Annotated in this window: 104 protein-coding genes and 1 riboswitch (2 of these 105 running past the window's edge); of the genes, 52 read left to right on the forward strand and 52 right to left on the reverse strand. The window is 72.0% G+C overall.

The window, feature by feature from the left end; translation table 11 throughout:
• On the forward strand, positions 1–1,909 hold the 3' portion of the coding sequence (locus ACFZBU_RS15760; protein WP_391584118.1) for a glycerophosphodiester phosphodiesterase. The gene continues 23 nt to the left of window position 1, outside the view; only the last 1,909 of its 1,932 coding nucleotides appear in the window; the start codon falls outside the window, past its left edge; it ends in the stop codon at positions 1,907–1,909.
• A 163-nt stretch (positions 1,910–2,072) separates the two neighbouring features.
• Here ACFZBU_RS15760 and ACFZBU_RS15765 read toward each other — a convergent pair whose 3' ends face one another.
• Entirely contained in the window at positions 2,073–2,900 is an 828-nt protein-coding gene (locus tag ACFZBU_RS15765; protein ID WP_391584119.1) for a hypothetical protein, read from the reverse strand.
• Positions 2,901–3,101: 201 nt separating this feature from the next.
• Positions 3,102–3,638, reverse strand: coding sequence for a DoxX family protein (locus ACFZBU_RS15770; RefSeq protein WP_391584120.1), 537 nt, complete (start codon positions 3,636–3,638; stop codon positions 3,102–3,104).
• A 133-nt stretch (positions 3,639–3,771) separates the two neighbouring features.
• Here ACFZBU_RS15770 and ACFZBU_RS15775 point away from each other — a divergent pair, with 133 nt between their 5' ends.
• Entirely contained in the window at positions 3,772–4,344 is a 573-nt protein-coding gene (locus ACFZBU_RS15775; RefSeq protein WP_391584121.1) for a 2'-5' RNA ligase family protein, read from the forward strand.
• Between the two features lie 40 nt (positions 4,345–4,384).
• Here ACFZBU_RS15775 and ACFZBU_RS15780 read toward each other — a convergent pair whose 3' ends face one another.
• Complete coding sequence (locus ACFZBU_RS15780) at positions 4,385–4,738, reverse strand: DUF6204 family protein (RefSeq protein WP_391584122.1); 354 nt, start codon at positions 4,736–4,738, stop codon at positions 4,385–4,387.
• A gap of 83 nt (positions 4,739–4,821) precedes the next feature.
• The gene (locus ACFZBU_RS15785) at positions 4,822–5,262 is read right to left on the reverse strand and encodes an Lrp/AsnC family transcriptional regulator (RefSeq protein ID WP_391584123.1); all 441 of its coding nucleotides are present in this window, start codon (positions 5,260–5,262) and stop codon (positions 4,822–4,824) included.
• 232 nt (positions 5,263–5,494) lie between these two features.
• Here ACFZBU_RS15785 and ACFZBU_RS15790 point away from each other — a divergent pair, with 232 nt between their 5' ends.
• The 7 genes from ACFZBU_RS15790 to ACFZBU_RS15820 all read left to right on the forward strand — a co-directional run bounded on the left by ACFZBU_RS15790 (position 5,495) and on the right by ACFZBU_RS15820 (position 11,203).
• On the forward strand, positions 5,495–7,000 hold the full coding sequence (locus ACFZBU_RS15790) for a YibE/F family protein (RefSeq protein WP_391584124.1): 1,506 nt from the start codon (positions 5,495–5,497) through the stop codon (positions 6,998–7,000).
• A 99-nt stretch (positions 7,001–7,099) separates the two neighbouring features.
• On the forward strand, positions 7,100–7,723 hold the full coding sequence (locus ACFZBU_RS15795; RefSeq protein WP_391584125.1) for a helix-turn-helix domain-containing protein: 624 nt from the start codon (positions 7,100–7,102) through the stop codon (positions 7,721–7,723).
• Positions 7,723–8,253: a GNAT family N-acetyltransferase gene (locus tag ACFZBU_RS15800; RefSeq protein WP_391584352.1), complete on the forward strand. Its 531-nt coding sequence runs from the start codon at positions 7,723–7,725 to the stop codon at positions 8,251–8,253. Before ACFZBU_RS15795 ends, ACFZBU_RS15800 begins: the two co-directional genes overlap by 1 nt.
• 171 nt (positions 8,254–8,424) lie before the next feature.
• Positions 8,425–9,207 (forward strand): hypothetical protein, encoded by a 783-nt coding sequence (locus ACFZBU_RS15805; RefSeq protein WP_391584126.1) that lies wholly within the window; start codon positions 8,425–8,427, stop codon positions 9,205–9,207.
• Between the two features lie 234 nt (positions 9,208–9,441).
• A complete protein-coding gene (locus ACFZBU_RS15810) occupies positions 9,442–9,897 on the forward strand; it encodes a VOC family protein (protein WP_391584127.1) in 456 nt (151 codons plus the stop codon).
• Between the two features lie 191 nt (positions 9,898–10,088).
• Positions 10,089–10,979, forward strand: a complete 891-nt coding sequence (locus ACFZBU_RS15815) for a pyridoxamine 5'-phosphate oxidase family protein (RefSeq protein WP_391584128.1) — start codon at positions 10,089–10,091, stop codon at positions 10,977–10,979.
• A gap of 29 nt (positions 10,980–11,008) precedes the next feature.
• Complete coding sequence (locus ACFZBU_RS15820) at positions 11,009–11,203, forward strand: ferredoxin (protein ID WP_391584129.1); 195 nt, start codon at positions 11,009–11,011, stop codon at positions 11,201–11,203.
• Positions 11,204–11,459: 256 nt separating this feature from the next.
• Here the strand turns inward: ACFZBU_RS15820 and ACFZBU_RS15825 are convergent, their stop codons facing one another.
• The 3 genes from ACFZBU_RS15825 to ACFZBU_RS15835 form a co-directional block, all read right to left on the reverse strand.
• Positions 11,460–12,326, reverse strand: a complete 867-nt coding sequence (locus ACFZBU_RS15825) for an NmrA family NAD(P)-binding protein (protein WP_391584130.1) — start codon at positions 12,324–12,326, stop codon at positions 11,460–11,462.
• 80 nt (positions 12,327–12,406) lie between these two features.
• Positions 12,407–12,898: a hypothetical protein gene (locus ACFZBU_RS15830; RefSeq protein ID WP_391584131.1), complete on the reverse strand. Its 492-nt coding sequence runs from the start codon at positions 12,896–12,898 to the stop codon at positions 12,407–12,409.
• Between the two features lie 107 nt (positions 12,899–13,005).
• Positions 13,006–13,527 carry a MarR family winged helix-turn-helix transcriptional regulator gene (locus tag ACFZBU_RS15835; RefSeq protein ID WP_391584132.1) on the reverse strand — a complete coding sequence of 174 codons (522 nt, stop codon included), beginning with the start codon at positions 13,525–13,527 and terminating at the stop codon, positions 13,006–13,008.
• A 208-nt stretch (positions 13,528–13,735) separates the two neighbouring features.
• Here ACFZBU_RS15835 and ACFZBU_RS15840 point away from each other — a divergent pair, with 208 nt between their 5' ends.
• The 5 genes from ACFZBU_RS15840 (at position 13,736) to ACFZBU_RS15860 (ending at position 17,427) form a co-directional block, all read left to right on the forward strand.
• On the forward strand, positions 13,736–14,188 hold the full coding sequence (locus ACFZBU_RS15840; RefSeq protein WP_391584133.1) for a DUF4267 domain-containing protein: 453 nt from the start codon (positions 13,736–13,738) through the stop codon (positions 14,186–14,188).
• A 176-nt stretch (positions 14,189–14,364) separates the two neighbouring features.
• Positions 14,365–14,565 carry a DUF1918 domain-containing protein gene (locus ACFZBU_RS15845; protein WP_391584134.1) on the forward strand — a complete coding sequence of 67 codons (201 nt, stop codon included), beginning with the start codon at positions 14,365–14,367 and terminating at the stop codon, positions 14,563–14,565.
• Between the two features lie 83 nt (positions 14,566–14,648).
• Positions 14,649–15,110 carry a universal stress protein gene (locus tag ACFZBU_RS15850; protein ID WP_391584135.1) on the forward strand — a complete coding sequence of 154 codons (462 nt, stop codon included), beginning with the start codon at positions 14,649–14,651 and terminating at the stop codon, positions 15,108–15,110.
• A gap of 198 nt (positions 15,111–15,308) precedes the next feature.
• A complete protein-coding gene (locus tag ACFZBU_RS15855) occupies positions 15,309–16,088 on the forward strand; it encodes a VOC family protein (protein WP_391584136.1) in 780 nt (259 codons plus the stop codon).
• 205 nt (positions 16,089–16,293) lie between these two features.
• Positions 16,294–17,427: a PP2C family protein-serine/threonine phosphatase gene (locus tag ACFZBU_RS15860; protein ID WP_391584137.1), complete on the forward strand. Its 1,134-nt coding sequence runs from the start codon at positions 16,294–16,296 to the stop codon at positions 17,425–17,427.
• Between the two features lie 103 nt (positions 17,428–17,530).
• On the opposite strand, the gene ACFZBU_RS15865 is transcribed toward ACFZBU_RS15860, so the two are convergent.
• The gene (locus ACFZBU_RS15865) at positions 17,531–18,223 is read right to left on the reverse strand and encodes an RraA family protein (protein ID WP_391584138.1); all 693 of its coding nucleotides are present in this window, start codon (positions 18,221–18,223) and stop codon (positions 17,531–17,533) included.
• 593 nt (positions 18,224–18,816) lie between these two features.
• Here ACFZBU_RS15865 and ACFZBU_RS15870 point away from each other — a divergent pair.
• Positions 18,817–20,442, forward strand: coding sequence for an MFS transporter (locus tag ACFZBU_RS15870; RefSeq protein ID WP_391584139.1), 1,626 nt, complete (start codon positions 18,817–18,819; stop codon positions 20,440–20,442).
• 118 nt (positions 20,443–20,560) lie between these two features.
• Here the strand turns inward: ACFZBU_RS15870 and ACFZBU_RS15875 are convergent, their stop codons facing one another.
• From ACFZBU_RS15875 to argF, 5 genes are all read right to left on the reverse strand, one after another.
• Positions 20,561–21,229, reverse strand: a complete 669-nt coding sequence (locus tag ACFZBU_RS15875; RefSeq protein ID WP_020552163.1) for a response regulator transcription factor — start codon at positions 21,227–21,229, stop codon at positions 20,561–20,563.
• Between the two features lies 1 nt (position 21,230).
• Positions 21,231–22,442, reverse strand: a complete 1,212-nt coding sequence (locus ACFZBU_RS15880) for a sensor histidine kinase (RefSeq protein ID WP_391584140.1) — start codon at positions 22,440–22,442, stop codon at positions 21,231–21,233.
• A complete protein-coding gene (locus tag ACFZBU_RS15885; protein ID WP_391584141.1) occupies positions 22,439–23,284 on the reverse strand; it encodes an ABC transporter permease in 846 nt (281 codons plus the stop codon). Before ACFZBU_RS15885 ends, ACFZBU_RS15880 begins: the two co-directional genes overlap by 4 nt.
• A complete protein-coding gene (locus tag ACFZBU_RS15890) occupies positions 23,284–24,249 on the reverse strand; it encodes an ATP-binding cassette domain-containing protein (RefSeq protein ID WP_391584142.1) in 966 nt (321 codons plus the stop codon). Before ACFZBU_RS15890 ends, ACFZBU_RS15885 begins: the two co-directional genes overlap by 1 nt.
• Before the next feature lie 264 nt (positions 24,250–24,513).
• The gene (argF, locus tag ACFZBU_RS15895) at positions 24,514–25,497 is read right to left on the reverse strand and encodes an ornithine carbamoyltransferase (RefSeq protein ID WP_391584143.1); all 984 of its coding nucleotides are present in this window, start codon (positions 25,495–25,497) and stop codon (positions 24,514–24,516) included.
• Positions 25,498–25,926: 429 nt separating this feature from the next.
• On the opposite strand from argF, the gene ACFZBU_RS15900 reads away from it, so the two are divergent.
• A complete protein-coding gene (locus ACFZBU_RS15900) occupies positions 25,927–27,198 on the forward strand; it encodes a Cmx/CmrA family chloramphenicol efflux MFS transporter (protein ID WP_391584144.1) in 1,272 nt (423 codons plus the stop codon).
• Positions 27,199–27,353: 155 nt separating this feature from the next.
• Here the strand turns inward: ACFZBU_RS15900 and ACFZBU_RS15905 are convergent, their stop codons facing one another.
• From ACFZBU_RS15905 to ACFZBU_RS15925, 5 genes are all read right to left on the reverse strand, one after another.
• The gene (locus ACFZBU_RS15905; RefSeq protein ID WP_391584145.1) at positions 27,354–29,162 is read right to left on the reverse strand and encodes an SDR family oxidoreductase; all 1,809 of its coding nucleotides are present in this window, start codon (positions 29,160–29,162) and stop codon (positions 27,354–27,356) included.
• Entirely contained in the window at positions 29,159–30,034 is an 876-nt protein-coding gene (locus ACFZBU_RS15910) for a M24 family metallopeptidase (protein WP_391584146.1), read from the reverse strand. Before ACFZBU_RS15910 ends, ACFZBU_RS15905 begins: the two co-directional genes overlap by 4 nt.
• A gap of 103 nt (positions 30,035–30,137) precedes the next feature.
• Positions 30,138–31,262, reverse strand: coding sequence for a PDR/VanB family oxidoreductase (locus ACFZBU_RS15915; RefSeq protein ID WP_391584147.1), 1,125 nt, complete (start codon positions 31,260–31,262; stop codon positions 30,138–30,140).
• Positions 31,263–31,317: 55 nt separating this feature from the next.
• Positions 31,318–32,271, reverse strand: coding sequence for a metal-dependent hydrolase (locus tag ACFZBU_RS15920; RefSeq protein ID WP_391584148.1), 954 nt, complete (start codon positions 32,269–32,271; stop codon positions 31,318–31,320).
• A gap of 110 nt (positions 32,272–32,381) precedes the next feature.
• On the reverse strand, positions 32,382–32,987 hold the full coding sequence (locus tag ACFZBU_RS15925) for a hypothetical protein (RefSeq protein WP_391584149.1): 606 nt from the start codon (positions 32,985–32,987) through the stop codon (positions 32,382–32,384).
• 346 nt (positions 32,988–33,333) lie between these two features.
• On the opposite strand from ACFZBU_RS15925, the gene ACFZBU_RS15930 reads away from it, so the two are divergent.
• On the forward strand, positions 33,334–33,933 hold the full coding sequence (locus ACFZBU_RS15930) for a TetR/AcrR family transcriptional regulator (RefSeq protein ID WP_391584150.1): 600 nt from the start codon (positions 33,334–33,336) through the stop codon (positions 33,931–33,933).
• A 292-nt stretch (positions 33,934–34,225) separates the two neighbouring features.
• Here the strand turns inward: ACFZBU_RS15930 and ACFZBU_RS15935 are convergent, their stop codons facing one another.
• The 4 genes from ACFZBU_RS15935 to ACFZBU_RS15950 all read right to left on the reverse strand — a co-directional run bounded on the left by ACFZBU_RS15935 (position 34,226) and on the right by ACFZBU_RS15950 (position 40,003).
• Positions 34,226–35,062 (reverse strand): carbohydrate-binding protein, encoded by an 837-nt coding sequence (locus ACFZBU_RS15935; protein ID WP_391584151.1) that lies wholly within the window; start codon positions 35,060–35,062, stop codon positions 34,226–34,228.
• A gap of 77 nt (positions 35,063–35,139) precedes the next feature.
• Entirely contained in the window at positions 35,140–36,078 is a 939-nt protein-coding gene (locus ACFZBU_RS15940) for an AraC family transcriptional regulator (protein WP_391584152.1), read from the reverse strand.
• A gap of 591 nt (positions 36,079–36,669) precedes the next feature.
• On the reverse strand, positions 36,670–38,781 hold the full coding sequence (locus tag ACFZBU_RS15945) for a glycosyl hydrolase family 18 protein (RefSeq protein ID WP_391584153.1): 2,112 nt from the start codon (positions 38,779–38,781) through the stop codon (positions 36,670–36,672).
• 316 nt (positions 38,782–39,097) lie between these two features.
• Positions 39,098–40,003 (reverse strand): lytic polysaccharide monooxygenase, encoded by a 906-nt coding sequence (locus tag ACFZBU_RS15950; RefSeq protein ID WP_391584154.1) that lies wholly within the window; start codon positions 40,001–40,003, stop codon positions 39,098–39,100.
• Between the two features lie 949 nt (positions 40,004–40,952).
• Here ACFZBU_RS15950 and ACFZBU_RS15955 point away from each other — a divergent pair.
• Positions 40,953–42,626 carry a cellulose binding domain-containing protein gene (locus ACFZBU_RS15955; RefSeq protein WP_391584155.1) on the forward strand — a complete coding sequence of 558 codons (1,674 nt, stop codon included), beginning with the start codon at positions 40,953–40,955 and terminating at the stop codon, positions 42,624–42,626.
• 348 nt (positions 42,627–42,974) lie between these two features.
• Positions 42,975–43,114: riboswitch (TPP riboswitch) on the forward strand.
• A gap of 271 nt (positions 43,115–43,385) precedes the next feature.
• Here ACFZBU_RS15955 and ACFZBU_RS15960 read toward each other — a convergent pair.
• A complete protein-coding gene (locus tag ACFZBU_RS15960; RefSeq protein ID WP_391584156.1) occupies positions 43,386–44,630 on the reverse strand; it encodes an alpha/beta hydrolase family protein in 1,245 nt (414 codons plus the stop codon).
• Between the two features lie 252 nt (positions 44,631–44,882).
• On the opposite strand from ACFZBU_RS15960, the gene ACFZBU_RS15965 reads away from it, so the two are divergent.
• Complete coding sequence (locus tag ACFZBU_RS15965; protein ID WP_391584157.1) at positions 44,883–45,617, forward strand: GNAT family N-acetyltransferase; 735 nt, start codon at positions 44,883–44,885, stop codon at positions 45,615–45,617.
• Positions 45,618–45,823: 206 nt separating this feature from the next.
• On the forward strand, positions 45,824–46,312 hold the full coding sequence (locus ACFZBU_RS15970) for an SRPBCC family protein (RefSeq protein ID WP_391584158.1): 489 nt from the start codon (positions 45,824–45,826) through the stop codon (positions 46,310–46,312).
• Between the two features lie 80 nt (positions 46,313–46,392).
• Here the strand turns inward: ACFZBU_RS15970 and ACFZBU_RS15975 are convergent, their stop codons facing one another.
• From ACFZBU_RS15975 to ACFZBU_RS15985, 3 genes are all read right to left on the reverse strand, one after another.
• Positions 46,393–47,121 carry an alpha/beta fold hydrolase gene (locus ACFZBU_RS15975; RefSeq protein ID WP_391584159.1) on the reverse strand — a complete coding sequence of 243 codons (729 nt, stop codon included), beginning with the start codon at positions 47,119–47,121 and terminating at the stop codon, positions 46,393–46,395.
• 472 nt (positions 47,122–47,593) lie between these two features.
• Positions 47,594–48,295 (reverse strand): alpha/beta fold hydrolase, encoded by a 702-nt coding sequence (locus tag ACFZBU_RS15980; RefSeq protein ID WP_391584160.1) that lies wholly within the window; start codon positions 48,293–48,295, stop codon positions 47,594–47,596.
• A 423-nt stretch (positions 48,296–48,718) separates the two neighbouring features.
• Positions 48,719–49,693: a helix-turn-helix transcriptional regulator gene (locus tag ACFZBU_RS15985; RefSeq protein ID WP_391584161.1), complete on the reverse strand. Its 975-nt coding sequence runs from the start codon at positions 49,691–49,693 to the stop codon at positions 48,719–48,721.
• A 97-nt stretch (positions 49,694–49,790) separates the two neighbouring features.
• On the opposite strand from ACFZBU_RS15985, the gene ACFZBU_RS15990 reads away from it, so the two are divergent.
• Positions 49,791–50,192 carry a RidA family protein gene (locus ACFZBU_RS15990; protein WP_391584162.1) on the forward strand — a complete coding sequence of 134 codons (402 nt, stop codon included), beginning with the start codon at positions 49,791–49,793 and terminating at the stop codon, positions 50,190–50,192.
• A gap of 204 nt (positions 50,193–50,396) precedes the next feature.
• Here ACFZBU_RS15990 and ACFZBU_RS15995 read toward each other — a convergent pair whose 3' ends face one another.
• From ACFZBU_RS15995 to ACFZBU_RS16005, 3 genes are all read right to left on the reverse strand, one after another.
• Positions 50,397–50,624, reverse strand: coding sequence for a hypothetical protein (locus ACFZBU_RS15995; RefSeq protein WP_391584163.1), 228 nt, complete (start codon positions 50,622–50,624; stop codon positions 50,397–50,399).
• Positions 50,625–51,169: 545 nt separating this feature from the next.
• Complete coding sequence (locus tag ACFZBU_RS16000) at positions 51,170–51,721, reverse strand: GNAT family N-acetyltransferase (protein WP_391584164.1); 552 nt, start codon at positions 51,719–51,721, stop codon at positions 51,170–51,172.
• Between the two features lie 705 nt (positions 51,722–52,426).
• Positions 52,427–52,831 carry an ArsR/SmtB family transcription factor gene (locus tag ACFZBU_RS16005; protein WP_391584165.1) on the reverse strand — a complete coding sequence of 135 codons (405 nt, stop codon included), beginning with the start codon at positions 52,829–52,831 and terminating at the stop codon, positions 52,427–52,429.
• A gap of 104 nt (positions 52,832–52,935) precedes the next feature.
• Between ACFZBU_RS16005 and ACFZBU_RS16010 the strand changes: the two genes are divergently transcribed.
• Positions 52,936–53,841, forward strand: a complete 906-nt coding sequence (locus ACFZBU_RS16010) for an NAD(P)-dependent oxidoreductase (RefSeq protein WP_391584166.1) — start codon at positions 52,936–52,938, stop codon at positions 53,839–53,841.
• 447 nt (positions 53,842–54,288) lie between these two features.
• Here ACFZBU_RS16010 and ACFZBU_RS16015 read toward each other — a convergent pair whose 3' ends face one another.
• Entirely contained in the window at positions 54,289–54,759 is a 471-nt protein-coding gene (locus ACFZBU_RS16015) for a DUF6069 family protein (RefSeq protein ID WP_391584167.1), read from the reverse strand.
• 153 nt (positions 54,760–54,912) lie between these two features.
• Between ACFZBU_RS16015 and ACFZBU_RS16020 the strand changes: the two genes are divergently transcribed.
• The 5 genes from ACFZBU_RS16020 to ACFZBU_RS16040 all read left to right on the forward strand — a co-directional run bounded on the left by ACFZBU_RS16020 (position 54,913) and on the right by ACFZBU_RS16040 (position 62,421).
• Entirely contained in the window at positions 54,913–55,260 is a 348-nt protein-coding gene (locus ACFZBU_RS16020; RefSeq protein WP_391584168.1) for a hypothetical protein, read from the forward strand.
• Between the two features lie 2,469 nt (positions 55,261–57,729).
• The gene (locus ACFZBU_RS16025) at positions 57,730–58,836 is read left to right on the forward strand and encodes a sugar ABC transporter substrate-binding protein (RefSeq protein WP_391584169.1); all 1,107 of its coding nucleotides are present in this window, start codon (positions 57,730–57,732) and stop codon (positions 58,834–58,836) included.
• A 278-nt stretch (positions 58,837–59,114) separates the two neighbouring features.
• Complete coding sequence (locus tag ACFZBU_RS16030; RefSeq protein WP_391584170.1) at positions 59,115–59,924, forward strand: ATP-binding cassette domain-containing protein; 810 nt, start codon at positions 59,115–59,117, stop codon at positions 59,922–59,924.
• Entirely contained in the window at positions 59,921–61,183 is a 1,263-nt protein-coding gene (locus ACFZBU_RS16035) for a sugar ABC transporter permease (protein WP_391584171.1), read from the forward strand. Before ACFZBU_RS16030 ends, ACFZBU_RS16035 begins: the two co-directional genes overlap by 4 nt.
• Before the next feature lie 56 nt (positions 61,184–61,239).
• The gene (locus ACFZBU_RS16040; RefSeq protein ID WP_391584172.1) at positions 61,240–62,421 is read left to right on the forward strand and encodes an ROK family protein; all 1,182 of its coding nucleotides are present in this window, start codon (positions 61,240–61,242) and stop codon (positions 62,419–62,421) included.
• A 247-nt stretch (positions 62,422–62,668) separates the two neighbouring features.
• On the opposite strand, the gene ACFZBU_RS16045 is transcribed toward ACFZBU_RS16040, so the two are convergent.
• From ACFZBU_RS16045 to ACFZBU_RS16055, 3 genes are all read right to left on the reverse strand, one after another.
• Positions 62,669–62,878, reverse strand: coding sequence for a hypothetical protein (locus ACFZBU_RS16045; RefSeq protein ID WP_391584173.1), 210 nt, complete (start codon positions 62,876–62,878; stop codon positions 62,669–62,671).
• A 47-nt stretch (positions 62,879–62,925) separates the two neighbouring features.
• Complete coding sequence (locus ACFZBU_RS16050) at positions 62,926–63,834, reverse strand: zinc-binding dehydrogenase (RefSeq protein WP_391584174.1); 909 nt, start codon at positions 63,832–63,834, stop codon at positions 62,926–62,928.
• A 167-nt stretch (positions 63,835–64,001) separates the two neighbouring features.
• On the reverse strand, positions 64,002–64,898 hold the full coding sequence (locus ACFZBU_RS16055) for an esterase/lipase family protein (protein ID WP_391584175.1): 897 nt from the start codon (positions 64,896–64,898) through the stop codon (positions 64,002–64,004).
• A gap of 474 nt (positions 64,899–65,372) precedes the next feature.
• Between ACFZBU_RS16055 and ACFZBU_RS16060 the strand changes: the two genes are divergently transcribed.
• From ACFZBU_RS16060 to ACFZBU_RS16090, 7 genes are all read left to right on the forward strand, one after another.
• On the forward strand, positions 65,373–66,551 hold the full coding sequence (locus ACFZBU_RS16060; RefSeq protein ID WP_391584176.1) for a PP2C family protein-serine/threonine phosphatase: 1,179 nt from the start codon (positions 65,373–65,375) through the stop codon (positions 66,549–66,551).
• A gap of 505 nt (positions 66,552–67,056) precedes the next feature.
• Positions 67,057–67,836, forward strand: coding sequence for a 3-oxoacyl-ACP reductase FabG (fabG, locus tag ACFZBU_RS16065; protein WP_391584177.1), 780 nt, complete (start codon positions 67,057–67,059; stop codon positions 67,834–67,836).
• Positions 67,830–69,008 carry an acyl-CoA dehydrogenase family protein gene (locus ACFZBU_RS16070; RefSeq protein ID WP_391584178.1) on the forward strand — a complete coding sequence of 393 codons (1,179 nt, stop codon included), beginning with the start codon at positions 67,830–67,832 and terminating at the stop codon, positions 69,006–69,008. Before fabG ends, ACFZBU_RS16070 begins: the two co-directional genes overlap by 7 nt.
• Positions 69,005–70,114, forward strand: coding sequence for an acyl-CoA dehydrogenase family protein (locus ACFZBU_RS16075; protein ID WP_391584179.1), 1,110 nt, complete (start codon positions 69,005–69,007; stop codon positions 70,112–70,114). Before ACFZBU_RS16070 ends, ACFZBU_RS16075 begins: the two co-directional genes overlap by 4 nt.
• A 61-nt stretch (positions 70,115–70,175) precedes the next feature.
• The gene (locus ACFZBU_RS16080; RefSeq protein ID WP_391584180.1) at positions 70,176–70,628 is read left to right on the forward strand and encodes a MaoC family dehydratase; all 453 of its coding nucleotides are present in this window, start codon (positions 70,176–70,178) and stop codon (positions 70,626–70,628) included.
• A gap of 147 nt (positions 70,629–70,775) precedes the next feature.
• Positions 70,776–72,317 (forward strand): long-chain fatty acid--CoA ligase, encoded by a 1,542-nt coding sequence (locus ACFZBU_RS16085; protein WP_391584181.1) that lies wholly within the window; start codon positions 70,776–70,778, stop codon positions 72,315–72,317.
• Positions 72,314–73,351, forward strand: coding sequence for an NADP-dependent oxidoreductase (locus ACFZBU_RS16090; RefSeq protein ID WP_391584182.1), 1,038 nt, complete (start codon positions 72,314–72,316; stop codon positions 73,349–73,351). Before ACFZBU_RS16085 ends, ACFZBU_RS16090 begins: the two co-directional genes overlap by 4 nt.
• A gap of 447 nt (positions 73,352–73,798) precedes the next feature.
• Here the strand turns inward: ACFZBU_RS16090 and ACFZBU_RS16095 are convergent, their stop codons facing one another.
• Together ACFZBU_RS16095 and ACFZBU_RS16100 are read right to left on the reverse strand one after the other, a co-directional pair.
• Positions 73,799–74,914 carry a WD40 repeat domain-containing protein gene (locus tag ACFZBU_RS16095; protein WP_391584183.1) on the reverse strand — a complete coding sequence of 372 codons (1,116 nt, stop codon included), beginning with the start codon at positions 74,912–74,914 and terminating at the stop codon, positions 73,799–73,801.
• Between the two features lie 353 nt (positions 74,915–75,267).
• Positions 75,268–76,383, reverse strand: coding sequence for an RNA polymerase subunit sigma-70 (locus ACFZBU_RS16100; protein WP_391584184.1), 1,116 nt, complete (start codon positions 76,381–76,383; stop codon positions 75,268–75,270).
• Between the two features lie 114 nt (positions 76,384–76,497).
• Here ACFZBU_RS16100 and ACFZBU_RS16105 point away from each other — a divergent pair, with 114 nt between their 5' ends.
• Together ACFZBU_RS16105 and ACFZBU_RS16110 are read left to right on the forward strand one after the other, a co-directional pair.
• On the forward strand, positions 76,498–77,151 hold the full coding sequence (locus ACFZBU_RS16105) for a M15 family metallopeptidase (RefSeq protein ID WP_391584185.1): 654 nt from the start codon (positions 76,498–76,500) through the stop codon (positions 77,149–77,151).
• Between the two features lie 90 nt (positions 77,152–77,241).
• Positions 77,242–77,676, forward strand: a complete 435-nt coding sequence (locus ACFZBU_RS16110; protein WP_391584186.1) for a GNAT family N-acetyltransferase — start codon at positions 77,242–77,244, stop codon at positions 77,674–77,676.
• 79 nt (positions 77,677–77,755) lie between these two features.
• On the opposite strand, the gene ACFZBU_RS16115 is transcribed toward ACFZBU_RS16110, so the two are convergent.
• Positions 77,756–78,508 (reverse strand): helical backbone metal receptor, encoded by a 753-nt coding sequence (locus tag ACFZBU_RS16115; RefSeq protein ID WP_391584187.1) that lies wholly within the window; start codon positions 78,506–78,508, stop codon positions 77,756–77,758.
• A gap of 152 nt (positions 78,509–78,660) precedes the next feature.
• Here ACFZBU_RS16115 and ACFZBU_RS16120 point away from each other — a divergent pair, with 152 nt between their 5' ends.
• Positions 78,661–79,365, forward strand: a complete 705-nt coding sequence (locus tag ACFZBU_RS16120; protein WP_391584188.1) for an MSMEG_1061 family FMN-dependent PPOX-type flavoprotein — start codon at positions 78,661–78,663, stop codon at positions 79,363–79,365.
• Between the two features lie 202 nt (positions 79,366–79,567).
• On the forward strand, positions 79,568–80,191 hold the full coding sequence (locus tag ACFZBU_RS16125; protein ID WP_391584353.1) for a CatB-related O-acetyltransferase: 624 nt from the start codon (positions 79,568–79,570) through the stop codon (positions 80,189–80,191).
• Between the two features lie 104 nt (positions 80,192–80,295).
• Here the strand turns inward: ACFZBU_RS16125 and ACFZBU_RS16130 are convergent, their stop codons facing one another.
• Entirely contained in the window at positions 80,296–80,853 is a 558-nt protein-coding gene (locus tag ACFZBU_RS16130; protein ID WP_391584189.1) for a TetR/AcrR family transcriptional regulator, read from the reverse strand.
• Between the two features lie 108 nt (positions 80,854–80,961).
• Between ACFZBU_RS16130 and ACFZBU_RS16135 the strand changes: the two genes are divergently transcribed.
• The 3 genes from ACFZBU_RS16135 (at position 80,962) to ACFZBU_RS16145 (ending at position 82,633) form a co-directional block, all read left to right on the forward strand.
• Positions 80,962–81,525 (forward strand): carboxymuconolactone decarboxylase family protein, encoded by a 564-nt coding sequence (locus tag ACFZBU_RS16135; RefSeq protein WP_391584190.1) that lies wholly within the window; start codon positions 80,962–80,964, stop codon positions 81,523–81,525.
• 122 nt (positions 81,526–81,647) lie between these two features.
• Entirely contained in the window at positions 81,648–81,863 is a 216-nt protein-coding gene (locus tag ACFZBU_RS16140; protein ID WP_391584191.1) for a hypothetical protein, read from the forward strand.
• A gap of 176 nt (positions 81,864–82,039) precedes the next feature.
• Positions 82,040–82,633 carry a TIGR03086 family metal-binding protein gene (locus ACFZBU_RS16145; protein ID WP_391584192.1) on the forward strand — a complete coding sequence of 198 codons (594 nt, stop codon included), beginning with the start codon at positions 82,040–82,042 and terminating at the stop codon, positions 82,631–82,633.
• A 65-nt stretch (positions 82,634–82,698) separates the two neighbouring features.
• Here the strand turns inward: ACFZBU_RS16145 and ACFZBU_RS16150 are convergent, their stop codons facing one another.
• From ACFZBU_RS16150 to ACFZBU_RS16160, 3 genes are all read right to left on the reverse strand, one after another.
• Positions 82,699–84,072, reverse strand: a complete 1,374-nt coding sequence (locus tag ACFZBU_RS16150) for a glutamate decarboxylase (RefSeq protein ID WP_391584193.1) — start codon at positions 84,070–84,072, stop codon at positions 82,699–82,701.
• 308 nt (positions 84,073–84,380) lie between these two features.
• Positions 84,381–85,163: an AAA family ATPase gene (locus ACFZBU_RS16155; RefSeq protein ID WP_391584194.1), complete on the reverse strand. Its 783-nt coding sequence runs from the start codon at positions 85,161–85,163 to the stop codon at positions 84,381–84,383.
• Between the two features lie 173 nt (positions 85,164–85,336).
• Positions 85,337–85,996 carry a pentapeptide repeat-containing protein gene (locus tag ACFZBU_RS16160; RefSeq protein ID WP_391584195.1) on the reverse strand — a complete coding sequence of 220 codons (660 nt, stop codon included), beginning with the start codon at positions 85,994–85,996 and terminating at the stop codon, positions 85,337–85,339.
• Between the two features lie 501 nt (positions 85,997–86,497).
• On the opposite strand from ACFZBU_RS16160, the gene ACFZBU_RS16165 reads away from it, so the two are divergent.
• On the forward strand, positions 86,498–87,028 hold the full coding sequence (locus ACFZBU_RS16165) for an MOSC domain-containing protein (protein WP_391584354.1): 531 nt from the start codon (positions 86,498–86,500) through the stop codon (positions 87,026–87,028).
• A gap of 70 nt (positions 87,029–87,098) precedes the next feature.
• On the opposite strand, the gene ACFZBU_RS16170 is transcribed toward ACFZBU_RS16165, so the two are convergent.
• From ACFZBU_RS16170 to ACFZBU_RS16190, 5 genes are all read right to left on the reverse strand, one after another.
• Positions 87,099–87,842 (reverse strand): Clp protease N-terminal domain-containing protein, encoded by a 744-nt coding sequence (locus ACFZBU_RS16170; RefSeq protein ID WP_391584196.1) that lies wholly within the window; start codon positions 87,840–87,842, stop codon positions 87,099–87,101.
• Positions 87,843–88,004: 162 nt separating this feature from the next.
• Positions 88,005–90,050 carry an FUSC family protein gene (locus ACFZBU_RS16175; protein ID WP_391584197.1) on the reverse strand — a complete coding sequence of 682 codons (2,046 nt, stop codon included), beginning with the start codon at positions 90,048–90,050 and terminating at the stop codon, positions 88,005–88,007.
• Between the two features lie 311 nt (positions 90,051–90,361).
• The gene (locus ACFZBU_RS16180; RefSeq protein ID WP_391584198.1) at positions 90,362–91,033 is read right to left on the reverse strand and encodes a class I SAM-dependent DNA methyltransferase; all 672 of its coding nucleotides are present in this window, start codon (positions 91,031–91,033) and stop codon (positions 90,362–90,364) included.
• A 94-nt stretch (positions 91,034–91,127) separates the two neighbouring features.
• Positions 91,128–91,637, reverse strand: coding sequence for a DUF664 domain-containing protein (locus ACFZBU_RS16185; RefSeq protein WP_391584199.1), 510 nt, complete (start codon positions 91,635–91,637; stop codon positions 91,128–91,130).
• Positions 91,638–91,719: 82 nt separating this feature from the next.
• Positions 91,720–92,055: a winged helix-turn-helix transcriptional regulator gene (locus ACFZBU_RS16190; RefSeq protein WP_391584355.1), complete on the reverse strand. Its 336-nt coding sequence runs from the start codon at positions 92,053–92,055 to the stop codon at positions 91,720–91,722.
• 368 nt (positions 92,056–92,423) lie between these two features.
• On the opposite strand from ACFZBU_RS16190, the gene ACFZBU_RS16195 reads away from it, so the two are divergent.
• Positions 92,424–92,858, forward strand: coding sequence for a PPOX class F420-dependent oxidoreductase (locus ACFZBU_RS16195; protein ID WP_391584356.1), 435 nt, complete (start codon positions 92,424–92,426; stop codon positions 92,856–92,858).
• Positions 92,859–92,939: 81 nt separating this feature from the next.
• Here ACFZBU_RS16195 and ACFZBU_RS16200 read toward each other — a convergent pair whose 3' ends face one another.
• Complete coding sequence (locus ACFZBU_RS16200) at positions 92,940–93,884, reverse strand: GlxA family transcriptional regulator (protein WP_391584200.1); 945 nt, start codon at positions 93,882–93,884, stop codon at positions 92,940–92,942.
• A gap of 510 nt (positions 93,885–94,394) precedes the next feature.
• Between ACFZBU_RS16200 and ACFZBU_RS16205 the strand changes: the two genes are divergently transcribed.
• On the forward strand, positions 94,395–95,393 hold the full coding sequence (locus tag ACFZBU_RS16205) for a GlxA family transcriptional regulator (protein WP_391584201.1): 999 nt from the start codon (positions 94,395–94,397) through the stop codon (positions 95,391–95,393).
• Positions 95,394–95,578: 185 nt separating this feature from the next.
• Here the strand turns inward: ACFZBU_RS16205 and ACFZBU_RS16210 are convergent, their stop codons facing one another.
• On the reverse strand, positions 95,579–97,285 hold the full coding sequence (locus ACFZBU_RS16210) for a bifunctional 3'-5' exonuclease/DNA polymerase (protein WP_391584357.1): 1,707 nt from the start codon (positions 97,283–97,285) through the stop codon (positions 95,579–95,581).
• Between the two features lie 717 nt (positions 97,286–98,002).
• Here ACFZBU_RS16210 and ACFZBU_RS16215 point away from each other — a divergent pair.
• Positions 98,003–98,305, forward strand: coding sequence for a hypothetical protein (locus ACFZBU_RS16215; protein ID WP_391584202.1), 303 nt, complete (start codon positions 98,003–98,005; stop codon positions 98,303–98,305).
• Between the two features lie 94 nt (positions 98,306–98,399).
• Here the strand turns inward: ACFZBU_RS16215 and ACFZBU_RS16220 are convergent, their stop codons facing one another.
• Positions 98,400–98,996, reverse strand: a complete 597-nt coding sequence (locus ACFZBU_RS16220) for a sigma-70 family RNA polymerase sigma factor (protein WP_391584203.1) — start codon at positions 98,994–98,996, stop codon at positions 98,400–98,402.
• Between the two features lie 1,033 nt (positions 98,997–100,029).
• Positions 100,030–100,809, reverse strand: coding sequence for a hypothetical protein (locus tag ACFZBU_RS16225; RefSeq protein WP_391584204.1), 780 nt, complete (start codon positions 100,807–100,809; stop codon positions 100,030–100,032).
• Positions 100,810–101,187: 378 nt separating this feature from the next.
• Between ACFZBU_RS16225 and ACFZBU_RS16230 the strand changes: the two genes are divergently transcribed.
• The 4 genes from ACFZBU_RS16230 to ACFZBU_RS16245 all read left to right on the forward strand — a co-directional run bounded on the left by ACFZBU_RS16230 (position 101,188) and on the right by ACFZBU_RS16245 (position 105,468).
• Complete coding sequence (locus ACFZBU_RS16230; protein WP_391584205.1) at positions 101,188–101,565, forward strand: hypothetical protein; 378 nt, start codon at positions 101,188–101,190, stop codon at positions 101,563–101,565.
• The gene (locus tag ACFZBU_RS16235; RefSeq protein ID WP_391584206.1) at positions 101,562–103,937 is read left to right on the forward strand and encodes a heavy metal translocating P-type ATPase; all 2,376 of its coding nucleotides are present in this window, start codon (positions 101,562–101,564) and stop codon (positions 103,935–103,937) included. The genes ACFZBU_RS16230 and ACFZBU_RS16235 overlap by 4 nt, the downstream gene beginning before the upstream one ends.
• Entirely contained in the window at positions 103,934–104,425 is a 492-nt protein-coding gene (locus ACFZBU_RS16240; RefSeq protein ID WP_391584207.1) for a copper chaperone PCu(A)C, read from the forward strand. The genes ACFZBU_RS16235 and ACFZBU_RS16240 overlap by 4 nt, the downstream gene beginning before the upstream one ends.
• A 179-nt stretch (positions 104,426–104,604) precedes the next feature.
• Positions 104,605–105,468: a pentapeptide repeat-containing protein gene (locus ACFZBU_RS16245; RefSeq protein WP_391584208.1), complete on the forward strand. Its 864-nt coding sequence runs from the start codon at positions 104,605–104,607 to the stop codon at positions 105,466–105,468.
• 256 nt (positions 105,469–105,724) lie between these two features.
• Here the strand turns inward: ACFZBU_RS16245 and ACFZBU_RS16250 are convergent, their stop codons facing one another.
• The gene (locus ACFZBU_RS16250; protein ID WP_391584209.1) at positions 105,725–106,540 is read right to left on the reverse strand and encodes a hypothetical protein; all 816 of its coding nucleotides are present in this window, start codon (positions 106,538–106,540) and stop codon (positions 105,725–105,727) included.
• Positions 106,541–107,264: 724 nt separating this feature from the next.
• Positions 107,265–108,677 (reverse strand): oxygenase MpaB family protein, encoded by a 1,413-nt coding sequence (locus ACFZBU_RS16255; RefSeq protein WP_391584210.1) that lies wholly within the window; start codon positions 108,675–108,677, stop codon positions 107,265–107,267.
• Between the two features lie 213 nt (positions 108,678–108,890).
• On the opposite strand from ACFZBU_RS16255, the gene ACFZBU_RS16260 reads away from it, so the two are divergent.
• A complete protein-coding gene (locus ACFZBU_RS16260; RefSeq protein WP_391584211.1) occupies positions 108,891–109,493 on the forward strand; it encodes a dihydrofolate reductase family protein in 603 nt (200 codons plus the stop codon).
• 15 nt (positions 109,494–109,508) lie between these two features.
• On the opposite strand, the gene ACFZBU_RS16265 is transcribed toward ACFZBU_RS16260, so the two are convergent.
• Positions 109,509–110,921 (reverse strand): PLP-dependent aminotransferase family protein, encoded by a 1,413-nt coding sequence (locus ACFZBU_RS16265; protein WP_391584212.1) that lies wholly within the window; start codon positions 110,919–110,921, stop codon positions 109,509–109,511.
• A gap of 102 nt (positions 110,922–111,023) precedes the next feature.
• Here ACFZBU_RS16265 and ACFZBU_RS16270 point away from each other — a divergent pair, with 102 nt between their 5' ends.
• Positions 111,024–111,779: a metallophosphoesterase gene (locus ACFZBU_RS16270; RefSeq protein ID WP_391584213.1), complete on the forward strand. Its 756-nt coding sequence runs from the start codon at positions 111,024–111,026 to the stop codon at positions 111,777–111,779.
• Positions 111,780–111,828: 49 nt separating this feature from the next.
• On the forward strand, positions 111,829–112,117 hold the beginning of the coding sequence (locus ACFZBU_RS16275) for a PP2C family protein-serine/threonine phosphatase (protein WP_391584214.1). The gene runs 554 nt beyond the window's last position; the window shows 289 of its 843 coding nt (coding positions 1–289); it begins with the start codon at positions 111,829–111,831; its stop codon lies beyond the right edge, outside the window.

A 112,117-nucleotide genomic window follows, 5' to 3' on the forward strand; every position in this document is an offset into this window, starting at 1 on the left:
CCCGTTCCGGCTGCCTCGGCGGCATCGCTCCCGACTCCGGGCCGGCGCCCTGGTCGCAACTCTCGGCATCGGCGCCGGCGCCGGCCTGATCGACGTCTCACTCGCGGCCGCCGAACCCGCCGCCGCACCGACCGCCGGCGACGTGGTGGTGTCGGAGGACTTCGCCGGCTCCGCACTACCCGAGGGGTGGCGGGCCGTCGAGGGCGATTGGCAGGTGCAGAACGGCCGACTGGTCGGCACCTCCGCGAACTCCGGCCAACAGAGCCGGATCACCTTCGGCCGGCACCTGGCGGACTTCCGCTTCGAGGCGGTGGTGCGCTTCGAGAGCGCCACCGACAGCGCCCGCTGGACCGCCTTCGGCCTGGACGTGCCCACCGCCGGAACGACCCCGTGGTCGATCGCAACCATGCGTACCGGTACCACCGCGGCCAACGGCCTGGAGTTCGCCCAGCGCACGACCGCCAATACCTGGAACGTGACCGACACCGGCTCGGCGCCCACCGCCGCCGGGACCGGTCGGGACGTGCGGGTCGCGGTCGAGGTGCACGGCAGCCGGGCCCGCCTGCTGGTGGACGGCCGCGAGGCGTTGCGCACCACCCGGCTCCAGCGGTCCACCGACGGCGCGCAGGCGCTGCTCGTCAACGGTGCGCGGGTCTCCTTCGACGACGTCCGGATCACCCGACTGGACCCGGAGGCGAACGCCTACCTGCGCGCGCCCGGAGCCCCGCCGACCGTGATCGCACACCGCGGTGCCTCCTCGGCCGCGCCGGAGAACACGCTCGTCTCGGACGAGACCGCCCGCCGGGCCGGCACCGACTGGATCGAGAACGACGTCCAGCCCAGCAGGGACGGCATCCCGCACATCCTGCACGACGACACGGTCGACCGGACCACCGACGGCAAGGGCCGCATCCGCGACCTGACGGCCGCTCAACTCGCGGGCCTGGACGCCGGTTCGTGGTTCTCCCCGCTGCACGCCGGGGCCCGGGTGCCGACGTTGCGCGCCCAACTCGACGACCTGCGCACGCGCGGCGGCAACCTGCTCCTGGAGATCAAGGGCAGGCACACCAGGGACGAGGTCGCCCGGATCGTCAAGGACATCCGGGACACCGGGATGAGCGGACGGGTCTTCGTCCAGAGCTTCGAGGTCGACGCGCTCGTGTTCACCCACGAGGTGGCGCCCGACCTTCCGCTCGGCCTGCTCCGCAGCACGCTGGACGCGGACCCGGTCGCCCTCGCCCGGCAGCTCGACCTCAGGGCCTACAACCCCTCGGCCGCCGCCCTGGCCACCCGCCCCGGCCTGGTCGCCGACCTGCATCGGGCCGGCGTCGCCGTGATGGCGTGGACGGTGGACGACGCGGCCGGCTGGAAGACCCTGGACGCGGGCGGCGTGGACGCGTTCATCACCAACCGCCCCGCCGAACTGGCCGGCTGGATCGCCGCGTGGCGACAGATCGGCCCGCCCGTGTCGCCCGCCGCACCGACGGTCAAGGTACTCGCGCCCGCGCCCGGCGCCCGGGTGGAGCGCGCGAGCAACCCGGTGCCCGCGCTGCACACCACAGGCGCCGAGACGGTCCGACTCACCCTGGACGGACGGGAGTTGCCGCCCGGTGTGCCGATCGACTCCGGCACGCTGCCGCTCGGCTCGCACACGCTGCGCGCCGAGGCCAAGGGCCCGGGCGGCAGCACGGCGGTCGAGGCCGGCTTCACGCTCACCGCGTCCAGGACCGGCCTGGCGCACCTGATCCTGACCTCCGCCGCGGACCACAACGCGATCGCCACGCTCACCACCATGCTCGCCCACGACCAGTACGACGCCCTCGCCCGGTGGGCGGACAACCAGGCCGGGCGCACCATCCCGGCGGATCGCGCCCGGTTGATCGCCGGCGACGCCCGCGCACTGCTCTGACGGCGGCACCGGCGCCGCGAGGCCGCGAGGCGCGGAAGCGCGGACTCCGGGACCGCCCGCGTCGACCGGTGCCGGTCGAGCACGACGGGCAGGGGCAAGCGCAGGGACAGGACAGGACGGGACGGGGCTGCTCGGCAACCGGGCGCCCCGTCTCGGCCCGTCACTACCACCCGTGACCCTTCAGCTCGGGATGCGCGCGCCAGTAGTCGACGAGTTCGACGAAGGACGGGTCGGTCACCAGCCCGAGCCACTGCTCGCCGGTGATCGGAGCGACCGTGCGGGACGGTTCGTGCGCGAGGATCCCGAGGGCGACCGTGCCGTTCCGATACCGGAAGGACGAGAACGGGCCGCCCTTTCCCGGGTCGGCGACCGGGAGGTCGGTCCGTTCGGGAAAGTGGACGGCGGCGAACTCACCGTCGGGCAGCGCCCCGTCGACGCAGCCGGAGCCGGCGGGTCGGGCGGCCGGAGGCTTGCACCCGGGGTCGTACGTGTCCGCGCCGAGCCGCGGGCCGAGTTCGCCGGCCATCGGGACCGCTCCCTCCGGCAGTCGTCCGCCCGTCCGGCTCGGGTCGATGTACAACACGACCCGGTACTCCTTGCCCCCGACGGTGACCCGGTAGTCGCCGAACGAGAGTTCGCTGACGGCCACCGCCGCTCCCGGCGGCAGATGTCGTTGCAGCACATCGGCCACGCTCTGCCGGAACGCCTGCCGCTGTCGGATCAGCCGGGCGGACAGCCCGGCGTCGTAGCGGTCGCCGAAGGGGTCCGGAAGCACCGGATAGGCCCGGCTCGCCGGAGCCAGGGTCGGCCCCGCGTGCGCTCGGTCCACGTCGTCGGTCCACGGCTGCCAGGCACACAGCACCGCCGCGGCGAGCACAACCGGCGTCCCGGCGGCGAGCACGGCCCGGACCACGACCCGGCGGCGCCGGCCCGGGTCACCTGCTCCGCCTGCCCGACCCGGCAGGACCGGCTCGATGGCGCGTGCGGTCACAGGCACCTCCCCGTCATCGCCGGCGCGTTCCGCTGCGGGCACGCCCCCGTCGTCCCTGGCGCCTTGCGTTTCGGGGACGTCCCCGTCATCCGTCGAAGTCACGCCGCTTCGATGGTCGCCGGCCGGTATCGGTTCCCGGCGACGCCGCGGAGGCATCCGCGCGGTGCGCCGCCGACCCGCCGGGGGTGCGGGCGCCCCGGGTCAGTGGCCGGGCACCAGGTCGGCAAGCCGGTGGGCCGCGCCGGTCGAGGCAGTGGTCGCCTCGGCGGTTCGGCGCGCCAGGGTCGAGTCGTGGCGCAGCGCGTGTGCCCCGTGGCGGGTGCGCCAGGCGAGGGAGGGTTTGCCGCCGGTGTCCGCGGCGGCGATCAGCAGACCACCGAACATCGACACGTTCTTGAGGAAGTGAATGCGCTGCCCGGCACGTTCCTGCTCGGTCTCGGCCCCCCAGAACCGATGCCCGGCGAGCGTGGTCGGCACCAGCGTGACCGCGAGCGCGAGCGCGGACAGACGCGGCACCCGGCCGAGCGCGAGCAGCGTGCCGGCAACCAACTGCACGCCGCCGTTCAGCCGTACCGCCGTGCGAATATCGGCCGGCACCACCGGCACCCATGCGGCGATACGGCGCACCACGGGTTCCGCGGCGGGCACCACCCGGTCCGGACGCACCACGGCGTCGTAGCCCTGGAGCACGTAGATCGAGGCGAGCATGGGACGCGCGAAGGTTCTCAACACAGCCATGCCCGGACGAGTGCCCCCGGAACGGGCGCCTCGAACCCACCCGAACACCTCGCCCCGCCCCGGCGGTCGAAACACTCCGGCGGCGTTCCGACGATCGGCCGGTATACCCGGTGACGGACCGTACACTGCGGGAATGGCCGAACGGAACGCGGCGAGTGCCCTGGTATTGCTGGTCCCCGACGTCGAACAGGTCGTCGAGCCCTGGCGCGAACGCTACGACCCGCGCACCGCCGACGGGATCCCCGCGCATGTCACCGTGCTCTACCCGTGGCTCCCGCCCGCGGACATCGGCCCCGCGGACCTCGCGGCGCTCGCCGACATCGCCGCCGCGCAGCCCGCGCTGGACCTGGTCTTCAACCGGGTCGGCCAATTCCATCGGGGGTTGTGGCTGGCACCCGATCCGGCCGAGCCGGTGCTGCGCCTGATCGAGGCGGTGACCGGCCGCTGGCCGGACTACCTCCCCTACGGCGGCGCATATCTGGACGACGCCGACGACGTCGGTCCGCACCTGACCGTCGCGCTGGGCCAGGGCCCCGACGAACTGCGGGCCCTGGCACAGGAGGTGACGGGCCGTCTGCCGCTGCCCACCCGGGTCGACCGACTCGACCTGGTGGTCTGCGACGACGACGGCGACTGGGCCGTCCGGGACTCGTTCGCCTTCGCGCCGCGCACCGCCGACGATGCGACCGGTGGGGGCCGACCCTAGGTCCCGCGCCGAGCACCACGGCGCGGGACGAAGACGGACCCTAGCCGGCCGCGCGGGCCCGCCGTTGGCGCTTGGACAGGGCCGCCTGGGAGAGGTCCTCGGCCTGGGCCTTGAGGTTCTTGTAGCCGTAGCCCCGCTCGGTCAGCCACGCCTCGGCTCCGGCGACCGCCCGGGCGGTCGCCGGCACGATGTCCTCCTCCGCCTCCCCGGAGTCCAGGAAACGAAAGGTGAAGAAGGGCCGCGCGGCCACGTCGTAGGTCAGGTGCCCTTCCGCCGTGAAGGCGGCCCGCAGGACGTCGTGCTCGGCCGCCTCGGCCGCCAACGCCGCCCGCTGCTCGTCACTCAGGCCGTCGAAGGCGCCCCGGACGGTGATCCGAAAGGTACGTTCACTCATACGCAAACCCTAGGCACCGCCTCAAGCGAATTTGCCGGCCGCGACGTCGTGCCGGGGCGGCGGCGAAGGCGCGGGCCGGCGGGTCAGCTCTCCTTGGTCCAGGAGCCCAGGACCATGAGGGTTTTGGTGCCGGTGACGTTGCCGTTGCGGCGGAGGTGGTCGATCACCTGTTGCAGATGGGTGATGTCGCGGACGCGGACGTGGATCAGCGCGTCGGGGTCGCCCGCGATCGTGTAGACCGCCTGTACCTCGGGCGTGTCCGATGCGGTGCGCACGATCTCGCCGACCGGCATGCTGCCCGGGTAGCGCAGTTCGGTGAACGCCTCGACGCCCCAGCCCAGTTTGGCGTGGTCGATCTGGACGGTGAAGCCGGTGATCACGCCCTCCTCGCGCATGCGGTCCACCCGACGCTTGACCGCCGCGACGGACAGGCCGATCTGGCCCGCCATCTCGGAGAAGGTCCGCCGTCCGTCCTCGCGCAGCATGCGCAGGATGGTGTGGTCGATGCTGTCGATCTCGGCCATGCTCGACGCTCCACTCTTCGGCGCTGCCACGCAAAACGCCAGGCCATGAACCGGACCGGCAGGCAAGAATCTTGCGCCCCGAGGGCGATCCACCGCAAGTTGCTTGCGCGGGTGCCGCGAACCTCCGGCGCGCGCCGATCCCCGTGAGCGCCCGCGGGGCGGGGGCCTCGGCCCGATACGCTTCCGCCGAGGTCCGCCGGAACGCGTCGACCGGATCGGGAGGGGCTGGGCCATGGGCAGGACACGGGCGGATCAGGGCGCTACGGACGAGGTCCCCGGTACATCCGATCCCGCGCCGGGCCACGCACACCACGCGGCCGGCCATGGCGGCCACGTACCCGGTCACGGCCACGCGCACGGGCCGCCGTCGCCCGCGTCGGCCCGGCTGCGGCGCCTGGTGGCCGCCGTCCTGATCCCGTTCGCGGCGGCCGTGGTGGTGGGCCTGGTGGTGCTGTGGCCGGGCGGCACCCCGGCGCACCCGCGTACCGGAGTCGGCTTCGACCAGGAGACCCGGGACGGACGGGTCACCCGGGTCGAGGAGTTGCCCTGCGCGCAGGCGGACGCCGAGGTCTTCGGCGGCCCGGCCGACGCCGGCGGCCCACCCGGCGGCAACGGGACCTCCGGTGCGGACGGGCAACCCGGCAGCACCGCCCCGCCCGACCACCCCGGCGGTATCCCCTGGCCGCCGCCCTCGCTCGGCGCCTCCGGCGCACCCGGCACACCGGGCTCCGCGGCGGCGCCCGCCGAGTGCCACCGGGCCACGATCGAGGTCACCTCCGGCGCGGACAAGGGCCGGCGGATCTCCCAGCTGGTCCGTCCCGGTGAACTGCGCCGATTCTCGGTCGGCCAGGGAGTCGTGCTCGCGTACTCCCCCGGTGCCCCGGAGGACCTGCGGTATTCGGTGATCGACGTCCGGCGCGGCCCGCCAATGTTGCTGCTCGCGGGCCTGTTCGCGGTCGCGGTGATCGTGGTGGGTCGACTGCGCGGACTGACCGCACTGATCGCGCTCGCGATCAGCTTCGCGGTGTTGTCGTTCTTCATCCTGCCCGCCATCCTGCAGGGTTCCGATCCGCTCCTGGTCGCGGTCGTGGGCGGCAGCGCGATCATGTTCGTGGCGCTGTACCTGTGCCACGGCCCGTCCGCACGTACCTCGGTCGCGGTGGTCGGCACGCTCGTGTCGTTGTCCCTGATCGGCGTGCTCGGGTCGCTGTTCATCGGGTGGGCGCACCTGACCGGCAACACCTCCGACGAGACCGGCCTGGTCCACGCGCTGTATCCGGACATCGAGTTGCACGGCCTGTTGTTGGCCGGGTTCATCATCGGATCGCTGGGCGTGCTCGACGACGTGACCGTCACCCAGACCTCGGCGGTGTGGGAACTCAAGCAGGCCGACCCGACCATGACGGCCCGTCGGCTCTACCGGGCCGGCATCCGGATCGGCCGCGACCACATCGCATCCACGGTCAACACCCTCGTCCTGGCCTACGCGGGCGCGGCGTTGCCGCTGATGTTGCTGTTCTCCATCGCCCGTCGGGACGTCCTGGACGTGGCCACCAGCGAGATCGTCGCCGAGGAGATCGCCCGCACCCTGGTGGGCAGCATCGGCCTGGTCGCCTCGGTCCCGGTGACCACCGGCCTGGCGGCGATCCTGGCCGCGGCCGACCACGGCAAGCCCGCGCGGGGCAGGCCCGCCCCGGCTTCGGTGCCCGCGGCCCGGGGCCGACACCGAGGGCGCTGACCGCGCATCCGGCGTGAGAGCGCGGGGCACGGGGTGAGCCCGGGCACTCCGCTGCGCCCCCCTTCCGCCGTGTCTCGGATTCGGGATATCCTCCCTGATATGAGAAACACCTCTGATCCGAGAAGCCCGGGTGCCCACGCCGAGGCGGCGCCCGGCGGCGGCACTCCCGAGGAGGTGGAGGCTCGGTTGGCCGGACGGCTGGCCGGGCTTCGGGCGGAGCACGGGTGGTCGTTGGACGAGTTGGCACACCGCGCGGATGTGAGTCGATCCACGCTGTCCCGGTTGGAGCGCGGCGAGATCAGCCCGACGGCGGCCCTGCTCGGCCGGCTGTGCGCGGTGTACGGACGGACGATGTCGCAGTTGCTCGCCGAAGTGGAGTCGGAGCCCTCGCAGTTGGTACGGGCCGACCGGCAGGAGGTGTGGGTGGACCGCGCCTCGGGCTTCACCCGGCGCTCGGTGTCGCCGCCGCACCCGGGACTGCGCGGCGAGGTGGTCGAGGGTGTCCTGCGGGCCGGTGCGGACATCTCCTACGACGGGCCGCCCGTGCCGGGGCTGGAGCAGCACATCTGGGTGCTGGAGGGCGTCCTGGAGATGACCGCGGACGGTCGCGTGCACGAGGTGCGCGCCGGGGACTGTCTGCGCCTTCGACTGTGGGGCCGCTCGCGCCTGCGCTGCCCCGGCCCGGATCCGGTCCGCTACGCCCTGCTGATCGTGCTGCCGTGATGGAGACCTCGATGCACACCGTCACCCGGCTGACCGCCGAAGACTTCCGAAGCAGCGTGCCGGGCCTGGCCGGCCTCCTTGCGGACGTCGTGGCCGACGGCTCCTCGCTCGGCTTCGTGGCGCCGTTCGACGCGACCGAGGCGGCGAGGTGGTGGCACGAACGGGAGTCGGCCGTCGCCGACGGCAGCCTGCACGTGTGGATCGCCCGCGGCGCCGACGGCGTCGCGGGCACCGTGAGTCTGGCCCTGGAGCGCAAGCCCAACGGCCGGCACCGCGCCGAGGTGGTCAAGCTCATGGTGCACCGCGACGCGCGCGGTCGCGGCCTGGGCCGGGCCCTGCTCACGACCGCCGAACGGGCCGCCGCCCGAGCGGGCGCCACCCTTCTGCTGCTCGACACCGAGACCGAGAGTACGGCGGACCACCTCTACCGCGCGGCCGGCTGGACCCGCTACGGCGTGGTCCCGCACTACGCGGCCGACCCGGCCGGCGCGCTGCGGGATTGCAGCTTCTACTACAAGCAACTGGCCTGACCCACGCACCGATCCACCCCTGCCCGCCCTGCTCGCCGCGCCGGCAGGCACCACATCGGGGCGGGGGCCTGCACCAGCGCCGGGCCTGGGGGTCGCCGGATACTGCCCGCAGGCGAACTTCCCTACCTTCGGGGGGAGTCAGTCATCCACCCGAGGCAAGGGACGATCACCGTGGACCGCAGCAGAAACCGCAAGTTGGCCAGGGCCGCCGCATGCGCCGGCCTCGCGCTCGGCGCCGTGGGACTGTGCACCGCACCGGCCCTGGCGGACGGTCCGCCGACAGCCCGCACCGCCTCGGCCCCAGCCGCCGCACCACTACCCGACTTCGACTTCACCGACTGCCCCGCGCTGCCGGCCGACGCGGACCCGGACAAGTGGCGCTGCGAAGTGCACGTCGCCACCGGTGAGATGCGACTCGGCGGACTCACCGTCCCGCTCCGCCCGATGACCATCACCCATGCCGAGGGCCCACTGCCCGACGGCTCGACCGGACAGGTGTTCGGCGCGATGCACGCCACGCCGAGCCCGGCGACCGGCGGCCTGCTCGGCGTCCCCGGACTGCCCGAGCGGGCACCGGTGTTGGGGGTGAACGTCGAGACGAGGTACGGCGGTTGGTTCGACTTCCTCTCCCACGGCACCGCCGCCGGCGGCCTGGATGTGACCCTCGCGCTGAGCGGTCCCCTGCTGCCGCAGGGGTGTTCGATCGGCACCGAAGAGCACCCGATCCGGCTGACCATGATGCGCAAGGGTCCCAACGAATGGGTGTCCAAGGACCCGCCCGTCCTCAAGGGCACCTTGTGGGACAACACCGTCGCGATCCCCGCCGCCACGAACTGCGGCCCGCTCGGCACCGTCCTCAACCACCGCAACGCGCTGCCCTCGCCCGCCGGCTCGAACTCGGTGACCCTGGACGGCCTGTACACGTTCAAGACCTACACCCAGCTGGGCCGCTGAGCCCACCCGACGACGAACAGCCCGCCCCGGACGGCCCCGCCGTCCGGGGCGGAGCCGTTTCCGGACCCGGATCACGCATGCGGACGACGCCCACTTTCTAATGGCTACTCATGTGTGTAATCATTAGACCAAGCGGGGGACGCACCGGCTTCCCAGCCACCGGCATGCGCCCACGCCGCGTGTACCCCCGCCGTTTCGATCAGCCCGCCCAGCACCCGGCACCCAGGAGCAACGATGAGCAACCTCAAGACACTTCAGACCGGCCACGTCGGACTGAACGTGACCGATCTGGACCGCTCCGCGGCCTTCTACCGGGCCGTATTCGGATTCGAGGTGATGGCCGAGGGCAACGAGGCGAACCGCCGGTTCGCCTTCCTCGGCCGGGACGGCAGGCTCCTGGTCACCCTGTGGCAGCAGAGCGAGGGCGGTTTCCCGGTCGATCGCCCGGGCCTGCACCACCTGTCCTTCCAGGTGGAGACCATCGACGAGGTCAAGGCCGCCGAGCAGGTCCTGCGTGGGCTCGACGCGCGCTTCGGCTACGAGGGAGTGGTGCCGCACGGCGAGCACGGGACCTCCGGCGGGATCTTCTTCACCGACCCCGACGGCATCCGCCTGGAGATCTACGCCCCCTCCGGCGCCGACCCCGCGGACGCGCCCACCGCCGGTGCCCCGACCTGCGGCTTCTTCTAGACCCGACCTGCGGCTTCTTCCAAGCCCCGTCCTGCGGGGACCCGGGTCGACATCCCGTTCCCCGCACGCTCCCGATCCGTGATTCCGACCCCGACCCACACCCACGAGGCGCTGGCCCCGTCGGCGTGACCCGCACGACCACCTTCGGAGGGAATGCCGTGGCAACCCGATATCACCGCGGAGAACGCGCGGTGCAGGACCGTGCCGACCTGACCCGTCAGGCGTCGTTCGCACTCGGCGGCATCGGGGAGTCCATCCCACCGGTTGCCGCGGCATTCCTCACCGAGCAACCCATGATCATCGTCGGCGGCACCGACGCCGCCGGCCGGATCTGGTCCTCGCAACTGGTCGGCGACCCCGGCTTCCTGCGGGTTCCCGACCCGCGTACCCTCCTCGTCGACGCACTGCCGCTCGCCGAGGACCCGCTCGCCGAAGTCCTCGCCGGACCGGCCACGGTCGGCATGATCGCCATCGAGCCCACCTCGCGACGCAGGATGCGGATCAACGGCCGCTCCACGCCGACGACCGGCGGCCTGCGCGTCGACCTCGACCAGGTGATCTCCAACTGCCCCAAGTACATCCAGAAACGCGAATTCCGCTTCCTCTCCGACTCGGGGTCCGCCCCGGCACCGGGAGGCACCCGGCACGTCACCCGGGGCACCGCCCTGACGCCGGCGCAACAGCGGACCCTGCGGGCCACCGACACGTTCTTCGTGGCCAGTTCGGACGAGTCGGGCAATACCGACGCATCGCACCGGGGAGGCAATCCGGGCTTCGTCCAGGTGTTGTCCCCGAGCGTGCTGCGCTGGCCGGACTACCTCGGCAACGCCATGTTCCTCACCCTGGGAAACCTCGAACTGCACCCGGCCGCAGGGTTGTTGGTGCCCGGCTGGGACACCGGCTCGACCCTGCACCTGACCGGCGCGGCCCGCACCCTCTGGGACGCGGACGAGACAGCCCGGGTGCCCGGCGCCCAGCGCCTGGTCGAGTTCACCGTCACCGGCGTGGTGGAGATCGCCGACGCCGTCCCCCTGCGCTGGAGTGCGCCGAACTACTCCCGCTTCAACCCGCCCGTCTCCTGAACCATCGCACTTGCCAAAGGAGTTGCCGTATGCACATCACCGTGGACATGAACCTGTGCCAGAGCCACGGCCAGTGCGTCTTCGCCGCGCCCGACGTCTTCTCCTTCGACGAGGACGACTACCTGGTCCACGACGCGAACCCCTCGGACGCGTACGCCGCACACGTGCGCACCGCCGCCTCGATGTGCCCGGTCCGCGCGATCACGATCGATCCTTCCGCATAACCGATCCCGTCGGACCTCGAAGTTTCGATCTCGCCCAAGGCCGGTTCGTCGGTCGTCCCAGCATCCTGCGGATCACCGCGCACGGCTCTCCCCCGCACGTGGAGCGGGTCACCGTCGACGGCACGGTCTCGATGGTGGGCGTCGGAACCCTGTACACCCTGCCACCGGGCCGGCTCGCATGAGCGAGCAGGGCGAGGTCGAGTCGGGCGCGCGCAGCCGGTGCGGTTGCGGTGTCCCGCACCCCGACACACCCCGCTCAGCGAAAAAGCCCGATGTTCTCGTCGAGGTAGGCCGCCAAGGTGCGGGGCGGCCTGCCGAGCAGGCGCGCGACCGTGTCGGTGGGCTCCTCCGGCCGGTTCACCGCCAGTTGCCGTATCTCCACCACGTGGGCGGCGAGCCAGTCCGGCAGGCCGCCGCGTTCGATCAGGTTGTGCCGCATTGCCTCGGGTGACAGGTCGACGTAGCGGATCGGCCGGCCGAGGAGGCGCCCCAGCAGCTCGACCAGTTGCGGGTGGCTGAAGGTTCGGCTCCCGGTGAGCGTGTACGTACGCCCGCGAAGTTCCGGTCGGATCAGCACCTCGGCGGCCACGTCGCCGATGTCGCGACAGTCGACGTAGTTGCAGACCGCGTCCCCCATCGTCCCGTGCACGACGCTCTGCGCCGCGACCATCGGCGCGAGCGTCGACAACTTCTGCATGAACGCGTACGGGCGCAGCACCGTGTGCGGCACACCGCTCTGGCGGAGGGTCTCCTCGATGGCGTGGTGCCATCGGGAGATCGCAACCGGGGAGTCCGCCGTGGCGGCCGGGGCGGAGAGTTTGACGATGTGCTCGATGCCGACGGCTGCGGCCACCCGGATGGCGCACCGCTCCTGTTCCTGCTGCGCGGGGCTGTTGGCCATCGTGAGGAACAATTGGTGCGCGCCTTGGAAGGCGGCGTGCAGCGACGACGGGTCGTCCGCGTCGGCGGCCCGGACGTCGACCAGGCGACGCGACGCGTCGTCCAGGCCTGCCCGCAACCGTTCAGGGTCGCGGCCGAGCGCCCGGCTCGGGATGCCCAGGGTGACGAGGCGGTGCAGGAGGGCACTTCCGGTGGCGCCGGTGGCGCCCATGACGACGATCATGTGGGTCCTGTCTTTCCGGTGAGTGGTGCTGGGGTCGGATCCGGCCACTCGGCCGATCCGGACTGTGTGGCCATGACGGCCTATGCGGCCGGTCGTCGCCCCCGCATCGCCCCGCGCCAGCGCCACGTGACGATGGTGGCGGCCAGGGCCGCCGAGAGCGGCAGGTCCAGGCGGAGGCGGGCGGGCCACGGGCCGTGGTGCGGGATGATGCTCTCGGGGACGTGGCCGGCGACGAACCAGCCGATCAGGGCCGCCGGCGCGGTGATCCAGGTCGCCAGGACCAGGGTCGGGACCACACGCGGCGTCGAGGTCAGCCAGGTGCGCCGAGCACCGGCCCGGCGCAGCCGGCCGCCGACCAGCGCTGCCACGAGCGCCGAGGTGCCCGCGATCGAGGTGCAGGCCGCGACGACCAGATCCGGTTGCCCGGTGGCCACTCCGCCGGCGCCGGCCATGAGTGCGGGAGCCAGGTACGCCACGAGCACCTCCCGCCACAGCGTGAACGCCGGTGGGCCGGAGCCCCCGGCGGACGAACGGCCTTGTCCCATGTGGTTTCCGGCCTCCATTTCTGTCATGTAGTTAGCTCCCTAATTATATGGTCAAGCAAATGCCGCCCCGGCGACACCCCGCGCGGACGCGACGTGCCGCCGAGGGGGCGGCGACCAAAACGGATCGTGCGGAACTACTCCTCGGGCGCCGAACGCTCGCGCGTCAACGCCGGGATCCCACGGACGAGCCGACCGAGCAGGTCCAGGAAAACGGTGCGCTCCTCCGGATCGAGCGCGCCCACCATCTCCTGCAATCGACCGAAGTGCTCCGGGGCCAACTCGCGCATCCGGCGCGCCCCCCGGGCGGTCAGCACCACCACGGCCGAGCGGCCGTCCTCGGCGGACGGTCGGCGAAGCACCAGACCCTCCCGCTCCAAACCGCCGATCAGTCCCGTCACGGTGGCCCGGGACACCCCGAGAACGTCCGCCAGCCCCGAAGGGGACATCTCCCCGTCGGCATCCTCCAACGCGGCCAGCAGCCGGTAGCGCCCGGCGGACAGACCGAACCGGGAGAAGTGCACCTCGACCGCCTGGCCGAGCCGCGCCCCGGCCGCCATCAGACGCACCGCGACCAATACGGCCTGTGGGTCGACATCGAGCCCGTAGCGCCGGATCTGGTACGCCGCCTGGTCGAGCGTGGGGGTGTCCTCAGGCATCGGTTCATGTTCCACAACATTTAGTATGGTCCCTAATCACTTCTCCGGTCAACCCGCCGGGCCGGAGCGGACCGGGCTCCAAGTCGCTTCCATGAGACTTCCAGGACTCCCCGGCGAGAGTTCTTCCAGGACGACCAAGACCGCCTCCCGGACCGACGGTTCGCTCACGAACCGCCCGACCGGAGCATCGCCTCACGGGGAGACCACCATGAACATCAGGAACCTCACCACCACCCTGGCCGCACTCGGCGGCCTGTTCATCATGTACATCGGCATCGCCTACCTGGTCGCCCCGCAGTCGACCGCGTCCGGGTTCGGCCTGCCGAGTTGGCCGGAGCACGAGGGCACCGCATTCCTGGCGGTCAAGGGCGTACGGGATCTGGGCAGCGGGCTGATCCTCTTCGCACTCCTGCTGACCGGCCACCGGCGGGCACTGGGTTGGGCGCTGCTCGCCATGTCCTTCATCCCTGCCGGCGACATGGTGATCGTGCTGAGCAACGAGGGCTCGACCGCCAAGGCCCTCGGCATCCACGGCCTCACCGCCGTCCTGGTCGCCCTGGCCGCCGCCCTGCTGCTCCGTGAGCGCCCCGCGGCCCCGGCAACCACGCTCACGACCGTCTCCCCCGCCCCGAGCCGCGTCCCCGCCCCGGCGGCGCACTGACCCCCTCCCTCCCGGGCTCGCTCGGCCCGACACAGGCCCCGGCCGTCGGCCACCGGGTCGGCCCAAGCTCCACCCCGCTCACCCCGCTCACCCCGCTCACCCAAAGTGATCATCCTGTTACCATTCGAATGCTCGGGGTCTCGTTGCACGCCATCCACCCAGAGGAGCCAGGCCGCATGCACGCCACCAAGGGCGATCGCCTTCTCATCCACGGCCGAGTCGTCGGCCGACAGGACCACTTCGTGGAGATCATCGAGGTCCTCGGCCCCGACGGCACTCCGCCGTATCGGGTACGCGCCGCCGACGGACACGAATCGATCATGTCGCCGGGCCCGGACTCGGTGGTCGAACACCGCAAGGCCGCCGACTCCGACTAGTGCCGCGCCCGGCGACGTTCACCCCGTCGCCGGGCGCGGCACCAGCCCATCGAGCGACCCGCCGCACTTCCCGAGGAGCCCTCGTGACCAGCCCCGCCCCGCCGCCGACGTTCGAACTCGGTACGGACGGGCCACGGGCCGTACTGGTCGGCGTCGACGGCTCCCGGACCTCGCTCCGCGCCGCCGACTACGCCCTGGGCCAGGCCCGGCGCGGCGGCGCGGAGTTGGTCGTGGTGTACGTCCGCGCTCCCCTCGGGCTCGCCGCCACCACGCCCGAGGGCGCCGAGGTGATGGAGCAGGCGCACGAGGACGCGGTGCGCGACATCGCGAGCTACATCGGCCGCCGGGCCGACGAGGTGCGGGTACGACACCGCTTCGTCGAGGCGCGCGGCGATGTCGCGCACGAGATCGCCAAGGTGGCCGACGAGGTGCGCGCCGACGCGGTCGTGGTCGGCGCCTCCGAACGCTTCGGCCACCGGCTGATCGGCTCGCTCGCGATCCGCCTGGTCCGCTCGGCCCGTTGGCCGGTCACCGTCATCCCCTGAGCGCGACGCCCGGGGCAACCGACGCCCGGGGGCCTGGCGCCGCTTTGAGCGCGCGGGTCACCCGTACGGCGCAGGAACGACGACACCCCGGGCCGGCGCCGCGCTCTTGCCGGCCCGGCGTCGGTTCCCGGAGTCAGACTGGACAAGTCAGAACGACTTATGTCATTCGGGTCGGAATCGACCCGGCGAAGGAGCGACGTGCTCAGCACCGACTTTGTGAAGGGTTCGCCGAACTGGCTGGACCTCGGCAGCCCCGACACCGCCGCGGCGGCCGAGTTCTACCGTGCCGTCTTCGAATGGGACTTCCGATCCGCCGGGCCCGACGCCGGCGGCTACGGGCTCTTCCAACAGGAGGGCAAGACCATCGCCGGGCTCGGTCCGCTCACCGAGGAGGGCGCCTCGTCCGCCTGGACGGTGTACTTCGAGACTCCCGACGCCGACGCGACCGCCGCGGCCGTCAAGAACAGCGGCGGCACGGTTCGGGTGGAGCCGTTCGATGTCATGGAGATGGGTCGGATGTCCCCGCTGACCGACCCGGCCGGCGCCGATTTCGCCGTCTGGCAGCCAGGTACCTTCCGGGGCTCGGAGCTGCTGGGCGAGCCCACCTCACTGGCCTGGGTCGAGCTGCACGGCGTGGAACTGGACACGGCGCTCACCTTCTACGGCGGGCTGTTCGGTTGGCGTTCGCAGGAGTTCCAGATGCCCGGGATGACCTACACCGTGTTGTCCACGGCCGAGGGCGACCCCCAGGAGGCCTCCTTCGGCGGCATCGTGCCGGACCCGAACGGCCAGGAGCCGCACTGGATCGCGTACTTCGAGGTTGCCGACCCCGACGACGTCGTGCAGCGGGCCCAGGGCCACGGCGGCTCGGTGCTCATGCCCGCCGCCGACGTCCCGGAGGTCGGCCGCCTCGGCTGGTTGGCCGACCCCTTCGGCGCCCCCTTCGCGATCATCCGGAGCGCACCCCAGCCCGGGTAGTCGCCCACCGACGAACACCCCGGCGGCCCGGTCGTTCCGCCCGGAGGACGCACCTCGCGCCGACGGGGCGACCCCGGGCACGGCGATCGGTACCCCGGGGGCCGGCGGCTCCGCGCCGCCCGGCGGGTGTTCGGGCGGCTTCACCTGTTCGGCGGGTGCCGCGAACCGACGCGTCGCCGCCTTCCCCACGATCATGGACGCAACAATGAGCAACCTGGCACCGCAGCGTGGGGTCGGGGCGGCGACCCGGTCGCTGGTCCGGCAGGTCGGGCTGCCCGTGGGCATCCTCGTCGTCGTCACGGCAGTGGATCTGGCGACCGGATCCTCGGCGGTCTACTACCCGTTCCTGCTCCTGGCGCCGACCCTGGCCGCCGCCACCGCGCCTCCCCCGGCGATCCTCGTCATCGGCGGCATCTCGCTGCCGCTGCGCTACTGGCTGGCCTCGCGGGACGGCTACCTGGGCCCCGCGTACGACGACCTCTTCCAGGTCAGTACCTGGATGTACGTCATGGCGACCGCGCTGGCCATGTACCTGTCCGCCGCCCGCATCCGTCGCGAACGGGCCCTGGTGGCCGTCTCCGAGGTGGCCGTCGCCGCGCAGCGGGCGATCCTGCTGCCGCCGAGCGACAAACTGGGCGGTCTGCGCCTGGCGGTGCGCTACTTCGCGGTGGCCGAGGAGGCCGAACTCGGCGGTGATCTCTACATCGCGCTGGACACGCCGTTCGGGGTGCGGCTGATCATCGGCGACGTGCTCGGCAAGGGCCTGGGCGCGGTCCGCACGGCCGCGATCACGATCGGCGCGTTTCGCGAGGCCGCGTACGACGAACCCGAACTGAGCACCGTGGCGCACCGCATCGACACCAGCGTGAGCCGGAACGCGCCCGCGGACCGGTTCGTCACCGCGCTCCTGGTCGAAGTCCGCCCCGAACACGTGGCCTTCACCCATCGCGGGCACGAGGAGCCGGTGGCGATCCGGGCGGACGGCGCCGTGCACGTGCTCGAACCTCCCGATCCCGGCGTGCCGTTGGGTCTGGGCGACCTGGATCCGGCGCCGCCGCGCCCCTGGGTGGTGCCGTTTCACGAGGGCGATCTGCTGCTGTTGATGACCGACGGGTTCGCGGACGCGCGGGATGTGGCCGGCCGGCACTATCCGCTGGTCGACCGGATCCGGGCACTGTTCTGCGAGGCGCGTCCGGCCGTCGCCGACCCGGTCGTGGCGGTGGAACGGTTGGGCGACGACCTGTTGCGGCACGTCGGCCTGCTGCGGCTCGCCGACGACGCCCTGGTCCTGGCGCTCGCGCGCGCCCCCGAGCCGCCGAAGCACCCTCCCGCGCCCTGACCCCGGCACGGCGGGTCGGGCGACGCGCGGTCGGCGGTCGGCTGCGCCGGGGCCGGTCGGCGGCCCGGTCGCCGTGCTCGGCAACCGTTCGGCCGCCGGCGGGCTACTCCTCGATCGCGCCGCCGGTGCTGCGCAGGTGGCGGCGGAACGTGTACGTCGGGTCGGTCGCGCGACGGGCCAGGTAGTCGTCGAAGGTGGTCTGTCGGCGCAGCGTCTCGCCGGCCCGGATCCGGCGGGCCTGTTCGCGCTCGGTGTCGCGGATGCGGTGGGCCGTCGCGAGCACCTCGTCGGCCCGATCGGCGGCCAGGAACAACACGCCGTCCGCGTCGCCGAAGACCAGGTCGTCGGTGCTCAGTAGGTGCGGCCCGAACCGGGCGGTGGTCAGCGCCTCGGGCTCGCGCTCGTCCAACCGCGTCGGGCCGGGCGGGTAGCTGCCGTAGCTGAACACCGGCAGGCCGATCTCCACCAGTTCCGGTGTATCGCGGTGCAGCCCCCACACCACCAGCGCCGCCACCCCCGCCGCCTCGGCCTCCAGGACGGCCAGGTCGCCGATGCACGCCTCGTCGGTACGGCCGCCGTTGTCGATCACCAACACGTCGTCCGGCTCGGCCGCACCGAACGCCTCCAGGAACACGTCCACGCTGCCGTAGTGCCGAACCGGCAACACCCGACCGGCGATGCGCTGCCCGGGCACCACGGCGCCGATCCCCGGCGGGGCGACCCGAAGCGGCACACCGTGTCGCACACACGCGTCCGCCACCAACGGCGTGGAGAGTTCGGCGAAGGTCTTCAACATGGCGTTCTCCGTGGCTCGGCGTCGCCCCACAGGACGCACGCGCGGATGCATCGAGACAGCCCTGCGATGCTAACCGCGCCCGATTCCACCCGTCGACGCCCGCCCGTACCGGACCCGTTCCGGCGATCCCACCGCAACCGAGCACGGCGCCGCGGGGATTCACCCGCGCCCGGGCGCGTCCGGGTGCGTCCGGGGCGGCGTCCCGGGGTCGGAAAGGTACCGGTTCGGGTCACCGTGTGTAGTCGTCCGGGTGGTAGCCGAAGCCATTGTGACCATGTTGGTCATGATGGCTTCACAGCTGGGCCGGTTCGTGCCAAGGTGCACCAGGCGCCGAACCGGAGCCTGATCCACCGGGGTTCGCCCGGCCTCGGGCTCGGGCCCGGCGCGCCTTCCGGTGGACCCGTTGGTTGCCGTAGATGCAGGTCAGCACGTGTCGAGTCGGCCGGGGAACAGTCGCCGGTCGGCCTCGACGTGAACGACTCGGAAGCGGAGCATCCGGTTCCGATCCGTATGCCGTACGCCATCCGCCAGGCCGCACCGGCCATCACCGAGCGCGCCGCCGTCGGGCGACGCCGTGTTCGGGAGGTAATCGCGTGACCGAGACCATCGACAGCACCCCGCCACCGGAACAGCCGCCCCGGTCCGCACCCACCGACGGCGCCGACCCGGGCCGACTCGAAGGCGCTTCCAAGCTCCGGATCTTCTCGGTGCTCGGCGTGATCGTGCTCTTCTCCGAGGTGGTACCGCTCCAGTACACGATGATCGGCACCGCCGTACAAAAGATCGGCCTGGATTTCCCGTCGGCCGGCAACAACATCGGCTGGATGATCATCATCCTCGGCCTGGTCGGCGGCGCCACCACGCCGATCATCGGCAAACTCGCCGACCTGTACGGCAAGAAGCTGATCCTGCTCGCGTGCAGCGTCTCGTTCCTGGCCGGCTCGATCCTGTGTGCGCTCACCCACTCGTGGGCGATGTTCCTGGTCGGCCGCGGCCTCCAGGCGGTCGCGTTCGCGATGGCGGCGGTGGCCGCCGGACTGATCCGCGACCTGATGCCACGCCGGATGGTGCCGATGGCAATCGGCGTGATCGCCACCGGATTCGGCGTGTCCGCACTGACCGCGCCCCTGCTCAGCGGTTGGCTGACCGACCACTGGAGCTGGCGGTCGCTGTTCTGGTTTCTGATGATCTACATGCTCGTGTTGATCCCGATCTTCTGGCTCGTGGTCCCCGAGTCGAAACTGAGGACGCGTCAGCGGCTGGACTGGCTCGGCTCGGTATTGATCGGCGCGGGCGTCGCCCTCGCCCTGATCTACATCAGCAACGGGCAACAGTGGGGCTGGGGCCGGTTCACCGCCTGGATCTACCTGGTCCTCGGCATCGCCCTGCTGATCGCCTTCTACGTCTGGGAGCACCGCGCCGCCGACCCGATCATGGATCCGAAACTGCTGCGCGCACCCCGGGTGTCCATCGTGCTGGCCATCGGGCTGTTCGCCAACATGATCATCGGCGTGCAGTTCTACGCCGTGTCCTACATGGCCCAGATCGACGAGAAGGTGGTCAAGGAGAGCACCATCGCCGGCTTCGCCGCCAAGGCCGGCATCCCGGTGGACACGATGCGCCAAGGGCTGATCTTCCAGGGCGACATCGGCTACGCGCTCGGCTTCAGCCTGATGGCGCTGGCCGTGCACCTCACCACGTGGCAGTCCATCCCGGGCATGCTCACCGGACCGGCGGCCGGCCAGTGGGCCACCAGGGTGGGGCTGCGTCGCCCGTACATCGCGTGTCTGGCGGTGATGACGCTGTCGATGGCGCTGTACGCGATGTTCCACGGCTCGTGGGGCGTGCTGCTGATCATCGGCATCGTCTACGGGCTCGCGTTCGGCGTGTACTACGCCTGCGCCAACAACCTGGTGATCGAGGCGGTGCCGCAGGAGCAGCAGGGCATCGGCGCGAGCATGCTGGCGCTGACCCAGTCGTTCGGCAGCGCGGTGGGTACGGCGATCCTGACCGCGATCCTGTCCGCGCACACCTACCGGGTCTCCACCGTCGCCCAACCCGGGGCGCCCGCGCAGACGTTCGACATCCCGCAGGTGTACACCGACGACGGCTGGACGATCGGATTCTGGGCGGTGGCCGCCGCCGGCGTGGTGTGCGTGGCGCTGGCCGTGGTGATGAAGGCGGGCCGCACCCCGGCCACCGGCGGCACGCTGCACTGAACCGGGCCGCCGAGCCCGACCGGGTCCGGGGTCCGGTCCGGGGGTCGGGCCCGGCGGCGTGGAATCCGCCGGCGCCCGCGACGGGTCGGGACGTACCGACCCGTCGCGGCGCCGGGGCTCACAACGGCTGCACCAGGCGGCTCTCGTACGCGACGACGACCGCCTGCACCCGGTCGCGGACGCCGAGTTTGGCCAGCACCCGGCTCACATGCGTCTTGATCGTGGCGTCCGACAGGTGCAGGCGCGCGGCGATCTCCGCGTTGGACAGACCGCGTGCGACCTCGATCAGCACGCCACGTTCGCGCTCGGTCAACTGGGCGAGCCGCGGGTCCTCCGCGCCGGGTGTGACGTCGTGGTGCGGCAGGCGGTGCGCGAAGGTCTCCAACAGGCGGCGGGTGATCCGTGGCGCGACCACCGCATCGCCCGCCGCCACCGAGCGGATCGCGCCCAGGAGTTCGGCGGGCAGCGCGTTCTTGAGCAGGAAACCGGAGGCGCCCGCGCGCAGCCCGGCGAAGGCGTACTCGTCCAGGTCGAACGTGGTCAGGATGAGCACCTTGGTCTCCGGGCAGCGCTCGCTGATCAGCCGGGTCGCCTCGATGCCGTCCATGCCGGGCATCCGTACGTCCATCAGCACCACGTCCGGGCGCAACCGCTCGGCCAGCCGGACCGCCTCCTCGCCGCAGTCGGCCTCGCCGGCGAGGGTCATGTCGTCCTGGGCGTCCAGGACCATCGTGAACGCCATGCGCAACAACGGCTGGTCGTCCACCACCAATACGTCGATGGCCACGTCAGGATCCTCCCGGATCGGTCAGGTGCAGCAGCGCCGACACTCGCCAGCCGCCCCCGGGCAGCGGCCCGGCCTCCACATCGCCACCGTAGACGGCGGCCCGCTCCCGCATGCCGGCGAGTCCTCGTCCGCCGCGCGGTTCGTCCCGCTCGCCCATGCCGCTCGGGCGCGGGCGGCCGTCGTCGATCACGCTCAGTTCCAATCGATCGGCCGAACTGGAGACCCGGATCCGCGCGTTCGCACCGGGCTGGGCGTGCTTGAGGGTGTTGGTCAGCGCCTCCTGGGCGAGCCGGTACACGGCCAACTGCGCACCGGGCGGCACGTTGCGGGTGTCGCCCTGCACGGTGAGCGTGGTCGGCAGGCCCGCCGCGCGCACCTGCTCGGCGAGCGCGCCGAGGCGGGCCAGGTCCGGCTGCGGGTGCCGGGCGGCGTCGGGTTCGTCCTCGTGCAGCACACCCAGGAAGCGGCGCATCTCGGTGAGCGCCTGCCGACCGGTACCGGAAACCTGCTCCATCGCCGCGGCGGAGCGTTCCGGCTTGGTGTGCACCGTCATCGAGGCGGCATCCGCGAGAGCCACCATCACCGACAGGTTGTGCGTGACGATGTCGTGCATCTCCCGGGCGATCCGCGAGCGTTCGGCCGCCACCGCAAGCTCGGCCTGCTGTTCCTGGTCGCGTTCCAGGCGTTGGGCACGTTCCTCCAGGGCGACCAGGTAGCGCCGCCGGGTGCGCAGGTTGGCGCCGAGCACCGCCGCGGTCAGGGCCATCGCGCTGAGTCCGACGAAGGCGCCGAACCGATACCCCTCGACGGTCCAGCGCACGACGGCCAGCACGATGCCCGTCTCGACCACGACGAGCGCGTACACCGTCCGACGCCGGTCGCAACTCGCGGCCACGGTGTACAACGCGATCAGCAGGCTCGCGTCCGCGCCGGTCCGCGCGTCGATCACCCACTGGCCCAGGGCCACGACGGCGATCACCGCGAACACCGCGACCGGGGCCCGGCGGCGCAGCGCGAGCGGCAGCGTCAACGCCGCCCCGATCAGCACCCAGCCGGACGACCGCAGCAGGTTTCCGACCTCGAACAACAGCAGCACGGCCACCGCGAGGGTGGTGTCGGCCCAGATCGGATGGCTGCGGGTGAAGGTCACCACACGTGCCGGTACGGCGGCGAGCCCGTGCTCGCCGCCGTACCGTCGAAGCAGCGTGTTCACGCGTCACGCTTCCGGAGCAACACCGCCGCCACCGCGAGCGTCACCGCGGCGTACAACACGAACACCGTGATGCCGGCTGCCGGGGACAGTGCGCCCTCGCCGGGATGCCATCGGCTGAGCGCCTGACCGGCTTCGCTGGGCAGGTACTTGGTGATGCGGTCCTGCCAGTCGGAGGGCAGCGCGCGGACCACCTCGGGCAGTACCAGCAGCAGCCCGAACACGATCGCGATGCCGCCGGCGGCGTGCCGCACGATCGCGCCGATGCCGATCGCCAGGACACCGGTGAGGGCGAGGTAGACCGCGACGCCCACGACCACGCGCGGCACGCCCGGATCGCCGAGCGAGACGTCGATGTGCTCCTTGGCCAACACCGCCTGCCCGCTCAGGAACGCGACCAGGCAGGTGCCGAGCATCAGAACGAAGGTGACCGCCCCGAACACCGCGGTCTTGGCCCACAACACCGGCAGCCGGTGCGGTACCGCCGCCATGGTGGCCCGGATCGAGCCGGTGGCGTACTCGCCGCTGACCACCAGGACACCGAGCACACCGATGGCCAGTTGGGCCAGGTAGAGCCCGGTCAGGCTCGCGTTCGGCGCGGAGAACCGGGCCCGCTCGCCGGCGCTCATGTCCGGCCAGCGGCTGACCGTGCCCACGCACACCAGCAGACCCAGCGAGATCACCAGGAAAACCGCGGTGACCAGCACCCAGAAGGTCGAGCGCAGACTGCGCAGCTTGATCCACTCGGCGTGGAGCACCCGGACGAAGGTGACCCGGCCGCGGTCGGCGGCCCGGGAGGTGAACCGGGGGCCGGTGGCGCCGGCGGCGACGGTACGGGTCGACATCAGGCGACCTCGCCGTTTCGCCGGCGGTCGGCACGGGCCGCCCGCGCCGGTCCCGTCTCGTCCTCGGATACTCGGTACTCGACCGCGTCGCGGGTCGATTCCATGAACGCCTCCTCCAGCGAAGCCTGCTGCGGGACCAGTTCGAACAGGGTGATGCCGTGGGCCGACGCGAGCCGGCCGATGTCGTCGCTGGACACGCCGGTGACCTCCAGGACGTCGCGCTCGTGGCCGATGACCCGCACCTCGGGGCCGAACAGCAGCGCGCGCAGCCGATCGGCGTCCGGTGTGCGCACCCGGACCTGGTCGGGCGCGGCGCCGTGGATGAAGTCCGCGACCGAGGTGTCGGCGATCAGCCGACCCCGACCGACCACGATCAGGTGCTCCGCGGTGAGCGCCATCTCGCTCATCAGGTGCGAGGACAGGAAGACCGTGCGGCCCTCGGCGGCGAGCGACTTGAGCAGTGTCCGGATCCACAGGACACCCTCCGGGTCGAGCCCGTTGACCGGCTCGTCCAGCACCAGCGTGGCCGGGTCGCCCAGCAGCGCGGTGGCGATGCCCAACCGCTGGCCCATGCCCAGCGAGAAGCCGCCGACCCGCTTGCGGGCCACCTCGTCCAGGCCGACCATCTCGATCACCTCGCGCACCCGCCGGGTGCGGATCCCGGTGGTGGCGGCCATGGAGAGCAGGTGGTTGTACGCGGAGCGCCCGGTGTGCACCGCCTTCGCCTCCAACAGCGCGCCGACCTCGTGCAACGGGGCGGGGTGGTCGGCGTAGCGGCGGCCGTTGACGGTGACCGTGCCCGAGCTGGGGTGGTCCAGGCCCAGGATCATCCGCATGGTGGTCGACTTGCCCGCGCCGTTGGGGCCCAGAAAGCCGGTGACGATGCCGGGACGGACGGTGAAGGTCAGCCGGTCGACGGCGTTCTTGGACCCGTAACGCTTGGTGAGTGCGTCGGCTTTGATCATCGCTGCCGTCTCCGTGGCTCCGGTGCCTCGGCGCCTCCGAACGAAGGGCCGTCGGGCGAACGCCCGATCTGCCCTCAACGCTAGCCGGCAACCCGAGCCCCGACGATCGCCGCACGGCCGAACCTCACCCCGACACCCATGCGCCCTGCGGGTGAGCGCATACGTCGCTGGGATGACACGCCCCCAACCACCCACCCCCGACACCACCGAACCCAACGCCACTCGGCCGGGGCTCCGACACCCGCGCCCGGTTCGCCTTTCGGTTCAGCCCGCGATGGTGAGCTGCATCAGGGCCTTGGCAGTGTGCATGCGGTTCTCGGATTGGTCGAAGACGCGGCTTCGGGGGCCCTCGAAGACGTCGTCGTGCACTTCGAGGATGTCCGGGTGGGTGCGCGCCGTCTCGGTGTCGAGGTCGTGAAAGGCCGGGAGGCAGTGCAGGTAGATGGTGTCCGCTCGACCGGTCGCCGCCATCGACTCCGGAGTGACCTTCAAGTCGCGCAGCAGGTCGATGCGTTGCCGGGTTTGCTCCTCCTCGCCCATGGAGACCCAGACGTCGCCGTAGACCGCGGCCGAGTCGGCCAGAGCCCGATGCGGGGACGCGGTGACGGTGATCGAGGCATGCGGCGACTCGGCGCCGGCCGACAGTTCGGCGATGCTCTCGGGCGCCGGCTGCAACGGCTCGGGAGCCAGGATGCGCAGGTCGAGACCGAGTTTGGCGGCGGCGATGGCCAGCGTGCCGGCCACGTTGTTGCGACCGTCGCCGACGTACGTCACGGGCAGGCCCTCCAGCCGGCCGAAGTTCTCCCGGAGGGTGAGCAGGTCGGCGAGGATCTGGGTGGGGTGGTATTCGTCGCACAGACCGTTCCACACCGGCACGCCCGCGTAGCGGGCGAACTCCGCGATCGTCGCATGCTCGAAACCACGGAACATCACCCCGTCGAAGACCCGGCCGAACACCCGGGCGATGTCCCGGACGGACTCCTTGACACCGAAGCGGATGTCCTCGCGGCCGAAGATCTCCGGATGCGCGCCGGACTGCGTCGCGGCGACGACGAACGAGACCCGCGTACGACACGAGGGTTTGAGGAAGATCAGCGCGATGTTGCGACCGGCCAGGACCGGAACCCGTTCGCCGTGCGCGGCCCGCTTCTTGGTGTCCGCGGCCCGGTCGAGCAACTCGATGATCTCGTCGGGGGAAACGTCGCGCAGGGAGAGCAGGCTGCGGCCTCTGAGGGTGGAATACCCCATGGGTCGACCTCGATTCGAAGCTCGGCGATATTGCATGAATATTCTGTGGTCGGCATCATCATGCAGTATCGAGATCGAGGAGCGGTACGGATTTTCCGGTGCGGAAACGGGTGGAGGGGTGGTGGGGGTGGCTGGTAGGTTCTCGGGCGTGTCCAGCCCCGAATCGGACAGACGGCGGCCGCCGGTGTTGCGGTGGCCGATCTCTCGTTGACGAGCCGATGAAAGCGAGCCGCCCGGCCTGATCAGGTCAGGGGCGTGTTCGGGCTCGGCCTGGCCACCGGCAGCACCGGAATCGCGAAGCGTGGGCCTGCGCCCCTTCGTTCCGGCATCCTGGGTGGCTTCCCGGCGTGTTGCGCGGAACCTGTGTGCGGCCCACCCCTGCCCAGTCGGATCCATCCCGGATCCATCGCACGTCCATGGGGTTTCGTCATGCCATTTGCTGTCTACGTGCTCGGGCTCGCGGTCTTCGCCCAGGGCACTTCGGAATTCATGTTGTCCGGCCTGCTCTCGGACATCGCCGCCGACCTGCATGTGTCCGTCCCCACCGCCGGGTTGCTGACCTCGGCGTTCGCGATCGGGATGGTGATCGGCGCGCCCGCGATGGCGCTGCTGAGCCGGAACCGGCCGCGTCGGCGGGCGCTGTTGTTCTTCCTGGGTGTGTTCGTCGCCGTGCATGTGGTCGGCGCACTCACCCCGAACTACCCGATCCTGCTGGTCACCCGCGTGCTCGGCGCCCTGGCCAACGCCGGGTTCTGGGCGGTCGCCCTGGTCACCGCGATCGACCTGGTCGGGCCCGAACGACGGGCCCGGGCCACCTCCGTGGTGGTCGGTGGCGTCACCCTCGCGTGCGTGGTGGGTGTGCCTGCGGGTGCCGTGCTCGGCAGTTGGTGGGGATGGCGGGCGGCGTTCTGGGCGGTGGCCCTGGTGTCACTGCCGGCCGTCTTCGCGATCGCCCGGACGGTGCCGAACCGGGCAACCGAGTCGACCGAGGCGGGCGGCACGGGCGCGGCGACCGGATCGGACCGGGCGGGCAACGCGACCGGCCACGACGGCACGGGCGGAGTGACCGGCGGCATGAGCGCGTGTCGGGAACTGCGAGCCCTCGCCACGCCGTCGCTGCTGCGCACGCTGCTGCTGAGCGCCCTCGTGCAAGGCGCCACCTTCGGTTCCTTCGCCTACCTCGAACCCATCGTCACCGAGGTCGGCGGCCTCGATGACGGCTGGGTCCCGCTCACCCTCGCGCTGTTCGGGGCGGGCTCGTTCGTCGGCGTCACCATCGCGGGCCGGATCGTCGACGCCCGCCCGAACACACTGATCACCGTCGGATCGGCGGCCCTGGCCACGGGATGGGCCGCACTCGCCCTGACCGCCGACCGCCCGGCCGTCCTGCTCGTGCTCGTCCCGATCCAGGGAATGCTGGCGTTCGGCACCGGAACGGCCCTGATCGCCCGAGTACTTCGCCTCGCCCCGCCCACCTCCGCACTGGCCGGCGCGGCCGCCACAGCCGCCTTCAACGTAGGCGCCGCCCTCGGCCCCTGGTTCGGCGGCCTGGCCATCGACGCCGACCTCGGCTACCGCGCGCCCCTATGGGTGAGCACAGCCCTGATGCTCGCGGCCTTGGCCACGACCCTGCTGCCCGACAGCCGAACCACCCGTGCTTCGGCGGCGCCCGAGCTCCCCGAGGCACACCAGCGCACCTGACCCCCGACCCCACCACCCGAACGCCCCGAAGCAGAAGCAGTACCGGGGCCTCTCGGGCTCCGGCGGCGGTGGTCGTCCCCGGCCACCGCCGCCGCTCCCGCACGCAACCGTCGGACGGCGCAAGGTTCGCGTCGGGCCGGCGGAGGCGGCCCGGGTCAGCCCGTCCCGATCCGGGCCAGGGTTCGCATGGTTGCGGGAGACAGGCGGCTGAGCAGTCGGCCCAGCTTCGCCTCGGGCGTGACCGGGACCACCGGGCGGTGTCGGCGGATGGCGTCGACGATGTGGTCGGCGACCTTTTCCGGGGGGTAGTTGCGCCTTGCGTAGAGTCGGGAGAAGCGCTCGCGGCGGGCATTCTGCTCGGTGTCGTCCGTGTCGGAGAAGGTGGTGGTGCGGGTGATGCCGGTGTTCACAATGCCCGGGCAGATCGTGCTCACCCGGACGCCGGAACCGGCGAGTTCGGCGCGCAGGCAGTCGGACAACATCGCCACCGCGGCCTTGCTCGTCGCATAGGCGGCCAGTTGTTTGGACGGCGTGTAGGCCGCCGCCGAGGCGAGGTTGACGATGTGACCGCCGGTGCCACGCTCGGCCATCAACGTGCCGAACGCGCGGCAGCCGTGGATCACCCCCCACAGGTTGACGTCCAGGACCCGCTTCCACTCGGCGGCGGTCGTGGCCAGGAACGTGCCCGAGTGGCCGACGCCCGCGTTGTTGACCACGATGTCCGGGACACCGTGGGCCTGGACGACCTCCACCGCGAAGGCGTCCATGGCCGCGCCGTCGGCCACGTCCATGCGATACGCGTGCGCCGTTCGCCCGTACAGTCGGGCCAATTCGGCCGTGCGCTCGACGGCGGTGAGGTTCAGGTCGCACAGCACCAGGTCCGCGCCCTGCTCGGCGAACGCGACCGCGGTGGCTCGCCCGATCCCGCCGCCCGCGCCGGTGATCAGCGCCAGCCGGCCCACGAACGGGCCCTTGTCGAGCGGGCGTTCCGGTTGCCGAGCCAGGTCCAGGGCCGGTGTCGTGGTGCCGTGCTCGATGTGCTCGACGAACTCGCGGGTCATCCCGGCCACGGTCGGTCCCTTCTCCAGCAGGGCGGACCAGTGGCCGGCGGCGATGGATCGCCGCCAGAGTCGGGGTACCCAGCGCTCCAGGCCCTCGGACAGCGCCGCGCCGACGTAGCGGTCGCCGGTGAGGGTGATCAGCTGTACCGGCACGGTGGTTTCGCGTCGGCCCGGCAGCAACATCCGGGGCAGCATATTGGCCCGGTAGAGCGCGATTCCGCGCACCGCGTCGTCGCCGAGGGTGGGCCGCGGATGGCCGGCGCGCGGCCGGATCCCCTCCGCCCGCGCCAGCACCCGGCCCCAGTTCGCGGCCAGGCCCAGCTTCCAGGCCGCCGGCGCCAGCACCGGCAGGTGGAACGCGGTGATGTACCACGAGCGCGCGGACTGCGCCGCGAGTTGACGCACGTGCCGGGGGGTGGGCCGGGCGAACCGGCTGCGGGCCCAGTGCCCGACGTGGTCCAGGCACGGTCCGGAGATCGAGGTGTACGAGGCGATGCGGCGCGGACCGGCCCGGTCGGTGACCGCCTCCCAGGCCTGGATCGAGCCCCAGTCGTGGGCCAGCACGTGTGCGGCCCGATCCGGGGCGACCGCGGCCAACACCGCGAACAGGTCGGCGGCCAGCTGTTCGAGCCGGTAGCCGTACCGGTTCCCGGGCGCGCCCGAGGCCCCCGCGCCGCGGACGTCGTAGCGAACCACCCGATGATCGCGCTCCAGGTCCGCGGCCACCTCGTCCCACACGTGATGGGTGTCCGGATAGCCGTGCACCAGCAGCACCAACGGATCCCCTTCCGGGCCCTGTTCGTACACCGCGAGGGAGACCCCGCCGGAGACCACCGTACGGGTGGGCAGCCCCTCGACCACGTCCACGACGCGCTTGGCGGGCATCGCGGCCGGGGCCGTCATCGGCCGGCCGCCGCACGCGCGCGGCGCACATGCGGCACGTCGTCGTCCAGCCAGTACGCGTCGTCGTCGGTGACCACCAGCAACTCCTCGAATTTGGCGCCCACTCCGCGCAGCGCGATATGCGGCTCGACCGCCCACAACCCCGGCGTCGGCGCGTGCCGCGAGGCCCGGCCGTCCGCCCACAGCGGCGAACGCCCGTGCAGTCGCGCACCGATCAGCTCCCGACCCAGGGTGCGCAGTGTGCGCACGCCGAAGCCCAGGACATTCACCCCGACCGGCCCGCGCAGCGTCACCCGGGTGACCCGATGGCCGATCACCCGGCCGGGGTAGACCCGATGTCGGTTGTCGTAGCCGTGTTCGACGATCAGCTCGTCCACCGCGCGGTACACCTCGTCGAGCGGTCTGCGCGCCTTGACCTCGCGCAGGATCAGGTCGCGGTAGGCGCCGAGGTCGGCGACGAGGCGATCCCACACCGCGTTCTCGCCGACCTTGCCGGCGTAGCCGATGTCGGCGGTGTACCCGTCCACGATCGGCGCGCAGTCCAGCACGTACGGCGTGCCCTCGGTGAGTACCCGGCCGGTGGCGAAGAACTGGAGCGGGGTGCGGAAGTTGCGGAACGCGGTGCGGTCGCCGAACCACGCGAACGGGATGTGGAAGAAGTCCTGGACACCCTCCGCCACCAGTTCCCGGCGCAGCCGTGCGGCGGCCTGACGCTCCGTCACGCCCGGTTCGATCCAGGCGGCGACGCGTTCGGCGCACCGGTACGCCAACCGTTGCACGTCGCGGAAACGATCCAGGTCCACCTCGTCGAAGGCGAATACCGGGATCCCCCGGGGCGGCCGCACCGCCGGAACCTGTAGCCGTGTGCTCATGAACTCCGCCTTCGTGGGGGTGGGATGACACCGAGTCGAACAACGCCGAGTCGGACGACGCCGAGTGGGTGGGCGGCGGCCGTTCGCGGCCGCGCCCGGCCGGTCAGAGATCCAGCACGAGCCGCTCGCCCGCCGCGGCCCGCGACACGCACACCAACATCGCCCCCGCCGCCCGCTCGTGGTCGGTCAGGCGCAGATCACGATGCTCGACGGCACCGGCCGATACCCGGACCCGGCACACGCCGCAGAACCCCTGCCGGCACGAGTAGGCGGTATCCGGCCGGGCCTCGCGCAGCACGTCGAGGGCGGATCGATCGGCGGGCACCGAAAGGTCGATCCCGCTGCGGCCCAAGCGCAATTCGAAGGCGTGCCCGTCGAGCACGGGCGCCGGCGCGAACCGCTCGAAGTGCAGCCCGTCGGCCGGACTCGCGTCGATCGCCGCCCGGATCCCGGCCAACATCGGCGCGGGTCCGCAGCAGTACACCGCGGCCCCGGCAGGTGCTCGCCCGAGCAGCTCGGCGCCATCGGGCGGCCCTTCCTCGTTGTCCGCGCGCACCTCGAACCGACCCTCCGAACCGCTTAGTTCGTCCAGTTCGAGGCCGAACGGCAGCGACGCGCGGGTGCGCCCGAGGTGGATCAGCCGCCAGTCCAGGCCGGATCGGGCGGCCTGGCGCACCATCGGCAGAATCGGGGTGATGCCGATGCCGCCGGCCAGGAACAGCACGGCCGGTTCGGCGGCGAACGGGAAGGCGTTGCGCGGTCCCGCCGTGCGCAACGTCGCGCCGACCGGCAGGGCGTCGTGCATCTCCACCGATCCGCCGCCGCCCGCGGCCAGTCGGCGGATCGCGATCCGGTAGGTGTAGCGGTCCTGCGGGTCGCCGCACAGCGAGTAGTGTCGGCGGCGTCCGGAGGGCAGTTCCAGGAGCAGGTGGGCACCGGGTTGCCAGCCGGGCAGTCGGCCGCCGGCCGGTGCGCTCAACCGCAGCGAGAGCACGTCCTCGGCCTCGACGACCCGTTCGCGGACCACGAGTTCGAGCGGCCCGGGGGTGGGGTCGAGCGGCCCGGCGGAGCGGGCTCGACGTCGTCCCCGATGGGCCACCGCCTCGGTGTGCAGCCGGCCGAGCACGGTCAGCGCGCGCATCATCCGGTCGCCGCGCTCGCGACCGTACAGATCCGGCGGTGCGGTGGTCGGCGGTATCGCGGAAGTCGGCGGCGTGGACGGGCTCATGGGCATCCTCGGCATCCTCGGCGTCCGGTGCGGATGGCGGCGGCCGGTGCTGGGCTCACCGGGCCGCGGCTCGGGCAGCGGGCGAACGGGCCAGGTATGCGACGGCCTGGCTCGTGCAACCCTCCTGGGTGGGGTGGTAGCGCGGCTTGACGTAGCGCGCGGCGGACCGGACGGCTCCGGTCAGCCCTGGCAACAGCCCGCGCCGCGACGCCTGTACGTACGCCCGCCAGGTCGGCTTGCTCCGGTCCGTCGCCTCGGGGTCGGCGAGCATCAGGAAGCGCACCCCGCGCACCCACAGCCAGGTCAGCACCGGCCCGGTGACCGCCATCGTGCGCATCCGGCGCAGGTAGCCGGGGTCCAGGTGCACGAGCAGGTCGTAGGCGACGCTGCGGTGTTCCACCTCCTCGGCGCCGTGCCAGCGCAGCAGGTCGAGCATCACCGGATCCACCTCGGCCCGGTCCAGGCCGGGTGCGTTGAGCACCCAGTCGCCCAGGAACGCGGTGAAGTGCTCGATCGCGGCGATGATCGCGACCCGCTCGACCAGGTGCTCGCGGCCGGCCGCGCCGGAGAGGTCGGCCCGGGCGCCGAGCACACGATGGAAGAGCCACTCGACCTGGCGCACGAAGGGTGCCGGGTCCAGCCCCTTGGCGAGCAGCAGGTCCAGCACACCCTGGTGGGCCTCGGCGTGCACGGACTCCTGGCCGATGAAGCCGATCACGTCCTCGCGCAGCCGCTCGTCGGCGATCAGCGGCAACGCCTCCTGGAACGTGCGCACGAACCAGCGCTCGCCCTCGGGCAGCAGCAGGTGCAACACGTTCATGGTGTGCGTGGCCATCGGCTCCCCCGGCACCCAGTGCATCGGCAGACACGACCAGTCGAATCGCACGTCGCGCGGATCGAGCGCCAAGTCGCGGTGCTCATCGGCACGAACCGCCGGGCTGTTGACAGGAGTTCGGGTCGAGCGCCGGACGATCCGGGGGACCGCTGCGGCAGGGGGAGCCGAGGACATGGCGGTGCTCCTTCGTCGGAAGGACTCTTGTTACTCCACAGTAGGGAGTGTTGAATAAAAGTCAATACTCCGATCGTCCGTCTCCCGCGTCCGCTCTGGCGGAACGGCGATCAGAACGGCTTGAGCACGATGTCGGTGGCCAGCTTGTCCGCGTGCACGAAGGCCTGTTGGGCACGCACGTCGGTCATGAACACGAACGGCGGGATGATCGGCGGCAGCGGCAGCGCGTCGGGGGCGAAGTCGAGGCAGAGCAGGCCCTCGATGCAGCCGTGCAGCCGGGTCAGGTAGATCCGCACGTTGCCCACCAGATCCAGACTGCGGGTGGTCAACCGCACATTGCCGGCGGCGTCCGCGGTGGTGAAGGAATAGTCTTTCAGGTGCGCCGAGTTCATGGTCAGGACCAGCACCTTGCGCGGACCGGCGGCGGTGTCGATGGTGGTCACCCCCGCCAGCGCGAAGCCGTTCGGCGCGAACACGCTCGCGGTGATCTCCACGGGCTTCGCATTGGCCCGCACACCCGGCGCCGGCGCAGCGGCCACCGCCCCCGCCGACATGGCGCGGACCCGCTCGGTGCGGGCTTGTTCGGCGCCGGCTCGCTCGGCGCGCGCCCGCTCGGCGCTCGGGCCGCCGAGTACGGATACCGCGATCAACATCGGAAGCGCCGCCGCCAGGAAGGCGGAGGGCGAGGCCCGGTCCGGCCACGATCCAAAATCCATGTCGAGTCCGTCCTCGTCGGAATCGGTCGCGCTGATGGAGATGCCGTGGAGCGAGACCGACGACGATGCGGGTGCCGTGGAGCACAAGGCACCACGATGCAGGCGTCTCGTCTCGAAGCGGGCGACCGGGATGGAGATCCCCGATCCGCCCGAGGGCTGCGCCGGTACTCTTGCCGTGGACGTGGCACGCGGGGCGCGATGCCCCCGCCACGTTGCTGCCAACCGTGCACGTACCTTGCCGCGACCGAGACTAGGCGTCGATTTGAATCAAAGTCAACGATCCCGCCGGGAGGGCCGCAGGACCCCGCCCGAGTCCGAACGCTCGCAGGCGCGCCGGGCCGAACTCGTGTCCATCGGACGACAATTGTTCGCCGACACGTCCTACGACGCGTTGTCCGTGGACGAGATCGCCGCCCGGGCGAACGTCGCCAAGGGCCTGCTCTACTACTACTTCCGGAACAAGCGCGGTTTCTACCTCGCGGTGATCGAGGACTCGGTCGCCGACCTGGTCGCCCGGGCCCGCAGCGACGCGGACCAACCGGCAGCCGATCGGCTGCGCAACGTGCTCGACGGCTATCTGCGCTTCGCGCAGGGCAACCAGGCCGCCTACCGCACGGTGGTCAGCGGCGGGGTCGGCTTCGACACCGACGTGCTCACCATCCGCGAACGCGTCCGCGAGGAGATGCTCACCTCACTCGCCGAAGGCGCCTACGGCCGCGCCGACCTGTCGCCGATCGCCCGTGCCGCGCTGATCGGTTGGCTGTACTGCGTCGAGGGGGTCACCCTGGACTGGCTCGCCCGCCGGGAACTGGGGCGCGAGGAGGTGCACCACCTGCTGGTGATGCTGCTCCTGGACACATTCGCCACCATCGCCCGCCTGGACCCGGCCTGGCAACCCCCCGAAGCAGCCCTGGCCCTGCACCGCGCCGGCGCACACCCGGAGTAGCCGGGCCGCCGAGTCGACGAGCGCGCACGCAACAGCCGGCACCGGAACACGGACACCGGGGCAACGCGGGAACGCGCGAACGCGGCCGCGTACGGGCCCAGGCCGACCAGGCGTTCGGCATCCAACGGACCTCTCTCCGGCGACCCCGTCGGCATGCCGGGCCGTAGCCGCATCCGCCGCCGGCGCCCCGGGATCGGCCGGCGCCGGTGGCCGGCCGTGTGCATGCGTCGGGCCCCGGCGGGTGGCGCCGCCGGGGCCCGTGATCGACTCGCCTCCCCCCGAGGTTGGTCGATCAGACCCGCTGCCACAGAGCCGGCACGTTGGGCGGCTCCCAGCCCGGTTGTGCCGTGTGGCCCTGCAGGCAGCGGTAGTTCTGGCTGCCGTAGCTCGCCGTGGCCCCGGCCGCGTAGTTGGTGCCCACGCGCCAGGTGCCGCCCGGCGGATTGGTGGGGGGCTCGCTCGTCGGCGGCGTGGTCGTCGGCGGTACGCCGTTGACGTTCAGCACGAAGTCGAAGGACGCCTCCTTGCCGTTGCCCACGGTGCGAACCGTCATCAGCAGCCGGGGGTCGAAGATGGTGTCGGTGTTGTTGCGCGGTTCACCCGGGAAGTACGTCTGCGTGGTGAGGATGCCGCGGTTGGGCGCCTGGACCTTCATGTGCAGGTGCCGGGTGCGGCCCGGGTACAGGCCGGGCACGACCGTGGTGAGCTTGTAGGCGCCCTGGGCGTTGGTGTACTGGTGGCCCCGGAAGGTGTATCCGACGTTGTCGTAGTTGCCGTTGGTGTCCGCCTGCCAGAAGTCGAGCAGCACGTTGGCCAGCGGCTGACACTGCCGACCGAACACGTACCCCGACACGGTGAGCAGCGTGCCCGCGCCGGTGAGCACCGAGCGTTCGGGCGAGTTGGGCTTGAAGTACGGGCCCTCGGTCTGGTCGATCGTCGGCTCGTCGCCGTCGTGGCAGAACGGCGTCGGCTCCAGGGTGTGACCCTGGTCGCGCTGCGCCCGGGCCAACGCGGGCACACCGCCGATGAGCAGCGGTAGAGGTGCGGCCACCAGGGCCGCCTTGAGCAGGCTCTTGCGGGTGATGCCGCGCCGGACGGGCTCGTCCTGATCGGTGTTGTCGGTGTCCACAGCGACCTCTTCTCGGCGAGGGGACGGGTGGGCCGGTCGAGGCGAATCGATCCGGCCCACTCGCGATTGGTCTGAACCTATGCGCGGCGATCGGGCGCGTCGATGGACAAAGCAAGGCTCTCGTGGTGCTTCGCGTTGATCTCCCGGCGGTACTCGCCGGGGGTGCTTCCGGTCTCCCGGCGGAAGAACCGGCAGAAGTACGCGGGGTCCGCGAAACCCACCCGATCAGCCACCTGACGCACCGTCAGATCACTGCCCGCGAGCAGCCGTTTGGCCTCGACCACCTGGGTCTGGCGGATGATCTGGCCGGGCGTACGGCCGGTGGCGCTCTTCACCGCGTGGTTGAGATGACCCACCGAGACGCCCAGTTGGGCGGCGTACGCACCGACCGTACGCTCCAGGGGATCCAGGTCCACCGGCCCGTCCAGGAGCCGGGCGAAGCGCTGCGCGATGACGGCGGTGGGACCCGGGTCCGGTTCCGGCTCGGCGTCCGGGCCGTCCTGGGCCGCGAGTCGGGCCGCACGCAGGATCAGCACATGCAGGTATGCCTGCAGGATCGGAATGAACCCCTCGCCCTGCTCGGCGTATTCGCGGCGCATCTCCGCCACCACCCCGGCCAGTCCCGGCGCCGCGTCCGGCGTGGGCCGCAGCCGCGGATACCCGGCCAGTTCGCGGATCGTGTCCCGGTCCTCGGGGTGGGTGAACAGGAAGTCGTCGTTGAACAGGACGACCCAGCCGGTGAGTCCCTGCATGCGGTGCCAGAAGTGCACCTGGCCCGGCACGACGAAGAACAGGTGCGGCGGATTGACCGTTCTCGGCGCCAGATCGACCACGTGCGTACCGCGCCCACCGGTCACGAAGACGATCTCGTAGAAGGTGTGCCGATGGGGGAAGTCGGCCCGGGACATCGGTCCGATCGTGTCGAACGACCCGATCGCGAACGGCAGAATGCTCGGCGCGGGGACGTCCAACCGATGCAGCGGGACCGCCGGTCGAAGCTGGGTGGGTGAGCTCATCGGCCCCTCCCGACTGGTCCGTCGGGCCTGCCCGGCCTGCTGTTCCTGCGGAAATCCCGTGCCATGTCGGCCCCCTGGCGGTTCTCGGACGATGCGGCCGGCGCTCGATCAGCGGTCACGCTAGACCGTTCGATACCCGCCGTCGGCGACTTCGCACACTCCGTCACGAACTGGCAAACCACGGTGCTCCGTACACCCGAAGTCCGCCCCCGCAGCCCCACAGGCGCAGCCCGTCCGGCCACCGTGGCTCCCCCCATCTCCCGCGCCCACGGCGGCTGCGTCGGCTCGGCGACCGTTACCTCGCGGCCGAGTTCGCGGCTCAGCGAGGCGTCGGCTGCGCACGGCTTGGCGCCCGCCGGCAACCGACCGGCGGGTGGTGGTGACGAAGGCCGATCGGTTCGCTCCGTGGCGGGCGGCACGGCGTGCGCACGTGGGCAACCGGCCGCCGGCTCGCGGTGGGGTCACGAGCCGACGTCCGGCGTTCCTGGGCGATCGGCGGAGCATTCGGGGCGGGCGGCGTGGATCCGGTGGGATCCGGTGGGATCGGTGGGATCCGGTGGGATCCGCGCGGCCCGCCCCGGCCGCCCGGTCTCAGCTGATCGCGAAGTCGTCCCCGAAGACCGAGCCTTGCGCGTACCAACCGTGCAGGTAGACCGTCACCGAGCCGGAGGCGCCTACCGTGAACGGGATGGTCAGCTTGGTCCACGCGGCCCCGGGCGAGGCCCACGTGCTCGCGGTGGCGCCGCCGCTGACGCCCAGGTAGGCGTAGTTGCCGCGGACCCAACCGGTGAGCGTGTGGGAGGAGTTCGGAGCCAGTTGCAGGGTCTGCCGGCATTCGCCGGTCTGCGCCGCGCCGACCGCGGCCTCGATGGCGTGGGTGCCGCCGTGCGCGACGGAGGTGACCACCGCACCGCCCGGCTGGCAGGTCCACGGGCTGAGTGCGCCGCTCTCCAGGTCGGCGTTGAGCAGGCCGCCACCGGGCCCGCCGGTCACGGTGAGGTTGTACACCGCGCTGTGCGACGCCGACGGACCGACGCCGGCGACGGTGAGCGTGTACGTGCCGGGCGTGGCGGTCGCGGAGGCGCTGACGGTGAGCGTCGCCGACGCGCCCGCGTTCACCGAGGTCGGGCTGACCGTGGCGGCCACCCCATTGGGCGCGCCGGTCACCGTCAACGCGACGTTCTGGGTCGCGCCCGCGGTGACGGCGGTGCCGACCTGCGCCGACGTGCTGCCGCCCTGGGCAATGGTGCCCGACGCCGGAACGACCTGGATGGAGAAGTCGTCGGTGACCGGTCCGGAGGTGACGGTGAGCGTGTAGGTCGCGGTGTGCGTGGCGGACGGGCCGGTGCCGGTGACGGTCAGCGGGTAGGTGCCCGGTGTCGCGGACGCGGAGGCGGCGACGTTCAGGGTCGCCGATCCGCCCGCGGTCACCGACGTCGGGCTGACCGTGGCGGCCACCCCGCCGGGCGCACCGGTCACCGTCAACGCGACGTTCTGCGCGGTACCCGCCGTGACGGCGGTGTTGATCGTCGCCGAGGTGGCGGCGCCCTTGGCAACGGACCCGGACCCGGGGTTCGACGCGAGCGAGAAGTCGTTGGTGACCGGTCCACCACCGCTGGTGAACGGCGCGAAGGTGTGCGTGAAGTACCAGGTGTCCTGCGGGATTCCGGAGCAGTTGTCGGCCGCCCCGCCGCCCGGGCAGGAGCCGTTGTCGCGCTGGAGGGCCCACATCGACAGGGTGCCGATGCCTTGCGTCTTGGCCCAGTTGTAGACGGTGACCGCGTCGGCGGTGGTGAACGTCTCGGCCGGACCGAAGTCGTCCACGCCGGGCATCTCGGTGACCCCGACCATGGCCCACAGTTCGGCCTGGGTCTTGTTCGGATACAGCTGCGCGAGCTGGTTCTTCAGGCCGGTCGCGGCCGTCTTGGTGTCGTTGGCCATCTGGTGCGGCTGGTTGTCGTAGTAGTCGAACGTCATGATGTTGACCACGTCGACCCTGGTCCCGTTGGAGACCGCGTTCTGCAGCACGGCCAGGCCGCTCTGGGCCAGGCCCTGCGTCGTGGTCGGCAGCGTGTACTGGATCTGCAGTGGCCGGCCGGTGCTCGCCGCCCATGCCTGTACCTGCTTGATCGCCTTGTTGCGGCGGTCGATACCGGCCGGGTTGGTGAGCGAGTTGTCCTCGATGTCGAGGTCGATCCGGCTGACGTCGTAAGTGGAGACGACGTTCTGGATCGCGGCGGCGATCGAGTTGACGTTGGTGCAGCTGTCCGCGATCTCGGTACCGGTGTTGTCCGCGGTATAGCCGCCGAACGACGGGATCACATCGCCGCCGGCCGCGCGGATCGCGGCGATGTCCGCCCCGAACGTGGACTGGGAGATCGGCATCCCGGTGTCCCCGGACCAGTACGGCGTGCAGGACCCCTTGCTCGGGGTCTGGATGAAGGCCATGGTCAGGTACTTCGCGCCGGACTGCGCGGACAACGTCGCCGGGCTCTCTCCGGTCCACGCCTCGAAGTACGGCGCGAACACGTGGGCCGGCATCGGAGTGGCCGCGGCCTGCGTGAGTGTGGCCTGCGGAGCCGCCTCCCGGGCGGCCTGCGGGGCGGCCTGCGCCGCGCCGCCGGCGGACAACACGAGCCCCAACGACGCGGCTGCGGTGGTCAGCACGGTCGCCAGGGTACGGAGCGGACTTGGTCGTCGCATGGGTACTCCCGCATTCGGTGGGACGGGAAGGCGGTGCGGGACGGGGGGTGCGGGACGGGGGTGCGGGACGAGGGTGCGGGACGGGGGTGTGTGCCCGCCGCTTCGCGGCGACTCGGGCCGCGCCTTGGAACTGCGGCGAGGCGGTGAGGCGGCGAGACGGTGAGGCGGTGAGAGGGGAAAGCGGCGGAGCGGCGGAGCGGCGGAGCGGTCTGGCTGGGAATGGCCCACCTCCGGCCCGGCGGCGGTCGTCGGGTTGGTCGGGCCCGTCGGCTTCGTCCGGACCGGAGGTGGCATCTGTGGGGTGCCGGGCGCGTGATCAGCGCCGGGCACGGGCCTCTCGGCGCCGGTTGGTCGACATCACGGCGCCGCCGCCGAGGATGATCAGCGCACCCGCGCCCGCCGCGCCGATGGTCGCCGCGCGCGGGACGCCGGCGGGGCCGGTGTCCGGTACGGCTGCCGCGGCCGGCGCCTCGTTGATGGTCTCGTGGTTGCGCCCGGCGGGTTCGATGTACGGCGCGCCGGTCTCGTGTGCCAGCGGCGCGGTGGCCGGGTTCACCCGCGCGGCGGCGGGCGCGGCGGCGGCGCCGAAGACCACGTCCGAGCACGAGTAGAACGCCTCGGGGCTGTCGGTGCGTTGGTAGACGACGTAGATCAGGTGCCGACCGGTCTTGCCGGCGGGCATCCGCCCGTTCATCACGAACGACCCGTTGTCCAACGGCGGGTCGGTCTGGGTCAGGAACGGCGTGGGCTCCAGATCCGACCACTTCAGCGGCACCGTGGGGTCGTATCCGTCCCGGGTCACGTAGAACTCGAACGTGCCGCGGTGCGGCGAGGTGGCCCGGAACAGGAAGTTGAAGGTGCTGCCCGCGGAGACCGCGGTCGCCGGCCAGTCGGCGCGTGCCTGGTCGAAGCCCTTGTACTTGTCCCGCCCGGCACTGCACAACTTGCCGTCCGGGATCACTTGACGATGCCGGCCGGCAACGTCCGCGAGGTTGACCTCGTTCCAGTCGTACACGGGCTGCGTGCCGCCGATCGCGACAGCCGCCTTGCACGCGGCGGACGTGGGGTTCTCCGGGTTCTCGGCGCGACACGTGCCGGTGCGGCTGAGCGGATTGCTCAAGGTGCCGTGCGCCTGCGCCGTTCCGGTGGCGAGCGCGGCGATCGTCAGGGGCGTCAGACAGCAGGCCGCGGCGAACGCCGCGACCTTGCGGCGAGACTTCATGAAGCCCTCCGGGTAAGGGAATTGCCGATATCGGGGACGTGCGGGGGCCTCGTGCGGCAGCTCCCCCGTGCGGGGAGCCTCCGGATGGGGCGGATCGGCGCGGACGGGGTGAGTCGGCACGGGTGGGGTGGGTCGGCACGGGTGGGACGGGGATCCGCGATGGCCGCGACGGATCCGGGTGTTCCGGCGTACGGGTGCCGCCGCCTGCGGTCCGGGGGGACAGGTATAGACCAATGGCTGCGGCGGTACTCAGAGTCGCCGCGCTCGTCCGGTCGCGCAAGAGCGCGGAGCCGGTCTTTCCGATTGCATCGCGCGGTTGGACCGTCATTACTCCCCAACCGAGGCGTCGCGAACGACGCCGAAAAGTCGGGATGGCCTGCGCGACTCTGTTTCTGACTGTCCGTCAGTTGTGTCGTCATTGTGGCGCGGAAAAATTTTCCGCGATCGGAGGCCGCCTTGCCAATACTTGCCGGGCGACCCCGAAAAGTGCTCGCACACTATGGACGGGAACACGGTTGGTATAGACCATTGTCCGTGCAAGGACGCTCGTCGGCGCGATGCGGACGGCGATCGTCCGGCGATTCGAAGCTCGGAGCCAGGAAAATCGGCGCCGACGTGAACCACCCCGAACACCGGAAGATGGGCGCCACCGAGACCACCGGAACTCTGCCGAACCAACGCCACCGAGAACCACTGAGCACCGCCACATCAAACCCCACCGAGCACCACCGAGCACCACCGAACCAACGCCACCGAGAACCACCCGAGCACCAAGCGCCCGATCGCCCGACGCCACCGGCACAGGCACCGGCACCGGGCACCCCCGCACCGACTGCCCCACCGCCCGGCCGCGAGCGGTGGTGCACGCCAACCGGCGGCGTGCGCACGGCATTCCAGCACCACTCTCGTCCCCCGACTCGTGTCCCAGACGTGTCCAGGAGCCGGCTCGATGATCTCTGCGTTCCCTGCACTTCGCCGCAACCCGCCTCCCTCCGACCGCCGTTCCTCCCCAAGCGCCGCGCCCCGGCCCATCCGTCGGCCGCTGCGCGCACTCGCCCGCCTCCTGGCCGCGACCGTCATCGCACCGCTCGCACTGGTCGCCCTGCCCGCCGGCTCCGCGCACGCCGCGACACCCGAGGCGACGTTCGCCAAGGCGTCCGACTGGGGTTCCGGCTTCACCGGTCAGTACACGATCCGCAACCAGGGCACCACCACGCTCACCGCATGGCGGGTCGAGTTCGACCTGCCCGCCGGCACCACCGTCGGCTCGTACTGGGATGCCCTGCAGACCGGATCGAGCGGCGGCCACTACGTTTTCACCAACCGCGAGTACAACGGCACCCTCGCCCCCGGCGCCTCGGCCACCTTCGGATTCCTCGGCGCAGGTGCCGGAACTCCCGGCAACTGCAAGCTCAACGGCAACCCGTGTGTCGGACCGGCCGGCCCCGACACGACCGCGCCCAGCGCGCCCACCGACCTGCGCGTGGCCAACGCCGGCCCGACCGCGCTGACCCTGTCCTGGACGGCGTCCACGGACGACGACCGGGTCGCGGGCTACGACGTCTACGTGAACGGCGCACCCTCCGCGACCAGCGCGGGCCCGAGCGTGACACTGTCCGGACTCACCCCCGGCACCGGCTACCCGGTCAAGGTGCGCGCGAAGGACCCGGCGGGCAACGTGTCCCCGTTCACTCCGGAACTGATCGCCACCACCACGACCGGCGGCGGCAATCCCCAGCCGGGATCGGTGCGCAGCGTCCCGTACATCGACATCACCGCACCCACCCCGACCCTGACCGATGTCGCCGCGGCCACCGGCCAGAAGTTGTTCACACTCGCCTTCGTCCTGGGCAGCAACAGCGGCTGCGACCCCAAGTGGGGCGGTACGATCGCGCTCGACGAACCGCGCATCGTCAACCAGATCAACGCACTTCGCGCCCAGGGCGGTGATGTCGTGGTCGCCTTCGGCGGCGCGGCGGGCCCGTACCTGGAGGCGTCCTGCGGCAGCGTCAACGCACTCGCCGCCGCGTACACCAAGGTGATCGACACCCTCGGCGTCAAACACCTCGACATCGACATCGAGGCGTCCATCCCGATCGACACCATGAACAAGGCGTTGGCCAAGGTGCAACGGGACCGACCCGCCACCACCGTCAGCTTCACCCTGATGGTGCAGGGCGACGACTACGGGCTGACCCCGTCTCTGGGCGTGGACCTGCTCAAGAACGCCCGGGACAACGGCGTTCGGGTCGACATCGTCAATCCGATGGCGATGGAGTTCGGCACCTCGCGCCCGGTGTGGGGTGACGCGGTGATCACCGCCGCCGAATCGACGCTGCGTCAGATGAAGGAGATCTGGCCCGCCAAGTCGGACGCCGAACTCAAGAGCATGCTCGCGGTGACCCCGATGATCGGCCGCAACTACAACGGCAAGATCTTCGTCCAGTCGGACGCGAGCAAGCTGGTCACGTGGGCGAACACCAACCACATCGGCCGGCTGGCGTTCTGGTCGGTGGGCCGGGACAACGGCTCCTGCCCGGGCGGCGGCGTCTCACCGACGTGCAGCAGCATCAGCCAGGCCCCGTACGAATTCACCAACCTCTTCAAGAACTTCACGGGTTGAGTGAGGTGCCGAGGCAACGGCCGAGGCAACCACCGAATCACTGAGAAGCACCGGCTGAACCCACCTGCCGGCATCGGTCGACCCCCTTTCGGCCGGTGCCTCCCGAGCCCGGCGGCGGCCACGCGACGCCGCCGGGCCACCCTCGTGGACGGCAGGGCCCGCCCCGCTGCCCGAACTCGTGCGCAGCCAACACGCGGCCCACTGGCCACAGTTGGCGTCCCGAAGCCCACCAGCCTCGGGACGCCAACCGCGTTACACATATCAGCCGACCCTTGCCGGGGCTTTTGCACCGGAGTATGGTGGTTAGTGGCCTACGGGGCGAGCGAGGGAGTTCGACTACCGGTGGTTGGCCTTGGAGAAGGGAGCTTCGGCTCAAGCCAAGGTCGGGCGGTCGGGCTGAGAGGCGTGAAGGTCGAAGTCGGACCGGAACGCGACCCCTAGCACCTGATCCGGACAATGCCGGCGCAGGGAGCCCACCTCGTAGGTCCTTGATGCGCGTCGTACGTCGGCTTGGTTACCGGGCCTGACGGGCGCGCTTTTGTGTGTCTCGGCGTGTCTGTCTTCGGATGTCCGTCTTCGTGTGGCTGTCTCCGTTTGCAGGTCTCCGTTGCCTGCCTCCGTTTGCAGGCTGCCTCCGCTTGCAGGCCTCCGTTGCTTGCCCAGCTTGCCTGCGTGGCTCGCCTTGCCTGCGTTGCTCGCCTAGCTCGCCTTGCTCGCTTCCGCTGTGATCACTGTCGGTACGCGGTAGAGCCGCGGCGGTCACCGAACCGGATTGTTGAACCTGATCTCCGGGTTGGCCGGTGTCACATCGGTCAGCAGCGGCTGAGGGATGCATTTCAGGTGGAGGTCGAGGAACGCTCCGACGTAGGCGCGGGTCAGGTGCAATCCGCGGCTTCCCGTGAGCGCGGCCGGCAACCCGCCTCCGGGCAGGCCGAGTTGGTCGAGGAAGACCGGGACGTCGGTGAAGCTGTAGTGATTTGCGCCGACCACCGTCAACCACCTTTTCCAGCCGTCGAGTCGACCCCACGCCTCGTCCCAACTGCGATCCGCGCCTCCCGGCCGGTGGGTGTCGTCGTCGGTGCCGAGCATCATGAACGGGCGTCCGCGCAGGCCGGTTTCGGGCACCGCAGAGTGGAACGCACCGTCGATGTCGACGCCTGCCCGGATTCGGGGATCGGCCGCCATCGCCGCCGCCGCGCTCGCGCCGCCGATCGAGTGGCCGGCCATGGCGATTCGGCTCCGATCGATCAGGGCCACGGCGTGCCGCCAGGTCGGCCGCGATCCGGTGAGCCGATCCAGCACGAAGGACGCGTCCTCGGCCCGCCCCGCGGTGACCGCGGCCAAGTCCTCCTCGGTCCGGACCTTTTCGCACGCGACGCAGGTGAGCATCCGGCCGGCCGGAAAGGCGGTTCCCACCGACTCGTAGGCGTGGTCGACGGCGGCCACCACGTAGCCCCGGCTTGCGAGTTCCTCGGCCAGACCGGTGAGCGTGTACGCGGACACGCCGAATCCCGGGGACAGCAGCACGAGCGGAAACCGGCCACGCGCGGGTCGGGCACCGACCTTGACGTCGGTTCCGGTGGCGGCGAGCGTCTCGGCGGGAAAGAGGCCGCCCAACCCCCGGTCCGCGAGCAGCAGGCGGGCCTCCTCGACGGTGGCATACGGCGCGGGCGTACCCGTGCCGCTGCCGGGCTGGGCGGGGTAGTACATGCCGACCATCAGCTCGCGCGCTCCGGCCTCCGGCACCCACGGGTCCCGTCGGGCCCGGTCGACGAGATGCAGGGACTCCCGACCGACGGCGAACGAGCCGGTGGGGTGAGGCAGCGAGGTCCGGCCCGCGGGCGTTGGGGCGTCGGCCTCGGCCGGGATGAAGTCGATGGAGGCCGCGGGGGCGGAAGCCGCGGCGGCAGGGGGTGCCACGGCGGTCGGCAGGGCCGACACGAGGGCGAGGGCGAGAACGAACGCGGGCAGCGCGACCTTCGAGGTCGGCGAGGATCGGGTCATGTCCCGATCCTGGTTCCGCGTCCGGTGCCGCACATCGGCCATCGGTCGCACCGCGACGCGGGCTCGGCATACCTCCCCGGAGGCATACGGCCCCCTCGTGGCCGATGGATCCGGGGGCCGGCGGGGGACGGGCCCGGCGTCCTCGGCGGGCGGTGCGGGGCCGGGGCGGCGGCGGGGCAATTCGCGGGCGCCACGTGGCCGGATCCGAGAAAGGCCTTGCCGGGGCGAGCGCACGCCGATCACCCTGGACGCATGCATCGAGACACCCGGGACACCGACGACGCATCCCGGCCCCGGCCCGGCACCGGCACCGCCACCGGCATCGGGATACGCCTCGCCGTACCGGCGGACGAACCCGTGCTGGCCAGGATCGACCGCGACACCTGGAGTCCGCAGGTCACCCCGACACCACCCCAGCCGCCGGCGCACCCGTTCTTCGACCCCGACACACCGCCGGCGAACGTGCTGGTGGCGCACGAGGGGCCGGAGGTACGCGGCTTCGTCAAAATACGCCCATCGCGGATGGCCGCCGGCGGGCATGTCCAATACATCAACGGCTTCGCGGTGGATCCCGCCCACCAGGGCCGCGGCATCGGCACCCTGCTGCTGTCCGCCGCCCGCGCCGAGGCCGCCCGCCGCAACGCACGTCGAATCACGCTGCACGTACTGGGAACCAACTCGCACGCCTGGCGGCTGTACGAGAAGAGCGGATACATCGTCGAGGGCATCGCCCGGGGCGAGTTCCTGCTCGACGGCCGCTACGTGGACTCGGTGTCGATGGCCCTGGAACTGGTGCCGGAACCGGTGCCGGAACGCGTGCCGGAACGGGTGGCGAAGCCCGGGCCGGCGCCGGGGGCCGCACCGGCATCGGCACCAGCGGCGGGACCGGCCTCGGCCTCCGCACCGGCGCTCGGTCCGATGGTGAAGGAAGTGGAGGAGGGCGCCCCGGGCCCGCTCCCGGGTACGGATCGTTCGGATTGTCCGTAGGGGTATGCCGGCGGGACGGGGGCCATCCTGCCGCCAGTTGTGCGATCGGCCGATCGGACCACGTCCGCCATGGTTCCGTGCGGACCTTCGGCGTGGCGTGCGCGCGGTGCCGGACTGTCGGGCCGAGCCGGCGGATAGTGAAACGAAGGCGATCCCGGGCATCGGTCGCGCCCGCGTCCCATGCCGCCCCTCTTGGGAGAAACCCTGTGTCCGACACTCAGTTCACCTATGTCATGTACATCCGCACCACCCCCGAGGAGTTGTGGCGCGCGCTGACCGAACGGACCGAGATCACCCGCTACTTCGACGGCTCGGGACCGGAATCGGATTGGCAGGTCGGCTCGCCGGTCCGCTGGTCGATGTCACCGCGGACGGCGCCACGGGACGCCGGTCAGGTGGTCCTGGCGGCCGAACCGCCGCGTCGACTGGCCTACACGTGGCACAACTACGAGCCCGAGATCGGCGAGATGTTCGGCTGGAGCCCGGAAGAACTCGCCGAACACCGCCGTGAGCCGATCTCGCGGGTCTCCTTCGACCTGGTACCGCTGGGCGAGGTGGTCGCGCTGCGTGTCCTGCACGACGGCTTCGCACCGGATTCCGAAATGCTCAAGAGCATCCGCGAGGGCTGGCCGATGATCCTGTCCAACCTCAAGACGGTGCTGGAAACCGGCGAAACCCTACGCTTCGGCGCGTAACACGCCGAGATCGCAACGCGCCTTCGCGGCAAGTGCCGGCATCGCCACCCCCGCCCGTCGCCTGCGCCCCGGCGTGCCGATCAGCGTGGGGAGTGGTGGCGGGTGGGGCCGGCGGGCGTGCGCAGGAAGGCCCGGGTCACCTCGGTGAAGGCTTGGGGCTCGGCGGCGTGGATCAGGTGGCCGGCCGGGATGGTGACCACCCGGGCGTCGGGAAGGCGGCGGGTCCATTCGGTGACGCGGTCCTGCGGAATATGGCTCGCCGAGCCGCCGGCAACGACGAGGGTGGGGGCGGTGATCCGGGCCAGACGCTCCCACCACACGGGATCGGGGGTGTCGACCTGCTTGCGCAGGGCCACGACCATGTCCCAGTCGAAGCCGAGTTCGCCCTCGGGCCTGGTCGGCGGGTTCGGGTCGCGCGGCAACGGGACGGAGACGTCCTCGAGCACCAACCGGCCCACCCGATCCGGATGTTCCTGCGCGAACACGTACGCCACCATGCCACCCAGCGAGTGCCCGATCAGGTCGACCCGATCGAGGCCGAGTGCGTCGAGGAAGCCGACCAGGTCGTCCCGCATCAGTTCGACGGAGTAGTCGCCGGGCCAATCGCTGCGCCCGTGCCCACGCAGATCGACCGCGTACACCCGCCACTCCTCGGCAAGCGACTCGGCTATCCGCGCCCAGTGCGCGGCGCCCTCGCCGAGTGCGTGCAGCAGCACCAGCGGCGGGGCCTGCGGCACACCCCACACGTCGTACGCCAGGCGGACCCCGTCGATCTCGACCGTGCTCGATGCACCACTCGATTCACCCATATTCGGACCATATCCGTGCGACGGACATCGACGGAACGCCGTTCGCTCCGGGCCGAAAGGACCGACGCGGTTCCGAATCCCGCGCGCTACGCATGCTCGCGCGACGCTGCGCCTGCCTCGGGACGCCTTCCCGCCCGCTCGGAGCGCAGCGCGCCGCGACTGCTCGCGGCACGCCTCGCCTGCTGTCGGCACGCTGCGCCTGCTCGGGGTGATCCAGCAGGGGGCGTACCGCGCGGGAGGGTGCCCCGAACCCGCGGCGTACCGCGCGGGAAGGTGCTCCGAGAGGCCGTGGCGTACCGCACGGCAATCCGCTCCGACACGCAGCCCATCGCGCGACGAGCTACTCCGGTTCCACGGCGTCCCTCCCGCAAGGGACAACGAGAGACGGCAAGGGCGTGCGAGTGACGGCAAGTGACGGCGAGGAACGGCAGGGGACGGCAGGGGACGGCAGGGGATCGGAACCGACGGTGCGTCAGATCCAGCCGTCGAGAGACTTCAGGAACGCGTCGAAGTCGTCGCGGTGGATGCAGTGGCCGACGTTGTCCACCACCCGTACCTCGAAGCCGTTCCCGCGCAGTTCCTCGTTCAGCGCGGGCGTCATGATGAAGCTGTCCGCCGCTGACTGGACCAGACTCGGCACCACGGGCGAGGCCGGAACGTAGTCCTGGTCGAAGTCGCCCAGCCGGGCCAGGAGACCCTGGTCGAACCTCCGGAAGCCGTCGAGCTCGGCCTGTACATCCGCCGCGGACCATCGCGGATTCATCGCACGAATGCTCTCCAGGGAGGCATTGGCCACCATCGCCCGCATCCCCTCGAAGGCGCCGGCGGGCACCGCACCCATCCGGAATCCGGGGTCCGAGTACACCACCTTCGCCGGCCGCAACCGCTCGACCGCAAGCGACAACGCAAGCGCACCGAGCGAATGCCCGATCGCCACATCGGCACCGACCGGCAGGTTCTCCACGAGGTCGTCGGCCATCGACTCCGGGCTGTACTCGGCACGTTCACTCAGCCCGTGCCCACGCAGGTCCGGCGCGTACACCCGGTAGCCGCGCTCGACCAGCACGTCCGTCAGTGCGTGCCACGTCCCGTGGTCCGACATCCCCCCATGGACAAGCACCGCAACCTTGTCCCCGACCCCACGCTCGTGCACATGAAGCTTCACGGAAGCCACCCTTCAATCCCGATCCGTCTGTCTGTTGTCTGTTCTGTTGTGTCTGTGCTGACACGATTAAGCAGCTGCTTCTGCGATGCTACCCCCGCCATCCACAGGAGACCAGAGACCCCACGCACCAAACCCCGAAGGCCGGCTCACCCCGCAACACGCGCAACCCGACGCCGGGCGACGCGGGACGACATCGGACCCCGCACGGGGTCTACGGGGGCCCGCACGGCCCCCGGCGGGCCGCCGGACGCTCATCAGGTGTAATCGCCTTCCGGGGGGCAGGCAGCGCCGAAGCGGCCCGGTGGTTCGGGTTGCCCTTCCGGCCGGCGGTCGATGTGGAGCACCGCCCGACCGAACCGATCAAATCGGTCGATGAATCCGGCGGCGTCCCGTTTCCTGGACCGCCGTGGTCGCGGGGTTCGGCAGAGCGTCTCAGCGGGTCTCTGCGTAGCAAGTGGCCATCGCCGCAGCGCGGTTGCGCAGGGAGTCGCGCAACCACTCCGGGGCCAGGGCCTCCGCGCTCGTGGCGAGATGCCACAGCGCCCATTCGGCGTGTCTCGGGTCTTGGAACGTCACCTCCAGCCGCAACCACCCGTCCACGTCCGCTTCTTCGGTGCGGATGGCCAGCGCGGTGCCCACCAGGTCCTGCCGCCGCGCCGGGTCCACCCGTACCAGCACGGTGACTTGGTCGCCGCCGGTCCGAAACTGCGTGCTGCGTTCCTGCCAGGCCCGGTCCAGATCGACCCGGTCCGGTCGCTGTGCCGGTACGGCGAGTTCCTCGGCGGCCAAGACCCGGGACAGCCGGTAGGTGCGGTCCGCGCCGGATCGGGTGGCCAGCAAGTACCCCTGGCCGCGTACGGTCACCAGGCCGATCGGGTCCACCGTGCGCCACTTCGGGGTCTGGTCCACAGCGGCGTAGCGAATGCGCAGCTTGTGTCCGGCGAACACCGCGCGCCGGACCTCGGCCACTATGGCGTCGGGCACCTCCTCGACAACCGGCCGACGCGCGAGGAGGTCGATCTCCGGGTCGATGAGCAAGCGCTGAGCCGCGCCGGCCGCGGTGGCCCGGTAGCTCTCGGGTAGCGCGTCGACCACCTTGCGCATGGCCGAAGCGAGCGCCGTACCGAGTCCGAATGCCTGCGCGCCGCGCCGCGATCCGGCGACCAGCAGGGCAAGTGCCTCGTCGTGGTTCAGTCCGGTGAGTTCGGTCCGGAAACCGGGCAGCAAAACAAAACCACCGTGCCGACCGCGTTCGGCGTAGACCGGAACGCCGGCTGTGGACAGCGCCTCCACGTCGCGCAGCACGGTGCGGGTGGATACCTCCAACTCACGGGCCAGCTCGGCCGCGGACAGCCGACCGTGCTGCCGCAGCAGCAGTACCAGCGATACCAACCGATCGGCGCGCATCCGAAAACTCTACGGGAATACACGACACAGGATGTCGTGATTCGTTGCGAGGCTTACCAGCGCGACAAAGCCCCATCGCACACGAGAGGTGATCCACATGGCACACGCCATCGTCAACCCGGACGGTCTGCACGACCCGGTCCCGTTCGGTTACAGCCACACCGCCACCATCCCCGCAGGTACCGAACTGGTTCTTGTCGCGGGTCAGTACGGATCGGGCCCGGATGGTGCGGTCGTCTCGACCGACTTCGCCGAGCAGGTGAAGCAGACGTTCCGCAACATCGGCACCGCTCTCGCCGCCCATGGGCTCGACCTCGGTCACGTCGTCCAGCTCAGGACGTACGTGGTGAACCACGACGTCAGCAAGCTGGGGCCGATCGCCGGGGCCGTACAGGAGGGCTGGGGTACGAAACCGCCCACGCAAACCCTCATCGGCGTCGCGAGCCTGGCCACGCCCGACGTGCTGTTCGAGGTCGAGGCCCTCGCCGCCCGACCCTGACTCGCCGCCGCCCGCGCCCGGGCTGTCCGCCCCGACACGGGTGGCGGTACGGCAGCCGGGTGGTGGCGTAGCAAGGTGAACGGGCCGATCGGATACGCCGATCCGGACCACACCTCGCCCTGATGAGGGACCGCCTCGTAGGCGAGCGCACGCCGCTCGCCTACGGGGCATGGCCTTCCACCACCGGGCGACGTCGAGGGCGGCTCAGCGATCCGCCGGTTCCGCCAACATGGTGGAGTCGGCGTCGGCCAACGCCCGGATCAACCGTTGCGGCAGAGCGAACACCTCGACGCCGTCGTTGAAGGGGCCGGTGACCCACTCCGGCCACCACCCGTGGAGAAGTTCGGGCGCCGGGAGGTTCGCGGACGGCTCCGAGAAGTACGTGTCCCACTCGGCTATGGCACTGTCCGGCTCAATGAATCGGCAGGTCACAGACTCGAAGGCCCGGCCGGGTCCCATCGGGCGCGTCGCAGCGGCAGTCTCGTCGTCGGGAGCGAGGAAGAACACTATGTCTTGGGCCTTCTCAGCATGATGGTGTGGTCCGGTAGCCGGATCACAGCCGGCAGGCTGTCGAACCGGCGCCGGTGACAGATATCTCGACCAAGTGACAACTGTCTCGACCGGTCACAGAATCGTCGTGATCGTCCTCGCGCCCTCTCCTCTTCGCCCCCACGGAGTCACCGAAGCATCCCGTGCGGGTATCCAAGAGGCTGCAGCGGCCTTGAGTGCATGCACAACTCACCCCACCCGAGAGGCCCTTCGCACGTCGCGGCCCGACCGGGACGATCACCATGTCCGCTGAGGCGGGAGAGCTTTTTGGCTCCCCGGCTTCCTTGGCTCCCCGGCTTCCTTGGCTCCTCGGCTTCCTTGGCTCCCCGGCTTCCTTGGCTCCCCGGCTACTCGACTCCCCGGTTATCGGCTTCCTCGGCCACTCGACTCCTCAGCTGCTCGGCCTCCTCGGCTACTTGACTCCTTGGCTACTCCGCCCGACGACTCGCGTCTGCCTGGACCTCGAAGACGAACGCGAGTCCGTCGCGCTCGTTCCCCTTCTCGCCGACGCGGGTGAAGCCGAAGCCTGCGATGGTGGCCAGGGATGCGCTGTTGTCGGCGCCGATCGTGGCCCGCACGGTCGTGACACCGGGTTCGGCGGCGGCCCTGTCGAGCAGCGCCGCCAGCATGGCGCGGGCATAGCCCTGGCGGCGATACCCCGGCACGACGGTGTAGCCGACCTCGACCACGCCGGCCTCGTCCGGCGGCCCGTGGAACCCGGCATCGCCCACGACGACCCCGTCCGGCTCGGACACCGCGGCCCGCGTGATCCAGGGCGCGGCAGACGGGTCCTTCGCGAGCTGGTCGGCGCGATAACCGAAGATCCAGCGGGCCCGTTCGCAGACGAAGTGTTCGTCAAGGGCGACCCCGGCCTCGGCGCTGCCGCCGGCGAGGTCACCGTCGGCGAGCGCCCGCAGCGCCTTTGCGCCGAGCTCGACGAAGCGGACGCGTTTGGGGGAGGAGAGAAGTTCAGTGCTCACCGCGGAGATGCTCGCCCAGTACCGGAAGGTTGTCCACCGCTTTACGACCTCGACGAACACGACGGTCGTCCCGGTCGGGTCGTGACACGTGAAGGGCGCCACGGACGCCGCGATGCCTAAGCCGAGACCCATTTCCCGGCCGCACGATGCCTACCGCGCCGAGCCCATCTCGCGACGGCCTCACTCACCTCCGGCCGACCGCGCCGGCGCTGCTCGCTGCCGGATGGGTACCGAACCCGTCCTCGTCCGCGACACCACCCGCTGATCACCCACCAGCCAAGCCGGCAGGCCGGAGCCGGGCACGGGGCGAGGCTCGGAACCTGGTGGGTGGGGCGGGGCGGGGGGGTGGCGGGGCAACGCGGGGCGGCGGCGTGCGTGACGGGTGGTGCAGGGAGCCGCGACCTGATGCGTGTGGATGGGGCCCAGAGTGGACGGACGGCGGGGGGTTCGGAACGGGCGGCGCCAGGCGCTGCGGGGGTCGGCGCGGGACGCGTGGCATCGAGCGTGGAGCGTAGAGGGTGAATTGCGCAGTGCGTGGTGGGGGGAGTACGGAGAGACGTACCGGGGCGGGCGCCGGCCGCCGGCGTGGCGTGGTGAGCGGCGTGGTGAGCCGGCGGCGCCGCGCGCCGTGTGAGCGAGGGTCGAATCGGGGCATGTGGAGAGTCGAGTAAGGCGTCGGACCTCAGCCCGCGGGCGCCTCGCGCATCAGCGGTCGGGAAGGCCGTCCTTGCTCCCGTCCTCGCTCCCGTCCTTGCTCCCGTTCTCGTTCTCGTTCGTGCCGTCCGCGCGGGATCGTGGACGGCCCTCAAGGTGAAGGAGGTTGGCGAGGAAGCCGGGGAAGCGTTGTTCGAACTCGGGTTCGCGAAGGCGCAGCATCATGCCGGTGCCGGTGTTGCGTTGGATGATCAGGCCCGCCTCGCGCAGCACCTTCCAGTGGTATGAGCGCGTGGACTTGGTGCCGGGCACCGAGAACATCGAACACGGCTGCTCGCGGGTCGGGTCCGCGGCCAGCGCGACGACCACGCCGCGCCGATGGTCGTCGGACAGCGCGGCGAAGACCGCGCTCAGCGACACCTGGTCCAGCGACGGGTGGTGCATCTGGACGGGCATCCCGCATCCGCTCCTTGCCTCGATCCATAGTTGCCGGCGCATGCCGTGGGTGTCTACGGTACCGGGGTACGAAGATTTTCGAACCACCCGATGGAGAGTGCACCATGACGAACACCCCGCCCACCGCCCAGCCGAACCCGGTTCGCCCCACCGTCGCCGTGCTGGGCACCGGCATCATCGGCGCCGCCATCGCCCGCAACCTGTCCCGGAACGACTTCACGGTTCGGGCCTGGAACCGTACGCCCGCCAAGGCCGCCGCCCTGACCGCCGACGGCGTGACCGCAGCCGACACACCGACCGACGCGGTCTCCGGTGCGGACATCGTGGTCACCGTGCTCAACGACGGCCCTCGGGTACTGGACGCGATGCGGGCCGCGGTGCCGGGGCTGCGCGCCGGCGCGGTATGGGTACAGATCAGCACGGTCGGCATCGACGCCCTGGACGAACTGTCCGCGTTCGCCCGCGAACACGAGCTGCTTCTCGTGGACGCCCCGGTGCAGGGCACCCGAGGGCCCGCCGAACAGGGACAGTTGGTCGTACTGGCGGCGGGCGCGCCGGCGAGCCGCGAGGTCGTCCAGCCGCTGTTCGACACGATCGGTCGGCGCACCCTGTGGGTCGGCGAGGACGGCACCTCCGGCGCGGCCACCCGCCTCAAGCTCGTCCTCAACACCTGGGTCCTGGCGCTGACCCACGGTGTCGGCGAGGCCCTGGCCCTCGCCAAGGGGCTGGACGTGGACCCGCAACTGTTCCTCGAAGTGGTCGGCGGCGGCCCGATGGACAACGCGTACTTCCAACTCAAGTCCGCCGCCATCCTCTCCGACGACTACACCACCAGCTTCTCGGTGGACAACGCGGAGAAGGACGCCCGACTGGTGCTTCAGGCCGCCGACCACGCGGGCATCCACATGGACGTCGTCGCCGCCGGCGCAGAACGCCTTCGCCGTGCCTCCGCACAGGGCCACGGCGACAAGGACATGGCGGCCGGCTACTTCGCCGGCTTCGACAAGTAACGGCCCACACACCAAAGCAAGTTCGACCACGAATCCGCGCACAACGCACGACACACGCAAACACCCGCCCTGCCAACCGGCCGCGGCGTAGCGGGGCGCGGCGCGGTGCGGGGGGCGGTGCGGGGCGCGGCGCGGCGCGGGGCGGGGCGTGGCGCGGGGCGGGGCGTCCCCGGCCATGGGTACCGAACTCCCGTCGCCCGCAAAGCCCATCGCCGCCGGGCCACGAACGTCACGAAGGATCCGGCTGTCACGACCGGCCCGCCCGCGGCGCGGCGGCCCCGGAAAGTGCCTCCGGCTCCCGGTGCCCGCAAAGCACTTTCGCATCGACGACGGCCCTCCGAATCGGGATCCGCGCACTCGCCGAGGATCCCGATCCGGCCGACGCCATCGCCTCCATCGCCATCTCGTCCGTCGCCACCGGCACCATGGCCGCCCTCCCCGGCGCGGTCAGCCGCGAGCACCACGCCCCGGGGCGCTCGCGAGCCTGCGCATCACCACCGGGACGACGATCGCCGCGGCCACCAAGTGCGCACCACACAACATCGCCTTGGTCGAGGCGGGCGTGTCACCGGCCGGCAGCGGGCCGGCCATGGACAGCGCGGTCAACACGACCGTGGCCACCAGGTACGTCCGCGCCGGGCGGGCCGCGAAGCGGGCGACGAGTACGGCCAGTACCGTCCCGATGGACAGGCCCACGGCCGTGCCCATCGCGAACATCCCGACGGTGATCGGGTCCGCCGTTTCCGCCCCGATGTTGCCGGCCCGCATCGGCACGCCGAGGCCCCGTGCGAGCAACCCGTACACCTCCGTGCCGATCGCGGCGGCCACCCCCGCAGCCACGCTCACCATCCACACCGCCCGCGATTCCCAAGCGGCGGCCATACGATCGGCCGAGGTCGAGTGCGTCGTGGTGTCCATCGGCGTTCTCCTTTGACATTCGCGCGGTTCCCGTTGCCCGACGGTCGGAGCCGAACCCCGCCTCTCGACATCACCGCCGACATCCATACCGATCGACTTCACCACCGGCGGCGGCACCGCGGGCGGGACGCCGACGCACGTAATCTCGACGCCATGGGTGGATTCCTGGGATTCCTGCTGGTCGCCGGTTGCCTCGCCACGACACTGGGCTGTTGTGCGTGGATGGCCGCCCATGTGCGCCGTCGAGGTGTCGCCGGCGCGGCCATCCGCGCGGCCATGGCGTCCTACGACGAGGCACTGCACGGCACCGCGAACGACGCCCACATCGAGATCCAGGTCCAGGCGCAGCGCAAGGTGCCGATGCGATCCCCCGACGACCCGTGGCGCCCGCATCACGACGAACCGGCCCACCCGAGCGCCCCGGACCGCCGGAGTCACAACCGCCGGCCGCGCCGCCCCCGTCTCTTCCCCCGCCTCCTTCGCCGCCGCCCACCGCGCTGACCACCCCTCGGGGACCCGCCACAGGATCTTCGGCGGAACGGGGTCGAGGCGTTCGGCAGACGGCAATGGCTCGACTTCGACGCGCCAACGGTCGGGACCATGTTCCTCGACCCCAACGGTGAAGACACGGAATCAACGGCCAAGAGCACCCACCCGGAACGCGAGCACCGCTCCGGGACGCGAGCACCTGCCCAAAGCCAGAACACGGGCGCAAGCCGGGACCGCTCGGCCAGAACGAGAGCACCGCTCTGGAACCCGAGCACCTCGCCAAAGCCAAACCACGCGAGAGCGAAAGAACTCCCTCCGAAACAAGAGCACCGCTCCAAAGCGTGAGCACCCAACCAAAACCAGAACACAGCTCCGCACAAGAGCGCTCGACCGCGATGCTGTGGTGATCGCCCAGGTCGCCCACGGCGACCTGGGGCCACCACGCGTGCGCCGAACGAGAGCACCGCTCCAGGACGCGAGCGCCTCGGCCCAAGGCCAAAGCACGAGACTTGAGACGAGACCGCCCGACCGAAACGAGAGCACTGCTCCGAAAACGCGGCGTGCCCGACCAGGCCGGGACACGAGGGCGAAACGAGCCCCCGAATGAGAACGAGAGCACCGCTCTGGGCCGCGAGGCGCCTCCCCATGGCCAGCCGCGTGGGGGGCAAAGGCGACCCTCAACGAAACGAGAGCACTGCTCCGAAGCGTGAGCACCAGACCAAAGCCAGAACACGGCTCCAGGACAAGAGCAAGCGGCCAAAACGAGAGCACCGCTCCGAGACGCGAACACCCGGCCAACGCCTGAGCGAGGGCGAGACAGGGCCCTTGAGGAAAACGAGAGCACCGCTCGCGGGCCGCGAGCACCTCGCCAAGGCCATCCGCGCGAGGAGCAGGCGACCCTCCAACGAAACGAGAGCACTGCTCCGAAGCGTGAGCACCAGACCAGAGCCAGAGCACGCTCCGGGACGAGAGCAACCGGCCGAAAGGAGAGCACCGCTCCACGAAGCGAACACCCGGGGGCAACGTCTGAACACGAGGGCGAAACAAGGCCCTCGATAAGAGCGAGAGCACCGCTCCCGGGCCGCGAGCACCTCGCCAAGGCCATCCACGCGAGAGCAAAGCGACCCTCAACGAAACGAGAGCACGGCTCCGAAGCGTGAGCACCAGACCAAAGCCAGGACACACAGCTCCAGGACAAGAGCAAGCGGCCGAAACGAGAGCACCGCTCCACGAAGCGAACACCCAGCCAACGCCTGAGCGAGGGCGAAACAAGGCCCTCGACGGAAAGGAGAGCACCGCTCGCGGGACGCCGAGCACCTCGCCAAGGCCATCCGCGCGAGGAGCGAGGCGACCCTCTACAACACGAGAGCACCGCTCCGAAACGTGAGCACCAGACCATCGCCGGGGCAGGGCTCGGGACGAGAGCACGCGGCCGAAACGAGAACGCCGCTCCGAGACGCGAGCGCCTGCCCAAAGGCTGGAACTGCGAGACCGAGGCGAGACCTCCCGGCCGAAGCGACAGCACTGCCCCGAAACGAGAGCACTGCCCCGAAACGCGGACACTGGCCGGACGCAAGCATCAAGGCAGCGGGCCCCTCCACCGAAACGAGAGCACTGCCCCACGACGCGAACACCTGGCCAAAACCAGCACGAGACCGAAACCACGACTACGACCGGGACCGGGACCGGGACCGGGACACGACCGTGGCCCGCCCGCCCCCGCCCCGCCCCCGCCCCCGCCCCCGCCCGCGTCTGCGTCCGCGCGCCCGAGGCAAGACCTCTCCACCCGCGCGAGAGCACCGCTCCGAGACACGAGCACTCGCCGCTCACGGCCAGAGCGCAGGGTTGAGGCAAGAGCGCCCGGCCGAAACGAGAGTGGTGCTCTCGAACGCGAACACCGCGGCCCGAACGCCACCACCCGAGCAGGCCGCCCGCGCGCGAAAAGGTTGCCGCCGACGCCCATGCCGTCCGCCCGGCCCACCCCAACCCACCCGCGAACCACCTAAGTTGCGGCTCGGAACTTAATCTGCGGCCCAACCTCACTCACCCGGGTTCGCGATCCGAAGCCCTTCGGCGCCACCTTGGCCGCTTGGTGTTGATTCTTGAAGATCTTCATGGCTAACAACCGGTTTTTGGTTCACCTGCGTTTCCCAACCGTTACCGAAGCCGGCATTTCTCAGGGCTTCCGGGGTCTGGCGGACACCCCGTCGGGCTATTACGTTGTCGCCCACAACATTTAAGGCGACACCGCCTTCACCTGTTGCAGATCCCCCTGTCGTACCCCCCGCCCCGCCCGAGCACCCCGCACGCCGCACTCCGCACCCCGTGCCGCACCCCGCAACCCCGCACCCCGCACAGCCCAGCCACACCCCAACGCCACACCCCGCCGCCCCCGACGCCGCACCACCCCCACGACGACGACGTCTGCACGTCTCCACGTCCCCCGCCGGCTCCACCGGCGCGTGCCCGAAGGGATCCACCATGCGCAAGAGGTTCCTCGTGTCCGTCTCCGCCTGCGCCGTACTGGCCGCCGGCACCCTCTCCGCCTGCTCGGACGATTCCGGCACCGGATCGTCCGGCTCCACCAACGGCGGTGGCAAGAAGGCGAAGATCGGCGTGATCCTGCCCGACAGCAAGACGTCGGGCCGGTGGGAGACCAACGACCGCAAGTACCTCACCGACGCGTTCAAGGCCGCCGGCGTCGACTACGACATCCAAAACGCGCAGGGCGACAAGTCCCAGTTCCAGACGCTGGCCGACCAGATGATCACCAACGGCGCGACCGTCCTGATCATCGTCAACCTGGACAGCGGCACCGGAAAGGCCGTTCTGGACAAGGCCAAGTCCCAGGGTGTCGCGACCATCGACTACGACCGGCTGACCCTCGGCGGCAGCGCTCAGTACTACGTCAGCTTCGACAACGTGAAGGTCGGCACCCTGATGGGGCAGGGCCTCGAGAAGTGCCTGTCCGCCGCGAACGCGCAGAAGCCCACCGTCGCGATGCTCAACGGCTCGGCCACCGACAACAACGCGACGCTGCTCAAGCAGGGCTACGACGCGGTGCTCAAGCCGAAGTTCGACTCGGGCGAGTACGTCAAGGGCCCGGACCAGGCCGTCCCGGACTGGAACAACACCGAGGGCGCCAACATGTTCGAGCAGATGCTCACCCAGTCGCCGAACATATCCGGCGTCGTGGCGGCCAACGACGGCCTGGGCAACGCCGCGATCTCGATCCTGAAGAAGCAGAAGCTCAACGGTAAGGTCCCGGTCACCGGGCAGGACGCGGAGACCACCGCGCTGCAGAACATCCTGGTCGGCGACCAGTGCATGACCGTCTACAAGGCGATCAAGAAGGAGGCCGACGCGGTCTCCGGGCTGGCCGTCGCGCTCGCCAAGGGCCAGAAGCCGGCCGTGCCCGCCACCGTCCGTGACCCCGAGGGCAAGCGCGACGTGCCCTCCGTGCTCCTGGAGCCCGTGGCCATCTACAAGGAGAACGTCAAGGACGTGGTCACCGACGGCTACGTCACCAAGGACACCCTGTGCACCGGCGCCTACGCCGCCAAGTGCACCGAGTTCGGCATCAACTAGCCAACCGAAAACCGGCCCTCCGGAACCGAACTTCCGCACCCGGCCTTTCCGGAACCCCCTGACCAGCCCGCTGACCAGACCCCCTGAACAGACCCCCTGACCAGACCCCCTGACCAGGACTCCCTGAACAGGCCTCCCTGAACAGGCCTTCCGGAATCAGCCACCCGGAACCAGCCACCCGGACCGCGCAGTTGCGCCGGAACCGACGCTCGACACCCACGAGCGTCGGTTCCGGCCGGCGCGTACCCTGCCGCCACCCCACGCGAGGAGCCCGCACAGTGGCCCTGTCCCCCACCCCCGCCCCGCCGCCCGCGTCCGATCCCGTGCTCGAACTGCGCGGCATCAACAAGAGCTTCGGTGCCGTACACGTCCTGCGCGACGTGGACCTGTCCGTGTACGAGGGCCAGGTGACCGCGCTCGTCGGCGACAACGGCGCAGGCAAGTCGACCCTGGTCAAGTGCATCGGCGGCATCCACACCGCCGACTCCGGCGAGTACTTCTTCGACGGTGCGCGGGTCACCGTCAACAGCCCCCGCGACGCGTCCGATCTGGGCGTCGAGATCGTCTACCAGGACCTCGCCCTGTGCGACAACCTCGACATCGTGCAGAACATGTTCCTCGGCCGCGAGCGCCGGCGCGGCTGGGTGCTGGACGAGGACAGCATGGAACAGATCGCCGAGGAGACCCTGGCCGGCCTGTCCGTACGCACCGTCTCCTCGATCCGCCAGCGCGTCTCCAGCCTCTCCGGCGGCCAGCGCCAGACCGTGGCGATCGCCAAGGCGGTGCTGTGGAACAGCAAGGTCGTCGTCCTGGACGAACCCACCGCCGCGCTGGGCGTCTCGCAGACCGCGCAGGTGCTCGAACTGGTGCGCCGCCTGGCCGACAACGGCCTGGCCGTCGTCCTCATCTCGCACAACATGAACGACGTGTTCGCGGTCGCCGACCGGATTGCGGTGCTCTACCTGGGCCGCACCGCCGCGCAGGTCAGCACCAGCGAGATCACCCATTCCCAGATCGTCGAACTCATCACGTCGGGGCAGACCGAGGCACTCGGTCCCGGCGCGGGTCGAAACGGAGTCAACCGATGACGAGCAGCGTCCTGCCTCTCGCCGACAAGAGCGACTCCGATGCGCCGGAGTCGCCGGTGGTCACGCACATCAAGGACTACGTCGCGCGCCTGCGCGGCGGCGACACCGGCGCGATGCCCGCCGTGCTCGGTCTGGTGGTGCTGTGCACGGTCTTCGCGATCATGCGTCCGCGGTTCCTGAGCGCGGGCAACTTCGCCAACCTGTTCACCCAGGGCGCCGCGGTCACCGTGATCGCGATGGGATTGATCTTCGTCCTGGTACTCGGCGAGATCGACCTGTCCGCGGGCTTCGCCAGCGGCGTGTGTGCCGCCGTGCTCGCCGTGCTGCTGACCGAACACGGCTGGCCCTGGTATGCGGGCGTACTCGCCGCCCTGGTCGTCGGCGCGGTGATCGGCCTGGTGCTCGGCATACTGGTGGCCAAGGTCGGCATCCCCTCCTTCGTGGTCACGCTGGGCGCGTTCCTGGCCTTCCAGGGCGTGTCGCTGCTCCTGGTCAAGGGCGGCACCAACGTGCCGGTGCGCGACTCCACCATCCTGGCCATCTCCAACCGCAACCTCGCGCCGATCGTCGGCTGGCTGCTGGCCGCCGCCACGGTGGGCGGCTACGCGGCTCTGCAACTGCGCCGCAATCGCAACCGCATGCGCCGCGGGCTGAGCGCCGAACCGATCGCGATCACCGGAATCCGGGTGGGCGCGCTGGCGGTCCTGGTCGGCGTCGCGGTGTACGTGCTCAACCAGGAGCGCAGCCGCAACGTGGTGATCTCCTCGCTGCGCGGCGTGCCGATCGTGGTGCCGGTTCTGGTGGTGCTGCTCCTGATCGGCACGTTCGTGCTGCGCCGCACGCCGTACGGGCTGAGCCTGTACGCGGTCGGCGGCAACCGCGAGGCCGCCCGCCGGGCCGGGATCAACGTGGACCGGGTGCGGATCTCGGCGTTCGTGATCTGTTCCACGATGGCCGCCATCGGCGGCATCATCGCCGCCTCGCGGGCCAACTCGGTGGACTCCAACACCGGTGGCAGCAACGTGCTGTTGTACGCCGTGGGCGCCGCGGTGATCGGTGGCACCAGCCTGTTCGGCGGCAAGGGCCGGGTGTTGGACGCCGTGCTGGGCGGCGCCGTGGTCGCGGTGATCGACAACGGCATGGGGCTCATGGGGTACAGCGCCGGCGTCAAGTACGTTGTGACCGGCGTCGTGCTGCTCCTCGCCGCCGGGGTCGACGCCCTGTCACGGCGGCGGGCCGAAGCCGCCGGGCTGCGGTGACGCCGCCCTCCCCCTCGATCGACGCCACGGATGAGAAAGGCAGGGTCCGCAGCCCGATGCGCGCAGCGCCCACCCAGGAGGACATCCGCAGGCAGAACCTGGGGGCGCTGCTTCGCCACGTGCACGTGCTCGGCCCCACCTCACGCGCCCAGTTGACCGCGGGCATGGGGCTCAACCGCAGCACCATCGGCGCGCTCACCGCCGACCTGGCGGCGGCCGGCCTGGTCGTGGAGGAGGCCCCGCGGGACACCTCCGGCGGTGGGCGCGGCCGGCCCTCGCTCGTGGTGCGGGCGCAGTCGCAGCGGGTGTACGTGTACGCGTTCACGATCGGCGTGGACCGGGTGGTCGCGGCCCGGGTCGGGCTCGGTGGGGTGATCCTGGATCGCCGGGAAATACAGCGTCCGGGAAGCGGGTTCTCGCCCAAGGAGGTGGCCGAGGCGCTCGGCGGGTTCGTCGCGCAGATGCGGCTGAGCGCGCCGCGTGACGGCGTGTGTGTGGGTGCCGGGGTCGCGGTGTGTGCGATGGTGCGCGGCTCGGACGGCACGATTCCCGAGGGGCACACCCCGGATTGGCGCGACGAGCCGCTGGGCGAGCGGCTGTCGACGGCGATCGGCACGGTGGTCATGGTCGGCAACGACGCCGACCTGGGCGTGGTCGCCGAGCACACCCGGGGTGCGGCGGTGGGCTGTGACGACGTGATCTACCTGCACGGCGACGTGTGCATCGGCGGCGGCATCCTGTCCGCCGGGCGGCCGGTGACCGGCGGCGACGGATACGCGGGCGAGGTCGGGCACATGGTGGTCAACCCGGACGGCCGGCCGTGTCGGTGCGGGTCGCGCGGGTGCTGGGAGACCGAGATCGGCGAGTTCGCGCTCACCCGCGGTACCGCCAAGCACGCGATCGGCGGGCTGGCCGACTCGGCGGCTCGCGGCGATCAGGACGCCGAGGAGGGGCTGCGCCGAGTCGGCGACTGGCTCGGGCTCGGCGTGGCCAATCTGGTCAACATCCTCAATCCGCAGATGGTGGTGTTCGGCGGGACGCTGCGCGAGGTGTACCTGGCCACCGCGGCGCAGGTGCGCAGTCGGCTCAACCGGACCTCACTGGCCGTCACCCGCGAACACCTCAAGCTGCGCACGGCCGCGCTCGGCGACGACGCCCCGCTGTACGGCGCCGCCGAGTTGGCCTTCGCCCGCCTGCTGGACAACCCGCTGGAACCGGGATTGGAACCGCCGGCCTGACGGCCCCGAAGCGAAGCCGGGGCCGACGGGCCGACGGCGCAACGAGCCCACGGGCCCACGGACGCAGCCCCGACCGGCGGTCGGTCGGACAGGCGCCCGGCAACCGGGCCGGCGGCTGCGATGCCGGCGGCGGCCGGGCGGCCGACTCCGAGGCGGGCAACCACGAGGCACCGCCCGCGAGATCCCAGCCCGGCGCCGCGCGGCCCCGCACGCCCGGCTCCGCGCGGCCCCCACGCGCCCGCCTACGTCAGCGGGCGCAGCACCCGCTCGCGGCGCCCGCGATCCGCCCGGCCGGGCGCCATCGAGGACACGGCCGACCTGGACGCACCCGGCCGGGGTCCGGGGTCGGGTCCGGGTCCAGGACCAGGACCGAGGCCGGGGCCGGGACCAGGTCCAGGTCCAGGTCCAAGTCCAGGCCCAGGGATCCGAAGCGACCGGGCCCGACCGAACCAGCCATCACCCACCGAAGCCCCGGCATCGAACTCCCCTCGCTCGCCGAAGACTTCAGCTCACAGTCAGGACCGCCTTGCCCCGGATCCGGCGGCCGAGCAGGAGGGTGATGGCCTCGTCGACCCTGGTCCAGTCGGCCTGCCAGTCGACGGGCGCGTGCAGCAGTCCGTCCGCGACCAGGCGGGCCACGTACGCCAGATCCGCCGCCGAGTCGCCGCCGCGCTTGAAGCCGATGATCGAGGTCTCGGGGCCGATCAGGCTGTACGAGGAGAAGTCTGCCCGCTCGCCGGACGCGGCGCCGATCGCGATCACCCGTCCGCCCGGTGCGAGCCGACCCAGCAGGTCGGTCAGGAGTGGGCCGCCGACGTTGTCCAGGACGACGTCCAGCGGCGCGTCCGCCTCGGCCGGGTCGGTGAGCACCCGGTCCGCGCCGTAGCCGGACAGGCCCTCGCCGCGCTCCGGGCTGCCGACGAACGCGCTCACGTGCGCGCCTGCGAGGTGGGCGAGTTGCACCGCGAACGTGCCCACCCCGCCCGCCGCGCCGGTGACCCCGACCCGGGTGCCCGGCACGACCTCGGCCCGGCGCAGCGCCCGCAGCGCGGTGACCGCCGCGACCGGGAGCGTCGCGGCCTGTTCGAAGGTGACCTCGTCGGGCAGGACGGCCAGTTCGTTCACGTGTACGGCGCGCAGTTCGGCCCAGCCGCCGCGCCAGTCGAAGGTGACCACCCGTTCGCCCGCCCGCGGGCCGCGTCCGGAGGCGGCCGGCCGCTCGACCACGCCCGCCGCGTCCCAGCCGGGAATCGTGCCGTTCGGGGTGTCGCCGTCCGCCCTGGGCAACTCGCCGAAGTTCAGTGAGATCGCGGCGATCCGCACCAGGACCTGATCGGGTTCGGGAACCGGATCGGGCACGGTGTCGATCCTGAGTCGACCGGGAACGGCGTGGTCGACGACGAGAGCGCGCATCAGGGGTACCCCCAGGTTCGAGTTCGGCTTGCGGGGAATCGCAACTCCCGCGAGGGCGAACGCATTCCGCCGCGCCGCCGAACGTGTGCGGCGGCGCGGCGGGACGGTGCAACCGGAAGTACGGGGAACGGGGATACGGAATACGGGAGTACGGGGGTAGGCGAGGGTCAGCCGCCGAGCACCGGCAGGGACAGTGCGCAGACTCGGTCGGTGCGGCCGGGGTCGAGCGCGCGGAGCACCTCGTTCAGGGCGACTCGGTCGTAGATGATCGCCAGATGGTCGGAGAAGTCCAGGCCGCAGTGGTCCTGGACGGTGACGTTGCGCACGTCCGGGCCGGTCAGGAAGCCGAGCGTGTAGGGCACGATCACCTCGTCGTAGCGGCTGGCGATCATCGTGTAGCGCACGCCCGGCACGGTGTCCGGGAGGGCGTTGAGCGCACGCATGAACGGTGAGTCGATGTCCTGCTGGGCGCAGGCCGGGCACAGGTGCTCGAAGGCGTCCCGGCCGCCGGGGAAGGCGTCGAGCAGGTTCAGGATGCCCTCCAGGGACGCGCCGTGACTGCCGGGGGCCAGACCGACCAGGTCGTGCACCTTGGCCGCGCCGCCGAGCACTTGGAGGTAGTACCGCGGCAGCGCGCCACCGCCCTGCGAGTGTCCGACCAGGTCGACCCGGTCCACGCCGGTGGCCGCGCGGACTCGATCGACGAAGGCGCCCAGTTGGGCCGCGCTGGTGGGAATGTCGCCGTAGCCCTGGAACAGCCCGCCGGGTTCGCCGCCGTAGTTCAACGCGAAGACGCAGTAACCGTTGTTCTTGAGCAGCGGGGACAGTGCCTGCCAACTGTCCGTCATGTTGCCGAGCGTCCCGTGCAGCAGCACCACCGGGCGCGGATGCGCGCTGCTCGGCCGGCAGTCGAAGTCGTTGGCACCGGGCGGCGAGCTGTTCGGCGTCAGGAGTTGCGCGGTGATGCCGGCGGCGAAGCTGTACGGGACCGGCAGCCGGGCCGCCGCCGCGGCCGGGGTGGGCAGTGCCCAGGTCAGCGCCATGGTCACGGCCAGACCCAGCATGCCCCATCGGGTGCGTGATCGGGTGCGGGCGCGGCGGGGTCGGCGGGGCGGCTCGGGGAGGGATCCTGTCACGCGTTCGGAGCCGAGCATCTGCGCCTCCAAGCGATCGCGGGAGCTTCGTGTCGGTGCGGGGGCGCGAGGTTATCGGCGGTCCGTGCGGGTTACAACGAGACGTCGCGGTTGGGCTCGACCGTGCCATTCACGACGCTTCGGGATCGGGTGGACGACGTTTCGCGATCGGGCGGACGACGCTTGGGATCGGCCGGATGACGTTTCGGGATCGGGCGGACGGAGCCTCGGTGTCGTTCGGACCCGCCCCGTCCGGCCGGCCGGACGCCGGTGCTCGCCGCCGCCGATCCGGCCCCGCCCCGACGCGGGTCGAGCCGCCCGTGGAACCGCCCGCGCGGCCGATCAACCGTGTGGCGTAGCTGGATGCGGACCGGATCGGGAAAGGGCGGGGAGGACCGATGACCGATGACCGGCCCACTGCGGGTGAACCAGGACGGTGCCTTCCCGATGAGCGAGACCCCGGCGGTCGACGCGGGCGGCGGCCGGCCGATGCGGCGGTTGATCCCGCTGTTGCCGGCCCTGCTGTATGTCGTGATCGTGGCGGTCGACTTCGGCACACCCGACGAGTTCCGGACCGACACGATGTTGTGTCTGGTGCCGATGTCCGCGTCGAGCCTGACCACGGTGCGCGCGACGGCGGTCTACGCGGTGCTCGCGACGTGGACGTTCCTGCTCCTGGATCCCTGGCTGGCGCCGACCGGCTACCGGCACGACTGGGCCGGGTTCGTGGTGGTGGTGCTCGGCGGCGCGATCGCGGTGGCCACGGTCCTGCTGCGGACCCGATTGCAGGAGCAGGTGTCGCGCCTGGGCAACGTGGTCGAACACGTGCAGCGCGCGCTGTTGCCGCCGGCGCCGCCGGTGGTGGGCGGGGTCCGGGTCACCCGCAGCTATCTGGCGGCCGAACGCGACGCGGAGGTGGGCGGGGACGTGTACGACGTGGTGGCCACGCCGTACGGGACGCGCGCGTTCATCGCCGACGTGCAGGGCAAGGGGCTGACCGCGGTGGGCGCGAGTGCGGCGCTGGTCGGCACCTTCGGCGAGGCCGCGTTCACCGAGCCGGACCTGCGTCGGGTCGGGGATCGCATGGGCGAGGCCCTGGAGCGGTTCGGCCGCAATCAGGTGCTGCTCGGCGAGCCGGACACGGACTGGTTCGCCACCGCGCTGATCGCCCGGTTCGGCCCGGACGGCCTGGTCGAGCTGGTCAACCACGGCCACGAGGCGCCGGCCCTGATCGGGCCGTCCGGCGTGCGCTGGCTCGATGTGCCGCCCGAGTTGCCGCTCGGCCTGGCCGGGTTGCTCTCCGCCGCGGAGCCGTCGCCCGCCTACCGGTTCCGGATGGCGCCGGACGAGTTGCTGCTGCTGTACACGGACGGCACCACCGAGGCCCGGGACGCACAGGGTCGGTTCTTTCCGCTGCGCGAGTGGGTCGCCCGGCACGTCGAGCCGGGCCTGTCCGCGATCGATCTGCTGGGCCGGCTGCAACGTGCGTTGTTGACGCACGGCGGCGGCCGGCTCACCGACGATGCGGCGCTGATGGTGTTGGGCCGGGAAACGGCGGCCCCGACCGACGGGTCGCCGGGCTAGCGCCGGCTCGGCCGAGGGCGGGAGCAAGGGCGAATCCCGGCCGCTGTGCGGCATCCCGGAACCGATCCGCTCGACCACGACCTCCGGCATCCGCTCGACCACATCCCCGGCCATCGCGCGGCATCGGGGGAACCGATCCGCTCGACCACGACTCCCGGCGTCCGCTCGACCACGCCCCCGGCCACCGTGCGGCATCGCCGAGCCGATCCACAGCGGCGGAAAGCCGTTTCGCGGCGTTCCGCGACGGTTCGGCGGGGCGTACTCGCGGCGACCACCCGAGCGAGTTCGCGTTGCGGTCTAGCCTTGATACCGACCGGTCGGTACCGTGACAGGCGCAGTTACGAATCCCGCTCCGCCGCTTCCGACGCACGTGCATACCGACCGGTCGGCACCTCATCGACCGGACGCGCGGGTCCCATCCTCGAACGCCGGGGCTCGGACGGCGGGCCGCGGTATTCGCCAGGCCGACCTCGTGACCAGTGACGACCCGGAGGATCCAGCACCCATGACCGAGAACACTCCCGCGACCGCGACCACGGCGCGCGTGGCGATCGTGACCGGCGCAGCCCGCGGCATCGGTGCCGCCACCGCGCGCCGGCTCGCCACCGAGGGCATGGCCGTGGCTGTACTCGACCTGGACGAGGCCGCCTGCGCCGACACCGTCGCCGCCATCGTCGCGGCCGGCGGCAGCGCGCTGGCCGTCGGCGCGGACGTCACCGTGGGCGAGCAGGTCGAGGCCGCCGTCGCGCGCGTGGCCGACACGCTCGGTGCGCCGACCGTGCTCGTCAACAACGCGGGCGTGATCCGCGACAACCTGCTGTTCAAGATGTCCGACGGCGACTGGGACACGGTGATCGACGTGCACCTGCGCGGCGCGTTCCTGATGAGCCGCGCGGTCCAGGCGCACATGACCGCGGCGGGCTACGGCCGGATCGTCAACCTCTCCAGCTCGTCCGCGCTGGGCAACCGCGGCCAGGCGAACTACTCGGCGGCCAAGGCGGGCCTGCAGGGCTTCACCAAGACGCTGGCGTTCGAGCTGGGCAAGTTCGGCGTGACCGCGAACGCGGTGGCACCGGGGTTCATCGTCACCGACATGACGGCCGCCACCGCGGCCCGAGTCGGCATGGAGTTCGAGGCCTTCCAGCAGGCCGCGGCCGAGCAGATCCCGGTCCGCCGGGTCGGCCGGCCCGAGGACGTCGCGAACACCATCGCGTTCCTGGCGAGCGAGGGCGCGGGCTTCGTGTCCGGCCAGGTGATCTACGTCGCCGGCGGCCCGCTGTGCTGACCGCAGCCGAACTCGACGACAGGGTGGGCGAGTTCATCGCGGCCCATCCGGACACCGACGACGCGCTCGGGTACCTGCGGGCGCGCTTCGACGCCGGACTGGCCTGGGTGCACCACCCGGTGGGCCTGGGCGGGCTCGGTGCGCCGCGCACGCTCCAGGCCGCCGTGGACGCGCGGTTCGCCGCCGCCGGTGCGCCGTCCAACGACCCGGGTCGGATCGGCATCGGGCTGGGCATGGCCGCGCCGACCGTGCTCGCGTACGGCACCGCGGAGCAACGCGCGCGCTGGCTGCGGCCGTTGTGGACCGGTGAGGAGGTGTGGTGCCAGTTGTTCAGCGAACCCGGCGCGGGCTCCGACCTCGCCGCGCTGGGCACCCGCGCCGTGCGCGACGGAGACGAGTGGGTGGTGGACGGCCAGAAGGTCTGGACGTCGATGGCGCACGAGGCACGCTGGGCCATCCTGGTCACCCGCACCCACCCCGAACTGCCCAAGCACCGCGGGATGACCTACTTCGTCTGCGACATGAGCGCGCCCGGCGTCGAGGTGCGACCGCTGCGCCAGGCCACCGGCGAGGCCGAGTTCAACGAGGTCTTCCTCACCGGCGTGCGCATCCCCGACGCCCACCGCCTGGGCGCGGTCGGCGACGGGTGGAGCGTGGCCCGCACCACCTTGATGAACGAACGCGTCGCAATCGGCGGCGGCACCGGGCCGCGCGAGGGCGGCATGATCGGCATCGTCGCCGACACCTGGCGCAAGCGCCCGGAACTGCGCACCGCCGGGCTGCACGACCGGCTGATGCGACTGTGGGTGGAGGCCGAGGCGGCCCGGCTGACGTCGGCACGGCTGCGCATGCAACCGGCCGCGGGCGAACCCGGCCCCGAGGGATCGGCGGCCAAGCTCGCCTTCGCCCGGCTCAACCAGGAGATCTCCGGCCTGGAACTGGACTTGCTGGCCGAACAGGGCCTGCGGCACGACGAATGGACCATGCGCCGCCCGGCGTCGGTGGACTTCACCACCCGTTCCCCCGGCTACCGCTACCTGCGCGCCAAGGGCAACTCGATCGAGGGCGGCACCTCGGAGATCCTGCTCAACGTGATCGCCGAGCGCGTCCTGGGCCTGCCCGCGGAGCCTCGGGTGGACAAGGACGCCGCGTGGAAGGACCTGCCCCGATGAGCGTCACCGAGCACCTCCTCTACACCGAGGACGAGAGCGAACTGCGCTCCGGCGTCCGGGACCTGCTCACCGAACGGGTGCCCCTGGCCGGGCTGCTCGCGCGGATCGAGACGAACGAGCCGTACGACCCGAAGTTGTGGCGCGTGCTGACCGAGCAGATCGGCGCGGCCGGGCTCGCGATCGACGACGCGCACGGCGGCAGCGGCGCCTCCTGGCGCGAAACAGCCGTGGTCATGGAGGAGTTGGGCCGCTCGGTCGCGCCGACCCCGTTCCTGGGCAGCGCGGTGCTCGCGACCGCCGCGTTGCGGGCGGTGCAGGCCGGCGCGCTGCTCGCCGACCTGGCCGGCGGCCGGCGCAGCGCGACCCTGGCACTCTCCTTCGCCTCCGTTCCCGGCGTGCGGGTGCCGTACCCGGTGCGCGCCGACGGCGACGTGCTGACCGGCACGGTGACCTCGGTCGTGGACGCCGGCACCGCCGACGTGCTCGTCGTGCCGGCCGACACCGCGGACGGGCCCGTGCTCTATGCGGTCGACGCCGGGCAACACGCCGTCGACCGACGCCCGGTGGTCTCGCTCGACCTGACCCGGCCGCTGACCGACCTCGGGCTCACCGGTGCGATCGGCACCGTGCTGGCCCGCGGCGAGCAGGCCGAGGCGGCGGTGGCGACCGCGCTCGCCACCGGGGCGGCGCTGTTGGCGTCCGAGCAGCTCGGCGTCGCCGAGTACTGCCTGGAGAGCACCGTCGCCTATATGAAGACCCGCCACCAATTCGGCCGTCCGGTGGGTTCGTTCCAGGGGCCCAAGCACCGCCTCGCCGCGCTGTGGGTGTCGATCGCCCAGGCCCGGGCGGTGGCCCGGCACGCCGCCGCCTGCGTGGCCGCCGACGACCCGGACACCGCGGTCGCGGTCGCCCTGGCGCAGGCGCACTGCTCGGAGATCGCGGTGCGCGCCGCGGAGGAATGCGTGCAACTGCACGGCGGCATCGGCTTCACCTGGGAGCACCACCCGCACCTGTACCTCAAGCGCGCCAAGGCCGACGCGCTCGCGTTCGGCACTCCCGACCGGCACCGCGCGATCCTCGCGCGGCTGGTCGACCTGCCCGCCTGACCCGGCCCGGGGGCGGCACACCCGCCCCCGGATCCCGCCGGCGCCACCACGAAGGAGCACCATGCGCGTCTTCGAGAACATCCCCGAGGTGTTCGCCGCCCGGGGCGAACCGCTCGGCACCAGCGATTGGTTGATCGTCGATCAGGAACGGATCGACACGTTCGCCCGGGCCACCGGCGACCACCAGTGGATCCACGTGGACGTCGAGCGGGCCAAGGCCGGGCCGTTCGGCGGCACCATCGCGCACGGATATCTGACCCTGTCGCTGATCCCGGCGCTGGCCGCCGACCTGTTCACCGTGCGCGGCGTGCGGATGGGCGTCAACTACGGCTCGGACAAGGTGCGCTTCCCCGCCCCGGTCCCCGCCGGCGCCCGGGTGCGCAACCACGCCGTCCTGATCGACGCGGTCGAGACCGCGCAGGGCGTGCGGCTGACGGTGCGGCACACCGTCGAGATCGAGGGCGTCGCCAAGCCCGCATGCGTCGCGGACACCCTCTCCCTGCTCGTCCCGTAGCACCCCGGTTCCCTGCTCGTCCCGTAGGGCCTGTCTTCGATCCCCGCCGAGCATCGCGACGCGGGATTGCAGACAGGCCCGAGCACCCCGGCCGGTCGTGCCCCGACGCCCGGCCGCCTCCGGCACCTTGACAGGTAAGGATCACGAGTGAGCTTCAACCTCGCCGTCATGCTGCGCGAGTCCCGCCTCGCGACCCCCGACACGGCATGTCTGATCTACCAGGGCAGGTCGATCACCTATCGCGAACTCGACGACCTCAGCAGCAGGTTCGCCCGCGGGCTGCGGGCGAACGGACTCGGCCGGGACGACGTGCTGGCGATATGCCTGCCCAACGTGCCCGAATTCGTGGTGGCCTACTTCGGCGCGCTCAAGGCCGGCGTCACGCTGATGCCGCTGAGCCCGCTGCTCAAGGCGACCGAGATCGCGTACCACCTCGCCGACTCCGGCGCGCGCACGCTGATCGCCTTCGACGTGTTCGCCGCCGAGGCGCTCGGCGCCGCGGCGGCCGTAGCCGGCACGACGGTGTACGTGGTCACCCTGGCCGAGGACGGCCCGGTGCCGCAGGGCACCCTCGCCTTCGCCCTGTTGCTGCCGGAAGGCCCGCCGGATCGCGCCGAGCTGATCCGCGGCGACATCGAGCCGACGTCGGGCGACGACACCGCGGTCCTGCTGTACACCAGCGGCACCACCGGCCGCCCCAAGGGCGCCGAACTCACGCACTTCCAGCTGTACTTGAACTGCACCACCTCGGGCGACCTGTTCGACGTGCTGCCCGGCGACGTCTCGCTCGGCGCGCTGCCGCTGTTCCACGTCTACGGCCTGTCCAGTGTGCTGAACGTGTGCGTGCGCTACGGCGGAACCGTGTCACTGGTGCTGCGGTTCGAGGCGCAGAGCGTGCTCGACCAGATGGTCCGGGACCGGGTGAGCGTGATCGTGGGCGTGCCCACGATGTACGTCGCGCTGCTGGCCGCCGACCGCACCGGGCGCGACCTGTCCCGGCTGCGGGTGGGCAGTTCGGGCGGGGCGTCGATGCCCGGCGAGGTGATCCGCGAGTTCGAGAAGGCGTTCGGCATAGTGATCCTGGAGGGCTACGGCCTCTCCGAGAGCGCGAGCACCGCGACGTTCAACCGCAGCGCCGACGACCGGCGGGTGTTGTCCGTGGGCAAGCCGATCTGGGGCGTGGAACTGCGCGTCGCGGACCCGGACGACGTGCCGCTGCCGCCCGGCGCAGAGCACGTGGGCGAAATCCTGCTGCGCGGGCACAACATCATCACCCGCTACCGCAACGCCCCCGACGCCACCGCCGAGGCGTTCCGCAACGGCTGGTTCCACACCGGCGACCTCGGCTACCTGGACGAGGACGGCTTCCTGTTCGTGGTGGACCGCAAGAAGGACCTGGTGATCCGGGGCGGTTACAACGTCTATCCGCGCGAGGTGGAGGAAGTGCTGTACACCCACCCGGCGATCGCCGAGGCAGCCGTGGTCGGCAGACCGGACGAGCGGCTCGGCGAGGAGGTCGTCGCGGTGGTGGCGCTGCGCTCCGGTGAGGCGGCCGACCCGGACGAGATCATCGCGTTCTGCAGGGAACGCATGGCCGCGTACAAGTACCCGCGCGTCGTGCGGATCCTGGACGAACTGCCCAAGGGCCCCTCCGGCAAGATCATGAAGAAGGAGTTGCGTTGCGTATGACCACGCCCGCCGACGGGACCCTGCCCGCCGACCGGACCAACCGGCAGATCCGACTGGCCGCACGCCCGTTCGGTCTGCCCAAGCCCACCGACTGGGACCTGGTCGACGAACCCGTGCACGAACCGGCGGACGGCCGACTGCTGGTGGAGGTCTCGCACATCTCGCTCGATCCCGCGATGCGCGGCTGGATGAACGACGTGCGCTCGTACATCCCGCCGGTGCGGATCGGCGAGGTGATGCGCGCCGGCGGGATCGGCCGGGTGATCGCCTCCCGGCACCCGGACTTCGCGGTCGGCGAGCACGTGTACGGCCCGTTCGGCGTGCAGGAGTACGCCGACTCGGACGGAACCGGTGTGCATCGGGTGGATCCGGCCGCGGCGCCGTTGTCGACCTACCTGGGCGCGCTCGGGATCACCGGACTGACCGCGTACTTCGGGCTGTTCGACATCGGCGACCCACAACCGGGACAGACCGTGCTGGTGTCCGGCGCGGCCGGCGCGGTGGGCAGCGTGGTCGGGCAACTCGCCCGGCTCAAGGGTTGTCGCACCGTCGGCATCGCGGGCGGCCCGGACAAGTGCCGGCTCCTGGTCGAGGAGTTCGGCTTCGACGCGGCCGTCGACTACAAGAACGAGGACGTCACGGCCGCGCTGCGCAAACACTGCCCGGACGGCGTGCACGTGTACTTCGACAACGTCGGCGGCGAGATCCTGGACGCCGCGCTGACCCGGCTGGCTCGGGGTGCCCGCGTGGTGATCTGCGGCGCGATCTCGCAGTACAACAACACCGAACCGGGTCCGGGGCCGACGAACTACCTGTCGCTGCTGGTGAATCGGGCTTCGATGACCGGCATGGTGGTATTCGACTACGCCGATCGTTACGCCGAGGCGAGCGCCGAGTTGGCCGGGTGGCTCGCGGACGGGCGGTTGCGCTCGCGCGAGGACGTGGTCGAGGGCGACGTGACGGCGTTTCCGCAGACACTGCTGCGGTTGTTCTCCGGCGCCAACACCGGGAAGCTGGTGCTGCGGATCCGGTGAGCACCGGGGCATCGACGAGTGCGGCCGCCGGCTCCCCTCCGCACGATCGGGACGGCCCCGCCTTCCGGCGCGCGGCCGGCGCCCCGGCGTTCCTCGGCCGGCGCCCCGGCGTTCCTCGGCCGACACGCCGGCGGGCGCCCGCCCGTTCGCGGACGAACGCACGCCGCCAGGGCGAGGCGAGTAGCCGCCGGCCCGACGCCACCCGCCTGCCCCGCCCAGCCCGCACCGCGCGGGGCGGGCCAGGTCCGGTGTCGCGTGCGCGGCCCCGGGTGTGGTGCAGGGTGGCCGGCTCGCGGGCCGAGGCGATCGTCAAGGGACGGCCCGGGGCCGCTGTCGAGGCGCGCACGGGCAGGGGCTCAGGGGCCGTGCAAGGTGGCCGGCTCGTGGCCGGAGGCGGCCACCGGGCGGCTGCCCCGGAGCCACGGCCATGACGCGCACGGGCGGGGCTCAGGTGTGGTGCAGGGTGGCCAGTTCGTGGCCGAAGGCGACCACCAGGCGGCTGCCCGGGGCCACGGCCAGGGCGTGTACGGGCAGCGGGAAGAGTAGGCAGGGGCCGACTGGGGTGCGGGTGGTCAGGTCCCATACGCGAACCGTGCCGCGCTCGTCGGGGGCGCCGGTGGAGCCGCCGATCGCCGCGACCGGCCGGCCGTCGAGCAATCCGGTGGCCACGGCCGACACGTGCTCGGCCAGGGGTTCGCCGATCGGCTCGCGCGTGGTCAGGTCCCATACCCGTGCCGCATCCCAGCTGCCGGTCACGGCGACCGGGCGGCCCCGGACGACGGCCGTGGCCACGCCCGTGACCACGCACGCGTGCCCGGCCAGGGGTGCGCCGAACTCGGCCCCGGTGGCCAGGTCGAAGACTCGTACCGCGTTCTCGCATCCGGCGTCGGGGCCGGACTCGGCACCGGCCACGACGACCGGGCGCCCGTCCAGCACGGCCGTCGCCACCGCCCACACCGCGGCGCTCAGCGGTTCGCCCACCGGCAGGCCGGTGGCCGGATCCCATACCCGTACGCCGGCCGCGTCGCCGGTCACCGCGACCGGACGGCCGGCCACGACGGCCCGTGCCGCGCCCACCCAGGCGGTCCGGCCGACCAGGGGCCGGCACAGCTGGTGCCCACCGTCGAGATCGAACACCCGCACCGTCGCACCCCACCCGGCGGTACCCGCGACCACGACCGGACGGCCGCCGACCAGTGCCGTGGTCACCGCGTCCACGCGTCCGTCGTGCCCGATCAGCGGCTCGCCGATGGGCTGCTCGGGAACCAGCGCGCGGACCTCCGGCGCGGCCTCCGGGGCACCGACATCCGTGCCACCGGCAGGCGAGCAGGCTTCCGCACCACCGGCAGGGGAGGAGGCACCGCCCGGCGCCGCCGAAGGGTCGGCCGCCGCCCAGGGTCCGGTCACCCAGTCCAACCGCCACCGCAACGGGAGTTCGCGCCCGGCACGGTGGTCCGCCGGCATCGGCTCGGTCGCCGCACCGTCGTCGGCGCGGACGTCGGCGACGTCACCGATATCGCCCGCCACGAGCCAAGAAATCTCATCCTGCGCAAGGTTGGACATATCACCATTGTGCCCGCCACCACCCCCCGGGCGCACGGCCGCCGGGCCGGCGCCACGCCGGAGAAATCGACGCCCGCACGCGGCACACCGAGGGAAAAGGCATACCGCCACGCCCGCCCCCTCCCCGCGCACCCTGCGCCCCCGCATCCGCCCCACCGACAACACCGACCACGCCGTGCACCGGACCCGGCGGCACCCACCGACAACACCGACAAACCGGCCACACCGTACGCCGGGCCCGACAGCACCCGCCGACGGCGCCGCGGCACCTCGGCGTCTTCCGGATTCGATGGTGGGCGGGTGACGGCCGGACGGCTCGCGCGCCGTGTGGCGGGATCGATCACCATCCGACTTCACGCCGAGTCGAGGCCGAGTGGAATATCCCCCGCCTCGCCGCGGCGAGTGCCGGATCGGTTCCGCGCGTCGGAGCCGTCCTCGTCTTCCGGCCAGTGCGTCGCCAGGCCCAGGCGCCGGTGCAGGTCGGGGTCGAGGAAGCCGGTGATCTCGGCGATCCGGCCGCCCCTGAGGGTCAGTACGTTGACCGCGGCGAGCCGAAACAAGCGGGCACCCGGCTCGCGGGTGTAGCACGCGAACCCGGGCTGTCCGTTCGCCGGGAACGGCTTCAGCCGCCAGCCGGCGGCGAACACCCGCTCGGCGAAGAACCGGCCGACATCCTCGCGCCCGTCGAACCACGCGGGCAACGGCGCCATGGTGAGGCGCGCGTCCGCGGCGAGCAGTTCGAGCAGCGCCGGCACGTCGGCACGCTCCCACGCCGAGCCGAACGCGGCCACCGCCGCACGCCGGCCGACCTCGCCGAGCAGCGCCGCCTCGTCCTGCTGCGATGCGGCCGGCAACCGCCGACCGACCGTGCTCCGGGCCCGCTGGAGCGCAGCGTCGACCACGGCCGGCGTGCTGTCCAGGATGTCGGCCACCTCCCACACCGAGAACTCCGGCACCTCACGCAGGATCAGCACCGCGCGCTGCGCCGCGGGCAGCGACTGGAGCGCCGCGACGAAGGCCAACTCCACGCTCTCGCGCCGTAGATACCGGGCGGTGGGGTCCGCGTCGAGGTCGACCCCGGCCGGTTCCTCGTCCGGCCACGGCTCCAGCCAGATCGGCCCGGGCACCGGTTCGCCGAGCCGGGCGGTGTCCCGACGGGCCGGGCCGTGGTCCGGGGACAGCAGTCGGCGGGGTCGGCGGGTACTCGATCGCAGGCACACATCGGTCGCGATCCGGTACAGCCACGTGCGCAGCGCGGCGCGGCCCTCGAAGCCGGTCGGGCCGCGCCGCGCGGCGAGCAGCGATGCCTGCCACGCCTCCTCGGCGTCCTGTACCGAACCGAGCATGCGATAGCAGTACGTGGACAACTCGCGCCGGTATCCCGCCACCAACAGCTCGAACGCCGCTTGGTCACCCCGACCGGCAGCGCGCAACAACTCCGCCTCGGGCACCGCGTCCACGTGGTCCATCGACCGATCATGCCGGCTCTCCGCCTCGGCGCCCGTGAACCGAACGGTCGCCGGGCACACGCGACGACCGGGCCGCACTCGAGTGCCCCCTGGCCGACGCGAGATGATCACCGCATGCACCAGATCATCTTGATGTCCGATCCACGCGTGGCCGCCATCCCGGTGCGGGACTGCGACGAGCCGCTCGTGGACGTCCGCGTGGACGGCTCGCTGCCGGTGGACCCGCGGCAGGAGGAGCACGCCGCCGCTTTCGCGTTCCTGCGTGTGGGCGTGCTCGATCGATTGATCAAGGCCCAGGAGGCGCTGCCGCACGGGCTGCGACTGCTGTTCGTCGAGGGATATCGGCCGCCGTCCCTGCAACGGCTCTACTTCGAGGAGTACGCGGCCGAGCTGCGGGCCGCCAACCCGGACTGGTCCGCCGACCGGATCCACGTCGCGGCCAGCCGCTACGTCTCGCCGCCCGACATCGCCCCGCACAGCGCCGGGGCGGCGGTCGATCTGACCCTGGTGGGCCCGGACGGGCACGAACTCGACCTCGGCACTCCGATGAACGCCAGTCCCGAGGAGAGCGACGGCGCGTGTTACACCGGCGCCGAGAACATCACCGCGACCGCCCGGGCCAACCGCGACGTGCTCGGCACCGCGCTGACCGCCGCCGGCCTGGTCAACTACGCGACCGAGTGGTGGCACTGGTCCTACGGCGACCGCTACTGGGCCCTGGCCACCGGGGCCGAGGCAGCCCTGTACGGGCCTCGCGAACTCGACTGACGCCGGCATCGGGCACCCGAAGACGACGGCGGGTGCCCGCGGACGTCGGCGGATAGGGTTCGTCTTTCGGATCATCCAAGGAGGCGGCACGTGGTCGACATCGGCAGACTCACGCCGGCGGACCGGGCGGACTGGGAGCTCCTGTTCGAGGGCTACAACTCCTTCTACGAGCGCACCTTGGCCCCCGAGATGTTCGACCGGGCCTGGGCCGCGTTCCAGGACGACACCCGGATGCACGCGCTGGGCGCGAAGGTGGACGGCCGACTGGTCGGCATCGCCCACTTTCTCGTGCATGCCAGCACCACGACGCCGGATGTCTGTTACCTCCAGGACCTGTTCACCGCGCCGGAGGCCCGGGGTCGGGGCGTGGCCGGGGCACTGATCGCCGCCGTGGCCGAATGGGCCCGCGAGCGGGAGTGCTCGCGGGTGTACTGGTCGACCCACCAGGACAACACCACCGCCCGGCGGCTCTACGACCGGGTGGGGCTGAACCGGGGCTTCGTGCTGTACCAGATCAACCTCTGACCGCGGAGACCCTCCGCCCGGGGAAGCGCCCCGGCCGCGGAGATGCTCCGATTCGCGCGATCCGACGCGGCTCCCGTGGTCAGAGGCCCAGTTGCGCGCCCAGCACCGCGGGGGCCTCGGCGAGGGACGGGCCGTACCCGGTGAGGTGGCGTCCGCTGACGAGCGCGGTCGGGATGCCCGGGAACGCCTCGGGGCCGTCCTCGGCGTCGAACGCGTAGGGCTCGTCCGGCAGCACCACCAAGTCCGGTCCGGTGGCCAGGAGTTCGTCCAGGGAGACCTTGGGCCAGCGCTCCGCGTGGGTCGCGAGCACGTTCTCGACGGCGAACCGGGAGAGCACATCGGCGGCGAAGGTGTCCCGGCCGGCCGCCATCCACGGGCGGCGCCACACCGGGATGATCGCCCGCCGCGGCCGAGCCGGCGGTACCGCGACCCATGCGGCCCGACACCGGTCCAGCCAGGGCGGGGCGGGCAGCCGGCAACCGTGCACGAGCATGCGCTCCAGCGCCCTGAACGCCTCGTCCAGACCGCGAACCCGGGTCACCCAGACGGCGATTCCGGCCGCACGCAGCGCGGCCAGATCGACGGCGCGGTTCTCCTCCTCGTTGGCCAGGACCAGGTCCGGGGCGAGCGCACGGATCGTGTCCAGGTCGGGATTCTTGGTGCCGCGGACCCGGACCACGTCCAGTTCGGCGGGATGCGAGCACCAGTCGGTGGCACCGACCAGCAGACCGGGCGCACTCGCCGCGACCGCCTCGGTGAGCGAGGGGACGAGCGAGACCACCCGGCGCACGTCGGCCGGCACGGGCACGGTGAGGTCGAGATCGTCACGCATGGCCCGACCCTACGGCGCGAATGCGGCCCGCGGTCCCGCGGGCGGCGCGACCGCAACCCGACGCCGTCGTCCGCGATCCGTACCGCCGCCGATGTCGGGTGCCGGCGGGCCTGCCCTTCATTGGCGATCAAGGTGTCTCCTAGGGTGGCTGCATGACCACGAGCACGGAAAATGGCGCCTCGGGCAGTGCCGGCGACACCGACGGCCACATCGACACCGGACTGTTCGACGCATTGCGGACGGACGCGATAACCGACCTCACGGGCCTGCGCGAACTCTACGAACAACCCGGCGCGGCGGCGGCCGCCAAGGAGATGGACCGACTCACCGAGAAGACCCGGGCGCTGGTCGGCTGCGCGTCGCTGGTCTTCGTGGCCAGCGCGGACGCGCAGGGCCGTTGCGACGTGACCCCGCGCGGCGGGCCGGCCGGCTTCGTCACCGTGCTGGACGACCGCACCCTGGCCATCCCCGACGCCACCGGCAACAAGCGCCTGGACACGCTGCGCAACGTGCTGGAGACCGGCCGGGTCGGGCTGCTGTTCGTGATCCCGGGCCGGACCACGACACTGCGCGCCAACGGCCGCGCATGCGTGTCCGCGCGACCCGAGTTGCTGACGCAGTTGACCGCCGTGGGCAAGCCGCCGGTGAGTGCCCTCGTGGTCGAGCTGGACGAGGTCTACCCGCACTGCCCCAAGGCCCTGCTGCGCAGTTCGGCCTGGAAGCCGGAGGGTTGGCTGCCCGCCGACGCGCAGCCGAGTTCGGCCGAGGTGACCCTGGCCCAGCTGCGGATGCCCGGGTTGACCATCGAGGACATCCGCCAGGCGGAGGCCGACTCGCTCAAGTACCGCTACGAATAGCCCGGCGGGCCGGGGGCAGGACGACCGGCCGGCATCGGGGGTTGGCAACGGCCGGAACCGGGGAATCCGACCTCCGTTCCGGCCGACCTGCCGACCCACCCGATCCGACCCACCGAGCAACGTCCCGCAAAACCCCGCGAGATCCCTGGAGTACGCCCCCGTGGATGCCTTGCCGCCCGCCGACCCCACCCTGCTGCATCCGATGCCGGGGCAGTCGCGCGTGGTCCTGCTCAAGCCGCTGGTGACCTCGCCGCTGATCGACGTCGGCGAATTCTCGTACTACGACGACCCGGACGATCCCACCGCGTTCGAGACCCGCAACGTGCTCTACCACTACGGCCCGGAGCGGCTGGTGATCGGCCGCTTCTGCGCGTTGGGCGAAGGCGTCCGGTTCATCATGAACGGGGCCAACCACCGCATGGACGGGCCCTCGACCTTTCCGTTCCCGATCATGGGCGGATCCTGGGCCGAGCATTTCGACCTGATCACCGGGCTTCCGGGTCGAGGGGACACGGTGGTCGGCAACGACGTGTGGTTCGGCTATCGGTCCACCGTGATGCCCGGTGTCCGGATCGGCAACGGCGCGATCGTCGCCTCCGGCGCGGTGGTGGTGGACGACGTCCCGGACTACACCATCGTCGGCGGCAACCCGGCCCGCCCGATCCGCGCCCGGTACGACCCGGCGGACATCGCCCGCCTGCTCGAACTGGCCTGGTGGAACTGGCCCATCGAGCACATCACCCGCCACCTGCGCACCATCATGTCCGGCACGGTCGCCGACCTGGCCGCGGTCGCCCCCGACGCGGGCGACGCGGGCGAGCGGTAGCAAGAGCGCGCGGCGGCGCCGACGGAGGGCGCCGCGCGCGAAGCAGGGCCACAAAACACACGCGCGGGCACGGGCGCGGCCGCGGCGCAGAGAGTGCAGAGAGTTCAGTGCCCGGGGTCGCCGGCTGCGAGCAGGGTTTCCGCCAGCCGGCGGGCCCGGGCGGCCGGGGCCGGGGTGCGCTCGCGCAGCGCGGTGACGATGGCGCCATCCATCAGGAGGGCGAACTGCCGTGCCTGTAGGGCTGGTTCGGCCACCTCGGCGGTGCCCAGGAGTTGTTCGAGGTAGGCGACCACGCTTTCCTTGTGGGCCGCCGCGACCCGGTGCGCGGGACTGTCCGGGTCGGCGGACTCGACCATCGTGTTGATGAACGCGCAGCCCCGGTAGTCGTTGTGCGCGAACCGCTCGGCAAGTGCGTCGAAGACGGCGAGCGGGTGGCCGCCCAGCGCCTCGACCCGCTCCGCGAGCCAACTCCGCCAGCGCCGGTCGCGAGCCTCCAGGACGGCGACCACGAGGTCGTCCTTGCTCGGGAAGTGCCGATACAACGACGCGCGGCCGACGCCCGACTCGGCCAGGATGCGTTCGATGCCGACGGCGCGGATCCCCTCCGCATAGAAGAGTTCCTCGGCGGTGGCGAGCAGACGGTCTCGGGCTTTGACAGGCACGTTCGGATCCTAACTCCCCTTGACCAAAAACGGTACCGATCAGTACCGTCTGCAAAACGGCACCGATCGGTACCGTTTCTGATCCGCTCCAGACCCACGGGGGTCCGCATGTCGTCCACACCCGCCCCGGCCACCGCTCCGGCAGCCGACCACACCACGCCCGAGGGGCCCGAACAGCCCGACACCGAGGAACTCCTCGCCCGGGTCGCCAAGCAGCTCGGCCGGGTGCCGAACCTGTACGCGGCGCTCGCGAGCGGCCCGGCCGCCCTGGAGGGCTACCTCGCGATGCGCGATCACCTCACCCGGGGTGTCCTGCGCCCGCGCCTGCGCGAGCAGCTCGCGTTGCTCATCGCGCAGGAGAACGAGTGCACCTACTGCGTCAGCGCGCACTCCCTCCGCGGCGGCCTGATCGGACTGACCGAGGAACAACTCCTGGCCACCCGCGACGGGCACGACGCGGACCCGCACACCGACGCGATCCTGGGCCTGGCCCGCGCCGTCGTGCGCACCCGCGGCCGGGTCTCCGACGCGGACCGGGCGGCGGCCCGCGCGGCCGGCGTCACCGACGCCGAGCAGGCCGAGATCGTCGCGCACATCGCCCTGAACACGCTGTCCAACTACTACAACCACCTCGCCCGCCCGGAGCTGGATTTCCCGGAGGTGCGCGCATGACCGGAGCCACGGAAACGGTCACGGGCGCGGCCGCGAACGCCGTCGCGCGCACGACCGGAGGTACGACCCACGGCCGAGGCGCCGCCCCGGCCGGAAGCACAATCACGATCGGAGCAACAGGCATGACTCGCACCTGGCACGACGCGTCCGTCGAACTCGTCGACCACTATTCGGTGATCGGCGCGGACGGCACGCCCACCGGCTCGGTCCCGGCCGCCCGGGTCGCCATCGAGGGCGGTTTCGCACACCTCGACATCCCCGGCACCGGTGTCGTCCAGGTCGTCTCGGCGCCGGCCGTACGGCTGATCACCTATCGCGCGGAGCACGTCGCGCGGTGAATGGACCCGGGCGCGCCGGCCGGTACGGGGGTACGGCCGACGCGCCCGGTCGACACCGCATCTCGACACCGCATCCGGCATACGCGCCGTCGGGGTCGGGTAGTCGCGATGAGTTTTCCCGGCCGCTCCGGTCCACCCTTCATGGACTCGAACGACGACGCACAAGGAGTCACCCCATGACGCCGGACCTGCAACCGCCCGCCGCGGCCATCGCCGGACTCGTGGCCGGGCTCGACGACTCCCGGCTCGACGATCCCACCCCGTGTACGGACTACACGGTCCGCGATCTGCTCTCCCACCTGGTCGGCCTGACCGCCGCGTTCCGCGCCGCGGGCCGCAAGGAGTTCGGCCCGCTGACCGACACCGCCCCCGGCGGGCCGATGCCCCCGCTGGATCCGGACTGGCGGATGATCCTGCCCCGGCAGCTGGACGAGTTGGTGGCCGGCTGGCACGAGCCGAGCGCGTGGCAGGGCATCACCCGAGCCGGTGGGGTGACCCTGCCGGCCGAGGTGATGGGGCTGGTCGCCCACAACGAACTCGTGCTGCACGGTTGGGATCTGGCCCGCGCCCTGGGCCGGGACTACACGGTGGACCCGGCGAACCTGGAAACGTCGCTGGCGTTCCTGACCCCGTTGCCGGATGCCGAGGACTCTCCCGACGCGCAGGGCCTGTTCGACCCCCCGGTGCCGGTACCGGGCGACGCCCCGCTGCTCGACCGGGTGGTGGCCCTGGCCGGCCGGCCGCCGACCTGGCAGCCGTCGACGGATTGACCCGCCCGGGCCGGCGGCGTCGGTGCCGCCGTACCCGACCCGGGCCCTGGGGCGGCCCGGTGGGCTCAGTGGTGGAAGCCCGGTGCCCGGCCCTCGGTCGGCATCGGGCCGGTGAGGCGGTCCAGGAAGGTGACCTCCTCGTCGATGTCGTCGAGGAGGTCCCGGGCCAGGTCCATGCCGAGGCCGTTGCGGACCACGATCCGCTGCACGGTCACGTCGGCGAGGTTGTCGGGCATCGGATAGGCCGGCACCTGCCAGCCCTTCATCCGCAGCCGGTCGGACAGGTCGTACAGGTTCCAGTTCTCGGTGTGGCCGGCCTTGAGCCGCCACGCGAACACCGGGATGTCCGAGCCGTCGCTCCACAGTTCGAACGCGTCCATCGCGTCGATCCCGGCGGCGAGCCGGTGGGCCACGTCCTGGGAGGACTTCTGCACGGCGTGGTAGCCGCTGCGGCCCAGGCGCAGGAATTGGTAGTACTGGAGCAGGACCTGTGCGCCGGGACGGGAGAAGTTCAGCGCCAGGCTGGGGGTGACCCCGCCGAGGTAGCTGACCCGGAAGATCAGGTCCTCCGGAAGCAGGTCCGCGCTGCGCCACACCACCCAGCCCAGGCCCGGGTAGACCAACCCGTACTTGTGCCCCGACGTGTTGATCGAGTGCACCCGCTCCAGCCGGAAGTCCCACTCCAGGTCGGAGTGCAGGAAGGGCGCGATCATCGCGCCGGAGGCGCCGTCGACGTGGATCGGCACATCCAATCCGGTGTCGCGCTGGATCTTGTCCAGGGCCCGGGCGATCTCGCCTACCGGTTCGTAGTCGCCGGTGTAGGTGACGCCCATGATCGCGACCACGCCGATCGTGTTCTCGTCCACGTAGGCGGCCAGATCGTGGCCGTCCAGCGTGCGGTGCTCCTCGCTGATCGGCACCAGGCGGGCCTCGACGTCCCAGTAGTTGCAGAACTTCTCCCACACCACCTGGACGGCGGAACTCATCACCAGGTTCGGCCGGTCGGTGGGCTTGCCCGCCGCGCGGCGGGCGTGCTGCCAGCGGCGCTTGAAGGCGAGCCCGGCGAGCATGCAGGCCTCGGACGAGCCGATCGTGGAGGTGCCGATCGTGTGTTGCGGGTCGGGCGCGTTCCACAGTTCGGCCAGCATCTTCCAGCAGCGGTCCTCGACGGTCGCGGTGTGCGGGTACTCGTCCTTGTCGATCATGTTCTTGTCGACCGACTCGGCGTACAGCCGGGCCGCGTGGTCGTCCATCCAGGTGCCGACGAACGTGGCCAGATTCTGCCGCGCGTTCCCGTCGAGCATCATCTCGTCGTGCACGATCCGATAGGCGGTCTCCGGCAACATCTCGCCGATCGGCATCCGGTAACGCTCGACGGCGACGGCCTCGCCGGGACGGGCGAAGATCGGATTCACCGCGACGACGTGCTCCTGCGACATGAAACCGACCCTTCGTTGCGATGTGCCGTGCCCCTCCACGCTCGACGGGCGGACGAGGCGGCACAACCGGGGCGGACCGAAAGGGTGGGCCGACCCGCTCCGCCGGTGCGCGGACGCCTGCGCACGACCTCGCGGGTGCGCGCGGCGGCGGTGACCACCCTCGCGGTGAGCGAGGTCGGCGACATGCACCGGCACCTGTCGGCGCGGTGAGCGGCGTGGTCATGCCGTACGCGACGAGCCGGATCCACCGGGTGCGCCTGGCCGACACGCAGGTGGGCGCGCCCGCCCGGTCGGCGGGCGCGGGAGCGTCAAGGCGTCGGTTCGGGCGTGCGCGGGTCCCGTCGGGCGATCAGGCGCGCGGTGGGGCCGGTGGGCAGGACGGGCGGCGGTTCGGTGGGCTCCGGCAGCGGCTTCGGCAGCGGACGCGGGGTCCGATCCGGGCCGAACTCCAGGGCGACCACGTGTTCGCGCAGGGTGCGGTCGAGCAGTACGACGGAGGCCGCCTCCGGCACCACCGCACCGCCCTGTACGGACAGCGCCAGCAACAATTGGGCGAGGCCGCGCCGGTGTCGGTCGAAGACCCGTCCGGGAACCCAGCGCCCGCGCTTCCGCTGGCCGGCCAACGCGTCGGCCGCGTCCACCGCGAGCAGCACCAGGTGCAGTTCGCGGCGCTGCCTGGCGGCGGAGCGGGCCAACCAGCGGCGCATCCACGGCCGACTGCCGCAGTCGTGCACCAGTACCGGTCCCCCGTCGCGCACGTGCGCGCGCAGCCGTCGCACGTGTTGCAGGCGCACCCATGGGCGGTAGACCGCGTACGGCAACCATCGGGGCATCCTCGCCTGATACTCGACGTGCGCCGTGCGCGGGTCGATCACCGTCGCCGATCGGGACCAGCGGTCGAGCAGCGTGCTCTTGCCGCTGCCGGGCAACCCGGAAACCACCACGACGGCGCCGGTCGGATAGCCCAACACGGCGGGCCCGCGCGCTCGCCCACGCAGGTCGACGAGCCCGCGCGGATGCAGCGGCAGTCCGGAGTCGGCCGCCGGATCCCGCTCGGCATCCGTCCGGTCCGGCCCCTGCGTCCCGCCCACTGTCGGCTCCCCCACAAGCGCACATCCTCACAGGTCGCACCGCCTGCGGGGCGGCCGGGGCCGCCAACGATAATCATCGTCGACGCCCGCTGTCCCCGACACCACGATCCGGTCGCCGATCGGCTCGGCCGCGCGCGGGGTGGTCCGTACGGCGGGTGCCGGTCGCGCCCGGGTCAGCGGTCCTCGACGATCAGGCCGAGGAGGAGGGCGAGGGCCGGGGCCAGGTCCAGGAGTTGGGCGCTGTCGATGGTCGCGCCGCGCAGGGCGTCGAGCCCGGAGGCGATGTCCAGGGCGCCCGCCTCGCGCAGGTCGACCCGGCTCAGCCGCGCGTTGTCGAGCCGGATCCGCTCCAGGGTCGAACCCGGGAAGGACACGTCGGTCAGGGTCGCGCCGGCCAGGTCCACGTCGCGCAGCAGGCAGTCCACGAAGGCGACCTCCCGAAGCTTGGTCTTGCGCAGGTTGACCGAGTCGAACTTGCAGTGGTGGAAGACCACTCGGCGCATCGTGGCGCCGAATGCCTCGATCCCGGCCAGCACGCAGGCGGCGAACTCGGCATCCATCCACGACGTCTCCACGAGGTCGGCCCCCACGACGCGCACGCCGTGCAGCCATACGTCGTCGAAGCGGGAACGCCGATACCGGCCTCCGGTGAACGTCACCGTCGAGAAGGCCGACGAGGTGAAGGCGGACCCGCCGGCCTCCACCTCCGCGAACGCATCGCCGTCGAAGTGCGCGAACTCGTGGTCGCCGTCCCGGTCGAGATCGCCGTCGAAGGCCACGAGCCGGTGGGCGTACGGCAGTTGGGCCAGTTCACGGGGGCTGCGGGCAGGCATCGGGATCCTCCACGGACGCATCGACGGGACCGGTTCCGGTCGGGCACCCCGCCCGAGACCGGGGACCGGTCGGCGCAGCGGGGGAAGTGCCCCATGCCTATCGCGCGGCACGACGTTTCGCCGAATCGGCGGAAGCGCGGAGGGGGGTCGACGCGATGGCCGCATGCACGGCACGATCGGCGCGACAAATCGCCGTATTCGCCGGCGAAACGACACCTGTAATCTTTGTCACTCGGCGTCATCGGGAGTGGAATTCGCCGCGTGCCGAGCCCCCGCCATTCGCCGATCGGGCTTCCCACCAGGCCCGTTGCCCGCCGACGAGTCGGCGGGCGGCCCCGCACCCGCCCCTCGCGCCGGATTCCCTGAAAAGCGTTCTGCGATCGGACCCCGCTTGGCGCTCGTCGTTTCCCGCGCACCAGGCCCCAGCCGGACGGTGACGATGCCATAGGGTAGTGAGTATCGAATCGATACCGAGGAGTGTGGGTGGCCGTGAACGGTACGGTGACGGCGGTGAGTCGAAGCTCGGAGCATCTGTTCACGAAGCCGAACCAGGGCAGTATCCGCCTGCTCGCCGGGCTCGGCGTCGAAGGTGACGCGCACCTCGGCGTCACCGTACGGCACCGCTCCCGCGTCGCCGTCGACCCCACGCAACCCAACCTGCGCCAGGTTCACCTGATCCACGCCGAACTACACGAGGAACTGGCCGTCGCCGGCTTCACCGTCGCGGCGGGCGAACTGGGCGAGAACGTCACCACCCGCGGCATCGACCTGCTCGGCCTCCCCACCGGAACCCTGCTGCACCTGGGCGCCGAAGCGGTGGTCGAGGTGACCGGCCTGCGCAACCCGTGTCCCCAGATCAACGCCTTCCGGAACGGCCTGCTCAAGGCCGTCGTCGGCCGCGACGAAGCCGGCAACGTCGTCCGCAAGGCGGGCATCATGGCCGTCGTACGAACCGGCGGCGACCTCCGCCCCGGCGACCCGATCCGCGTCGAACTCCCCCCGCCGCCGCACCGCGCACTCGAACGCGTCTGATCGGCAGGCCCGATCGCATCGGGGCGACGCCGGGCGGGAGTTGCCGGCCGAGGCGCCGGGGCGGGCGGCGTCAGGGCTGTTGCTTGCGCTGCGCCATGATCGCGGCCAGTTCGGCCACGAGGTACTCGTCGGTGGCGGCCTTGTCGATCCCCAGGCCGGTGAGCTCCCCCGTGCCGTCCTCCAACTCCAGCAGGGCGAGCAGGAGGTGCTCGGTGCCCACGTAGTTGTGGCCCAGTCGCAGGGCCTCGCGGAAGGTGAGTTCCAGGACCTTGCGCGCCGACGCGTCGTACGGGATCAGGTCGGGCAGCACGTCGCCGCTCGGCGCGGGCAATCCGGCGAGCACCGCCTCCCGCACGGCCTCCGGGGTCACTCCCTGGGCGACGACGGCCCGTACGGCGAGCCCCTGGGGCTCCGCCAACAGCCCCAGCACCAGGTGCGCCGGCCCGATCTCGGCCTGGCCGGCCGCGCGGGCCTCGTTCTGCGCCGCCATCACCACGTTGCGGGCCCGGTCGGTGAAGCGGCCGAAGCCCTGGCTGGGATCGAGGTCGGCCTCTCCGGACCCCTTCGCGACGAAGCGCTTCTGTGCCGCCTGCTTGGTCACGCCCATGCTCGTACCGATGTCCTTCCAGGACGCCCCCGATCGGCGTGCCTGGTCCACGAAGTGCCCGATCAGGTGATCGGCCAGTTCGCCGAGGTGGTCCGAGACGATCACCGCGTCGGACAGTTGGTGGAGGGCGTCGGAATGAGTCTTCTTGATGGTCTCGATCAGGTCGTCGAGCCGAACCGGATTCGTCATGCGCACGGGATTCTCCATGCGTCAACCGTAGGTTGACGATCTAGGTTCGTCAACCACAAGTTGACGATTGGGTCGATGTCCCGATGCCTCTTCTCCGCGCCCGCCGGATCCGCGCAGGTCGGACCGGCGCCGGCGGCGCCGGCTCCGCACGCGGTTCGCGCCGAGCGAGCACGGCGCCGGTCAGGACCGGGCCCCGTCCGTCGCCCCCGTCGAGCCCTGCCCCTCCCCCGGCCCCGCCGGCCCGTCCAGCATCGTCCGGGCCGAGCGCACCTCCCGGCGCACGTCGGTGAGTGCGTCGTGCGGATCCTCGGCGGCGGCCGGCCGCGCCGGTCCGGCGGCCGACTCGCCGGTGCGCATCGAGGCCGCCAGCGCACGCAGTTCGGCGGCCATGTGCGCGGCCGCCTCCGGCGAAGGCGGCGGCGCGCCGTGCGCGGTGCGTACCGCCGCCGCGGTACCGGTGTCGATCACCCGCTCGACCGCGACGATCAGCGGCCACCACGCCGCGGCCCGGGCACCGGCCGGCGGCGGCTCGCCCAGCGCACGCTGGAACTCGGTACGCACATCGGACAGATCCCGATAGATCCGCCGCCGGGTCCGGGCCCGCGCGGCCTGATCGCTCTGCTCGTCGAATGCGCACTCGATGTAGCGCGCGGTGTCCTCGACCGCGGTGGCCAACCGGGCCCCCACCCGGGTGTGCCAACTCTCCGGCCACAACACGTAGCCCGCGACCAACACGATCGCGCAGCCGATCAGGCTGTCCACCAGACGCGGCGCCAGCAGCCCGACACCCTGGTGCCCGAGCAGGTCCGACAGGATCAGGATCAGCGGAGTGATCACCGCGGTCTGGTAGCCGTAGCCGCGCCGGGAGAGTATCGGCAGCGCCGCCGCGAGCACGAGCACGACCGGCACCTCCCACCCGCCGCGCGGCACGAACTCCAGGATCACCCCCGCGACCACCAGCCCCGCCGCGGTGCCCAGCGCACGCAGCAGCGCCCGGGAGAAGACCGAGCCGAAGTCGGGCTTGAGCACGAAGGTGACGGTCAGCGGCACCCAGTACGAGCGCGGTACGTCCACCGTGGACACCAGCGCCTGGGCCACCCCGATGCACAACGTGAGCCGCAGCCCGTACCGCCAGGACTCCGCCGACACCAGCAGGTCGCGCGCGCCGGCGGCCACCCGCTCGGGCAACGCGCCGGGCCGGCCGACCCGATCGGCGGCGCGGTAGGCACCGGCGAGCGTCTCCCGTGCGTGCGAGATCGCGGCGGCGACCGCGCGGTCGGCGGGGTCGGTCACCGCCGCCGGCGGCAACACGCCGGCGGGCACCGTACCCGCGCGGACCCCCGCCGCGATCTCGCGCACCGTGGCCACCTCGGTCTCGCCCACCGTGCGGTCCTCGGCGTGTACCGCGGTGGCCGCCTCGACCAGCAGACCGACCGAATTCAACAGCGCCACCAGGCGAGACATGCCACGACTGCGCCCGGGGGCCACCGCTCGTCGGCCGAGCAGCAGGTCGTACGCGTGGTTGAGGGTCAGCGTCACCTCGGCCCGAGCCGTCTCCCAGTCCGCGGTGCCGGCCGCGGCCAGCATGTCCGCAGTGGCGTCGTAGGCATCGGCCACCGCGACCCGTTCGGGGATGCGCGAGCGCGCAGGCCACGCGAGCAGCGCCATCACCAGCACCAACCCGGTCCCCAGCAGGGTCAGCATCGGCGCCCGCCACCACGGCGACGGCATCGGCAGGCCCGCGCCGATCACCGCCATCAACAACAGGTTCAGGCCGGACGCGGAGGCCACCGCACCGATCGTGCTGATCATCCCGGCGACCAGGGCGACCGCCGTCAACATCGCGACGGCGGACCAGCCGTGTCCGAACTGCCAGCTGCCGAGTGCGAGTCCGATCGCACCGACGATCTGCGGTACGGCGATGTTGAGCACGCGCAGCCGGTAGGCATCGGCGGTGTCCCCGAACACCGCGCCGAGCGCGCCGATGGCCACCAACGCGCCGGACGCGCTGTCCCCGACCGCCACACCGACCGCGAGCGGCGCCGCGATACCGATCGCGGCGCGTACCGCGGCCGCCTTCGGCATCGGGCCGGGGTTGGCTCGCAGTGTCAGGGTGAGCCACTCGGGCGGCGCGAGTCGGCCCGACCGGGCGCCGCCGTCCTCGGCATCCCGCGCACCGTCGGCGCGGCCGCTGCCCTTCGGATCCTCGGGTTCGGTCATGGTCATCACAGGATTCCGAACGAGGCGAGGTGAACGGACAAGGCACGCGGGGCCGGACGAGTACGGCATTCCGCTTCGCGGACCACGTTATCGAGCCCCTGCCACGCAACGACTACCGGCCCGGGTCGGCCCGGGCGAACCGCCGCGCCGGCCCGTGCGGACCGGTGGCCGAATCCCGGGGTCCGAGGAGCGCTCGGCGGACCGGGGGGCCGGCCGACGGCGGGCTTGCGCGGGTGGTCGCGTGGCCGGTCCCACTGCGGAGTGCGGGGGCGGTCGCGTGGCCGGTCCGCCGTGGACCTGCGCGGGTGGCGGCGTATTCAGCCGATCGTGGATTTGCGAGCGTGTACGAAGAGTTGCTCCTCGGGGCCGGCCGTAGGGTGGTTCGGCTGGAACACGCTGATCCCGTGGTGGACGATCTCCAGGCCCGCCGCGCGCAACCGTACGAGCAGTTCCTCGGTGCCGTGGCTGGTCACCCGCGCCCGGTGGCCCAGCCATGCGATCTCCACGCCGTCCGCCTCGGCCGGTACGGTCGCGAACGCGAGCAGACCGCCGGGAGCAAGGCGCGCGCCGAGCCGGTCGAGTTGGGCGTCCAGATCGGCCCGGGGCAGCTGAAGGAACGGAAAGAACGCACACACCGCGTCCCACGCGCCGTCGTCGTCGACCAGATCGCGTGCGTCCAACTGCTCGAACGTGGCACCCGCCACCCGTTCCCGGGCCAGCTCGACCATGGTCGCCGAGACGTCGATGCCGGTGACCCGATGACCGGCCGCGACCAGCCGTTCGGCGGTCGGGCGGCCGGTCCCGGACCCGATGTCGAGCACCTTCGAACCGGGCCCGAGTTCGGCGATCAGCCAGTCCAACGCGGCCTGTTGCTCGGGCAAATCGGCAAAGGCGGTCTCGTAATCGGCGCCGACGGCATCGAACAGGGCGGCGGCCGGGGACTCCGGACCGTGTGCCAGCGGGGAGTGCGAGGCGGGTTCGGGGCTCATGGAGAGGGGTGTCCTTTCGCCGGCGGAACACGGAACGGTGCTGCGGGGGTGCGCGGGAGCGAGAGCGGGGATGGAGGCCTCCCGGCTTCGCCCACTACCGGCGCAGCAGGATGCCCCGGATGAACGCCGCCTGTCCCGCGTGCTGGAGGTCGTCGGCGATAACGCTGACCAGTCGCACGCCCAGGGTCACCGCCGGCGTCCAGGCCTCGTCCACCACCCGATCCAGGTCGGCGGCCGACAATCCGCGCACGAAGCCGATGGTCTGCTCGTGGACCGCGTCGTAGTAGTCGGTCAGCAGCGCCGTCGAGTCCACCCGTACGGCGGCCACCGCCTTGGTGTCGTGCCCGTATCCGATCGCCCGGACCGGGAAGGGCAGTTCGAATCGGCCGTGCCAGTCCTGCGCCGTCCACACCTGTTCCAGGCCCGCGACGTCCGAGACGTGGTCGTCCTGGACCCGAGTCAGATGCCAGATCAACCAGGCGATCGAATTCGCGTCGTCGTCGAGCCGCTCGGCCGACTGCTCGGGGGTCAGGCCCTCGACCGCCTCGTGCACCACCTCGCGCACCCGGCCGAACCCGTCGACCAGTAGCTCCGCGCTGTTCATCGAACTCCTCGTTTGCCGCTCGTCCGCTCGACACCCGGCGCGCCGGCCCACCCGACTGCCACGCCCGACCGCCTCGACCCTGCTACTCCTGCCCAGCCTGCTCCCGGTCGTACACCTGCCGGGCCGCCTCGATGGTCGGGCCGTGTCGCTCGGCCCAGCGGACCAGGCCGGTGAGCGACGCGGTCAGCTCGCGCGCCACGTCGGTGAGCGTGTACTCGACCTTCGGCGGCACGGTCGGGTACACGGTGCGCGTCAGGAGCCCGTCACGCTCCAACCGGCGCAGGTTCAGGGTGAGCACGCGTCGGCTGATCCCCGGTACGGCGCGTTCCAACTCGGTGAACCGGATCGGGCCCTCCGCGATCGACACCAGGATGCCGATGCTCCATTTGCCCGCGACGTGATCGAGCGTGCCGACCACCTGACACGCATTCGCCCAGGTGACCCGGTTCGGGTCGGCTTCGGGCTCCCGATCCCGGTCGCCCTCCGCGGTATTTTCGGCGGCCGGAACCTCTGTGACCTGGACGGGTACATCGTTGTTACTGCGGAACGTCAAGGTGCCTCCTTACGCGAACCGCCATGGTCACAAAGAATCGGCTCAGCGAACAACGAAGCAACCGCCGAGCGTGAGGACGAGAGACCATGAACGCCATCGAAACCCCGCAGAACGAAACCGTCGTGACGGATCCCGCAGGTCCGGTGGGTTCCGCGGGTCAGGCGAGCGTCGCGGATCCCGCGGATGCCTCGGGCCCCGCCGAGGAAGCCCCGGCCGGTCCCCCGCCCCGACCGCTGACCGAGGACGAGGTGCTGGAGATCCTGGCCCGCGAAGGCATCGGCACGCTCGCGACGATCAAGCGGGACGGTCGGCCGCACCTGTCCAACATGCTGTTCGCCTGGGATCCGGCCGCGCGGGTGATCCGTTTCTCCACCACCGCCGACCGCGCCAAGCCGCACCACGTCCGACGCAACGCCAACGCCGCGCTGCACGTGTCGGGCGGCAACGTATGGTCCTTCGCGGTCGCCGAGGGGGACGCCGAGGTCACCGAGCCGACCACGGTCCCCGGCGACGCCACGGGCCGCGAACTGCTCGCCATGGTCCCGGCCGAGTTCCGCCCGGCCGACGAGGCGACCTTCTTCGCCGGCGCCGTCGCGGAGCGCCGGGTGGTGATCCGACTGGCCGTCAGTCGCCTGTACGGCACGGCGCTGGACATCCCGGGCGCATGAGCCGACGCCTGGCCCGTGCCCTGCCGGATCGGTGACTCGGCGGTGGTGGGTGACTCGGCGGTGGTGGGTGAGCGTGCGGTATCAGCCGCGATGCGCTCGGCGGTAGGCACGCGGGGTGGTGTCGGTGAGGGTGCGGAAGTGCCGGCGCAGGGCGGCCGGTGAGGTGAATCCGGTGCGGGCCGCGATGCGCTCGATCGGGACGTCCGTTTCGGCCAGCAGGCGTCGGACCTCGTGGAGGCGGGCGCGGAGCAGGTATTGGAGCGGGCTCAGACCGGTGTGGGTCTGGAAGCGGCGGGTGATGCTGCTGACGCTGGTCCGCGCGTGGCCGGCGATGTCGGCCGGGGTCAGCGGGTGGTGCAGGTTGGCTTCCAGCCAGCGCAGGGTGGGTTCGAGGCCCACGCTCTCGGTGACTTCCCGGTCGATGGTGTCCCGGACGTCGTCGGCGTAGGTGTGCAGCGGGGTGATCAGTTCACGGCCGGTCTCGTCGGCCACGCGCCGGCCGTGGTCGCTGCGCAGCACGTGCAGGCAGATGTCCATGCCGCCGAAGACGCCCGCCGTCGTCAGGAACGGCCCGTCCTCGACCACCGTGCCGAGCGGGTCCACGTCGATTCGGGGATACCGGCCCGCCAGTTCCTCCAGGTACCGCCATCCGGTCGTGGCGCGGCGTCCGTCGAGGAGTCCGGATGCGGCGAGGGTGAACGTCCCGGTCCCGACGGCGGCGATTCGGCTCCCGCGCGCCGCCGCCGCACGCAACGCGGCCGGGACGCCGGCCGGCGGCTCGTCGCGATGACCGTCGTGCCCGGGAACCAGTACGACGTCCGCGTCCGCGAGGCCGTCGAGGCCGAACGGCGTGGCGATCCGCAGCGGGGTCGGGGCACCGGTGGCCCGCAGGCCGGGCGCCGCGCACAGCCTGAGTTCGTACGCCACGTCCGGGTGGTCGCGGCAGGCGGTCCCGAACACCAGGCCGGGGGTGGTGAGTTGATGCCCCGGGACCCCGTCGAGGGCGAGGACGGCGATCACTGACATACCTGGAATCTAGCGCCGCCGTGCCTCGAATCCGCCGGTGCGGCGGTGGGCGGGGCGGCGCGTCGGAGGATCGGGCCGGGCCGGGGCGTGCCGGGTGGGCACGTTGAGGATCACGCCGGGGCCGCGCGAGTGGGTTGTTGGTTGGTTGGTTAGTTGGTTGGTTGGTTGGTTGCGGCGGGGCCGAGTGCGCGGTGGTCGATTCGGGCGGGGCCCAGTACCGCGGTCGCTTGGGACGGCCAACCGCGCCGGGCCGGGGGCCGGACGGCCGGGCCGGGTCGAGTCGGTCCGGCCGGGGCGGGTCGGTCCCGGGTCGGGCTCGGTTATGGGCGGGTCGACCCGGGCCGACCCGCGGACCGCGCCGGTGACCGGAACGGGGGCCACCGGCGGGTTCTCCGCTTTTCGGGCGCGGGCCGGACATCCTCCCGCCTCCGCCCTCGTCCCAGCCATCCTCCGCGCCGCGCCACGCACGGAAACAGCCGTTCCGATGTCATCCTCGGCTAGATTCCGGACATGCCAGTGATCGCCGTCCTCGTCCTCGACGGGGTCCCGGGGCACCAGCTCACCGCACCCGGACTCGCATTCGGCACCGCCGCCCGGCATCACCCGCCGGTCGCCTACGACGTGCGAATCTGCACCGCTCCGGGCTTCGAGGCGACGGGCGGCCTCGCATCCTTCCGCATCGAGACCCCCTGGGGCCTGGACGGATTGGCGAGCCTGGACGACTCGGACACGGTGCTGCTGCCGGGACACGACCATTTCCGGGACGACCCGTCGCCGGAGATCGTCGCCGCCCTCCGTGCCGCCGCCGCGCGCGGCTGCCGGATCGGTGCGATCGGCACCGGGACGTTCACGCTCGCGGCCACCGGCCTTCTCGACGGCCGCCGCGCCGCGACCAGCCGCCGGAACACCGCGGAACTGGCCCGTCGTCACCCGCTGATCCAGGTCGACCCCGAGGGCTCGGTGGTCGCGGACGGGCCCTTCCACAGCGCCGCCGGCGTCCTCGGGGGCGTGGATCTCTGCCTCGATCTGATCACCCTGGACCACGGCATGGCAGTGGCCATCGAGACGGAACGCCAACTGTTCCTGCAACTCCACGACCCGACCGCCGACCTCGCGGGCCATTCCACGGCAAACGCGGCATGCAGCGCCTACACCCCGCCCGGCAGCAGCATCGCCCCCACCACCAGGTGGATGGAGGCCAACCTCCGACACCCCCTGACGCTGGACGACATCGCCGCCCACGCGGGCCTGGGCGTACGCAACCTGACCCGTCGCTTCCGCGCCGAAACCGGGCTCACCCCGCTCCAGTACCTGCTGCGCACCCGGATCCAACGCGCCCAATGGCTCCTCGAACGCACCGAGGACCCGGTGGAACGAATCGCCACACTCACCGGCCTCGGCACCCCCGCCAACCTCCGCCACCACTTCCAACGCCTGACCGGCACCACCCCCACCACCTACCGCACCGCCTTCCGCACCTTCGTCACCAACCTCACAGAACCCACCTGAACCACCGAACCCCCCGGGCACCCGCCCGGCAGGAACGCAAGGGCACGGGTGGAGCGGCGCGAGGCGTTCGGCAGCGAACCGAGCGGCGTACCCGGGACGGATCGGCACGCGCAGCGGGGCGGCGCCGGCCCGGCAGTGCCGCGAGCGCTCGGACCGCGTCGGCCCGAGGGGGCCCCGGCGTCTTCCTACTTGGCCTCCGCGTACGTGTCGACCACCGTGGGGATCAGTGGCAACAGCACCGGTGTATCGCCGAACACCAGCGTGCGGGCCTCGGCCGCGGCCTCGACGATCGCGGCGGACACCGCGTCCGTAAGATCGGCCGGGCTGTGCACGATGATCTCGTCGTGTTGGAAGAAGACCAGGTGCGGACGCCCCGACGGCGCCGCGTCGTACGCGGCGAGTCGGCGCCGGAGGGCGGCGAGCAGGGCCAGTGCCCAGTCCGCCGCGCTGGCCTGGATGACGAAGTTGCGGGTGAAGCGGCCACGGGCACGAGCCGACCGGACGCCGGCATCGTCGCCGCCGCGGTCGCCCCGGTCACCGGACGGTTCGCCCGTGCCACTCTCGGCCAGGTCCAGCCATTCGGAGGACGGCGGCGGGCAGGTCCGGCCCAGCCGCGAGCGCACGATGCCGCCCTCCTCGCCGGTGCGCGCCGCGGCCTCGACGTAGCCCATCGCGTCCGGGTACTGCCGCCGCAGCGTGGCCAGCAGCGGCCCGATGTCGCCGCTGGTCTGCCCGTACATCGCGCCGAGCAGGCCCAGCTTGGCCTTGGCCCGGTCGCCCTGGAAGGCCGCCTTGGCCAACGCCTCGTACAGGTCGCCGGCGGCGGCGGAACGGGCCAGGCCGGCGTCCTGGGACATCGCGGCCAGGATGCGTGGTTCGAGTTGGGCCGCGTCGGCGACCACCAACCGCCGTCCCGGGTCGGCCACGACCGCGCCGCGCAGCACCCGCGGGATCTGCAACGCGCCACCGCCGCGTCCGGCCCAGCGGCCGGTGACCACGCCGCCGACCACGTATTCGGGGCGGAACCGACCGCCACGCACCCAGGTGTCCTGCCAGGCCCAGCCGTGCGCGGCGTGCAGGCGGGCGAGTTCCTTGTACTTGATCAGCAGGTCGGCGGCCGGGTGGCCGAGATCGCGCAGGTACCACGTGCGGGTCGAGGTGAGCCGGATGCCCTGGTCGGCGAACGCCTTGATCACCTGGGTGTGCGAATCCGGGTTGAACGGCCGCCCGCCCAGCGCGGCACGCAACTGCTCGGCCAGGTCGGCGAGTCGCTGCGGCGGCGTCCCGGACACCCGGGGTCGCGCGCCGAGCAGTTCGGTGAGCAGCGCATCGTGCACCTCGACCCGCCAGGGCAGACCGTCGGCGGCCATCTCGGTCGCGACCAGGCCGCCCGCCGACTCCGCGGCGACCAGCAGCCGAAAACGCGAGCGGCGAGCCGGATCCTCGATCGCCTCGATACGGCGCAACTGGTCGGCGTGTACCGCGACCACGGCATCGAGCGCGTCGGCGCCCGCGGGCAGCCGTTGCCGGTCGGGGACGAACAGGCTGTCCTGCGCGTCGGCGGCGCCGATCGGCAGGTCGTTCGGTACGGGCAGGCCCTCGAGCCGGGCCCAGGCCGCGCCGAGCGAACGCGGCTCGCCGAACCGGCCCTCGTGCGCGAGCAACAACGACTCGACCAGCGCGAGGTCGTGGCAGCGCGCGACCCGGGTGGGCAGCAATGGTGCGTACGCGCTCTCCGCCGAAGCCCAGACCCATCTCGGCGGCACGGGCGCGGCCTCGAAATCGGCGATCGCCGCGACCAGGTCGCCGACCTGCGTGGCGGGCCCCAGTGGCACGCCGTCATCGCGCAACGGCCGGAGCCGACCTCCGTGCCCGTACGCGTCGGGCGCCATCGCCACCCGAGGCGGAACCGACCTCACCATGCCCGCAACCGCACGTCGCCGGCCGACACACCGCACCCGACCCGATCCACGACCGACCTCCTCCCGACGCATCCGATACGGACGAATCACCCACAAGCGACAGACCCGCCAACCGCCGCACCCTACCGGCCCACACCGACAACACGCGCAGTGCGGGCACGCGCGGGGTGGCCGGGCGCGAGACGGGGCGAGCGAATAGGCCGGGCAGGCGAGCGTGTCGCGGCGCACGTGGTGGGCCTTGGCTGCATCGCCACCGTCGAGGGGTGTCGCGGTGACGTGTTGCGGACTCTCGGCAAGGCAAGACAAGACAAGGCAAGGCAAGGCAAGACGCGGCGTGGCATGGCGAGGCGCTCGCGCCCGCGCCCGCGCATCTGGCGCACGTCATCGTGCTTCCGGTCCAGGAGGTGCGCGCGCGGCTTCGCTGGGCCGTGTGCGTGTCTCGCCGGGCGCTCGACCTCGGAGCCGTTTCGCTGCGGGCGGCTTGCTCGGAGTCGAGTCGGACCTCGGAGTCGAGTCGGACTGCTTCGAGTCGACTCGGACCGGAAGTGAAGGCACCCGGCTCCCTGCCCGGAGGCAGTGGATTCGGGGGCGTTAGGTTCGTGGGGTGCCGGTCGATCCGCGTGGCGGGGTCGCCTCGTGGCGGGTCGATCGCGCGAGGTCTGCACGTCGATCCGAGGAGTGTCTCCCATGGCCCGTATCCCCACCGCCGCCGTCGCCGCGGGCGGTCTGGTCGGCGGCTACGCCGTCGCCCGCTTCACGAAGAAGCGCCCGCTGGGCGGCGCGGTACTCGCCGCGGCCGGCGTGTTCGCCGCCAAGGAGTGGCGCGAGCGGGCCGGGACGCCCACCGCTGCGGCACTGACCGGGCTGTACACGATCGCGTTCGGCGCCTCCCACCCCCTCGCGAAGAAGATCGGCGCCTGGCCCTCGGTACTCGCAGTGGCCGGCACCGTCGCCGCCGCGTCGTACTCCCTCGCCGATCGCAAGGCGTGACCCACACGGCTGCCCGAGCCGGCGGCGCGAGCGCGTAGCCGCCTCGGGCGAGGGCGAGGGCGCGAGACGGGTCCCTCGCCCGAGGCGGGTGGGTTCAGCCGGCTCGACGGGTGGCGGCCACCGGACGGTGGTCCGGCACCTCCCGGGCGCCGGCCTCGGCGTCGCGCAGCAGGGTGATCAGGTCGCTTCGGGCCCTGGCCACGCGGGACCGGACCGTACCGATCGGGCAGCCCGCGATGGTGGCGGCCTCGGCGTAGCCGAAGTCCAGCACCTGGGTCAGCACGAACGCCTCCCGGCGGGCCGGGTGCAGTGCGCCGAACAGGTCGTCCAGGGCGAGCCCCTCCTCGAAGCCCGGACGGGAGATGTCCTGGCGGCGCTCGGCGACTTCGACCCAGTCCTCGACCGCGGCGGTGCGCGGCCGGGCCGCCGCCGCGCGATAGCGGTCGACGACCGTGCGACGGGCGATGGACAGCAGCCAGGTGCGGACCGAGGACGCCCCGGTGAAACGAGGAAGGGCCGTCCAGGCGCGCAGATATGTCTCCTGGGTGAGGTCGTCCGCGCTCTGTACGTCGGTCAGATACGCGACGAAGCGCCACACGTCGCGATGCGTACCCCGGACGAAGTCGTCCACGGCGTCCGGGTCGCCGGCCGCGCCCGCCAGGGCCCGTGCGGTCAGATCGAGGTCATGCACCGGATACCCCCACACCCTGGACGCGGCGCGTGGAGCGGTTCGGGCGCACGGAACGGTTCGAGGACGTCGACCCGTTCGAGAACGCGGACCGGCCCGTGGTCGTGGACCGGTCCGTGGACGACGCTCCGGTGATGAGGGCGGTGCCGTGCACGAACCGGTTCGAAGGCGTCGACCCGTTCGAGGTCGCGAACCGGTTCGAGGACGTCGACCGGTCCGAGAACGCGAACCGGCCCGTGGTCGCAGGTCGCCCGGCCGGATGCGTCGTCGCGGGTCCGTGGTCGATCGGCGCGGGGGCTTTCGCGGCCCGATCCATGGGCGAGGTGCGGTCGTCCCGCGTCGCCGGCCCGACCCGGGTCGGGTGGGTGCGGTGCGCACGGTGCGCACGATGTGCGCGGTGTCGGTCGCGCGCCGGCGGATGGTCGGCCCGGTGTGCCGGGTGGTCGGAAGGGGGCAGGGAAGTCACGTCTCACGTCCTCGTCATGCGGGCGGCGATCGATCGGCCCGAGGCGGATCGATGCCGAGCTGGTGGGCGGGACGCCCGCCGGAGCCGAGTGCGGCTCGAAAGCCGCAGGCTCGGTCTCGCCGGCGGTGCGCGGATCACCCGACGGCGCATCGGCACACGACCGGCCCGCTCGGCGCGCTGTCGGGTCGGGACCCGGCGACGGGCGAGTCGGCGCGGTGGGCGCTCCTCGGGTGGCGGGTACGCCGAGGTCCACCGACGGCGCCGCGGATGCGTTCCGGGTCGGCGTCGCGGCCTGCGCTGTGCTCGGTCGCGGCCGCTCGGCGCGAACGTGGCCCGATGTACGGGCAGACGATCACGGGCGCGGTACTCGCACTCGTGGGCACGGCGCCGACACGGACCGGACGCCCCTCGCGGGCGCGGCCCCGCGTCGTGCGACGGCCACGAACGAGTACGCACGGGCAGGCAGTCGCGAACACGCACTCGTCGACACGGCCCCGGACACGGTCACCGCGCCGAGGGCGGGGCGAACGCGACCGGGTCGTGCGGACGCACGCGGGTCGGGTGGACGGCTCAGGCGAAGAGCGCGACGGGCGGCCCGCGGCCCGGCAGCGGGCGGCAGACCCACTTGGGGATGGCCCGTTCGCCGCGATCGCGCGCGCGGGGCATCCCCGGCAGTCGGGTGGCGACCGGCGCCGTCCAGGCGCCCACCAGGGCGAGGACCACGGTGCCCGCCATCGTGGCGAGCACGCGCAGCAACCGGAAGACGGCCTTCTCACCGTGCCGCAGCCACACACCGCAGCCGATTGCGGCCAGCACGTGCGCGGCGAACATGCCGCCGGCGCCGTGGCCCAGGATCCACGTCCATGCGCCGTCGTGGTTCATCCCACCGGCAGCGGCCATGTGGTGCGTACCGGACGGCGCGCGACCGAAGCCGGCCGCCTCCGGCGATTGCCCGGCCAGGTTCGGGTCCAGGCGCATCCGGATCAGGAGTTCGGCGACCGACCGGGTCGGCGCATCGCCGGGCCGGTCGTCGTTGCACAGCAGGACCTGAAGCCACTGGTCGCGGAAGCGGGCCGCGCCGGTCGGTTCGGGAACCGGTTGGCGGGCCAGCGTGAACAACGTGTGCAGACCGGCCTGGGCGGCCAGTACCGCGCCGGTGATCACGCCGAGGCCGCGTTCGCGATCGGCCACGGCCCAGGCCAGGATGCCGATCCCGACGCCGGCGCCGACGGGCGCGGCCCAGTGCACCGGCGCATCGGACATCAACGTGTGTCCGAACAACGCGAGCAGCACGCAGATCACCGCGAACATCGCGGCGCGAACGGCTCGAAGCACGGACCGGGCAGGCATGGTGACGTCATGTTCCCATCCGCCGACCCCACCGGAACCCTCGGGTGCCCGGCCGCTTCCCGAATTTCTCCGGAATCCCTCCCGAACCACGCGCAACCACACCCGAGGCACATCGTCACCCACGCCCCGGCCGCGCCCCGACCACGCCCGGTCGCGCCGCGCCCGAGACCGCGCGCGAACGGACCCGGAGGGCTCCGACCTTTCCCGAGCAATCCATGACATGGCCCGCCCGTCCCGGGCGATTCGGCCAATTCCCGCTCCCCCGCAGGAATCCCGGCCGACAGGGAACCGGAGATCACCGCCGCCCGACTACCGGGATGCCCGCGCCCGACCCGCGTGCAGCCCTCGTCCCGCCGTTCGACCCCTGGAGCCCGATTCATGCCCGTGTTCGCCGGCGGACCCGACGCCCGGAACCGCCCCTGGCCCCTGTCGTTGCGTACCGCCGCGCGTGCCGCCGCCGACGGGGCCTCGGGACCGACCCGGTCGACCTCGGCTGCCCGTACCGTGCTCGCCTTCCTCGGCCTGCTCCTGCTGTTGTTCGTCGTCGCGTTCGCGGTCGGCCGCCAGGCCGGACCCGTGGCGCCCGATCTGCGCAAGCCGGGTCCGCCCCGAGCACCGGTACCGATGGGCGAGGAGGGAGGCGGCGGACACGGCCGGATGGGACTCGGCGAACCCGCGGGCGCGGCGCCCGCTCTCGCGCTCGGCGCACCCGTCCGCGTGGCGGCCGCCCTTGCGCGCGGCGGAGGTGCGCTGTGACCACCTCGGCGGCACTGCTCACCACCGACGTCACCGTCTCCGGGATGACCTGCGGCGCCTGCGTGAATCGCATCGAACGGCGATTGGCCCGACTGGACGGGGTCAGCGCGACGGTCAACCTGGCCACCGGCCGGGCGCGGGTGCTGCACCCCGCGTCGGTGCCCGTGGTGGCCCTGCTGGCGGCGGTCACCGAGGCCGGCTTCTCGGCGACCGTGGCAACGGCGACGCCCACCGCGGCCCGACCGGCCGGCGCCGAGGAGGCGGACCACGGCCGACGGGACCTGCTGTCGACCGCCGCGCTCGCGATCCCGGTCCTGGTGTTGTCCATGGTGCCCGCCTGGCAGTTCACCAACTGGCAGTGGTTGTGCCTGATGCTGGCCGCGCCGGTGGCGACCTGGGGTGCATGGCCCTTCCACCGGCGGGCCCTGCACGGGCTGCGCTATGCGGGCGCGACCATGGACACCCTGGTCAGTCTGGGTGTGCTCGCCGCGTTCGGATGGTCCCTGTGGGCGCTGTTCGTGGGCGGCGCGGGCGAACCCGGAATGCGGATGGCGTTCAGCCTGGTCTCCTCCGGGACCGACGCCGAGGCCCACTCCTATCTCGAAGTCGCGGTGGCCGTACCCCTGTTCGTGCTGTTCGGCCGCCGACTGGAGGAGCGGGCGCGGCGACGCACCGGATCGGCGGTGCGCGAGTTGGCCGCGCTGGTCCCGGACGAGGCGGCGGTACTGCACCCGGGCCGGGGCGGCCGGGAGGTCGAGGTGACCGTGCCGACCGCGTCCTTGACGGTCGGTCAGGTGTTCGTGGTGCGTCCGGGCGACCGGGTCCCGGCGGACGGGGTCGTGGTCGAGGGTCGCTCCGCGTTGGACGTGTCCCACCTGACCGGGGAGAGCCGGCCGATGGAGGTCGGCCCGGCGGACCCGGTTCCCGGCGGAAGCGTCAACGAGGGCGGTCGGTTCACCGCACGCGCCACGGCGGTCGGCGCGGACACCCGGCTCGCCCGGATCACCGCCGCGGTCGAGGAAGCCCAGGCCGGCAAGACCGGCGCACAGCGCCTGGCCGATCGCATCGCGGGCGTGTTCGTGCCGTCCGTGCTGGCGACGGCGGTGACCGTGCTGGGGTTCTGGCTCGGCGCGGGCGGCGATCCGCAGGCCGCGGCCGGCGCGACGATGGCCGTATTGGTGGTCGCCTGCCCGTGCGCACTGGGTCTGGCCACGCCCACCGCGATCCTGGCCGCGACCGGCCGCGGGGCCCGAATGGGCGTACTGATCCGCGAACCCACCGCCCTGGAACGGCTGCGCCGCGTGGGCACCATCGTGGTGGACAAGACGGGCACGCTGACCACGGGCGGCATGAGCCTGCTGCGCCACGAGCCGGCCCCCGGCATGGCTGCGGGCGAACTGTTGTCCCTGGTCGGCGCGGTCGAGGCCGCGTCCGCGCATCCCATCGGTCGGGCCGTGGCCCGGGCCGCGACCGAGCGGTTCGGCGCGTTGCCGCCGGTGGCCGACTTCGCGGCCGAACCGGGCACCGGTGTACGCGGCCTGGTGGAGGGGGCACGGGTGGCGGTGCTGCGACCGGGCGCCGAGGACGTCACGTCGTTGCCGGCCAACCTGCGGGCGGCTCTGTCCGAGGCGGATGCGGCCGGGGACACCGCCGTACTCGCCACCGTGAACGGCACTCCGGCGGGGGTGTTGGTGCTGGGCGACGCGGTGCGTCCGGAGGCGGCCGGCGCGATCCGGGCACTGGGCCGGCTCGGCATCACGGTGGTCCTGGCCACCGGCGACCGTCCGGGGCCGGCCCGCGCGATCGCCGACGCGGTGGGCATCGACGAGGTACTGAGCGAGTTGGATCCGCACGACAAGGCCGAACTGGTCCGGGGCCTGCGCCAGGACCAGCCCGACCGGGCGATCGCGGTGGTCGGCGACGGCATCAACGACACCATCGCGCTGGGCGAGGCGGACCTGGGCATCGGGATGGGCGGCGGTACGGCCGCGGCGATCGGCGCGGCGGACGTCACGCTGGTCGGCGACGACCTGACCGCGCTCGCCGACGCGATCCGGCTCTCCCGGCGCACGACCGGCACCATCCGAGCCAATCTCGGCTGGGCATTCGGCTACAACGTGGTGCTGATCCCGATCGCGATGACCGGCCTGCTCAACCCGATGTCGGCCGCGGCGGCGATGTCGGTCAGTTCGCTGGCGGTGGTGGGCAACAGCCTGCGACTGACCCGGTTCCGCACCGACCGCCGTCCCGACCAGCACACCGACCGCGGCGCGGCCCCCCGACCGGGTCGCCGCGCCGCCTCCCGCGCCGATCGCGGCGCCGATTCCCGCTCCGACCGCCACTCCGACGACACGAACCAGGATCAGACGTGAAGCCCCTCGCCCTGCTCGAGACGGTCGCCGGCCCCCTCGTGGCAGCCGCCCTCGCACTGACCCTGCTCACCGCCTGGACCGCCGGCGGACAAGCCGGCAGCGCCCCGAAGCTCGCGATCAGCGACGGCCGCGTGCACATGGCGACCAACGCCGACGCGACCTCCGCCTACTTCACCATCCGCAACTCCGGCGCCGCCGACGACGAACTCGTCTCGGTCAGCACCCCGATCAGCACCGACGTGGGATTCAGCTTCCACACCTACACCGGCTACGCAGGCAGGATGTGGATGACCGAGTCCCTGCCGATCCCGGCCGACGGCCTTCTGGGCATGACCGCGAGCGGCGCCAACATCATGCTGGGGAGCCCGCCCAGGCTCACCCCTGGTCAGATCGTCCCGTTCACCCTCCGCTTCCGGCACAGCCCGCCGATCCACACCACGGCCGTCGTCGTCCGCCCCGGCACCTGGACCCCGGCCAAGACGACCTGACCCGAAGTGGGCATCGCCGGTCGGCATCGCCCGCCCGGTCGTCGCCACGGAAGGCGGCCGGCACCGGCGACCCGCCCCGGCGCGGGGCCGGTATGCGATCGGCGACAATGGGAGATCACCCGAGTGCGCGTCCGAGCGGCGGCTCGCGGCATCCCCGATCCGGCAGGAGTCCCCATACCGTGTCCGACCAGCGCGAATCCTCCGCACCCGGCCGGGACCCGGGCCTCGTCGACGAACGAGCCGACAGCCTCCGCGCCGACTGCGCGAACTGCTTTGCGCTGTGCTGTGTCGCGCCCGCCTTCGCCGCCTCGGCGGACTTCGCCATCGACAAGCCCGCCGGCCGCGCCTGCCCCAATCTGCGCTCGGACGACTTCGGCTGCGGCGTGCACACCCGCCTGCGGGACATCGGCTTCTCCGGCTGCACGGTCTACGACTGCTTCGGGGCGGGGCAAAAGGTCGCCCAGGTCACCTACGCGGGGCAGGACTGGCGTCGGGCGCCGCACACCGCGAAGCAGATGTTCCGGGTGTTCCCGATCATGCGGGACCTGCACGAACTGCTCCGGTATCTGCACGAGGCACAGGCACCGGCAGCGGCGCGCCCGATCCGGGCCGAGCTGCGGGCCGCCTACGCGGACACCGAGCGGCTCACCCTCGGCGAGCCCGCCGAGCTGCTCCGGATCGACATCGGAGCGCTGCGGCAACAACTCAACCCGCTGCTGCTGCGGGCCGGCGAGCTGGTCCGGGCGGGTGTCGGGGGCAGAAAGAAGGACCACCGAGGTGCGGACCTGATCGGTGCCCGGCTCAAGGGGGCCGACCTGCGCGGCGCGAACCTGCGCGGGGCCTACCTGATCGGCGCCGACCTGCGCGGTGCGGACCTGCGGCTCGCCGACGTGATCGGCGCCGACTTCCGCGACGCGGACCTGCGCGGTGCGGATCTCACCGGCGCCCTCTACCTGATCCAGTCCCAACTCGACGCCGCCAAGGGCGACTCCCGCACCATCCTCCCGCCGACCCTCACCCGCCCCGCCCACTGGACCACGTGACCCGGATTCGGACCCGGGAGACATGACCGGCCCGCGTCATCCCGGTCGGCCCGGGGCTCGCCCCGCGCAGCCGCGGCTACCGAGCCGGGGGCGGGCCGCTCGGGAGCGGCCCGGTCGTGGGCCCGGGCAACGCGCGCGCCCGGTCGTCGGTCCGGTCGCCGTCGCCGTCGGTCATGACGCCCGACCCTGCCGGGCGTTCCCGAGGAGTTCGTGAGAGCCGACTGAACCGCCGATGTTCGCGGTCGGTTCGGGTGACTCACCCGTCCCGCGTGTCGTACACCCGCCGCACCTGGTACACCCCGGCCGCGACCCGATTGGACCGGGCCCGCAGGACCGGCGCGAGACAGGCCGGCCACACCGTCGTTCGGGACCAGATCACCCCGGCGAGCAGGGCCGGGTCGACCGGGTCCAGTCGGGACAGGTCCACGCCCGAAGCGTCGACCGCCTCGGCCCGGACGTCGTCCTCCAGGCACGTCGCGAGCCGGACCGCCGCTGCGACCGCCGCGAACACGGCCGTGCCGGGGATCGCGGCGGGTGGCGCCGACCCGTCGGGCTCGGACAACTCGCGCAGGAGACCCTGGGTCGTGTCCAGCGCGCGCCCGGTGTCCGACAGTGCCGTCCCGAGCGCCTCGGCGAGCGCGGTCGGCCGCGGGGACATGGAACTCGACAGGTGGACGAGCCGGTCGTCCAGCCCGCGCGCGTGACCGGCGGCCAGTGACAGCGCGATCAGCGCCTCCGGTCGCCGCTGCCACGCGCCGCCCGTGAGCAGCGAGTCGAGCACCAGGAACGCGCGTCGCACCGCCTCCCCGAGCCCGAGCACCGCGGTGTGCATCTCCCGGGTTCGTACCCGCAGTTCGATCGCGACCGCGACCGGCGCCCGGTCGGCCGGCGGGCCCGGATCCGGGGCAGGCGGGCCCTCGCGGTCGAACGTGTACAGCGTCCGGCCCATCGCGTCCGCGAAACGGGTCCAGGCGTGGCCCTCGGATGGCGAATCGGTGATGCCGCCCACGGCCGACAGGATGCGCGCGTCGCAGTCGGTGAACGCGCTTCGCTCCTCGTCGGAAATGCTCATGAGCCGCCTCCTGCTGTGACATGTCTCGAATCGCAAGTCGAACCGCACGTCGAACCGCACGTCGAACCAGAGAACCGAACAGAAAGGCACCGTGCATAATTCGAACACGAACCGGACACAACCGGAAGGCCGGGCACGAAAAGCGGCCGGAAAACACCGGCGTTCGACCCGGATCCACAGGACGACCGGCCTGACCGGCGGGGAATGCGGGGATGAGAAAGGCGCTTCTTGAACAAAGCCGCAGGCTTATCCTCGTAGCTCACGATATCAGCCACGGGGTGATTTCCTCCATGCGCGAGACACCCACGGTTACCGCATGAATCATCCGCGTGACCTTTGCCCGCCGGGCGTACGCGCGGCGCACGTGCGACGCGAAATACCCGACACCGAACACCGGGACACCGGGACACCGGACATCCGAACACCGACGACCCGCGCGCCGAGATCTCGATCTCGTGCGCCCAGGCCGCCGAACCGCCGGCCCCGACCCGGCTCGCCGTAGCCGAGTCCCCCGGGCCCACCGACTCCCCGGTGACCCGACACACCCAACGCGCGCACGCACGCAACGCAGGCGCAACGCACGCCATTCACCCGATCCACCCGGCCCGGCCCGCGTCGCCCGGGGCGGGTCACACGCGACGCATCCGGCAAAGCGGCGCCCGTCACCGCACCTACGCTTCCGCACAGGGCCGCGCCGGTCGCCGGCACACCTCGGCCGGGACGCTCAGGCTCGGCCGAGCACATATTCGAGCGTGTCCGAACGGGCCCGGCCCAGCACGCTCTCCCGCAGCGCCTCGGCGAACTCCTCTACGGTGACCACCCCGTCGCCGTCCGCGTCCATCGCGTGCAGCCACCCGATCCGATGCGTGTCCGCACTGTCCGGACCGAGCAGCCGCGCGTAGTCGGCCTGATCGATGCGACCGTCCCCGTCCCGGTCCACCGCGGCGGCCACCCGGACCATCAACGCGGCCATCGCGGCGCCCGGCGCGGCCTCGGCGAGCACCCGGTACTCGTCGGCGTCGAGCACGCCGTCCCCGTTCGCGTCCACCGTCGCGCGCAACTCGTCCCACCACGCGTGAAAGGCCGCGTACATGACCTCCTCGTCCACCGCGGCCAGGTCCAGTCGATCGCTGAACACCCGGGCGAGTGCGGCCAGATCGGGCCAGGACAACACCCCGTCGCCGGTCTGGTCCAGGATCCGCACGAACAGGTCGGCGAGTTGCGTGGCCGGATCGCCCGAGCGAACGCGCGGGCCGAATCGGCGCAGCCCGCGCCCGGCCTCCCGCCTCGCCGCGATATAGGTCGCCGCGAGCGGCATGTACACCCACTTCGTCGGCAGCAGGTCGCTTGCCACCGCGGCGGTCCGACACGCGAGCGAGACCACGGTGCGGGCGCCGAACGGGACCCGGCCGCGCTCGCCGAGCCGCTCCCGGTAGTCGGGCGGCAGGGTGGTCGCCACGGCGGTCCGGATCGCGGTGCCCAGCACCGCGCACCCGGCCGACCACACCGCCTCGGGGACGAAGGACAACTGCGCCGGCGCGGGCAGCCGACCGAGCGCGTCCAGGAGTTGCTCGACGCCGTGTCCGGCCACCAGCTTCTCGCGCACGATCTCGTCGAACCAGACCCGGAATTCCGGCACCGTGCCCGGCATCTCACTCGCCGGCACCCCCAACTGGAGCCCCACCAGCAGCCATTCCGCGTACAGCTCGGCCTGCCGCTCGTCGTCGAGCGGATCACCGCCGAGCTCGCACATCAGCACCATCGCGTCGAACACGGTCAGGTGCACCCACGCCTGCGCCTCGGGGTCGAGCGCCGAGTACGTCCGGCCGTCCGGATCCACGCCGTTGATGTGCCCGTGCAGCCGGCGCAGCCGGGCCGCCTCGCGCTCGCGGTCCGCCCGGTCCTGGTAGAGCAGTCGCTGGAGGCTGAGCAGGGTCTGCTCGACCCGCCGCCACGGATGCCGCCGATATGTGGAGAACTCCACCACACCGGCACCGACCACCGGATGCGCGGTCTCCAGCACGATCGCCCGACCGATGGTGGTCAGCAGGCGCCATTGGCCCAGATAGCGCCAGGAGAGCGACCCGGCGCCGGGGAAACGTTCGGGGTCGTCCGGCATTCGGGGAGTGTCCGACATGTGGGCCTCTTTCGCCGATCGGATGGTAGTCGTGACGATACAATCGGTCACCATTCGCCGTGGTCGTTCCGGAAAACCGCCGGACTCCGACTGCGGGCGGGCCGCGCCCACGTGTTTCGGACGCGGTCCCGGTCCACCTCACCGAGACTGGAAGGGCAGGCTCCGGCCCGTACCGCCGGCGCCGGCCGGGCCACCGCCGAGGAGGGCAGCCGGATGGCAACCGTGATGGCCGAGAAGACGATGTCGCTGGACGGGTTCATCGCCGACCCGTCGGACGACGTGGCGCACCTGTTCGGGTGGTACTCGAACGGGAACGTGGAGACGCCCGCGCCGGGCGGCGGGATGACGTTCCGCACCTCGGAGGCCAGCGCCCGGCACCTGCGCGAGCTGTTCGTCAACACGGGGGCGGTCGTGACCGGACGCCGGTTGTTCGACCACACCGACGGGTGGGGCGGCAGCCATCCGATCGGCGTGCCGGTGTTCGTGGTGACCCACCACATACCCCACGGCTGGGTCGACGCCCATCCGCACGCACCGTTCACGTTCGTCACCACCGGCGTGCGGGACGCGGTCGCACGGGCCCGGGCGGCGGCGGGCGACCTGTCGGTGGGGGTGGGCGGCGCGGACATCGTGCGCCAGTGCCTGAACGCGGGCCTGGTCGACGAGATCGTGGTCAACCTGGTACCGGTGTTGTTGGGCGCGGGTATCCGCTTCTTCGACCATCTCGCCGACACCCCGGTCGAGTTGGCGGCGACCCGGGTGATCGAGGGCCGGCGGGTCACGCACCTGTACTTCCGGGTGGTCCACCCGACCTGAGGGCGCGCCCGCGAGTCAGCGCAACACCGCCGCCAACTCCTCGACGGTGGCTGCCCACGCGTGCGGCGGTGCCGCCGCAAAGCCCACCAGCACGCCCTGTTCCGCGGCCGGCCCGTGCCACAACTCGCGCAGTCCGCGCAGGGCCATCCCGCGCTCCGCGCTGCGCGCCAGCACCCGATCCTCGGCCGGCCCGCCCGCCGGGAACGTGATCAGCACGTGCAGCCCGGCCGGCACGCCGCACAACCGCAGTACGCCCGCCCGCCGTTCCGCCTCGAACCGGCGCACCAGGTAGGCCCGCCGACGGCGGTAGCTCAGCCGCGCGGCGCGCACGTGCCGGTCGTAGTCGTGCCGGGCGATCAGGTCGGCCAGGACGAGTTGGCCCAGCCCCTGGGTGTGCCAGTCGGCTCGGAACTTGGCCCGCACCACCGGTTCGACCAGATGCCCGGGCAGCGCCATCCAGGCCAGCCGCAGGCCCGGCCCGAGCGTCTTGGACACCGATCCGCAGTAGGCGACGTGCTCCGGGGCCATGCCCTGGAGCGCGCCGATCGGCTGCCGGTCGTAGCGGAACTCGCCGTCGTAGTCGTCCTCCACGATCAACCCGCCGCTCGCGCGTGCCCACGCGCACATCTCGTGCCGCCGTGCGGGCCGCAGCGGGACGCCGGTCGGGTACTGGTGCGCCGGGGTGAGTACGACCGCGCCCATCGCCGGGTCGACCGGCCGGTCCAACCGCGCGCCCTGGGCGTCCACCGGCAGCGGCAACACCGTCGGCCCGGCGCGGCGAAACACGTCGCGGTACACGTCGTGCCCGGGGTCCTCCATGCCCACCGCGCGCACCCCGGCCTCCGCCAACACGCTCGCGAGCAGGCCGGCCGACTGGTAGAAGCCGGACGTGATCACGATGCGGTCGGGCGTGGTCAGCACCCCGCGGGTACGCCCGAGGTGTGCGGCCAGCGCGATGCGCAGTTCCAGCCGGCCCTGCGGATCGCCCACCCCGTGCACGTCGGCCGGCGCCGCGGTGCTCAGCACCCGGCGGGTGGACCGCAGCCAGGCCGAGGTCGGGAAGGCGGACACGTCCGGCATGCCGGGCCGCAGGTCGAATCGGGGCGCGGCCGGCGCGGACGCACCCTTCGCCGTGTCCCGGGCGGTCGGCTCGGGCAGGTCCGCGACGCGGGTCGCGGCGCCCTGACGCGCGATCAGGTACCCCTCCGCGACCAGTTGGTCGTAGGCGGCGGTCACCGTCCCGCGGGCGAAGCCCAACTCGGCGGCCAGCCCACGCGTGGACGGCAGCGGAGTACCCGGCGCCAGCCGCCCGGCCCGTACCGCCGCCCGCAGCGCGCGCTCCAGGCCGACGCGGCGACCCTCCGCGGTGTCCACCTCGACGTGCAGGTCGATCGCGTCGACGGGGGAACTGGACCAGTCCTCGAACATTTCACTGGATCTTAACGATGGTCCGGTGGCCCGCGTAGCGTCGCCTTCATCGCGGCCCGCTACACCGGAACCACCGCATCCGCCTCCCGCAAGGACTCCCGCATGATCGTGTTCGCGCACCTCAGTGACACCCACCTCGACGGCGGCCCGCACGCGGCCGAGCGCACCCGGGCGGCCATGGCCCACCTGAACGCGCTCCCCCATGACCTGGACGCGGTGCTGGTCACCGGCGACATCGTGGACAACGGCCTGGCCGCCGAATACGACGAGGCGCGGGCCCTGCTGGTGTCCCGGCACCCGGTGCTGATCCTGCCCGGCAATCACGACGTCCGCGGGCCGTTTCGGGTGGGACTGTTCGACGAGCCCGCAACGGACGAGCCGATCAACCGGGTGCACCACACGGCCGGCGGCGCGGTGTTCGCGCTGTGCGACTCGTCCGTTCCGGGCCGCGCGGACGGCCTGCTGGCCGACGAGACGCTGTCCTGGTTGACCGGTGTGCTGGACGAAACCCCGTCCACCACACCGGTGTTCGTGGCCTTCCACCACCCGCCGGTGGAGTTGGGCAGCCCGGAGATCGACCGGATCCGCCAGTTCGGCGCCGAGCGGCTGGCCGACGTGGTGGCCGGGCGCCCCAACGTGGCGGGTCTGCTGTGCGGGCACGCGCACACCCCGGCGGCCACCACGTTCGCCGGCAAGCCGTTGATCGTGGCACCCGGCGTGGTGTCCACGATCAACCTGCCGTGGGAGCGGGCCGACGACGACTCCCCGTTCGTCGACGCGAAGTTGCCGCCCGCGCTGGCGTTCCACGTGCTCGACGACCGGGGTCGACTGACCACACACTTCCGCACCGTGCTCTGATCGCCCGATAGCGTGCCGCGGGTACGCCAACGGAGCGAAGGGGGCGCCGATGTTCGGACGACAGCGGCAGGACACGGGGAGCACGGTCGCGGCGGACTTCGCGGTGGGGCCGGTGCGGGTCCGCGCGGCGGCGGGCACCGTGGTGGGCAACAGGTATCGGGCCAACTTCGACGTGCTCGCCCTGGAGCCGGACCTGCGGCTGGCCGCGGTCGCCGACGGCATGGGCGACGGTCCCGGCAGCACGGCGGCCGGCCGGATCACGATGAGCGCATTCACCACCGCGATCCGCCGGGCCTCGACCGAGGGACCCGGGGCCGGTCCGGCGGCGCTGCGCGCGA

It is taken from the genome of Embleya sp. NPDC008237, assembly GCF_042956465.1.
In the GTDB taxonomy this organism is placed as follows: Bacteria; Actinomycetota; Actinomycetes; order Streptomycetales; family Streptomycetaceae; genus Embleya.

What these genes read in the sequence shown, in the direction of transcription:
- ACFZBU_RS15770 (WP_391584120.1), bottom strand. Translation starts at nt 3,638, where the DNA reads ATGGCTGTGTTGAGAACCTTCGCGCGTCCCATGCTCGCCTCGATCTAC.
- ACFZBU_RS15775 (WP_391584121.1), top strand. Translation starts at nt 3,772, where the DNA reads ATGGCCGAACGGAACGCGGCGAGTGCCCTGGTATTGCTGGTCCCCGAC.
- ACFZBU_RS15780 (WP_391584122.1), bottom strand. Translation starts at nt 4,738, where the DNA reads ATGAGTGAACGTACCTTTCGGATCACCGTCCGGGGCGCCTTCGACGGC.
- ACFZBU_RS15785 (WP_391584123.1), bottom strand. Translation starts at nt 5,262, where the DNA reads ATGGCCGAGATCGACAGCATCGACCACACCATCCTGCGCATGCTGCGC.
- ACFZBU_RS15790 (WP_391584124.1), top strand. Translation starts at nt 5,495, where the DNA reads ATGGGCAGGACACGGGCGGATCAGGGCGCTACGGACGAGGTCCCCGGT.
- ACFZBU_RS15795 (WP_391584125.1), top strand. Translation starts at nt 7,100, where the DNA reads ATGAGAAACACCTCTGATCCGAGAAGCCCGGGTGCCCACGCCGAGGCG.
- ACFZBU_RS15800 (WP_391584352.1), top strand. Translation starts at nt 7,723, where the DNA reads ATGGAGACCTCGATGCACACCGTCACCCGGCTGACCGCCGAAGACTTC.
- ACFZBU_RS15810 (WP_391584127.1), top strand. Translation starts at nt 9,442, where the DNA reads ATGAGCAACCTCAAGACACTTCAGACCGGCCACGTCGGACTGAACGTG.
- ACFZBU_RS15820 (WP_391584129.1), top strand. Translation starts at nt 11,009, where the DNA reads ATGCACATCACCGTGGACATGAACCTGTGCCAGAGCCACGGCCAGTGC.
- ACFZBU_RS15825 (WP_391584130.1), bottom strand. Translation starts at nt 12,326, where the DNA reads ATGATCGTCGTCATGGGCGCCACCGGCGCCACCGGAAGTGCCCTCCTG.
- ACFZBU_RS15830 (WP_391584131.1), bottom strand. Translation starts at nt 12,898, where the DNA reads ATGACAGAAATGGAGGCCGGAAACCACATGGGACAAGGCCGTTCGTCC.
- ACFZBU_RS15835 (WP_391584132.1), bottom strand. Translation starts at nt 13,527, where the DNA reads ATGCCTGAGGACACCCCCACGCTCGACCAGGCGGCGTACCAGATCCGG.
- ACFZBU_RS15840 (WP_391584133.1), top strand. Translation starts at nt 13,736, where the DNA reads ATGAACATCAGGAACCTCACCACCACCCTGGCCGCACTCGGCGGCCTG.
- ACFZBU_RS15845 (WP_391584134.1), top strand. Translation starts at nt 14,365, where the DNA reads ATGCACGCCACCAAGGGCGATCGCCTTCTCATCCACGGCCGAGTCGTC.
- ACFZBU_RS15860 (WP_391584137.1), top strand. Translation starts at nt 16,294, where the DNA reads ATGAGCAACCTGGCACCGCAGCGTGGGGTCGGGGCGGCGACCCGGTCG.
- ACFZBU_RS15865 (WP_391584138.1), bottom strand. Translation starts at nt 18,223, where the DNA reads ATGTTGAAGACCTTCGCCGAACTCTCCACGCCGTTGGTGGCGGACGCG.
- ACFZBU_RS15885 (WP_391584141.1), bottom strand. Translation starts at nt 23,284, where the DNA reads ATGTCGACCCGTACCGTCGCCGCCGGCGCCACCGGCCCCCGGTTCACC.
- ACFZBU_RS15890 (WP_391584142.1), bottom strand. Translation starts at nt 24,249, where the DNA reads ATGATCAAAGCCGACGCACTCACCAAGCGTTACGGGTCCAAGAACGCC.
- argF (WP_391584143.1), bottom strand. Translation starts at nt 25,497, where the DNA reads ATGGGGTATTCCACCCTCAGAGGCCGCAGCCTGCTCTCCCTGCGCGAC.
- ACFZBU_RS15900 (WP_391584144.1), top strand. Translation starts at nt 25,927, where the DNA reads ATGCCATTTGCTGTCTACGTGCTCGGGCTCGCGGTCTTCGCCCAGGGC.
- ACFZBU_RS15905 (WP_391584145.1), bottom strand. Translation starts at nt 29,162, where the DNA reads ATGACGGCCCCGGCCGCGATGCCCGCCAAGCGCGTCGTGGACGTGGTC.
- ACFZBU_RS15910 (WP_391584146.1), bottom strand. Translation starts at nt 30,034, where the DNA reads ATGAGCACACGGCTACAGGTTCCGGCGGTGCGGCCGCCCCGGGGGATC.
- ACFZBU_RS15915 (WP_391584147.1), bottom strand. Translation starts at nt 31,262, where the DNA reads ATGAGCCCGTCCACGCCGCCGACTTCCGCGATACCGCCGACCACCGCA.
- ACFZBU_RS15920 (WP_391584148.1), bottom strand. Translation starts at nt 32,271, where the DNA reads ATGTCCTCGGCTCCCCCTGCCGCAGCGGTCCCCCGGATCGTCCGGCGC.
- ACFZBU_RS15925 (WP_391584149.1), bottom strand. Translation starts at nt 32,987, where the DNA reads ATGGATTTTGGATCGTGGCCGGACCGGGCCTCGCCCTCCGCCTTCCTG.
- ACFZBU_RS15940 (WP_391584152.1), bottom strand. Translation starts at nt 36,078, where the DNA reads ATGAGCTCACCCACCCAGCTTCGACCGGCGGTCCCGCTGCATCGGTTG.
- ACFZBU_RS15945 (WP_391584153.1), bottom strand. Translation starts at nt 38,781, where the DNA reads ATGCGACGACCAAGTCCGCTCCGTACCCTGGCGACCGTGCTGACCACC.
- ACFZBU_RS15950 (WP_391584154.1), bottom strand. Translation starts at nt 40,003, where the DNA reads ATGAAGTCTCGCCGCAAGGTCGCGGCGTTCGCCGCGGCCTGCTGTCTG.
- ACFZBU_RS15955 (WP_391584155.1), top strand. Translation starts at nt 40,953, where the DNA reads ATGATCTCTGCGTTCCCTGCACTTCGCCGCAACCCGCCTCCCTCCGAC.
- ACFZBU_RS15960 (WP_391584156.1), bottom strand. Translation starts at nt 44,630, where the DNA reads ATGACCCGATCCTCGCCGACCTCGAAGGTCGCGCTGCCCGCGTTCGTT.
- ACFZBU_RS15965 (WP_391584157.1), top strand. Translation starts at nt 44,883, where the DNA reads ATGCATCGAGACACCCGGGACACCGACGACGCATCCCGGCCCCGGCCC.
- ACFZBU_RS15975 (WP_391584159.1), bottom strand. Translation starts at nt 47,121, where the DNA reads ATGGGTGAATCGAGTGGTGCATCGAGCACGGTCGAGATCGACGGGGTC.
- ACFZBU_RS15985 (WP_391584161.1), bottom strand. Translation starts at nt 49,693, where the DNA reads ATGCGCGCCGATCGGTTGGTATCGCTGGTACTGCTGCTGCGGCAGCAC.
- ACFZBU_RS15990 (WP_391584162.1), top strand. Translation starts at nt 49,791, where the DNA reads ATGGCACACGCCATCGTCAACCCGGACGGTCTGCACGACCCGGTCCCG.
- ACFZBU_RS16005 (WP_391584165.1), bottom strand. Translation starts at nt 52,831, where the DNA reads ATGCCCGTCCAGATGCACCACCCGTCGCTGGACCAGGTGTCGCTGAGC.
- ACFZBU_RS16010 (WP_391584166.1), top strand. Translation starts at nt 52,936, where the DNA reads ATGACGAACACCCCGCCCACCGCCCAGCCGAACCCGGTTCGCCCCACC.
- ACFZBU_RS16015 (WP_391584167.1), bottom strand. Translation starts at nt 54,759, where the DNA reads ATGGACACCACGACGCACTCGACCTCGGCCGATCGTATGGCCGCCGCT.
- ACFZBU_RS16020 (WP_391584168.1), top strand. Translation starts at nt 54,913, where the DNA reads ATGGGTGGATTCCTGGGATTCCTGCTGGTCGCCGGTTGCCTCGCCACG.
- ACFZBU_RS16025 (WP_391584169.1), top strand. Translation starts at nt 57,730, where the DNA reads ATGCGCAAGAGGTTCCTCGTGTCCGTCTCCGCCTGCGCCGTACTGGCC.
- ACFZBU_RS16035 (WP_391584171.1), top strand. Translation starts at nt 59,921, where the DNA reads ATGACGAGCAGCGTCCTGCCTCTCGCCGACAAGAGCGACTCCGATGCG.
- ACFZBU_RS16040 (WP_391584172.1), top strand. Translation starts at nt 61,240, where the DNA reads ATGCGCGCAGCGCCCACCCAGGAGGACATCCGCAGGCAGAACCTGGGG.
- ACFZBU_RS16045 (WP_391584173.1), bottom strand. Translation starts at nt 62,878, where the DNA reads ATGGCTGGTTCGGTCGGGCCCGGTCGCTTCGGATCCCTGGGCCTGGAC.
- ACFZBU_RS16050 (WP_391584174.1), bottom strand. Translation starts at nt 63,834, where the DNA reads ATGCGCGCTCTCGTCGTCGACCACGCCGTTCCCGGTCGACTCAGGATC.
- ACFZBU_RS16055 (WP_391584175.1), bottom strand. Translation starts at nt 64,898, where the DNA reads ATGCTGGGTCTGGCCGTGACCATGGCGCTGACCTGGGCACTGCCCACC.
- ACFZBU_RS16060 (WP_391584176.1), top strand. Translation starts at nt 65,373, where the DNA reads ATGACCGGCCCACTGCGGGTGAACCAGGACGGTGCCTTCCCGATGAGC.
- fabG (WP_391584177.1), top strand. Translation starts at nt 67,057, where the DNA reads ATGACCGAGAACACTCCCGCGACCGCGACCACGGCGCGCGTGGCGATC.
- ACFZBU_RS16075 (WP_391584179.1), top strand. Translation starts at nt 69,005, where the DNA reads ATGAGCGTCACCGAGCACCTCCTCTACACCGAGGACGAGAGCGAACTG.
- ACFZBU_RS16080 (WP_391584180.1), top strand. Translation starts at nt 70,176, where the DNA reads ATGCGCGTCTTCGAGAACATCCCCGAGGTGTTCGCCGCCCGGGGCGAA.
- ACFZBU_RS16090 (WP_391584182.1), top strand. Translation starts at nt 72,314, where the DNA reads ATGACCACGCCCGCCGACGGGACCCTGCCCGCCGACCGGACCAACCGG.
- ACFZBU_RS16095 (WP_391584183.1), bottom strand. Translation starts at nt 74,914, where the DNA reads ATGTCCAACCTTGCGCAGGATGAGATTTCTTGGCTCGTGGCGGGCGAT.
- ACFZBU_RS16100 (WP_391584184.1), bottom strand. Translation starts at nt 76,383, where the DNA reads ATGGACCACGTGGACGCGGTGCCCGAGGCGGAGTTGTTGCGCGCTGCC.
- ACFZBU_RS16105 (WP_391584185.1), top strand. Translation starts at nt 76,498, where the DNA reads ATGCACCAGATCATCTTGATGTCCGATCCACGCGTGGCCGCCATCCCG.
- ACFZBU_RS16115 (WP_391584187.1), bottom strand. Translation starts at nt 78,508, where the DNA reads ATGCGTGACGATCTCGACCTCACCGTGCCCGTGCCGGCCGACGTGCGC.
- ACFZBU_RS16120 (WP_391584188.1), top strand. Translation starts at nt 78,661, where the DNA reads ATGACCACGAGCACGGAAAATGGCGCCTCGGGCAGTGCCGGCGACACC.
- ACFZBU_RS16125 (WP_391584353.1), top strand. Translation starts at nt 79,568, where the DNA reads ATGCCGGGGCAGTCGCGCGTGGTCCTGCTCAAGCCGCTGGTGACCTCG.
- ACFZBU_RS16135 (WP_391584190.1), top strand. Translation starts at nt 80,962, where the DNA reads ATGTCGTCCACACCCGCCCCGGCCACCGCTCCGGCAGCCGACCACACC.
- ACFZBU_RS16140 (WP_391584191.1), top strand. Translation starts at nt 81,648, where the DNA reads ATGACTCGCACCTGGCACGACGCGTCCGTCGAACTCGTCGACCACTAT.
- ACFZBU_RS16145 (WP_391584192.1), top strand. Translation starts at nt 82,040, where the DNA reads ATGACGCCGGACCTGCAACCGCCCGCCGCGGCCATCGCCGGACTCGTG.
- ACFZBU_RS16150 (WP_391584193.1), bottom strand. Translation starts at nt 84,072, where the DNA reads ATGTCGCAGGAGCACGTCGTCGCGGTGAATCCGATCTTCGCCCGTCCC.
- ACFZBU_RS16160 (WP_391584195.1), bottom strand. Translation starts at nt 85,996, where the DNA reads ATGCCTGCCCGCAGCCCCCGTGAACTGGCCCAACTGCCGTACGCCCAC.
- ACFZBU_RS16170 (WP_391584196.1), bottom strand. Translation starts at nt 87,842, where the DNA reads ATGGAGAATCCCGTGCGCATGACGAATCCGGTTCGGCTCGACGACCTG.
- ACFZBU_RS16175 (WP_391584197.1), bottom strand. Translation starts at nt 90,050, where the DNA reads ATGACCATGACCGAACCCGAGGATCCGAAGGGCAGCGGCCGCGCCGAC.
- ACFZBU_RS16180 (WP_391584198.1), bottom strand. Translation starts at nt 91,033, where the DNA reads ATGAGCCCCGAACCCGCCTCGCACTCCCCGCTGGCACACGGTCCGGAG.
- ACFZBU_RS16185 (WP_391584199.1), bottom strand. Translation starts at nt 91,637, where the DNA reads ATGAACAGCGCGGAGCTACTGGTCGACGGGTTCGGCCGGGTGCGCGAG.
- ACFZBU_RS16200 (WP_391584200.1), bottom strand. Translation starts at nt 93,884, where the DNA reads ATGTCAGTGATCGCCGTCCTCGCCCTCGACGGGGTCCCGGGGCATCAA.
- ACFZBU_RS16205 (WP_391584201.1), top strand. Translation starts at nt 94,395, where the DNA reads ATGCCAGTGATCGCCGTCCTCGTCCTCGACGGGGTCCCGGGGCACCAG.
- ACFZBU_RS16210 (WP_391584357.1), bottom strand. Translation starts at nt 97,285, where the DNA reads ATGGCGCCCGACGCGTACGGGCACGGAGGTCGGCTCCGGCCGTTGCGC.
- ACFZBU_RS16215 (WP_391584202.1), top strand. Translation starts at nt 98,003, where the DNA reads ATGGCCCGTATCCCCACCGCCGCCGTCGCCGCGGGCGGTCTGGTCGGC.
- ACFZBU_RS16225 (WP_391584204.1), bottom strand. Translation starts at nt 100,809, where the DNA reads ATGCCTGCCCGGTCCGTGCTTCGAGCCGTTCGCGCCGCGATGTTCGCG.
- ACFZBU_RS16230 (WP_391584205.1), top strand. Translation starts at nt 101,188, where the DNA reads ATGCCCGTGTTCGCCGGCGGACCCGACGCCCGGAACCGCCCCTGGCCC.
- ACFZBU_RS16250 (WP_391584209.1), bottom strand. Translation starts at nt 106,540, where the DNA reads ATGAGCATTTCCGACGAGGAGCGAAGCGCGTTCACCGACTGCGACGCG.
- ACFZBU_RS16255 (WP_391584210.1), bottom strand. Translation starts at nt 108,677, where the DNA reads ATGTCGGACACTCCCCGAATGCCGGACGACCCCGAACGTTTCCCCGGC.
- ACFZBU_RS16260 (WP_391584211.1), top strand. Translation starts at nt 108,891, where the DNA reads ATGGCAACCGTGATGGCCGAGAAGACGATGTCGCTGGACGGGTTCATC.
- ACFZBU_RS16265 (WP_391584212.1), bottom strand. Translation starts at nt 110,921, where the DNA reads ATGTTCGAGGACTGGTCCAGTTCCCCCGTCGACGCGATCGACCTGCAC.
- ACFZBU_RS16270 (WP_391584213.1), top strand. Translation starts at nt 111,024, where the DNA reads ATGATCGTGTTCGCGCACCTCAGTGACACCCACCTCGACGGCGGCCCG.